The organism is Mesorhizobium sp. C399B (genome assembly GCF_030323185.1).
Taxonomy (GTDB): domain Bacteria; phylum Pseudomonadota; class Alphaproteobacteria; order Rhizobiales; family Rhizobiaceae; genus Mesorhizobium.
In genome coordinates this window covers 6,263,849-6,374,515 of sequence record NZ_CP100472.1, presented here as the reverse complement: position 1 = coordinate 6,374,515, position 110,667 = coordinate 6,263,849, and the positions used below count along the sequence as shown (strand labels likewise).

Genomic DNA, 110,667 nt, shown 5'->3' with positions numbered 1-110,667 from the left:
TTTTCATGAAGGGCACGCCCGGTTTTCCGCAGTGCGGCTTTTCCGGCCAGGTCGTCCAGATCCTCGATTACATCGGCGCCGACTACAAGGGCGTCGACGTGCTGACCTCGGCTGAACTGCGCCAGGGCATCAAGGAATATTCGAACTGGCCGACGATCCCGCAGCTTTACGTCAAGGGCGAATTCGTCGGCGGCTGCGACATCATCCGCGAAATGTTTCAGGCGGGCGAGTTGCAGACGTTGCTCGTCGACAAGGGCGTCAGCGTCAAAGCGACAGCCTGATTCTGAGTTGAGACGGGGCAGCCTCGCCCCGGCAAAATGTTACCTCCCCCTATCGAGTGAGGACGAACTTATGCGCCGGCATGCCGGCGCATATTCGTTTTGAAGATCGGACCCGCCGTGGACCAGCCAGCAAAAGCGCCGCAACAGGCACGCAAATTGCCTATTCCGCGCTGGGAATTCATCGCGCTGTGCGCGGCACTGATGGCGTTGAACTCGCTGGCCATCGACATCATGCTGCCGGCGCTGCAGCAGATCGGCGCCACGCTCGGCGTCGAAAATGAAAACCACCGCCAATATGTGATCACCGCCTATATGCTCGGCTTCGGCGGCGGACAGCTTTTCTTCGGGCCGATTTCGGACCGGTTCGGGCGCCGCGCGCCATTGGTCGCCGGGCTGGCGATCTATGTCGTGGCGGCTGCGGCCGCGGCCATCGCCCCGTCCTTCGCCATCCTGTTGCTGTGCCGGCTTGTGCAAGGCATCGGTGCTGCCGCCACACGCGTCATCGCCGTCTCGATCGTGCGCGATACGTTCGACGGCCGGCGCATGGCCGAGGTGATGTCGCTGATCTTCATGGTGTTCATGGCCATCCCGGTGATCGCGCCCGGGATCGGCCAGGTCATCATGCTGTTCGCAACCTGGCACTGGATCTTCGTCACCATGGCGGTCGGGGCGCTGATCGTGTCGGCGTGGTCGCTGCTGCGCCTGCCGGAGACTCTGCATCCCGAACATCGCCGGCCGTTGACTGTCTCTTCGGTGATCGACGGCTTCCGCATCGTGCTCACAAACCGCCTCACGCTCTGCTATGCTTTCGCCAGCACCTTCATCTTCGCCGCCATGTTCGGCTTCATCATCTCCGCGCAGCAGATCTATATCGACATCTTCCACGTCGGCGAGCTATTCCCGGTCATCTTCGCCGGCGTTGCGGGCGTGCTGGCCTTCTCGAACTACCTCAACTCGCGGCTGGTCGGACGGGTCGGCATGCGCCGGCTGTCGCAAGGCGCGCTGCTTCTGTTCCTGTGCATCAGCCTTGCCTGGCTGGTCGTCTCGCTCGAAATGAACATGCCGCTCTGGCTGTTCATCACCTTCTTTGCCTCCGCGATGCTGCCTTTCGGCGGGCTCGGCGCGAATTTCAACGCGCTCGCGATGGAGCCGCTCGGCCAACTGGCGGGCACCGCGTCGTCCATCCTGGGCTTCATGCAGACTTTTCTCGGCGGCATCCTCGGCACGCTGATCGGCCAGGCCTTCAACGGCACGGTGACGCCGCTTGCCGCCGGCTTCTGCAGCGTCTCGGTCGCGGCCCTGCTGATGATCCTGATCGCCGAGCGCGGCAAGATGTTCCAGCCGCACAACCCACCCATTTCAGGGCACGTCACCGACCTGCATTGAGCAACTGTTCTGCGCTACGAGTTTTATTTGTCTCAGACCGCAGCCACCTTCAAGCGACGCGTTTCAGGATGCGCCGCCAATCACTGCCGTGAAACGAGGGAACAGCGGGCGCCCTGCGATGGCGCCACCCATGCTGTCCGACAGCGGCATCGGCAGAGCCTTGTCGAGCGCTTCGAGCACGGATGACACAAAGACCCGGTTGAGCGAGGCATCATCTCCCATATGGGAGAAAGTGGCGCGCGGTTTGCCCATCAGCGTGCCGTTTTTGCGAATTGAGAAACTCAGCGTCAGGGTCATGCCAGCACTTCCAGGCGGCGGCTGCCAACAGGCAAAGATCGCGGAAAACATCTCGTCTATGGTATCGACGGGATCGAGACTGCCGCACGCGCGTTCCTGCGATCTTGCCTCAGTGGCGCCAGCGGCGGCCAAGGCAAGTGCAAGCGCCGTTGCAACAATTGCGGACCGATGTTTCATTTCGCAGCTTCCGACTTCGCGAGAGATTGGACACTATAACAGAGCCAATATACTTGACGAAAGCCTCTACCAGCAGCGGGCCGATTATTGCGCCCAGAGTTCCCTGCGCAACTCCTGCCAGCTTTCCTTGTCCGGGGCGACAAGAATGCCGCCGTCGATATGCGAGGGCAGATAGGCGCTGCCGTCGATCCGCGCGGTGTAGCCGCCGGCCTCGGCGTGGATCAGCACACCGACCAGATGGTCCCACGGCATCAGTTTGTTGTAGACGACGAAATGGGCATGGCCGCTGGCCAGAAGACGGTATTCATGTGCCGCGCAGCGATAGCCGAACTGCGACAGGGTCTTGGTCTGGTTGCGCGCCAGGAGCGAGCGTTGCGGTTCCGCCAGATATTGCCAGGAGACGGAGCCGGTCATCTGTGAGATCGGCACGGCATCGGCGACGTGCACCGTCTCCAGCGCGCCATGCGCATGGCGGATATGGCTGCCGGCGCCCTTGGCGCCGATCAGCCAGTCCCGGCCTACGGGGTCATGGATGATACCGGCGACGGTTTCGCCCTTGATGACGACGCTCAGCATGACGCCGAACAGCGGCACGCCGGAGGCGAAGTTGAAGGTGCCGTCGACCGGGTCGACGACGAAGGCGAGGTCGGCATCACCGAGCCCCTGAAGCAGCGCCGGATTGTCGGAACAGGCTTCCTCGCCGACGATCATCGCCGTGGGATAGCGCTCGCGCAGCCTGGCCGTGATCAGCCGCTCGGCGTTGATGTCGGCCTCGGTCACCAGGTCGGCAGCCGAGGTCTTCTGTCTGATGTCGCCCTCGCCCAGCCGGCGAAAGCGTGGCATGATTTCGGCCTTGGCTGCATCGGCGAGAAGCTCGGCCAGCCAGTCGATCGCTTGGTCGTCAAATATCATCGGAAATGTCTTGTCCTGTGCTGAGGCTGCCATTGAGGGCGGCAAAGTCGAACAGCTTTCTGTCGAGCAGATGCGACGGCCTGGTGTTGGACAGCGCGCGCAGCATCGTATCCTTGCGGCCCGGCATGCGCTTTTCCATATCGTCCAGCATCGCCTTCATGGCGTTGCGCTGCAGGCCTTCCTGGCTGCCGCAGAGATCGCAGGGAATGATCGGGAATTTCATCGCGGCGGCGAATTTCTCCAGATCGACCTCGGCGCAGTAGCTCAGCGGCCGCAGCACCATGACGTCGCCGTCGTCATTGAGCAGCTTTGGCGGCATGGCGGCAAGGCGGCCGCCATGGAACAGATTCATGAAGAAGGTTTCGAGAATGTCCTCGCGGTGGTGGCCGAGGACCAGCGCCGAACAGCCCTCCTCGCGCGCGATGCGATAGAGATGGCCGCGCCGCAGCCGCGAGCACAGCGAACAGTAGGTGCTGCCCTGAGGCAGCTTGTCGGTGACCACCGAATAGGTGTCCTGATACTCGATGCGATGGGGAATGCGATGCGCATCGAGGTAATCGGGCAAAATGTGCTTCGGGAAATTCGGCTGGCCCTGGTCGAGATTGCAGGCCAGCAGCTCGACCGGCAAAAGCCCGCGCCATTTGAGATCGAGCAGCACGGCGAGCAGGCCGTAGGAATCCTTGCCGCCGGACAAGGCCACCAGCCAGCGGTCGTCGGGCCTCGCCATGGCGAAATCCTCGACCACCTGACGGGTCAACCGCAACAGCCGCTTGCGCAGTTTGTTGAACTCGACCGATGACGGCACGTCGGCAAACAGCGGATGGAAGCCGCCTTCAGCAATCGGTTCAACTGTTTCGATGTCTGCCAGCATGTTCATGGCTTGTCGCTTTCCATAGCCGAGAGTGCCGGATTAGCGGACATGGCCGACAAAGAAAAGGCCGCCTCGACGGGCGGCCCTTTCCGGTATCGCAGAAAAGCGATCGCTTAGCGCGAATAGAATTCGACGACCAGGTTCGGCTCCATCTGCACGGCGAACGGTACGTCGGCCAGGCCGGGGATGCGCGAGAAGGTCGCGACCATCTTGTTGTGATCGACTTCGATATAGTCCGGCACGTCGCGCTCGGCGAGGCCGACCGCTTCCAGCACGATGACCAACTGCTTCGACTTTTCGCGCACTTCGACGACGTCGCCCGGCTTGCAACGGTACGAGCCGATGTTGACGCGCTTGCCGTTGACGTTGACGTGGCCGTGGTTGACGAACTGGCGAGCCGCGAAAATGGTCGGCACGAACTTGGAGCGGTAGACGACCGCGTCGAGACGCGACTCGAGCAGGCCGATCAGGTTCTCGGAGGTGTCGCCCTTGCGGCGATCAGCCTCTTCATAGACTTTGCGGAACTGCTTTTCGGAGACATCACCATAGTGACCCTTCAGCTTCTGCTTGGCGCGCAGCTGCAGGCCGAAATCGGAAAGCTTGCCCTTGCGGCGCTGGCCGTGCTGGCCGGGGCCGTATTCACGCTTGTTGACCGGGGACTTCGGGCGGCCCCAGATGTTTTCGCCGAGACGGCGGTCGATCTTGTACTTCGCGGATTCGCGCTTGCTCATCGCATTCCCTTTCAAAACAAACCACCCGGAACCTCATGGTCCGGGTGAAGGAAACGCGCCCTCCTCTGGCCTCCGTTTTCGAGGCCTGACAGGGTTTTCCCACGCAACGCGGCGGAAAACCCACGGGACACGTCAGTCTAGACAAAACCCAGGAAACGATAAACCTGCTTTCCCGGGCTTGCCATGCAAAAGAAACAACCGGGCATTGCGGCCCGGTGTTGGTGCGCTCGATAAACGGAGATTTGAGCAGAGTCAAGCGCGTCGCTGGCGCTGGGCCCGGCAACCATATCACGTCTTTGGCGTTGAGTGCCGTGCCGGATGCGGCGGGAGGTTGTTGCGCCGACGGCATTTAGGAAGGGACTGGAGCCAAAGGAGCCCGAAGTCGCATGAAGAAGTTTTTCCTCTCGTTGGTCGGTGCAGCCGTCCTGGCCGGGACGATGTCGATCGCCGTGCCCGAGCCAGCGATGGCCAAGCATTGGCAGGGCCACAAGCATCGTCAGACCTGCCATGTCGTGGTGAAGAAGAAGGTCATCTGGCGGCATGGCCACAAGAAGGTCATCCGCTACAAGGTGAAGCGCTGCTGGTGACGTCAGGAGTTTCGGGCTTGGCCTGAATCGAAGAAGCCCGTGGTTTCGGCCACGGGCTTTGTTTATCAACTCGGTTCAAGGTTTCAGTCTGCCGATTTCTTCTCCGGCAGGCCTTTGCGCTTGGTCTCTGCGAATTCCTCGAGCTGTTTTTCGCTCATCGAATTGTACATCGACTTCGACGCGCCTTGAAGCTCGCTCTTCCTGGTCTCGCCGCGCTTGGCCGACAGGGCTGCGCCAGCGGCCTTTTGCTGTGCTTTTGAGGTTGCAGGCATATCGGCTCCTCCTTTGCTGCCAAGGGAAGAAACGTTGCGCTCCGGCTACGGTTCCAGCGCTGGCGGTCAACTTCCGTTCCGCGCTCATGCCAGCCCATGGTCGGCCGGCACTGCCGGCAAACCACCTTCCCGTGCCCGCAACGCCGGTGTAGGACGGCGCCATGAAATCGTTGAACGATCCCTCGCAGGCACTCGCTACCGGCCTCGCGAAAATCCGCACCGAGTTCCATGTGCCGGAGGGATTTCCCCCTGATGTAATGGCCATGGCACAGACGGCGGCCAGGCGCGTGCCCGACCAGCATGCCGACCGCACGGCGATGCCCTTCGTGACGCTCGACCCCGCGGCTTCCACCGATCTTGACCAAGCGTTTTCGATCGAAGCGAGCGGTAGCGACCTTCTGTTGCACTATGCCATTGCCGACGTAGCCTGGTTCGTCGCGGACGGCGACGCGGTGGATCGCGAAGCCTGGGCGCGGGGCGAAACCCTGTATTTGCCGGACGGCAAGGCCGGGCTCTATCCCCGGGTGCTTGCCGAGGGCGCCGCGAGCTTGCTGCCCAGCGGTCCGCGTCCGGCTGTCATCTTCACGGTCCGGATCGCCGACGACGGAGCGGTAAGGCTGGATGGCGCGGAGCGGGCAATCATTCAAGGCCGCGCCAAGCTCGCCTATGACAGCGTGCAGGCCGCCGACGTCCCAGTCGGCTTCGCCGAAATCGCGCGGCGCATGGCGGCGGCCGAAGAGCGTCGCGGCGCTTCGCGCGTCGACCCACCCGAGCAGGAGGTGGAACAGCTTGCCGATGGCACGTTCCAGCTTGCGTTCAGACCGCTGCTGCAATCCGAGCAAGACAACGCAGCACTTTCGCTGGCCGCTAACATGGCGATTGCCGACGCCATGCTGGCACACCGGACCGGCTTGTTCCGGGTGATGGCGCCGCCCGATGCTTCCAAAGTACAAAGACTGCGCAGCGCGGCACGGGCCTTAGGCCTGTCCTGGCCTCCTTTGACCAGCCTGCCCGACTATCAGCGAACCCTCGATCCGACCAACATGCAACAGGCAGCGCTGATGCTGGAAATCCGCCGCGCCGGCTCCGGCGCGTCCTACCAACCCTATGAAGAAGGCGTTGTCCCCTGGCACGAGGCGATGGCCGCGACCTATGCCCACGCCACCGCACCCCTGAGGCGGCTGGCCGATCGCTATGTCGTGCGCTGCGTGCTGGCCATCGTCAACGGCCAGCCGGTGCCGCAAGCCGTTACCGAGGCGTTTTCCAGACTGCCAAAGGTGATGGGCCGCGCAGGCGCCCGCGCCTCGCAGATCAACCACGCGGCCATCGACCTTGCCGAGGCGGTGATGCTGAGGGGGCGCATGGGTGAAACATTCAAGGCCGTCGTCACCGACGTCGGTGATCAGCGTGTGCGCGTTCAGCTCTCGGACATGCCTGTCGTTGCGAATGTGAAGGCCTCAGGGTTCAGGCAGGGCGATGGCCTGACGCTAAGGCTTGTTTCGGCCGATCCGGATCGACGCGTCATTGTCTTCGAACCTGTCTAAAGCGCGTCGGCGACGCGCCTTAGTTTTTTGTTTTTATGGATGTCGTTGTCCCAAAACCGCTGCGCACTTTTGGGCGACATGCATTAGCGCGCGCTCAATCCAAAACCCTGCATCAGCCGGCTGATGGCGAAATCCGCCTTTCCGGAGGTAAAGACGGCGATGTCGGGCTCGCTTTGCGGCAGTGGCCCGTCGACAGCCGGAAGCAGCGACAGAGCGCGCCGCGCAATCGCCTCGGCCGGGTCGATCCAGTCGACCGGCCAGGGCGCGGTCTTGCGCATGCGATTAGCCAGGAACGGATAGTGCGTGCAGGCGAGCACGACGATGTCCGTGCGCAAATCGTCATGCTGCACGAAACACGGTGCGATCTCGGCACGCACGGCCTCCTCGTCGACAAAGCCCTCGCGCATGTAGGCCTCGGCCAGTCCGGCGAGATTGTTGCTGCCGACCAGCCGGACATGGCATTTCTGCGCCCATTTGCCGATCAGGTCGCGCGTGTACTGGCGCTTCACCGTGCCCGGCGTCGCCAGCACCGAGACCAGCCCGGACCGGGTGCGCTCGGCAGCCGGCTTGATTGCCGGCACCGTGCCGACAAAGGGATGGCCAGGGAATTTTTCCCGCAACGCATCGATCACCAGCGTCGAAGCGGTATTGCAGGCGACGACCGAAATTTCCGGATCAAAACGGTCGAGCAGCTTGGCGAAGAGCTCGACTATATGGGCCTGCAGCGCCGGCTCTTCCCAGGCGCCGTAGGGAAAGGCCTTGTCATCGGCGACGTAGACGAAGCGCCGGTCGGGCATCAGCACGCGCGCTTCGCGCAGCACGGTCAATCCGCCAACGCCGGAATCGAACATCAGTATCGGACGGTGGCTCATTGATATCGGACCATGAAAGAGGCTGGATCAGAAGGCTTGGCGGTCATTGGCCAATGCCGTTCTATCTGCAACCATCATGGTCTTGAAGTGGCGAATGTCAGCAAGTTCTTAGCAAAGCCGGCGAAGACGACCTTGCCTCGATTGCTCTAGAGCCCGCGCTTGCCGAAGCCGGCGGGCCGCGGACGGCCCAAAGGTTGGGCGGACGGCACCGAGCGCGTGGCCGGTGTGGCGTTGCGCATGGAAGACTGTGCCGTGCTGCTGGCCATCCGGCCGTATCCCGCAGGCATGGGCGTATCGCCATCGAAATCGAAAACCGATGTCAGTTCGTCGATATTGATGCCCGCCACCGGCTTAGCCACCAGGATCGTGCACCAAAGGCCAAAGATCGACAGCGCAAGCAGGTTCAAACCGCTGGAGGTCCTTTCCGGATTGTTGAAATCGATGACCAGCAGCGTGCCTGCCTGCAGAAAGGCGTAGATGGCGCAGAACACGATGTAGGACCACAGGATCCAGGCTTTGCCGTTGGCGTCGCGGCTGCGTCGCCAGGCGATGTTGGCACGCATGACCACGGCCAGGAGGGAAACGACCAGAACCGCGCCTGCCATCCCTTGCCGCAATGGACCGGGCGCCGAGTTGACCAGCCCCTCAAAGCCGATCGTGCCAACGATGCACAGCACAGCAAGAACGGCCTCGAGCAGGGCTACGCCGAGCGAATAGAAGAAGAAGCGCATACGGCCGATTTTGGACGTGAACATTTGCCACCCCACCGTTTTGACAACAATGGACGAGAGGCAAATAAAATTCGGTTACTTCAGCCGTTCGAAGCTTAGCGATTTCTAATCTTCTTTGTCTGCCTGGCGTTTTCGCGCAGCGGCCGGCAAACGCCTTGGATCGTCTCCCGGCGAGCCGTCCCCGCGCGGCATGGCCGGCGAAAACCGGTCGAGCGACGAGATGATGCCACGCAGCACTTTCAGTTCCGGCTCGGCGAAACCGGCGCGCGTCAAGACGGCGCGCAGATTGTCGACCATCTTGGGTTTCTTGGGCGCCGGGCGGAAATAACCGCGCGCTTCGAGCGCGCCTTCGAGATAGGCAAACAGGCCGTGCAACTCTTCCTTGCTCGCCGGCTTCATTTCAGGACTGGAGAAATTAGTCGCCGTCTCGTCCTCCAGGCCGGATTTCATCCATTCATAGGACATCAACAGCACGGCCTGGGCGATGTTGAGCGACGAAAAGCCGGGATCGACCGGAAAGGTGACGATCTCGTCGGCCAGCCCGACCTCGTCATTGTAGAGCCCAAAACGCTCGCGGCCGAACAAGATGCCGGTGCGCAGGCCGGCCATCTGACGCGCCCTCAGCGCCCTGCCCGCCTCGACCGGACCACGCACGGGTTTGAAGCCGTCGCGCTCCCGCGCCGTGGTTGCGAAGACGAAGTTGAGGTCGGCGACGGCGGACGCCAGATCGCCGAACACTGTTACGGCATCGATGACATGGTCGGCGCGGCTGGCGGCGGCGCGCGCCTTCTCGCTCGGCCAGCCGTCACGCGGGTTGACCAGTCTCAGTTCGGCAAGGCCGAAATTGGCCATGGCGCGCGCAACCATGCCGATATTCTCGCCGAGCTGCGGCTCGACCAGGATGATCGCCGGCCCGGCGGCGGATGCGTTTTCAGGATGATCGACGGCGGACATGATCTCAATGAACTGCTGTTTGCGGCATTTCAGCGTTCCCTGCCACATCCGCTCGGCAAAATGAAGCTTTTGCAAAACACCGGTCGCGGCACAGACGACCCATTCTGCACGGATCGGCGTTTGCGCGGCCAAATAGGCTTTGATATACGCTCCGCATCCCCGGCCGAAGCCATGCGGGCAAGGCCGTTTAGTTCCCCAAAAGCGAGGCATTCTTTTCATGGCGAAGATCAAGGTGGCGAACCCGGTCGTCGAGCTCGACGGCGACGAGATGACCCGCATCATCTGGCAGTTCATCAAGGACAAGCTGATCCACCCTTATCTCGACCTAGAGCTCGAATATTACGACCTCGGCGTCGAGCACCGCGACGCCACCAACGACCAGGTGACCATCGATTCGGCCAATGCCATCAAGAAATGGGGCGTCGGCGTGAAATGCGCGACGATCACGCCCGACGAGCAGCGCGTCGAGGAATTCAAGCTGAAGAAGATGTGGAAGTCGCCGAACGGCACCATCCGCAACATTCTCGGCGGCACCATTTTCCGCGAACCGATCATCATGAAGAACGTGCCGCGTTTGGTGCCGGGATGGACCAAGCCGATCATCGTCGGCCGTCATGCCTTCGGCGACCAGTATCGCGCCACCGATTTCCGCTTCCCCGGCAAGGGCAAGCTGACCATCAAGTTCGTCGGCGAGGACGGCAAGGTGATCGAGCATGACGTGTACGACGCACCCGGCGCCGGCGTTGCCATGGCGATGTACAATCTCGACGACTCCATCCGGGAATTCGCCCGCGCCTCGCTGAATTACGGCCTGCTGCGCAACTATCCGGTTTATCTCTCGACCAAGAACACCATCCTCAAAGCCTACGACGGCCGCTTCAAGGACATATTCCAGGAGGTCTACGAGGCTGAATTCGAGGCCGAGTTCAAGGCTAAGAAGCTGTGGTACGAGCACCGGCTGATCGACGACATGGTGGCCTCCGCCCTGAAATGGTCTGGCGGCTATGTCTGGGCCTGCAAGAATTATGACGGCGACGTCCAGTCCGACACGGTGGCGCAAGGTTTTGGCTCGCTCGGCCTGATGACCTCCGTGCTGATGACGCCGGACGGCAAGACGGTGGAAGCGGAGGCCGCGCACGGCACAGTGACGCGCCACTATCGCCAGCACCAGAAGGGCGAGGAAACCTCGACCAATTCGATCGCCTCGATCTTCGCCTGGACGCGCGGCCTCGCCCACCGCGCCAAGCTCGACGATAATGCCGAGTTGAAGCGATTTGCCGACACGCTGGAGAAGGTCTGCATCCAGACGGTTGAGAGCGGCTTCATGACCAAGGACCTGTCGCTCTTGATCGGTCCGGACCAACCATGGCTGTCGACCACCGGCTTCCTCGACAAGATCGACGAGAATTTGCAGAAGGCGATGGCGTAAGCCGGCAGCCATGGCCAAGCCGGTCGTCTACGGGGCGGACTACAGCGTCTATGTGCGCATCGTCCGCTCGTGCTGGCGGAAAAAGGCATCGACTACGAGCTTGTGCCGGTCGATGTCTTTGCCGCCGAGGGCACTCCTGCCTGGTATTTCGAGCATCACCCTTTCGGCCGCATTCCGGCCTTCGAGCACGACGGCTTTCGCCTGTTCGAAACCAGCGCAATCGCCCGCTATGTCGACGAGGCGTTCGACGGCCCGGCACTGCAGCCAAAAGACGCCCGCACCCGTGCAACGATGAACCAGCTCATCGGCATGCTGACGCCTATGCCTACAGATCGATGGTCTGGGACGTCGCCGTCGAGCGGCTTGAGAAGGAAGCGCCAGACGAGGCACTGGTCGCCAACGGGCTGCGCCAGGCGGAAACGGTGCTGCGGGTGCTCACCGCACTCAAGCCTCCCGGGCCGTGGCTGCTCGGGGACCATCTGACGCTGCCGACCTGCATGCGGCATCCATCATCGCCTATTTCGTCAAGGTCGCCGACGGGCAAAAGCTGCTTGCGGCGTTCGCCGACATCCAGGCCTGGTGGGAGGGCATCGCAAAACGTCCGAGCCTGGCGGCGGGCTGATATGGGTTCGGGCCATGGCTGACCCATCTCGCCAGGACGCGCTCACCGTCGCCAGAATTGTCAGGGTCAACCACGCCGGTGAGTTCGGTGCGATCAGGATCTATTCGGCGCAGATTCTTGTCGCCAAACGCTTCTGGCCGGATTGCGTGCCATCCTTGTCGGAGATGCTCGGGCACGAGCGCACGCATTGCGCCGCGTTCCGCGCCGCCATGCCGGCGCGGCGGTCGCGACCGTGCCGGGTGATGCAGTTCTGGAGCTGGGGTGGCTGGCTGCTGGGTTTTGTCACCGCCCTGCTCGGTCCGCAAGGCATCTGGGCCTGCACGGCGGCGGTTGAAGCGGCGGTGCATCGCCATCTGGACGATCAGCTGTTTTTCCTCGCCAATCGCGACCACGACTTGCACGGCATCATCCTGGCGATCCGCGAGGAAGAGCTCGCCCATCTCCATCACGCCGAAGAGCAGCTGAAATCGCCCGGCCCGGCGCTGAACTTTTTACGGTCGCTGATTTCGATCGCCACGGACGTGCTGATCTGGCTGTCCACCTGGGGCGATTCCAGCAGAATGACGCGCGCCCTGAAGGCGGCGAAAAGAACTAGCTAGACGGACCGTCTAAGAGCTGATTGCCGGCTTGCCAGTATCAGCCACAGAATGGCAAGCACGGCGGCGAAGGCCGGAAAGCCGCACACAAACCAGATAAGGCATAGGGTGGCTTTCAGGCTGCCTCCAGCGCCGCCCTCACCGCGGCGATCGCATCATTGGCCTTCGAGGCGTCCGGGCCGCCGGCTTGCGCCATGTCGGGCCGTCCGCCGCCGCCCTGCCCGCCCAGTGCGGCCGAGGCAACGCGCACAAGATCGACAGCGCTGAAGCGGCCGACGAGATCGTCCGTCACGGCGACCACGACGCTTGCCTTGTTGTCTTCGCCCGCACCGACGAAGACGACGACGCCGGAGCCGAGCGATGTCTTGCCGGCATCGGCCAGCGGCTTCAAATCCCTAGGTGAGACGCCGGAAACCGCTTTGCCGAGGAAGCCGATCCCGGCGACGGTTTCGGTGGTGGCCGGAGCATCGGCCGCAGCACCACCGCCCAGCGCGAGTTTCTTGCGCGCTTCGCTCAGTTCCTTCTCGAGCTTCTTGCGCTCCTCGAGCAGCGTCTCGACACGCGCCGGCACGTCGGCCGGCGAAATCTTCAACACGGCCGCCGTCGCCTTCAGGCGCCTGTCCTGCTCGTCGAGATATTTTCGTGCGGCTTCGCCGGTCAGCGCCTCGATGCGGCGCACGCCGGCGGCGACCGCGCTGTCGGAGACGACACGGACCAGGCCGATATCGCCGGTCGCTCGGACATGGGTGCCGCCGCAGAGCTCGACGGAATAGGGCCGGTTGGCCTTGGCGCCATGCAGGCCGGTGCCCATCGAGACGACACGCACTTCGTCACCATATTTCTCACCGAACAGCGCCATGGCGCCCTCGGCGATGGCGTCATCGACCGACATCAGGCGCGTCGTCACCGGGCTGTTCTGGACGACGATTTCGTTGGCCATGCGCTCGACCTCTTCGAGATCTTCGGCCGAGATCGGCTTGTTGTGCGAGATGTCGAAGCGCAGGCGCTCGGGCGCGACCAGCGAACCTTTCTGCGCGACATGGGTGCCCAGCACCTCGCGTAGCGCCTCATGGATCAGATGCGTTGCCGAATGGTTGGCACGCAGCCGGGTGCGGCGCGCATGGTCAACTTTCAGCTCGACGGCTGCACCTGGCTTGACCGTGCCGTTCGTCACCTTGCCCAGATGCACGAACAGGCCGTCGGCCTTTTTCTGCGTGTCGGAAACCTCGATCGAGAAACCTTCGCCGGAGATGATGCCGGTGTCGCCCATCTGGCCGCCCGACTCGCCATAGAACGGCGTCTGGTTGACGACCACCGCCACCGCGTCGCCCTTGCCGGCGCTATCGACTGTCTTGCCGTCCTTGACCAGGGCCTGGATGAGGCCTTCCGCCTGTTCGGTCTCGTAGCCGAGGAATTCGGTGGCGCCGGCCTTCTCGCGTACAGAAAACCAGATGGTCTCGGTGGCCGCGTCGCCGGAACCAGCCCAATGCTTGCGCGCTTCGGCCTTCTGCTGCTCCATCGCATGGGTGAAGCCGGCAAGGTCGACCGAGATGTTGCGCTGGCGCAGTGCGTCCTGCGTCAGATCGAGCGGGAAGCCGTACGTGTCATAGAGCTTGAACGCCGTCTCGCCATCCAGCATATCGCCGGCGTGCAGCGTATCTGTCGCCTCCGAGAGCAGGCCGAGGCCGCGCACCAGCGTCTTGCGGAACCTGGTCTCCTCGAGCTTCAGCGTCTCGGTAATCAGCTGTTCGCCGCGCAGCAGTTCGGGATAGGCCTGGCCCATCTCACGCACTAGCGCCGGCACCACCTTCCACATCAACGGCTCCTTGGCGCCGAGCAACTGCGCATGGCGCATGGCGCGGCGCATGATGCGGCGCAGCACATAGCCGCGGCCTTCGTTCGACGGCAGCACGCCGTCGGCAACCAGGAAGGAGGACGAGCGCAGATGATCGGCAATGACGCGGAAGGAGGCGACCGTCTCCTTGTCCGGGCCCTGCCCGAGCGCTGACGAGGCCGCATCGATCAGATGACGGAACAGGTCGGTCTCGAAGACGCTCTCCACCCCTTGCAGGATGGAGGCCATGCGCTCCAGGCCCATGCCGGTGTCGATCGACGGCCGCGGCAGGTCGATGCGCTCATCCTTGGTGACCTGCTCATATTGCATGAACACCAGGTTCCAGAATTCAAGGAAGCGGTCGCCATCCTCCTCCGGGCTGCCGGGAGGGCCGCCCCAGATGTGCTCGCCACGGTCGATGAAGATTTCCGAGCACGGCCCGCACGGTCCGGCGTCGCCCATAGCCCAGAAATTGTCGGAGGTCGGGATGCGGATGATGCGGTCATCGGAGAAACCGGCGATCTTCTTCCAGAAGCCGGCCGCCTCGTCATCGGTGTGATAGACGGTGACCAGCAGCTTGTCCTTGTTCAGCCCGAACTCCTTGGTGATCAGGTTCCAGGCCAGTTCGATGGCGCGCTCCTTGAAATAGTCGCCGAAGGAGAAATTGCCGAGCATTTCGAAGAAGGTCAGATGGCGCGCGGTGTAGCCGACATTGTCGAGGTCGTTGTGCTTGCCGCCGGCGCGCACGCTTTTCTGCGCGGTGGTGGCGCGCGAATAGGACCGCTTCTCCAGGCCGGTGAAGACGTTCTTGAACTGCACCATGCCGGCATTGGTGAACATCAGCGTCGGGTCGTTGCGCGGCACCAGCGGGCTCGAGGCCACGACCTCGTGGCCCTCCTTGCGGAAATAGTCGAGGAATGTCGACCGGATCTCGTTCACGCCACTCATGACTGCTGCCTTTTCGCGAAAACCGCCGGCACGGCCGGCGGACACTGGTCTCTGCTTTTTAGAAGATTGACTTGGCCTTTTAGCGGGCACGCCCCACCCTGTCCAGAAACACGGAATTGGGCCAATCCGGCAACTGCCAAGCCGGCTTCACGCTGCCCAAAAACGAAAACCGCCGGCGCGAAGGCCGGCGGTTTGAAACGCAATACTAAAGAACTCGGTTACTTAAGCATCGGGTAATAGACCGGATTTATGGCCGAACTCTGGCCGTACCCTACATGGCACCGGATTCTTCCTCGAAGCCGTCGTCGCTTTCGCCGCGCTCGGGGCCGCCATTCTCGAGAAACTTCTCGGCAATCAGCCCGGCATTCTGCCGCAGTGCCAGTTCGATCTCGCGCGCCGTGTCGGGATTGTCGCGCAGGAACAGTTTGGCGTTTTCACGACCTTGGCCGAGACGCTGCGAATTGTAGGAGAACCACGCGCCCGACTTCTCGACCACGCCGGCCTTGACGCCGAGGTCGACCAGCTCGCCGGTCTTGGACACGCCCTCGCCATACATGATGTCGAACTCGACCACCTTGAAGGGCGGCGCCAGCTTGTTCTTGACGACCTTGACGCGGGTCTGGTTGCCGACGACCTCGTCGCGGTCCTTGACCGAGCCGATGCGGCGGATGTCGAGGCGCACCGAAGCGTAGAATTTCAGCGCGTTGCCGCCGGTCGTGGTTTCCGGCGAACCGAACATGACGCCGATCTTCATGCGGATCTGGTTGATGAAGATGACCATGGTGTTGGAGCGCGAGATCGAGGCGGTCAGCTTGCGCAGCGCCTGGCTCATCAGACGAGCCTGGAGACCGGGCAGCGAATCGCCCATCTCGCCCTCGATTTCAGCGCGCGGCGTCAGGGCGGCCACCGAATCGACCACCAGAACGTCGATGGCGCCGGAACGCACCAGCGTGTCGCAAATTTCCAGCGCCTGCTCGCCGGTGTCGGGCTGCGAGATCAGCAGGTTTTCGAGGTCCACGCCGAGCTTGCGGGCATAGACCGGGTCGAGCGCATGCTCGGCATCGACGAAGGCGCAGATACCGCCCTTCTTCTGGGCTTCGGCAACTGTGTGCAGCGCCAGTGTCGTCTTGCCCGAGCTTTCCGGCCCGTAGATCTCGACAATGCGGCCGCGCGGCAGGCCACCGACGCCAAGCGCGATGTCGAGGCCAAGCGATCCGGTCGGCACGGTTTCAATCTCGACGACCTGCTCGTTGGCGCCCAGCCGCATGATCGAGCCCTTGCCGAAGGCGCGCTCGATTTGCGACAGCGCCGCGTCCAGAGCCTTTGATTTGTCCACCGCTTTGTCCTCTACAAGCCGCAAAGTATTCTGAGCCATGATACATCACCCCTTGGTCGTCAATGAAGGCCGGACAATCCGTAATCCCTGCCCTATTTGTACCTTTTTTGTTCTCGTTTGGCAAGAGGGGTCAAATATCTGAAAAGCAATCTTTATCCGGATTTGTTCTTTTTTTGTCTCATGGTTTCGTTTCCGGATGTATCCACCATTGGGCCAGGCGCTCCGGCGGTTTGGCTCCGCCCGAATCGCTGGCTTGCTTGCGAAGCTCCGTCGCACAGCCTAGCGCTTGTCTGGTTCGAATAACAAAGGTCATATCGCCTACATGGTGAAATCAGCAAAAATACTGGCGGTGGGCGGCGCCCATATCGACCGGCGCGGTCAGGTGTCCGGTGCTTACGTGCCGGCGGCGTCCAACCCCGGCACGATGCGCGAGGATGTCGGCGGCGGCGTCTTCAACGCGCTGCGCAGCCTCGTGCGGCGCGGCGTCTCGGCCTCGCTTTTGTCGGTGCGCGGCGGCGATGCCTCGGCCGAGACGGTTGCGCGCGCCATCGCCGACTCCGGCATTGCCGACCTGTCGGCGGTTTTCCTCGACCGCACGACGCCGAGCTACACGGCGCTGATCGATCGCGACGGCGAGCTGATCACCGGCTTTGCCGATATGGCGCTCTACGATTTGGCGTTCCCCAAGCAGATCCGCCGCTCCAAGGTGCGCGAGGTGGTCGCCGAGGCCGATGCGGTGCTCTGCGACGCCAATCTGACATCAACGGCGCTGGAGCGGCTGGTGGGGCTCGCCGCCGGCAAGCCGGTGTTCGCCATCGCCATTTCGCCGGCCAAGGTGGTGCGGCTGATACCGGTGCTGAAGGAACTCGCGCAGGTCTTCATGAACCGGCGCGAGGCCATGGTGCTGGCCGGCGTCGATGCCAATGCCACCGAGCGCGAGACCGTGGACGGACTGCGCTGCAGCGGCCTCACCAGTGGCGTGGTGACGGCGGGCGACGGCCCGGTGCTGGGATTCGACGAAGCCGGCGCCTTCTCTATCCTGCCGCCGGCGCCGAGAAAAGTCGCCGACGTCACCGGCGCCGGCGACGCGCTGGCCGGCGCCACCATCGCTGCCCTGCTGCGCGGCCTGCCCCTGCGCCAGGCATTGCGCGAGGGCGTTGCCGCCGCCACGCTGGCCATTGAAAGCGCCGACGCGGTTCCGGCCTTCACGATTGCGACCTTCACTGAGGCACTGGCTCTTGTGCCCGACGCGCAGGAAATGGCATGAGGGCGGCCAATTGCCATTGCCGGAGCGCGACGTCCAAGCGGACGCGCGGATCTCCGGATCGGAGACCATCATGACACCGCAAAGCGCCCGCCACTTCATCGACATCCACGCGCCCGTGGCCGAGGCGCTCGCCGCTGGCCGCCCCGTCGTGGCGCTGGAAAGCACCATCATCACCCATGGCATGCCTTACCCCGACAATGGCGCCATGGCCGCCAATGTCGAAAAGATCATCCTCGACAATGGCGCGGTGCCGGCGACGATCGCCGTGGTTGCCGGCCGCATCAAGATCGGGCTGTCCGACGGCGAGCGCGAGTCGCTGGCGATGACCGGCGACGCCATGAAGCTGTCGCGCGCCGATCTCGGCTTTGCGGTGGCGCAAGGCCGCACCGGCGGCACCACGGTCGCCGCCACCATGATCGCGGCCGACATGGTCGGGATCAAGGTGTTCGCCACCGGCGGCATTGGCGGCGTCCACAAGGGCGCGGAAAAGAGCTTCGACATCTCGGCCGATCTCGACGAGTTGGCGCGCACGCCGGTCATCGTCGTCTCGGCCGGCGCCAAGGCGATCCTCGACATCGAAAAGACGCTGGAAGTGCTGGAGACGCGCGGCGTGCCGGTGATTGGCCATGGCTGCGAGACGATGCCGGCCTTCTGGTCGCGGCATTCCCCGTTCCGCGCGCCGCTGACCCTGCACAGACCGGAAGAGATCGCGCATTTCTACAAGACCAGGGCGGCACTTGGCCTGGTCGGCGGCATGCTGATCGCCAACCCGGTGCCGCAGGACGATGAAATCCCGGCCGACGAGATGGCCGGCTATATCGAGGCCGCGCAGAAGGCGGCCGAGGCGCAGAATGTGACCGGTAAGGCGGTGACGCCGTTCCTGCTGGGCAAAATCCTCGACCTGACCGGCGGCCGGAGCTTGAAGACCAACATCGCGCTGGTCGAGAACAATGCGCGGTTGGCGGCGAGGATTGCGAAGGCGCTGTAGGATCGCCTACGTCGGCGGGACAGCACCCCCCTCTGGCCTGCCGGCCATCTCCCCCGCAAGGAGGGAGATTAACAGCTTAGCCGCAGGCTCCCATTTTCAACGTTGGTGATTGGCGAAGGCCAATGTGACAACTGATCTCCCCCCTTGCGGGGGAGATGTCCGGCAGGACAGAGGGGGTGGGAAGAAACGCGGCGGTCCCGGTTCACTTCCCCGCCCTTCGTCCCGCCTCATAAGCCCGACGCGCCCACACCCTCATCTCGTCAGGATCATCAAACGCGTCGTCGGGAATGCTCCAGTACGGCATCGCGACCAGCTTGCCGTGGCGGGTGCCGGTATAGGTCCATTGCTTGCGGCCGGCGGCTTCGAAGTCGGGCGCGCTTTGCTCGTCAGCCTTGAGCAGCAATTCGCCGCGCAGCACGATAGCGACGATGACGCCGTCGAAATAGATACCCTTGCCGCCGAACAGTTTTCGGATACTGACCGGGCCGAGGCCTTCGAACAGTTCTTCGATGCGTTCATTGTCCATGCCGCAATCATGTCACCGGGCTTGCCACGGCTGCAACCAAAAACCATGCTGGCAAGTTGAGAGCCATCCGTCGGAGTTCTGTCATGCCGCTGCTGCTCAAGGGATCCTGCCGCTGCGATGCCGTCCATTTCGAGGTGGAGAGCAACACGCCGGTGCCGTTCATGCTGTGCTACTGCTCGATCTGCCGCAAGCAGCAGGGCGGCGGCGGCTTCGCCATCAATCTCGGCGCCGATTACAAGACGCTGAAAATCAAGGGCAAGCGCAATCTCGGCGTCTACCAGGCCGAGATCGCGGACGACGAGCATCCAAACTGCGAGATTTCGACCGGCGAGCGCAATTTCTGCAAGAAGTGCGGTTCGGCGCTCTGGCTCTACGATCCGACCTGGCCGGAACTGGTGCACCCGTTCGCCTCGGCAATCGACAGCGAGTTGCCGAAGCCGCCGGAGAAGGTGCATCTGATGTTGAAATACAAGGCGAGTTGGGTCGAGCCGGTGATCGGCAAAAAGGACAAGGCGTTCGACGTCTATCCCGAGGAATCGATCGCCGACTGGCACATGCGGACGAAGATGTGGGTGAAGTGAGGGCTCGGAGCGCGACTTCCGATGGTTGGCGCTGCCCCTCACCCGGCCCTTCGGGCCGTTCGTCATTCGAAAAGCCAAGCAATTGGCTTTTCGCCCGCTGCGCGGACCATTCCTCACCTCCCCGTGAACGGGGATAAGGAAGATCAGGCCGAAGCGCGCGCCTCAGCCAGCGCCTTCAGGTCGGCGGGCTTCAGTTCGACGGATTCGCCGCAGCCGCAGGCCGAACTCTGGTTCGGGTTGTGGAAGGTGAAGCCGGTGCGCAGCGTGGTCTGCTCGAAATCCATCTCGGTGCCGAACAGGAAAAGGGCAGCCTCGGGCGCGACATAGACATGCGCGCCGTCGCGCTCGATATGGTCGTCCTTGGTGTTGGGCTCGGTCACCAGGTCGACCGTGTATTCCATGCCGGCGCAGCCGCCCTTCTTGATGCCGAGGCGAATGCCATGCGCATTGTCGCGCGTGGCGACGATCTCGCGCACCCGGTCGGCTGCCTTTTCGGTCATCGTGATGACGGCGAAGCGTCCCATTTCTTTTTCCTCTTCCATTCCATGCAGGTTCAAGGCCTGCCGAATGATTCCTCACCTAAAATGGTGAAGTTTTACCACTGGTGCAAGTGCACCAACCTCAGTCAACCTAGTACCAGCCCACCGCCACCTGCGCCTCTTCCGACATGCGGTCGGGCGACCAGGGCGGGTCGAAGGTCATGTTGACCTCGACGCCGGAGACGCCTTCGACGGCGCCGACGGCGTTTTCCACCCAGCCGGGCATTTCGCCGGCCACCGGACAGCCGGGCGCGGTCAGCGTCATGTCGATCTTGACCGCGCGGTTGTCCTCGATGTCGATCTTGTAGATGAGGCCGAGCTCATAGATGTCGGCCGGGATTTCCGGGTCATAGACGGTCTTCAGCGCCGAGACGATGTCGTCGGTCAGCCGCGCCAGCTCGTCGGCGGGAATGGCCGAGGCGGAAACCAGCGGATTGATGGCTGCTTCCGGCGCGGTGGTGTGGCTCGCATCATCCATGGTCGTCATCCAAAGAACCTGTCACCCGAAGAACTTGCGCGCTTTTTCCAGCGCATCGGCCAAAGCGTCGACTTCGGCCCTGGTATTATACATGCCGAACGATGCCCTGCATGTGGAGGTTACGCCAAAGCGTTTCAACAGCGGCTGGGCGCAATGGGTGCCCGCGCGGACGGCAACACCCTGCCTGTCTATCACCATCGACACGTCATGGGCATGAATGCCCTGCAATTCGAAAGAAATGATGGCGCCCTTGTCCGGCGCGTCGCCGAAGATGCGCAGCGAGTTGATGGCGCGCAGCCGTTCATGCGCATAGGTCTTGAGATCGGCCTCATGGGCGGCAATGCGCTCGCGGCCAACCTTTTCCATGTATTCCAATGCTGCACCCAGGCCAATCGCCTGCACGATCGGCGGCGTGCCGGCCTCGAAGCGGTGCGGCGGCTCGTTGTAGGTGACGATGTCTTCAGTCACCTCCTCGATCATTTCGCCGCCGCCCATGAAGGGGCGCATGCCCTGCAGAATGTCCTTCTTGCCGTAGAGCACGCCGATGCCGGAGGGCCCGTAGACCTTGTGGCCGGTGAAGACGAAGAAATCGCAATCGAGGTCCTGGACGTCGATCGGCATGTGCACGGCGCTCTGGCTGCCGTCGACAAGTACGGGAATTCCACGCGAATGCGCGATGCGCACGATCTCCTTGATCGGGGTTACCGTGCCCAGCGCGTTCGACATATGCGTGATGGCGACGAGCTTGGTCTTGTCGGTCAGGCGCTTTTCGAATTCCTCGATGTGGAAGATGCCGAGATCGTCGACCGGCACCCAGACCAGCTTGGCGCCCTGCCGTTCCCGGATGAAATGCCACGGCACGATGTTGGAGTGGTGCTCCATGATCGACAGCACGATCTCGTCGCCCGCGCCGATATTGGGCATGCCATAGCCGTAAGCCACGGTGTTGATCGCCGCGGTCGTGTTCGAGGTGAAGACGATGTTGTCGGTGCTTGGCGCATTGAGGAAACGGCGCACCGTCTCGCGTGCCTTCTCATAGGCGTCGGTTGCGGCATTGGACAGGAAATGCAGGCCGCGATGGACGTTGGCGTATTCCTGGGAATAGGCGTGCTGGATCGTATCCAGCACCACCTGCGGCTTCTGCGCCGAGGCGCCATTGTCGAGATAGACCAGCGGTTTGCCGTAGACTTCGCGCGACAGGATCGGGAAGTCGCGGCGGATCGCCTCGACGTCGTATGGGGTTGTTTCGATCTTCTGGTCCATTACAAGCTCTCTTGAGGCACCGCCTCACTTCGTCACGCACCCCTCATCCGACCGAGCTTCGCTCGGCCACCGCCCGGGGCGAGTCACTTGCCTCGCCCGTCCTTCGGACCCCACAAGGGGAGAAGGGAAAGAGGCGCTTACCCGTGCGCCACGAACCAGTCGTCCAGCCTTGTTTCCAGGGCCTCGACGATGGTTTCGTCGTCCAGTTCCTCGATTACTTCGGCCACGAACGCCTTCACCAGCAAGCCGCGGGCGCTCTTCTCGTCGATGCCGCGCGCCATCAGGTAGAACAGATGGTTGTGGTCGATCTCGGTAACGGTCGCGCCATGGCCGCAGATGACGTCGTCGGCGAAGATCTCCAGCTCAGGCTTGGTCGAGAACTCGCCATCGTCCGACAAAAGCAGCGTGTTGCAGGCCATCTTGGCGTTGGTTTTTTGCGCGTATTGGTGGACGTTGATGCGGCCCTGGAAGACGCCGCGCGCCTTGCCGGTCACGACATTGCGGATCACTTCCGTCGACGTCGTATGCGGCACGGCATGGTCGAGCACCATGGTCACGTCGGTGTGGGTGTCGCCGGCGAGCAGGTTGATGCCGCGCAGTTTGAAGTCGGAGCCTTCGCCCGTGGTCTTCACCACGATCTCCTGGCGCACAAGCTTGCCGCCGGCATTCATGAAAAACAGCGTCAGCTTCGAATTCTTGCCGAGATGCGCCTTGAACTGGGCAAGATGCGTGGCCGTTTCCGGCTGCTCCTGCACGATCAGCCAGGTAACGTCCGCACCCTCGCCCAGAACGAGCTGGCTGACCGAGCTGCCCAGTGCCGCGCCCTCGCCGGCCTGACGCTCGACGAGAGCAGCTTTGGCGCCGGCGCCGACACGCACGGGAAAGCGCACATGCACCTGGCCACCGGCCTGCAAATTCTGCAATTCGATCGGCTTTTCCAGTGCTGTGCCATCCGCAATGTCGACGAAATAGCCGTCAGCGACAAAGGCGGTGTTCAGCGCACCGATGGCGTCATCGCTGCCATAGGGATCGAGGCCCGGTGCGATCGAGCCGTCAGTCAGCTTTTCCGACAGGCGCTGGATGGTCACGCCTTCGATCGCGGGGAATTTCGCGCCGGAGACGCCGTTCAGAACCGCCAGCACGGCGGAGCCTTCGACGATGGGCGCCAGCCCCTTGGCGGCGGCCGTCGGATCGAACGCCGGCACCGCAGTCAACAGCCGGCGCAGGTCAGTGTAATGCCAGGATTCGATGCGCCGCGTCGGCAGCCCGTGCTTGATTGCCTCAATGGCGTCGTCGCGCTTCAGCATCACCGCGCCGTCACCCGGCAGCAACGACAGACGCTCGCCAAAGGCGTCGATCAGCGCCGTTTCGGCCTGCGTGCGCTGGGGTTGTGTATGCATATTCATCAGTTTTGCCCCGCCTTTCAGCATAAAATGGCCTTCTGGCGTCTCACGCGGCTTCGCCGATCACGCCGGCATAGCCATTGGCTTCGAGATCGAGCGCCAGCGACTTGTCGCCGGACTTGATCACCTGGCCCTTGTATAGGACGTGCACGCTATCGGGCACGATGTGCTCGAGCAGGCGCTGGTAGTGGGTGATGACGATGATGGCACGGTCGGCCGAACGCAGCGCGTTGACGCCGTCCGAGACGATCTTCAGCGCATCGATGTCGAGGCCGGAATCGGTCTCGTCGAGCACGCAGAGCTTTGGCTCCAGCAGCTTCATCTGCAGGATCTCGGCCCGCTTCTTCTCGCCGCCGGAAAAGCCGACATTGAGCGGCCGCTTGAGCATCGCCATCTCCATCGAGAGCGAGGCTGCCGCCTCTTTCACCCGCTTCAAAAATTCCGGGATCTTCAGCGGCTCCTCGCCGCGCGCCTTGCGCTGCTCGTTCATCGCCACTTTCAGGAATTCCATGGTCGCGACGCCAGGTATCTCCATCGGATACTGGAAGGCGAGGAAGATGCCCGCGGTGGCGCGCTCGGCCGGATCCATTTCGAGGATCGACTGGCCGTTATAGAGGATGTCGCCTTCGGTGACCTCATAGTCCTCACGGCCGGCGAGGATGTAGGACAGCGTCGATTTGCCCGAGCCGTTCGGACCCATGATGGCAGCGACCTCGCCGTTTTTCACCGTCAGGTTCAGGCCGCGGATGATCTCGGTGCCGTCATCGACGATGCGGGCATGCAGGTTCTTGATCTCAAGCATTTTTTCTTTCCTGGATATATTGTCCGGTCAGCCGACCGAGCCCTCGAGGCTGATGCCGATAAGCTTCTGCGCTTCGACCGCGAACTCCATCGGCAGCTGCTGGATGACATCCTTGACGAAGCCGTTGACGATCAGCGCGATCGCCTCCTCTTCCGGGATGCCGCGCTGCATGACGTAGAACTTCTGGTCCTCGGAAATCTTTGACGTCGTCGCCTCATGCTCGAACTGCGCCGTCGAGTTCTTGGCTTCCATGTAGGGCACGGTGTGCGCGCCGCACTGGTCGCCGATCAGGAGACTATCGCAATTGGTGAAGTTGCGGGCGTTGGTCGCCTTGCGGTGCGCCGAGACCTGGCCGCGATAGGTGTTCTGCGAGAAGCCGGCGGCAATGCCCTTGGAGATGATGCGGCTCGACGTGTTCTTGCCGAGATGGATCATCTTGGTGCCGCTATCGACCTGCTGGTAGCCGTTCGACACAGCGATCGAATAGAACTCGCCGGAGGAATCGTCGCCGCGCAGGATGCAGCTGGGATATTTCCAGGTGATCGCCGAACCGGTCTCGACCTGCGTCCACGAGATCTTCGAACGGTGGCCGCGGCAGTCGCCGCGCTTGGTGACGAAATTGTAGATGCCGCCCTTGCCCTCGGCATCGCCGGGGTACCAGTTCTGCACCGTCGAATATTTGATCTCGGCATCGTCGAGCGCCACCAGTTCGACGACGGCGGCATGCAGCTGGTTCTCGTCGCGCTGCGGCGCCGTGCAGCCTTCGAGATAGGAGACGTAAGCCCCCTCCTCGGCGATGATCAGCGTGCGCTCGAACTGGCCGGTGTTCTTCTCGTTCATGCGGAAATAGGTCGACAGCTCCATCGGGCAGCGCACGCCCTTGGGCACGAAGACGAACGAGCCGTCGGTGAAGACAGCCGAATTCAGCGTGGCGTAGAAATTGTCGGATGTCGGCACGACCGAGCCGAGATATTTCTGCACCAGCTCCGGATGCTCGCGGATGGCTTCCGAGATCGAGCAGAAGATGACGCCGGCCTGCGCCAGTTCCTTCTTGAACGTGGTGACGACGGAAACGGAATCAAACACCGCGTCGACGGCGACACGGCCCGATTTGTAGACGTTGTCGCTGGGCTCCTCGAGATCGGAGACGTCGGTTTTCTGCACGCCGGCGAGGATTTCTTGTTCCCGCAGCGGAATGCCGAGCTTCTCGTAGACCTTCAACAGCTCGGGATCGACGTCGCTCAGCGAGGTCGGGCCGGGCGTGCTCTTGGGCGCCGCGTAGTAATAGAGGTCCTGAAAGTCGATCTTCGGATAATGGACGCGCGCCCAGGTCGGCTCTTCCAGGGTCAACCAGCGTCGATAGGCTTCCAGACGCCATTCCAGCATCCAGGACGGTTCATCCTTCTTGGCCGAGATGAAGCGAATAATGTCTTCGCTCAGGCCCTTGGGGGCCTTGTCCATCGCGATCTCTGTCTGGAATCCGTATTTGTACTGGTCGACGTCGATCTTTCGGACCCGATCGATCGTGTCCTGCACAGCAGGCATAAGCGTTCTCCATCCACGCCGGGGTCAAGGCCCGACAGTTTTCAAACTATGGCATCGCCGAGGGCTGCCCATGAGGCGCCGAAGGCGGCGTAAGTTTCATATAGTGCGTCTCGGCCGGGAATTCACCCGGCCACTTGCAAACGCACGGCTCTACCAGGCCGCGAGGCCTGAATTCTTTGTCGCCGCCTCAGGCGGCTTGTTCCCTGCCCGCCCGGCGCTGGGCAATACCGGCCAGCGCAGCACGGAACAGTTCGATATCCCCGGCACTCGTTGCGTGGCCGATGGACACGCGCAAAGCGCCCAGGCTGTCGCCATGACCCATGGCTTTCAGCACATGGCTCGGCCCGACCTTGCCCGACGAACAGGCCGATCCCGCCGACAGCGCAACGCCAGCCAGATCGAACGCGATCTGCGCCGTCTCGGCCTTGATGCCGGGAATAGCGAAGAATGTCGTATTGGCAAGCCTTGGCGCGCCGGTTCCGAAGATTTCTGCGTCCGGCACCAGCGTTTTGAGTGTTTTCTCGACCTCGCCGCGGCGTTGCGCGATCGCTTCGACGTCTTTCAGTCCAGCCAAAGCCTGCCGCGCCGCGGCGCCAAAGCCGGCGATGGCCGCCAGGTTTTCGGTGCCGCCGCGATGGCCCTTTTCCTGGCCGCCGCCATTGATCAGCGGCTTCGGCATCATCAGATCGGCTGCCGCAACGACGGCGCCGACACCCTTGGGGCCGCCGATCTTGTGCGAAGACAGAATCAAATAGTCGGCGTAAGCCGCTGACATATCGATGGGAACACGGCCCGCAGCCTGCACCGCGTCGACCACCAGAATGCCGCCCGCCGCATTGACGATCGCGGCGATGCGATCAATCGGCTGGATGACGCCGGTCTCGTTGTTGGCCGCATGGATCGCGACCAACGGCAGGCCTTCGGCCTTGTCATGCGCGGCCAGAGCGGCTGTCAGCTGAGCGAGGTCAGCGATGCCATCGGCGTCGACGCCGATCCGCGAAACCTGTGTTGCCGGGAAGCGGCCGCCGTTCAACAGGCAAGGGTGGTCGGCCTCGCAGACATAGAGCCGGCTCATGCGCACCGTGCCACGGCCCATCCGCCAATCCGGTGTCAGCAGCGTCGATGCGGCTTCCGTCGCGCCGGAGGTGAAGACGACATGCTCGGCCTTGGCGCCGACAAGTGCTGCCACATCGCGCCGGGCAGTGTCGATCAGGCGCCGCGCCGCGCGCCCCTCGGCATGCACCGACGACGGATTGGCGACGAGATCGAGCGCGGCAATCATCGCCTCGCGCGCCTCGGCAATGAGCGGCGCGCTGGCATTGTAGTCGAGATAGGCGCGTGCTGCGGCCATTTTCACCCAATCGATCCCGTCAAGACCCTTTCCGCAAGGATAGCGCGTTATTTCCTTGAAATTGCAAGGCAAGACGTCCTATTTACGCGGCTTGCGGCGAGGATGGCCGGGCCGTCACGGCTGGCTATCCAGTTTTGAACAATTCTAAACTAGCTTCTAAGAAGACGCTTGCCCTGCGTCAAGGCCCGGAAGGGCTGGGGCTAGAGTAAAGAGTTGTTCCGGGCGCCGCGCATTCGTATGCCATTTGGAGTAGTTCATGCCTGAGGTCATTTTCACCGGTCCGGCCGGCCGCCTGGAGGGCCGCTACCAGCCTTCCAAGGAGAAGAGCGCGCCGATTGCCATCGTGTTGCATCCGCATCCGCAATTCGGCGGCACGATGAACAACAAGATCGTCTATGACCTCTTCTACATGTTCCAGAAGCGCGATTTCACCACGCTTCGCTTCAACTTCCGCGGCATCGGCCGCAGCCAGGGCGAATTCGACCACGGCACCGGCGAATTGTCGGATGCCGCCGCAGCGCTCGACTGGGTGCAGTCGCTGCATCCGGATTCCAAGAGCTGCTGGGTGGCCGGTTATTCCTTCGGCTCCTGGATCGGCATGCAGCTTCTGATGCGCCGGCCCGAGATCGAGGGCTTCATCTCGATCGCGCCGCAGCCCAACACCTATGATTTCTCGTTCCTGGCGCCCTGCCCGTCATCGGGTCTGATCATCCATGGCGATGCCGACAAGGTGGCGCCGCCCAAGGATGTGCAGGGCCTGGTCGACAAGCTGCACACGCAAAAGGGCATCACCATCACGCAGAAGACCTTGCCAGGCGCCAACCACTTCTTCGCCAACGACGCCGATCTGCTGCTCGAGGAATGCGCCGACTATCTCGACCGACGGCTGGCCGGCGAATTGTCCGATCCGCGGCCGAAGCGGCTGCGCTAAGAGCAATTCCAGGAAAAGTGTAAACGGGTTTTCCGTCCGGAATTGCGTCAAAACAAAAACTCCCGGTCCGATGCCGTCACAGTCGTGCCCATCATGGGCGCGACAATGCCATTTCGGCTGATCCAAACGGTGAAGCCAGCCTGACATGTGGCGCGGCTCGGCTGAACGGTGCACAATGCCGGTTCAGCCAGCGCAAGAAGGCATGACCGATCATGTACCAGCCTCCCCATTTCCAGGAAACGCGGCCGGACGTCCTGCACGGGCTGATCCGGACGCATCCGCTGGGGTTGCTGATCTCCAACGGCGCCGATGGCCCGGTCGCCAATGCCATTCCCTTCCTGCTTGATGCCGAGGTTGGGCCGAATGGCCGGCTGCGCGCCCATCTGGCCAGGGCCAACCCGCAATGGCGTCAGCTGGCCGACAATCCGACATCGCCGGTGCTGGTCGTCTTCCAGGGCGCCGACGCCTACGTGACGCCGTCCTGGTACGAGACCAAGCGCGAGACCGGCAAGGTCGTGCCGACCTGGAACTACGCCATTGTCCAGGTGCGAGGAACGGTCAGAGTGATCGAGGATTCCGCCTGGATCGCACAGCAGATCACCGAGCTGACGCTGTCACAGGAAGGCGCCCGCGAGGCACCCTGGGCGGTGACCGATGCGCCGCCGACCTTCATCCAGTCGCAGATCAAGGGCATCATCGGGCTTGAGATCGAGATCGCCGAAATCAGCGGCAAGTGGAAAGTCAGCCAGAACCGGCCCGTCGCCGACCGCGTCGGTGTCGCCGAAGGGCTGGAGAAGGAAGCCGCCGGCGCGCCTGACATGGCTCGGCTGGTGCGGAGCTGGGGTGGCATCGACAGCTAGCTGGGGTGGTCTTAGATGGTTCCAAAGGCGTCAGCAATTCAGTTGCTTGCCGGCGCTGCTCCAATGCGGAAATTCGTCTGTCTCGGCGCATCGTTTTGGTTTGGTTTGCGAGCCCGACGGAATAGGCGGAACGTAGTTTTTGCCACCGGCAACCCCGACGCCGTGTAGCGGAAAATACATCCCAGCCGGCCAAGCACCATCGCGCAAACGATGGCAACAGCACAGCCAAGGCCGAAGCCGGCGACAGTGTCGCTCGGATAGTGCGCGCCGATAAAGATCCGGGTCGATGCGACCGACAAGGTTGCAGCCAGCAGCACCCATCTGCGCTGGGGCAACAACAGCAGTGCAATGCCGAAAATGACGCCCATGGTCGTGGCATGGCCGGACGGGAAGCTGGCAAAGCGCGCCTCCAAGGAAAAAGGATGCAGCGACAGATCGCCGAGCTTGTCGAAATTCATCGGCCTGGCTCTGCCCACGCCATATTTCAGCACGTTGACGACCATGGCCGAGAGTGCGATCGAACCCAGCACCATGAAAGCAAAGCAGGTCCAGTTGTAGAAGGTCATCCGCGCGCGCCGGGAAAGGCTGCGCCAATCCGCCAGATTCGCCGCAATCAGCACCAGTACCGACGGGACAAGATACCAGCCGCCGAGGCCGAAGAAGGTAAAAAACGCGGCGATGTGAAAGACATTGGTCGAGCCTGAAGCCCACTGCCTCGCCATGGTGCCCGCAAGATGGTCGAAACGGAGCGACACCGCGACCGTCAGCAAAAGCCAGGCCACCACCCAGACCGACCACAGGATTTTCGGGTAGCGCGCCGGGCGCGTCGCCAGGCGATGCCGTACAATCCCGAAAGTATCGCGGAAATTATCGACAGACTGCCGGAGCATGGCAGGCATAGCGGCACGCGCCGGTGATGGCGACTTCATCAACATGCGGAGCTCGGCGCGATCATCGAAGAGGTATCAGTTCGCCACACGGTACAGGCCGAGCGACAATTTATCACCTGACGAATAGTTGATGCCGTCGATCTCGGCGACGCGGCTGGCCTTCTTGCCTTGCCCTGCCAGCAGGTCATCCAGCCGTTTTTGATCGCCGACCGGCGCCAGGCCCAGCGCGCAGGCCGGATCGCCAAGCAGATGTTGCGCAACCCCGTCGACATCGGTCAGTACCGTCTTTGTGCCCACCAGAAATACCAGGCTCGGTTCGTGATATTGCGCGGAGGCGAGCACGCTCATCTCACAGGGACGATCGGCGCGAACCGCCGCCTCGATTTCCCGGCTCATCCAAATCGGTTTCAGTGACGGCACGATGACACCGAACAGCAAGGCGTAGGTTATACCGGCGCAAACCGCAGCCCCGCCGATGCGGACCAGCGGCACCAGCGTCTGGCGCGAAACAGCGAGGTAGCCGGCGCCCAATGCTGCCGCGGCGGCCGGAACGCTCCACCATAAAAATGTCTTCATGAGATAGATCGGCGCACCGACGCAAAGCACGGCGAGACCGACTGTCACCAGAACGGTGCCGAATGCGGTCGCCCACCACAGCCATGTCTGCCAGCGCCTGAGCGGCGCATTTGCCTCTTGCGGCGTCAGCGTCAAAAGCCAGCCGATGAGCAGGGCCATGCCGGGATAGGCCGGCAGCACATAATGCGGCAGTTTCGTCGGGATCAATTCGAAGACGAGCCAGAACGGAACGTACCAGGCGAGGCAGAAACGCAGGCGCGGATCGTCGCGCAATCGGTTGAGCGCCTGCAGTCCAGCGCCGAGCGCCACAAGGCCGAACGGCCACATGAACAGGCAATAGGTCAGCACGTAGAAGCCCGGCGGAACGCCGTGCGACTCCTCGCCTTGCGCGACCTTGCCGAGCATATCCTTGCCGACGGCCTGCTGCAGGAAGGCGCCGTTGCTCTTCCAGGTGATGAGGGCGAGCCAAGGCAGCACGATCAACAGCACCAGAATCAGCCCACGCCCGGCTTTCAGCCTCGCCAGCCAGCGCCAGTCGCGCTCGAAAGCAACCAGCGTGAGCACCGTCAGCGCCGACAGCAGCGGTGCAATCGGCCCCTTGATGAGGATCGCCGCGCCCTGCGCAGCCCAGAAAATCCACGGCAGATGGCCGGCGACAGGCTCGTTGCGGCGCGATGCCAGATAAATCTGCGCCAGCGCGCCTTGCGCCAGAACGCAGCAGGCAAGCAGCATCGCGTCGGTCTTGGCGTCGCGGCCTTCGAAGGCGGTGGCGAAAATCGCCGCCATGACCAGGCCGGCGGCAAGACCGGCATTGGCGCCGAACAGATTGGCCCCGGTCCAGGCGATTGCGACGACGGCGATGGCGATGCCCAGCGCCGAGATCAGCCGGTAGATCCAGATCGGCGCCTGTGCCCCCTCGCCGCTCAGCGTCACCGCCGCCGATTGCAGCCAGTAGATGCCGATCGGCTTTTGGTAGCGCGACGCGTCCTGGAAGCGGATGTCGACATAGTCGCCGGTCTCCGTCATCTGCTTGGTCGCCTGGACGAAGCGCGGCTCGTCGCGGTCGAGCGGCGGCAAAGAGGCCAGTCCCGACGCCGTCATCATCAGGCTGAACAGGAAGAGAAAGATGTAGTTCCTGCTCATTTCGACACCGGACAGACTGGTCAACACCGGACAGACTGGATTTGGCGGGACTGGTGGCTCAGTCGACCTTGGTCATCGCCGCCTTGCGCTCATTGGCGATGAGCCATAAATTTCTGACATAGATCACCATGCCCATGGCCTGGCCGGCGATGAACACCGGATCCTCACGCTGGATGGCGTAGACCAGCAGCAGCCCGCCGCCGAACAGCGAGAAGAACCAGAAAGCGATCGGCACGACGCTGCGCTTGGCCTTTTCCGAAGCGATCCACTGCACCAGGAAGCGCATGGTGAAGAAGAACTGGGCAACGAAGCCGAGAAGAACCCAGGCGTCGAACTGCTTGACGAAAACCTGGTGCAGCCAGGTCGCCAATTCCTGAAACACGTTAGCCATGCGTGATTTCCTCTACCTTTGGCATTCTGCGGCGCCGGCGCCGAAGCCACCAGACGCCGGCGAGATCGAGCGCGCCCTGCAGGCCGCGATCGAAGATGCCGTAATTCGACTTGCCGTGGCGGCGGGAGCGGTCGACGACGTCGCAATGGACGACGCGGTAGCCTTCCTGGATGACAAGCGCCGGAACGAAACGATGCGTACCGTCGAAAAACGGCAGTTTGCGCAAGATATCGGTGTGGATCGCCTTCAAGCCGCAGCCAGTGTCGCGGGTGTCGTCATGCAGGATCGCGCCGCGCAGCCAGTTGGCGAAACGCGATGCCAATTGCTTGATCTTGCTGTCGCGGCGCTTCAACCGCTGCCCCTGCGCGGCGCCGAAATCGGGCCCTGCCCGACGCAGCGCATCGACCAGCACGGGGATATATTGCGGGTCGTTCTGGCCGTCGCCGTCGATGGTGGCGACGATCGAGCCGCGCGCCGCCCAGGCGCCCGAGCGCACCGAAAGCGACTGGCCGGCGGATTTTTCGTGCCGAAGCTGCCGAAGCGGAAACGGACGTTTGGCGGCTTCAGCGGCAAGCACCGAAGCGGTGTCGTCAGTCGAACCGTCATTGACGACGATGATTTCGAAGTTGCGCCCGGTCATCGCCGCCTCGATCTCGTCGATCAGCAGCGGCAGGTTCGCCGCCTCGTTGCGGCAGGGAATGACGATGGATATCAATGCGTCCGGCATATCGCGTCGGGCTCTGTCACAAGATATGGCATTCGGTGGATGCCGTGCGGTGCCGTTCCAGCGGATCGAACCCGTTGGCGCGGCGCCTCATTACGCCAGCCGACAGGATGAAGCAAGCATGCGCGGCAGTGCAGAATAGGCTGTCCATGCCGGCGCAAAATCGGAAACCACTTTTGCTTGACGCGCTTGGATGCTAAACGCCCGCGTTCAGGCCATGCCGGGCCGTTCGGACCCGGCGCTTTCAGGAAGAAACAATGCCCGCCTTCAAGTCCGATTTCCTGCGCGTCATGAGCGAGCGCGGCTTCATCCACCAGATTTCGGATGAGACCGGGCTGGATCAACTTTTCGCGAAGGAAACCGTGACCGCCTATGTCGGCTACGACGCCACGGCGACCAGCCTGCACATCGGCAATCTAATATCGGCGACCATGCTCTACTGGATGCAGGAGACCGGCCACCGGCCGATCGCACTGATGGGCGGCGGCACCTCGATGATCGGCGACCCGTCCTTCCGTGACGACCAGCGCAGCCTTTTGACCCCCGAGGCGATCGCCACCAACATCGAAGGCATCAAGCGCATTTTTGGTCGCATCCTGCGCTTCGGCGACACTGGCAATGACGCCATCATGGTCAACAATGCCGACTGGCTGATGAAGCTCAACTATGTCGAGTTCCTGCGCGATGTCGGCCGCCACTTTTCGGTCAACCGGATGCTGACCTTCGACAGCGTCAGGCTGCGGCTCGAGCGCGAACAGTCGCTGTCCTTCCTCGAATTCAACTACATGATCCTGCAAGGCTATGATTTCGTCGAGCTCAGCCGCCGCCACGACTGCCGGCTGCAGATGGGCGGTTCGGACCAGTGGGGCAACATCATCAACGGCGTCGATCTCGGCCACCGCATGGGCACGCCGCAGCTTTATGCGCTGACCACGCCGCTGCTGACGACATCGTCGGGCGCCAAGATGGGCAAATCGGCCAAGGGCGCGGTGTGGCTGAACGGCGACCTCTTCTCGCCCTATGATTTCTGGCAATACTGGCGCAACACCGAGGATGCCGACGTCGAGCGCTTCCTGAAGATCTTCACCCGGCTGCCGCTTTCGGAGATCGCGCGGTTGGCCGCCCTTGGCGGCTCGGAGATCAACGAGGCCAAGAAGGTGCTGGCCACAGAAACCACGGCCATCGTGCACGGCCGCGAGGCGGCGCTCGCGGCCGAGGAAACCGCGCGCAAGACGTTCGAGGAAGGCGTGACGGCCGAAACCCTGCCGAGCGTCGAGGTGGATGGCGCAGCGCTGGAAGCTGGCATCGGCATCCTGTCGCTGCTGGTCACCGCGGGCCTTGCCGGGTCGAACGGCGAGGCGCGCCGGCATATCCAGGGCGGCGCCGTGCGCCTCAACGACCAGCCGGTGGCGGACGACCGGCGGATGGTGACGCCTCAGGATTTGAGTCCGGAAAACGTCGCAAAGCTTTCAGTGGGCAAGAAAAAGCACGTGCTTGTGCGGCCTGCCTGAGCCGTCTTCTGGGATCCTCAGCGATACTCGAAGATCGACCGGAAAATGCCCGGCGCGATTACCGATAGCGGGTTGATGTCCAGCACCGGCTTGTTGGCGTTGCCCTTAAGCCGGTAGGTGACGCCGATCAGGCCTCGGTCGCGGCCGTTGCCGAGCAGAACGCCGACCAACGGCAACTCGCCGAAGATGCGGTTGAGGCCATAGGCCGGCATGAAGGTTCCGGTCATGTCCATATTGTTGTTCTGGTCGTAGAGCGTGCCTTGGAAGGTGGTGCCGATGCGCGGGCCGCGCAGCACGCCATTCGCCAATTTCAAATAGCCCGACCCCTTGTCGATCTCGGTAAAGCCGCGCTCGAACTTTACCCGCGAAGTGTCGATCTTGCCCTTGACCGCTTCGTTCAGGCTGCGGCTGTCGCCGGCTGGCGTAGTCGATACGATGGACGCAAGCTTCGGTTCATTGACGATGAAGAAGTTGCTCGAATCGACCTGTCCCCGCATCGGGCCGTCGGCTGCGCCGCTGAGCGCCAGCGTGATCGATCCGCCTTCCATATGCTCGTAGATGTTGAGGAAGCGCAATATGGCGCCTGCGTCGGCCGACTTCATGGTGAGCGCGCGAGCACCATTGCCTGCCGTATTGCTGATGGTGATGGCGGCGCCGGAACTTGCCGCGGCGCTGACCTTGAGCCTGTTCACCCTGGAGCCGGCGGCACTGTAGTCGAGCTTCAAATTGGACAGGACCTCGTCATGGAACCCGCTTAGCGAATTGACGTCGGCGCTAACCGAAACCGCGTCCGTGCCGGTGGTTTTGGTGGCGGTATCGACATCGGAGGTGAACTGCTTGATCAGCGAGCGGGCATCGAGCGCGTTGCCGCTGACATCGACTGCGAAGCCCTTGCCCGACCGCTTCACCGTCACGGCGACATCGTCGCCCCGGTTCAAGGCGACTTTGCTGAAGCGGGCCGAAGACAGCGCGCCCTTGACCAGGACGACATCGCCTTCGACCGAAAAGCTCTTTCCGTCGAGGTCGAAGTCAGACAGCGTCGTGGTATCGCCGGACTTGCTCATTGTAAAAGTGGCATTGGCGGCAATGCCCGGCCCCTTGCTCCAGCCTGCCCAGGGAATGTCCAGCCTGGCGCTCGTCAGGTCAACGTCGACGTTCTGGCTGCCGCCTTCGCCGCTCTTGTCGATTGTCACCTTGATGGTGCCGGAAATCAGCGGCGACAGGCCAGGCATGGCGATGGCGCGCGTCTTGTCGTCGAGCACAAGCGCCACCTTGCGGCTGCGCGGCGGCCCGCCATCCCTGAGCGGCTCAACCAGATCGAGCTCGGCTGGAATGCCGTTCAGCCGCGCCTTGGCAGAGATCACCGCCTTGCCGGGCCCGACTTCGATCGAGCCGTCGGCATCGGTCACCATCTGGCCTTCGAACGGCTTGGCGAGCGACAGGTCCTTGTAGTCGAGCGATACCAGCCAATCGAGCTTCGACGTGTCGACGCCGGATTGCAACGGAATGTCGGCCTTGACGTGGCCGGTCACCGTGCCCGACAGGTCGTCCGGCAAGATGCCGACATGGCGCATGGCGTTGATCGGTTCGTAGGAGGCAAGTTCGGCGATGGCCGGCGCCTCGCCGGCGACGTCGATGTCGAGCGCGCCGATCACCGGCGGGTGGTTTGCCGCCTTTACCGACAGTGTGCCATTGCTTGCCGCCACGGTGCGGCCGCTCGGCATATAGACGCTGCCCGACGACAGCGCGACGTCGACATCGTTGCCGTGGAAGGAAACGACGCCGACGGCATCGCGTATCGGCGGGATGCGGCCGGCGGTGTCGAAACGCGAGCCCTCGACCTGGAAGCGGCCGAACACCTCGTCGGCCGAAAGCGGCACGCCGTTGCCGAGACGCCCCGGCACGACCTGGAACTGCAGGCTGGCATCGACGACGCGGCCGCCAAACAGGTTCTGCAGCACCCACAGCCGCGCGTTCTTGGCCGAGAACCAGGGCCACAATTGCTTGACGTGCGAGACCGCCATGTCGTGGACGTTGAGCGACACCGAGATACCCGGCGGTCCGTTGTCGATGAAGGAAACCGCAGCGGTTCCCAGCACTTCGCTCCCCGATCCCGACCTGATGCCGATCTGGTCGGCGACAAGCTTGCGGCTCTTGATCTGATAGACGCCGGCGATGCGGGCGAAGAAATTCAGCGCCGGCTCGGGCGATTCCGAAGGCGCCAGCGTCGAGCCGTCGCTGGTCAGGTCGTAACGATAGGAAGGCTCCTCGCCGGCCGCGCCGGTCGACGGCTTTGGCCCGATCGAGCCGGCGAAATTGAACGCCGAGCGCCCGGTCTTTAGAACCAGCCTGCCGACATCGATCTTGTTGGAGCCGGAGACAAGGGCGGCGTCGACATCGACATCGGCCGGCAACAGCCCGCGTGTGCCGAGGTCGAGCACCGAGCCGGTTAGCGACAGCGAGCCCGTCAGCCGCGAATCGGTCTCGCCCGAGCCTTCGGATCCCGTGAGCTTCAAAGCCATCGCGCCGGTTCGCCCGCCGGCCGCCGGCGTTGTCTCCGCGACATCCGCCATGTCGATGGCGGCGTTCAAGGCGGTAACGCGCATCGAGCTCGTATCGCGGGTGGCGGTGGCCGTGACGGTGAGCGCGCGGCCATCGACATCCGCCTCGGACGAGAACTCCATGCTGCCGGGGCCTGACTGCAGCACCGTGGCGTTGGCGATCGTGACCAGCTTGACCGATCCGGCCTCGGGCAGCTCGAACGCGACATTTTTGAGATCGATGCGGCGCATCGAATCCTCGCGCACGGCATCGAGTGCACGATTGACGTCACTGAAGACGACGGCGGCCAGTTTTTCCGGATCGATGAGACCGTCTTGATTGCGCAGGCGCGCTATCCAGTCACCACCCGACGGCATTGCCGCGGTGACGATATGGGCGTCGGAAATCCTGGCGCTGGTCAGCCGAACCTCGCCCGAAAGCAGCGGGATCAGCCGGATGCCGAAGCGGACGCGCCCGGCGTCGGCCATCGGCTTGCCGTCGGCCGTCTCGACGCTGACATCCTTGACCTGCAGCGCAATGAAGCTCGATCCGTCAAGTGTCAGGCTGGCAGGACCGACGGCGACTTTGACGTCGAAACCGGCCAGTTTCTCGATCGCCGTTTCGGCTTCCAACCGCAGCCGTTCGTTGCCGATGCCGGTGGCGCCGATGACGTAGACGGCGGCCGCTGCCAGCAGCACAAGGGCTCCAATGCCGGCAAACAGCCGGGCAAGGATGCGAAAGCCGCGGCCGATCCGTGCCTTGCCGAGCGGCGGCACGCGGCAAGCGGACGGGAAAGCCCCCAGGTCGGTGATCTCGTCACGCCTGAACCGGATTTTCTCGTGCTGCGGTTCTTCCTGATCCACGCAATTTTCCGTTGTGCGAATTCGATCGTGGACGAATCCCCGCCCGACACTATAACGACGCAGGCTAGAGCATGATGCCGAAAAGTGTGAGGCGGTTTTCGGACGACATCATGCTCTATCTCTTTGATTTAGGGCCGCGTAACCTCAAACAAGGGCATCGATATGGCTGATCTCGACGTTGGCGACGTTGCGCCGCAATTCGATCTTCCGCGCGACGGCGGCGGCTCACTCAGCCTTGCCTCGATGCGGGGGAAGCCCGTTGTACTTTATTTCTATCCGCAGGACGACACCACAAGTTGTACCAATGAGGCGATCAGCTTTTCGCAGCTGAAGCCGGAGTTCGAAAAGGCCGGCGCCGTGGTGATCGGCCTGTCGCCGGACAGCGTGAAGAAGCACGACAAGTTCAAAACCAAATACGATCTCACCGTCGACCTGGTTGCCGACGAGGAGCGCAAGGTGATCGAGGCTTACAATCTGTGGGTCGAAAAGACGATGTATGGCCGCAACTATATGGGCGTCGAGCGGGCGACGTTCCTGATCGGCAAGGACGGGCGGATCGCCGGGATCTGGCGCAAGGTCCGGGTGAAAGGCCATGCCGAAGCAGTGCTGGAGGCGGTCCGCGCGCTCTGAGGCGCCACCGATCTGGCCAACGCCGCGCAGTGCATTAGGGGCATAAGACATATATGCGGTTGGCTGACACCGTTGGTCACTAGCGCGCCCGCGACGGCAAAACTTTGTTAACCCTAATAATGTGTAATCGGGCTTCGTTGGTGTCGTAACGAAAGCTTGGTCCCGTGAACCTAACCGGTCAGTCAGCGGTCTTCGGCAGGCGCAAGGAGCCGCATACGGTCATCATTGCGCGGGGCAATGAAATACGGCATTTCACCATCCGGCCGTGGCTCGTCGCCTTTCTCGGCTCGGCACTGGCGGCGATCGCCATCGGCTATCTCTTGGCGACCTCCTATCTCGTACTGCGCGACGATCTGATCGGCGCCACCACGGCCCGGCAGGCGCGCATGCAGCAGGCCTATGAAGATCGCATTTCCGCATTGCGCGCGCAGGTCGACCGCATCACCAGCCGCCAGCTTCTCGACCAAAAACTGATGGAAACCAAGGTCAGCGAATTGATCGAGCGGCAGAGCCAGCTCAGCCAGCGCCATGGCCGCCTCGGCCCGATTCTCGAGCGGGCCGAAAACGAGGTCGGCACGCCGGCCGCCGCGGATGTGGCGGCAAAACTCGACGAGCATGCCGAACTGACTGGCGGCGAGCCACTCGCCTATTCGGTCGCCAGCCTCGGTTCGGGCGACACCAGGCCATTCTCGCTGTGGTCGACACGCTCCGACCCGCTGCCCAGCGAAACGGCTGCGGACCGTGCCGACAAATTGTTCGTCTCGATCAATGATTCACTGAAGGCTATCGAAAGCCAGCAACTCACCCGCATCGAAACCCTGGCCGACAACGCCTACAAGAACGCCGATGCCATCACCCAGGCGCTGGAAGCGGCCGGTCTGCCGGTCGACAGTGATTTCGGCAAAAACGAAAGCGATGTCGGCGGACCGCTGATCCCGCTTGACAGCTCGATGATGTTCGACAGCAAGGTCAAGGAACTGGACGAGGCGCTGGATACGCTCGACCAGTTGAAGAAAGAGGCGCGGCGGCTGCCGCTCGCCAACCCGGCGCCGGGCCACTCCGTCACCAGCCCGTTCGGCGTGCGCACTGACCCCATCCTCGGCACCGCTGCCCTGCACTCGGGCATGGATTTCCGCGCGCCGGTCGGCATGGCAGCCAAGGTCACGGCGGCCGGAATCGTTACCAAGGCCGGCTGGAACGGCGGCTATGGCCGCATGGTCGAGGTCGATCACGGCAACGGCTTTGCCACGCGCTACGGCCATCTGAGCGAGATCGACGTTGCCGTCGGCCAAAAACTCGCAGCCGGCGACATCATTGGCAAAACCGGCAGCAGCGGCCGTTCGACCGGCCCGCACCTGCACTACGAAATCCGCCACAATGGCGAGGCCATCGACCCGCTGCGCTTCCTGACCGTCGGCAAGAAGGTCGAGCAGTATCTGTAGGGTCAGGCCAGGCGGCTGGTTGCACGCCCCCGCCTCCTTCACCCGTTGTACCATCCTGTTGTTTGGCAATCCGACATCGCGTGCTCCGGCGTCACGTTCTGGAGCCTGCGGCTGCCGCGCGCTTTGCCGATGCTGTTCTCATCGCTGAGGATTGCCTCGGCCACCGCCGTGATCGGCGCCATTGTCGGCGAATGGATCGGCTCCGACCAAGGACTTGGCGCGCTGATCGTCCAGGCGTCCTTCAACTACCAGTCGGACCGCCTCTACGCGGCGATCGTGCTGTCATCGGGCCTGTCGATCGTCCTGTTTTGTCTTGTGGTGCTGATCGAGCGCCGGACGATCCAATATTGAGCAGATGCGTCAGGCGGGTCGCGGTGGCGTCCGTCGTGGCTGACCGGTCAGGATTTGACATGGATGTCTCGCGGGAATTTGGTCAGCGTCTCATGGCCGGTCTCGGTCACCAGAATGGTCTCGCTGATCTCGATGCCCCAGCCATCCATCCACATGCCAAGAATGGAGTGCAGGACGTTGCCGGGTTGCAGCGCGGTCTTGTCGCCGGGCCGCAGGCTGATCGTGTGCTCGCCCCAATCCGGGGGATAAGCGACGCCGATGGAGTAGCCGATGCGCGATTCCTTCTTCAGCCCGTAGCGCTGGATAACCTTGCGCCATGCGGCCTCGACCGCTTCGGCTGTGGTCCCCGGCCTGACCGCGTCGAGCACCGCATCCATGCCTTCGATCACCGCCTTTGCGGTGTCGGCGACACGGGCCGGCGTCTTGCCGAGCTGCATCGTTCGGGCGAGGCCTGCGGCATAGCGGCGGCAGACACCGGCAAGTTCGAGCGCAATCGTTTCGTCCTTGCCGAAGCGCCGATCGCTCCACATGATGTGCGGAGCCGATGCATTCTCGCCGCCGAGGATGGTCGGCGGCAGTGCCGTGATGTCGCCGGCGAAGTCTGGACTGCCGGCAATCTGCGCCGCCTGGATCGCGGCAATCGCATCGCATTCGCGCACGCCTGGCGCGATGACTTCGAAGGCCCGCGAAACCGCCGATTCGGCAAGTGTCGACGCCTTGCGCAGATAAGCAATTTCGGGCGCGGATTTGACGGCGCGGATCCAGTTCACCAGCAGATCGGCGTCGTGCCATTTCGCATTGGGCAGGCCGGCGACGAGCCGGGCATGCGCCTTCGGCGAGAAATAATAGGCTTCGAGCTCGATGCCGATATGTCTCGCGCCCCAGCCCTTGGCGACGATGCAGGCCGCTATCCAGTCCATCGGATGGCGATCGGCGCGCTGCACGTGGTCCTCGGGGAAGCCGACCACATTCTCCGGCTTCATCCAGGCCGTCAGCAAGCCGCCTGCCGCATCCATGGCGCGGCCGATCCAGACCGGCTCGGCCTCGTTTTCGATCGGGACAAGCACGACCTGCGGCGTGTAGAACGACCAGCCGTCATAGCCGGTGATGTAATGCTGGTTGGCGACATCGTTGACGACCAGCAGTTCCAGCCCACGCGCCGCCATCTCGGCGCGGATCTTCTTGAGCCGCCGCTGGTACTCATCGCGCGCAAAAGGCAATTCGATCATCGGTTTTCCTGCTGGATCACTGGTCGGGCGAGCCCCGCGCCCGCCTGACGTCATTCACCATTGCGGTGGTTTCAGCCCGGCTGCAATCGGCCAGCGCGGCGCATGGGACAGGTCCTGCACCGCGTCCGGGAACCATTCCGAATTATTTTTGAATTCCATTTGACTGAATAAATTGCCTGTGCAAGTCTTAGCCTTCCTAAAGGGCGCGGGACATGGCACTGCGGGGGACCAATCAGGAGTTCGGGCGGCCTTACAACCGGCGCATCGTGCTGGAGTCCATCCGCCTTCACGGTCCCATCGCTCGCGGCGACATTGCCAGCCGGGTCGGCCTCACCGTCCAGACCGTATCGACCATCGTTCGCGAACTCGAAGAGCATGGCTATGTGCTGTCGCTGCGCGAGGAGCCGCGCGGACGCGGGTTGCCGCCGGCGACGCTCAGGATCAACCCCGAGGGCGGCTATGCCGTGGGCGTCCACCTCACCCCGCTGGGGATCGACGCGGCGCTCATCAATCTCAGCGGCGATGTGATCGAGAGCATGCATCGCGAGGCGCCGCATGCGACGCCCGACCATGCCTTCGAGCTGATCGGCGCGATGGTGCCCGAGCTGACCGCGCTGCGGCCCGGCGGGCGCGTGCTCGGCATCGGCATGGCGCTGCCTGGACCGTTCGGCGTGGAGTCGATGAGCTTCGTCGGCCCGACGACCATGGCCGGCTGGAAGGATGTCGCGCTGCCGGAACGGCTGGCGGCGTCGACCGGGCTGCCGGCCTTCTTCGAAACCGACATGGCGGCGGCGGCCATGGGCGAACGGCTTTACGGTCTCGGCTCCGGTTATTCCGAATACTACTACCTCTATTTCGGCGTCGGCCTCGGCGGCGTCATCGTGCATGACGGCGCGGTGATGCGCGGCGCCTGGGGCAATGCCGGCGAAATCGGACACATCCCTGCCGTTCCCGGTGGCGAGCCTTGCCCATGCGGTAACAGCGGCTGCCTCGAACGGTATCTCTCGCTCGAAGCACGTCGCCGCCGCAACATCAGCGACGCCGCCTGGGTGGCCGAGATCGCGCCGATCTTCCGCAACGCCATCGTCACCATCGAGAATGTGTTCGACCCGGAAACCGTCATCCTCGGCGGGCTTGCGCCCACCGACCTGCTCGAAAAGCTGGTCGGCGCGGCGGGACAGCTTCCCAATTCGGTCTCGGCGCGGCGCGACCGCAAGACACCGCGCGTGACGGTGGCGACCGGCGGCAAGCATTCGGTGCTGCGCGGCGCTGCCGCCCTTGCAGTGTCCGGTGTGCTTTCCCCGCGCTTCGGCCAGATGTTCATCGCCGAGCGCGAGCGCCGGTCCGACCTCATGCACAGCAAAGGAGTGGCGGCATGACCGAACCGCTGCTGGTACTCGAAAACGTCACCAAGAATTACGGCGCCATCCATGCGCTGAGAGGCATCAGCTTCTCGATCGGCAAGGGCGAGGTCGTGGCGCTGCTCGGCGACAATGGCGCCGGCAAGTCGACACTGGTCAAGATCATCGCCGGCGGCCTCGAGCCGAGCTCCGGCCGCATGCTGTTCGAGGGCAAGGAGTTCCTGGCGAAATCGCCGGCCGAGGCCAAGGCTGCCGGCATCGAGACCGTCTACCAGGACCTGTCGCTGTGCACCAATGTCGACGTTGTCGCCAATTTCTTCATGGGCCGCGAGATTACCCGCAAGGTTCTCGGTGTCCCCATCCTCGACGAGCGCGCCATGGAGGCCGTCGTCGGCAAGGCGCTGGCAAGTGCCGGCACCCGCATCCCATCGCTACGCACCAATGTCGAGCACCTCTCGGGCGGCCAACGCCAAGCCATCGAGCTCAACCGCTTCGTGCATTGGGGCGGCAAGCTTGTGCTGCTCGACGAGCCGTTCGCGGCACTCGGCGTCGAACAGACGCGGCGCGGTCTCGAGATGATCCGCCAAGTGGCCAACCAGGGCATCGGCGTCGTCATCATCACCCACATCATGCAACAGGCTTTTCAGGTCGCCGACCGGATCGTGGTGATCCGGCAAGGCGTCGTGGCCGGCGATGTCGCGCGCAACAAAACAAGTCCCGATGCGGTGATCAACATGATCACCGGTGAGACGCTTGCCGGTGCCGGACCGGCAGGTTGAGGGACAAAGAGGGGTCCGGTATAAAAGAGGAGCGAACGACATGAAGCGAATACTGGTTCTTGTCTTCGGTATCCTGGCACTGGCTCTTGCCTCGCTCACGCCGGCAATGTCCCAGACCAAGGGCACCGTCTATTATATGGTCCCGACCCTGCTCGATGAATTCCAGACCGGCTCGGTGAGCGCGCTGGAGCTGTTCCTCAAGCAGGTCGGCTATGAGGTGAAAACACTCAACGCCGACAACAAGACCGACGCGCAGCAATCGCAGATGAACGACGTCATTGCGCTGAAGCCGGCGGCGATCATCCTGGCCGCCGTCGATTTCAACGCGCTGAAGCCGTCCATCGAAGCGGCGCGTGCGGCCGGCATCCCGGTGGTCGAGTTCGACCGCCAGATCACCTCGACCCCGTCCGATTTCACCTCGGTGGCGGGCACGGTCGAGATCGGCTACGTCGCCGCCGAGCAGGCGCAAAAGCTTCTGACCGCCAAGAACGGTTCGGTGAAGGGCAAGATCCTGCAGGTGCTCGGCGATCCCGGCGATCCCTACACGCTCGACATCCAGAAGGGTTTCGAGGAGAAGTTGAAGGCGTTTCCTGACGTCAAGATCATCTCGCTGCCGGCCATGCAATGGGAAGCCAGCAACGCCGGCACGATCGTTGCCGACCAGATGCTCGCCAACCCCGACATCGACCTGATCTTCAGCCATGCCGCGCACCTCTCGGTTGCAGCCGTCGCCTCGCTCGAGGCCGCCGGCAAGAAGCCGGGCGACGTCATGCTGATGAGCTCGAACGGCGCTCCGGTCGGTCTCGACCTGATCCGCAAGGGCTGGCTCAATGTCGAAGTCGAGCAACCGCTCTACGCGCAGGCCGCAGCCGTCGCCATGTTCATGGACAAGATCGCCGGCAAGCAGGAAATCAAGCCTGGCGAGTATGACGTGCTCGGCTTGAAGTCGACCGTGACCAAGGAGAGCTGGGGCCCCAACATCAAGATCCCGGGCGCCGCCATCACCAAGGAAAACGTCGACAATCCGGCCTTCTGGGGCAACCAGAAGCCGCCGACGGACACGATCAAGTCTGTCGAATAGTCGCCTAGCGAAGCGCTCCGGGCCATTGCGGCCCGGAGCCTGCCCTTCACGACGCCGCGTCCAGGACGCCGTGGCGAACCTAAACCCGCGCCTGAACCCGACGAAATCGAGTTGATTTCTCAGCCTGATTTTCTCGGGGGCGCCAACCGGATCAGCCCATGAACCCGCGCAGCCGCAAAGCCCTGGAGTTCGTCCTCGACAACCTCGTCTGGTTCATGCTGATCTTTGTGCTGGTTGTCTTTTCCATCTTCGTCCCCAACTATTTCCAGCTCGGCATCTTCGCCAACATCATCGAGGCCTCGAGCGTTCTCGGCGTGATGTCGATCGGCCTGTCGCTGGTCATCATTGCCGGCCATATGGACCTGTCGGTAGAATCGGTGGCCGCACTCAGCGCCATGACCGTCGGCATCCTGTTCTGCTCGTCGGGCATCGGCATGGGCATACAGCTCAATCCGCAGTGGCTGATGGTTCCGGTTTCGCTGCTGGTTGCGCTCGCCGTCGGCGGCCTCATCGGCGCCTTCAACGGCTATCTGGTGGTCAAGGTGAAGATGAGCGCCTTTATCATTACGCTGGCGTCCTACATCTGGGTGCGCGGCCTGGTGCTGGTGATTTCCGGCGGCCGGTCGGCACAGGATCTGGCGCCGGCCATCCGCTGGTTCGGCATCCAGCGGCTGGCCGGCCTGCCGCTGACCGCCTGGATCGCCGTCGCCTGTTTCGTCCTGTTCTCGCTGATCATGGCCAAGACGCCGTTCGGCCGCCACCTCGTGATGATCGGCGGCAACGAGACAGCGACCTTCCGCGCCGGCATCCGCGTCAACCGCAATCTGATCATCGCCTTCGTACTTGCCGGCGCCATTGCCGGCCTCGCCGGCTGGCTGCTCGCCATCCGCACCTCGGGCGCCACCGCCAATCTCGGCACCGGGCTGTTGTTCAACGCCTTTGCCGCGGTCGTCATCGGCGGCGTCAGCCTGAAAGGCGGTGTCGGCACCTTGCCCGGCGTCTATGCCGGCGTGCTGCTGCTCTCCTCCATCAACACGGCAATCAACCTGATGGGCCTGCCGGCCAATTTCACCCAGGTGATCCATGGCCTGCTGGTGCTCGCCGCCGTGCTGCTCGACGCCTTCAAGCAAACCATTCGCCAAAGACTCGCATGACAGGACAGCTCACATGACCGGACGGCTGCAAGACAAGGTCGCGCTTATCGTCGGCAGCGCGCGCGGCATCGGCAAGGGCATTGCGCTGCGCTTTGCCGAGGAAGGCGCAAGGCTGGTCCTGGCCGACAGCGAGGCCGAAGCCGGCCAGGCGACCGCGGACGAGCTCGGCGCGGATTTCATTCGCACCGACATCTCGCAAATGGCCGATGCAGAAGCTGCGGTGGCGCTGGCGCTGAGCCGCCATGGCCGCCTCGACATCGTCGTGCAGAATGCCGGCATCTATCCCTGGCAGCTGATCGAAAACACCAGCCCGGACGACTGGGACCGGGTGATGGCGGTCAATCTGCGCGGCACGTTCAACGCCACGCTGGCGGCGCTGGCGCCGATGAAGGCGCAAGGTTACGGGCGCATGCTCTACACCTCGTCGATCACCGGTCCGCACGTCACCAGCCCCGGCCACGGCCACTATGCCGCCAGCAAGGCCGGCATCAACGGCTTCATCCGCTCGGCGGCGCTGGAATTTTCGGGCTACGGCATCACCGTCAACGGCGTCGAGCCCGGCAACATCCTGACCGAAGCGATCGAGCTGCATCGCGGCGCCGCCTACATCAAGAACATGGAGGATTCGATCCCGCTCGGACGCCTCGGCAGTCCGCGCGACGTCGCCAACGCCTTCCTGTTCCTCGCCTCCGACGATGCCAGCTACATCACCGGCACCACCATCGTCGTCGACGGCGGCCAGTTGCTCCCCGAAGGCAAGGATTTCCGGCTGCTGCCGCCGTGATCAGCCGGATTTCTTGTACAGCAGCAACTCAGGCCGGTACTCGAAGTGCATGGTGTCGTAGTGATACCAGCGCCCGCCCCAGATGAAGCCGTTTTTCTCGAACAATTCCACGATTTCCAGCGGAATCCGGTTCTTGAAGGGAATGTGGGCCTTCGGGTTGGTTTTGTTCCTGTTGTTGTACCAATAGTCGGAGAAGCCGACATTGATATCGAAGGCCGCTCCGAACGAGTGAACGCTCAACCGGTCGGTGCCGGCGATCGGCCGCCAGACAAAGCCGCCGCCGGGCTTGAGCCCGTAACGGCTCAGCTCCGCGGGCATCGCCTCAAGCGCAGCGGAGACCTTGCCCAGCCGGTCGTTGATGCCGAAAATCCTGGTGACCTGCACGGTCTTCTTGCCGAGCTTCGGCAACCATTTGACGTTGGCGATGTGCTTGCCCACCTCGGCGGCACTTGCCCCGTAGAGCTTCTCGAAGAAAGGTTCATTGCGGATACGGCCGGGATCGAAATCCTCCGCCGGGACCAGCGCGCCCTCGGCTGCTCTGGGATAGACGTAGCGAAACATGTCTTCGATGTCGGGGCTCTCAAGCAGCGCGTCGGCGTCGCGAGCCTTGCCGTCGTTCCACACCATGGTGGTGCCGTCGGTCCAGGTCAGGACATTGCCCGAAATGGTGAAAAGGCCGGGATAGGCCTTGAGCAAGGCTGCCTTGGCGGCGGGCTGGTCGACGCCGTCGCCCACATTCCCCGCATAGGCGAAGCGCCCAATACCAGAGATTGTCAATGCCAATAGCAGCTGTAACATCAGCCGCCGTGGATGGTCGATCATTGTGCTGCCTCCGCGAGGGCTTTCATTCATCGTGCATTTAACAAGGCAGCTGTACCATGCTGGTCGAATCGAACGGGAGACAAAATCATGTCAAAAACCTTCACTGCTTTGATCCGGATGACGTTTACATTCATTTGCCTGGTCGGCCTGGCCTCGTCAGTTTCTATCTTTTTCCCCGCCACCGCGTCGGCCCAGCGCATGCAGAAATGCGCCGATGAAGGCGGCACGTGCCGCCTGCCCTACCCCTCGGAAGTGGTCTACGGCGCGCGCGGCCAGACCACCTCCCGCTTCTTCGATCGTCGTTCCGTGCCGTGTACGAATCGCGTCTTTGGGGACCCGGCGCCTGGCCGCGACAAGGCTTGCTATATCGTGAAGCGCGGCGGCGGTAACGACTATGGCGACAACGATGACGACGACGACAATTACGGCGATGATGATTACGGCCAGGGCCGCGGCAGATGGGTGGCCTGCGCCCGGGAGAATCAGTTCTGTGATTTCCGTGGCCGCCAAGTGGTCAGATACGGAGCGCGCGGTCGGTTCACGCAAGGCGTTTTCAGGAACGGCGTGCGCTGCGGCAACGATGCCTTTGACGAGGATCCCGCTCCCCGTGCGAAGAAGACCTGCTACATCAGGAAGTAGACTGGTGCCGGCATGAAAAGGGGTGCGGCTCTTTGAGGCCGCGCCCGGAATCCGGGATCTTGGTGGGCGATGACGGGCTCGAACCGCCGACATCTTCGGTGTAAACGAAGCGCTCTACCAACTGAGCTAATCGCCCGCTCCGGCCGGACCTTTAAGCGGTCGCAACCGGCTTCGCAAGGCCAAATGAACAGCTGCTAGCTTAGCCGCACAGTGGTTTTCGCGGGCAAAGTGCCGCCCGTCAAAAAACCTTCTCCTGTTTGCGTTTATGCTGTCCAGCTGCGCTTGACACCCGGTGGCGAACCCCTTATCCACCGCCCCAACGACGAACACGGCTGACACGTGCTCGTCCAATGCGCGGGTGTAGCTCAGTTGGTTAGAGTGCCGGCCTGTCACGCCGGAGGTCGCGGGTTCGAGCCCCGTCACTCGCGCCATTTCTCCTCAGGAGAAATGTGGCATAATCGTCTAGAATCATGATCTTGCATGAGGCAATTCAGATCCGGTCGGATCTGAATTCGGTCTCTCCCGCAACGACGTCACCCCTTGGCCAGCAGCGCCTCGACCTCATGCAGCGTCGGCATGGATGGCGCCGTACCCGGCCGCGTCACCGAAATGCCGGCGACGGCGCAGGCGAAGCGGACGGCTTGCAGCGGCTCCACGCCTTTGGCGAGTGCGGCGGCCAGGCCGCCATTGAAGGCATCGCCCGCACCGGTGGTTTCGACCACCGGGCCGGCATTGACCACCGGGACATGGTCGGACCGAGCGGCCGTGTGCAGCAGCGCGCCTTTTTCGCCGAGCGTGATGATGACCGAGCCGACGCCTTTTTTGAGCAGGCTGTCGGCGGCGCGGCGAGCCTCGTCGATCGAAGAAACCTTGATGCCGGTCAGCTCTTCGGCCTCGGTCTCGTTGGGGGTGACATAGTCGCAAAGCGTATAGATGCGGTCCGGCAGCTTGGCCGCCGGCGCCGGATTGAGGATGGTGGTCACCCCTGCACCGCGCGCGATTTCGAGTGCGCGCAGTGCCGCGTCGATCGGCTGCTCGAGCTGGGTGACGAAGACGCCGGCGCCGCCGATCAGGCCGGCGTTGGCCTCGATGTCTTCAGGCGAGATCAGCATCGCCGCACCCGGGCTGACGATGATGGCGTTGTTGCCGGTTGTCTCCTCGATGAAGATATAGGCCGCGCCGGTATAGCTTTTCGGCGTCTCGATGACGGCGGATTTGACGCTCGCCTCTGCCCAGGTCGCCTTGGCCATGTCGGCGAAAGCATCGACGCCAAGCCGGGTCAGGAAGGTGACGTCCGCGCCGAGCTTGCCTGCCGCCACCGCCTGGTTCGAGCCCTTGCCGCCCGGTCCCAGCTTGAAGGAATTACCAAGAATGGTTTCACCCATGCGCGGCTGTCGATCGGCGCGGTAGGCGGTGTCGGCGACGAAAACGCCCAGAATGACGACAGGTTTGCCCGACGCCATGGCCCTACTCGGCGTCCGGCGGCACGACGCCCTTGCGAAAGGCGAAGCAGCCATAGAAGCGGCGCTCGCCGGTCTGGATGACGCAATAGGCTTTCTTGGCGCGCTCGTAGAAGGCATAGCGCTCGACCGAGATCATCGGCCAGGCCTTGCCTTCCGCCTTGTCGATCTCCTTCTGCACCTCTTTTTGCACCGGCGGGATCTCGTCCGGCTTGCCGACGATCTCCATGCGCGCGGCCGCATCGTCGACGAAAGTGTCCAGCGGATAGAGCGACAGCACCGCCTTGACCACATCGGCCGCCGAGGCGTCGATGTGCAGCAGCTTGCCGAGCACGGTCTGCTTTGCCACCGAATCGGCGGGGAAATTGGTGTCGGCGATGACCAGATCGTCGCCGTGTCCCATTGCCCTGAGCGCCTGGAGCACATCGGCATTGAGCAATGGGTTGATCCCTTTGAGCATGGCAGTCCTCGTCAAACAGGTTTGGTCAAAGTCGATTGGAAATCAGAGCCGGTTGCCGGTCTCGGCGTCGAAGAGATGGACCTGGTCGAGGCGCGGCTTGAGATTGAGCGTGTCGCCGGGCTTGAAGTCGTGGCGCTCGCGAAACAGCGCCACCATCTCGCCCTCGCCGAAACGCACGAAGACCAGCGTTTCGGAACCGGTCGGCTCGACCACCGAGATCTTTGCTGGCACGCCGTCGGCATGGATTTCGAGATGCTCGGGCCGCACGCCATAGACCACGGCCTGGCCCTCCTTGGCGGCGCTGCCGGCCGCGATCGGGAACAGCGTGCCCGCTATCTCGACCTTGTCGCCCTTGCGCACCACGCCCTTGAGCAGGTTCATCGACGGCGAGCCGATGAAGCCGGCGACAAACAGATTGGCCGGCCGGTCGAACAATTCCAATGGCGCGCCGACCTGCTCGATACGGCCATCGCGCATGACGACGATCTTGTCGGCCATGGTCATGGCCTCGATCTGGTCGTGGGTGACGTAGATGGTGGTGGTCTTCAGCCGCTGGTGCAGTTCCTTGATCTCGGTGCGCATCTGCACGCGCAGCTTGGCGTCGAGATTGGAGAGCGGCTCGTCGAACAGGAAGACCTGCGGATTGCGCACGATGGCGCGGCCCATGGCGACGCGCTGGCGCTGGCCGCCGGATAGCTGGCGCGGATAACGTTTCAGGTACGGATTGAGGTCGAGAATGTCGGCGGCGCGCTTGACCCGCTCGGCGACCACGGCTGGATCGGTCTTGCGCAGCTTCAGCGCAAACGCCATGTTCTGCTCCACCGTCTTGTGCGGATAGAGCGCGTAGTTCTGGAACACCATGGCGATGTCGCGCTTGGCCGGCGGCAGATTGTTGACGATGCGCTCGCCAATGGCGATCGTGCCGCCGGAGACGGTCTCCAGCCCGGCCACCATCCTGAGCAGCGTGGACTTGCCGCAGCCCGACGGGCCGACCAACACCACGAACTGGCCATCGGCGATATCGACGCTGACCTCGTGCAGGACCTTGACGGTTCCGAACGCCTTGGCCACATTGCTGATCGCGACTTGAGCCATCGTCCCCCCTTTTCTCGCGGTGAAGCTAGCCATTGCCAACGGCAAGGGCAAGTCGGTATGTTATCGATAAAAAGCCATTCGTGTTGACAAGGTAATCGATTACGCAAATATTAGCTGTTGCCAATCCGGCAGTCGGATTTTTATCCGAAAATCGGAGCTCCAGGCGACGCAGGGTGGGGTCCCACGTCCCCGTATGATAAAGGAGAACCGCCGACGTTTCGGCGTCGGAGGGATTGGCATTTAATTCACGACTGTTGTTCTGGGAGGAATAGATGAGAGTCGGTCTGTACGAAAAACTCGTCCGCGCGGGTGCCACCCGGCGTGACATACTCAAAGGCGCGGCCTCGATGGCCGCGATCGCCGCCGCATCGGGCGCTGGGCTCGGCGCTTTCACCCGCCCGGCTGAAGCCGCCAGCGAGCTACGCTCCAAAATTCTGCAGATCCCCGGCGTCGGCAAGGGTCAGCCGACGGATGCCGATTTCCAGAAGGTCGGCGAACTCTGCCTGGAAGCCACCAAGGCCAACGTCAAGGAAGGCGAATTCGCCGGCGTCGAGCTCACCTTCATGGGCCTCAACAACCAGAACCTGCACAATGTGCTGTTCCGCGGCTTCCTGAAGCCGTGGGAGGCCTATACCGGCGCCAAGATCAGCTGGATCGACCTGGCGCAGGCCGACTACAATGCCCGCCTGCAGCAGTCGATCGCCACCGGCACCGTCGACTTCGACATCATCGAGATGGGCGCGCCCTTCGAAGGCGATGTCTGCGGCAAGGGCCTGACGTCCGAGATGCCCGACTGGGTCAAAGAGCAGATCGACATGAAGGATGTCGTGGCCTATCTGCAGCCGCCGGTCGGCACCTGGGACGGCAAGCAGTACCGGATCACCGTCGATGGCGATGCGCACAACTTCAATTACCGCACCGACGTTTTTGCCGATGCCGACCTCGCCAAGGCGTGGAAGGACGGCGGCGCGGCCACCGAATGGGGTGTGCCGAAGACCTGGCAGGAAGTCCAGGCCGTCACAAAATTCCTCAAGGGCAAGAAGTTCAAGGACCAGGACGTCTTCGGCTATCTCGATGCGCCCAAGGCCTGGGGCGGTTTCGGCTTCTACTTCCTCGGCAGCCGCGCCACCGCCTATGCCAAGCATCCCGACGACAAGGCCTGGCTGTTCGATGCCGACACGATGAAGCCGCGCATCAACAATCCGGCCTGGGTGCGCGCCATCCAGGACGTCATCGACGCGCTGCCGTCGGAGCCCGCCGACCAGATCAACGCCGACCCGAACACGACAGCCTTCCAGCAGTTCCTGGCCGGCACCGGTTCGATGGTCACCTGGTGGGGCGACGTCGGCTCCAACGTCAAGACCAACGATAGCTCGGTCATCGGCGACGTCACCGGCTTCTCGATCCTGCCGGGGTCCGACGACGTCTACAATGCCAAGACCGGCGCCTGGGACAAACTCGCCAGCGGCCCGAACTATGCGCCGAACTGCGCCTATCTCGGCTGGGGCGTCTACGTCATGGCCCGCGTCGATACGGACGAAAAGAAGAAAAAAGCGGCATGGTCGGCCGCCGCTCATCTCGGCGGCAAGGACCTGTCAATCTGGACGGCGATGTATCCGTCCGGCTTCCAGCCCTACCGCAACTCGCATTTCGACATTCCCGAATGGGTGGCGGCAGGCTACGACGAGGCGTTCATCACCTCGTATCTGAAGTCGGAAGCCGACAGCTACAACCATCCGAACGCGGCGATCGAGCCGCGCATCCCCGGCATCTTCCAGTACTATTCGGCTGCCGAGGACATTCTGGCCAACACATTCGCCGGCAAGATGAAGGCGCAGGAAGGCGCCGACGCCATTGCCGCGGCCTGGGAGAAGCTGACCGACCAGATCGGCCGCGAAAACCAGATCAAGCTCTACAAGGCCTCGCTCGGCGTGTAGGCTGATCCTATCGTGACAACAGGTCCGGCGGTGCAAGCCGCCGGACCTGACCGGCTCGGGCCGGTCGCAGGCTTGATTTTTTAAACGGACGGGGACGCGTGGCTGACCAGACCACCAATGCATGGCCGGCCAACGCCGGCCCAGCCGATCTGATCTCGCCGGCCCGCAAGCGGGCGGGTTTTGCCCTGATGGCGGCCGCCACGCTTGGCCTGCTGGCGGTGATCGCGTTTGAGATCCTCTACAAGAACGAGATCACCACGCTCGGCTTCGAGACCTGGCGTCCGATCGTCTATGCCTATGTTCTGTGGGGGGTGGCGCTCGGCATCGGCCAGGTGCTGACGCGCGGCGAGGACGGCCAGCGCGCGCTGTTCCTGCTGCCGGCGCTGCTGTTCACCATCGCCATGGTGATCTTCCCGACGCTGTTCGGCTTCTATATCGCGCTGACCGACTGGAACCTGTCGTCCTTTTCCGGCCGCAAGTTCAACGGGCTCGACAATTTCTGGCAGATGCTGGCCGATCCCTACTACCGCAACGCGCTGTTCAACATGGTGCTTTATGTGCTCGCCGTGCTGGTTGAGTATGTGATTGCCTTCGGCCTGGCGCTGCTGCTCAACGCGCAGATCCGGGCGCGCAAATTCTTCCGAGTCGTCTTCCTGATGCCGCTGATGCTGTCGCCGGTCGCGGTATCCTGGATGATCGGCAAATCGCTGATGGAATACCGTTTCGGGCCGGCGGCGACGCTGGCGCGCCATCTCGGCTGGGAGAACCCCGCCTTCTTCTCCAACCCGATCACCGCCCGCATCTCGATCATGGTGCTCGACGCCTGGACCTTCATCCCGTTCATGATGATCATGCTGCTTGCCGGCCTGCAGGCGATGTCGCGCGACGTGCTGGAAGCGGCGCGCGTCGATGGCGCCACGCCCTGGCAGACTTTCTGGCAGGTCACCTTCCCGCTGATGCTGCCGGTGTCGGTCACGGCGGTGATCCTGCGCATCATCTTCAAGTTGAAGCTCGCCGACATCATCATCACCGTGACCTCCGGCGGGCCTGGCGGCGCCACCGATTCGGTGTCGAGCTTCATCTACCGCGAATACCGCGACCGCTCGAATGTCGGCTACGGCACCATGCTGGCGATGGCCTATCTCGTCATCATCGTCGTGTTCGTGACCTGGCTGTTGAAATTCGCCAATCGCTTCGTGCGCAACGTGAACTGACGAGGCACAATGAGCGTCCAGACCACCGACTATGCTGCCTCGGAAATCCGCTCACCGCTGGGTTTTCTGGCCAATCGCATCTTCATCTATGGCGCGCTGGCGTTCTGGGCCTTCATCTGCCTGTTCCCGATCTACTGGACCATCACCACCTCGTTCAAGACCGCGGTCGACGTCACGCAAGGACACCTCATCCCGTTCGTCGACTTCCAGCCGGACTGGAAGGGCTGGCGCTCGCTCGGCCTGTCGCCGGATTCGATCTTCCAGACCTCGACGGTGCGCGAGGAGTTTTTCAAGCGCTTCATGAATTCGGTCATCACCTCGGTCGGCGCGTCGAGCCTCGCCATCGTCATCGGCAGCCTCGCCGCCTATGGGCTGACCCGCTACCGCTATCAGTTCGCCTGGTTCAAGAACGAGGACATCTCCTTCTTCTTCCTGTCGCAGCTGATCCTGCCGCCGGTGGTGCTGGCCCTGCCCTTCCTGGTGCTCTACCGGGAAGTCGGTCTGCTCGACACACGCATCGGCCTGATCCTGCTCTACACGCTGATGGTGCTGCCGATCGTCATCTGGATCATGCGCGACCAGTTCAACTCGATCCCGGTCGAGCTCGAGGAGGCAGCGCTGGTCGACGGCCTCTCGATCTGGGGCGCTTTTTTCCGCATCGTCATGCCGATTGCGCTGCCGGGCATGGTCGCCGCTTTCATCCTGGCGATGGTGCTGTGCTGGAACGAGTATTTTTTCGCCGCGCTGCTGACCTCGACCGACGCCAAGACCATCCCGGTCATGGTGGCGAGCCAGACCGGCTCGCAAGGCATCAACTGGTGGTCGATGGCGGCGCTTGCCACCGCCGCGATCGCACCGCTGGCGGTCATCGGGATTGCGCTTGAGCGGTATCTGATCATGGGCATGACGGCGGGCGCGGTGAAGTAGGGCGAGAGGCGGCGTGCCCCTCTACTGTTGACCTCGGCGGGACAGCACCCCCCCTCTGGCCTGCCGGCCATCTCCCCCGCAAGGAGGGAGATCGGCAGCTTTGGCTGCATCGCTTTTCTTGCGACGTAGGTGATTGGCGAAAGCGGAAATGACATCTGATCTCCCCCCTTGCGGGGGAGATGTCCGGCAGGACAGAGGGGGTGTGAAGGATCGCTACAGAGCGACTTTGTCTGCTAGCGCCCCAATATCGCCCTCAGGTGATCCATGATCATCGCCACACCCTTTCGCCCTAGCTCCGCCGAGGCCTCCGGCGCACTGGCCGTATACCACGCGGTATTCTCGCCAAAACGCCCGGCATCGACCGCTTCCGGACACAGTGCCAGCATCAATGATGTCTCGCCAACACCGGCGTGATCGAACGGATACTTCCCGTTCATGGCAGCCGACATTAGCGGGTGCACCTGCACCCAGTTGAAGAAATTCTCGCCGGCGGCGTGCCCGGCATAATAATCGGCCATCTCGTCTGAGCCCCACCAGCCCTCGCCGCGCTGCTTCTCGAGGAAGCGGAAAATCGCCTGGCGGCCGGCGGCCTTGAAGGCGAGATCGGTCGGCATGCCGGCGGCAAAGTTCTCGGTCTGGTGGTGGATGATGGCGTTGATGTTACGAAAGCCGATGCGCAGCAGGCTGTAGAACAATTCTTCGGCGAACGGCGCCAGCTGGTTGCCGCCGACCTGCACCGAGCCGTTGCCTTCAGGTGCTGCCACCACATAGCTCGCCGCACCGTAGTAGAAAGCCGGCAGGATGACGATGTCGGCCTCCTTCTCGTAGAGCTCCAGCGTCTTGACGACGGCCAGCGTGTCCATGCCGACAGCCATGTGCTCGCCGTGATATTCGAGCACGCCGAGCGGGAGAGCGACCGGCCAGTTCTCGGCGATCGCCTTGCGGATCTGGTGCGGCAACATCAGTTCGTAGCGCATGATCTATTCCATGTTGGTGTGGCGGGTGCGCATGGCCTCGGACGACTGGCGGGTCAGCGCCTTGAGCTTCAGCACCATCACCTCGAACAGCAGGAACAGCGCCCCTTCGAAGACCGAGCCCATCGGCAGCAGCGATGTCTTTTGTGGCCCCTGGTCACGCGCCATGGTCTGCGCCGGGATCAGCAAGGTGAAGTCGGCAAGCGCGACCGCACTACTGCCTGCCTCGGCGGTGAGCAAAAGCACGGTGGCGCCGGCCTGGCGGGCGACTTGCATCAAGGTAAGCACCGTCGTCGTCTCGCCCGGGCCGGAACTGACCAGGAAGACATCGGCTGGGCGAAGCGGTGGCGTGTTCATGTCGCCGACCACCGACACCTCAAGGCCAAGGTGATAGAGGCGCATGGCGAAACCCTTGAGCTGCAAGGCCTCGCGGCCGCAGCCATAGACGACGATCTTTTGCGCGCGGGCCAGGGTTTCGCAGGCGGTGTCGATGCCGGCTTCGTCGACGCGCGCCAGTACGGCGCCCAGCTCTTGCAGGGCGGTCGAAAACATATCCGAGCCGGCATTCGTCATGAGAGTCCCATCTGTCCGGCTGGGTTTGTGGCCGGTGATTTCGGGTTGCGCGCTTTCGGAAAAAGGCTTGTTTTTGTTCATGCTATCACCGCGAAAATGCCTGTCCAACGGCCATGGCGGCTTTTGCTGAGCCAGCGGCGTGATAGTGTCATGTCAGACAATCAATCCAGGAAATCAGCACGACATGAAGACACGGCATTTCGACCGCATCGGCAATGGCGGCCTCGACTTCACCGAGCTTGGCTTCGGCAGCGCGCCGCTCGGCAACCTTTACCGCGCCGCCCCCGACGCGGATGCCAACGCCACGCTGGAGGCGGCGTGGGCGACCGGCTGCCGTTACTACGACACCGCGCCGCTCTATGGCCTGGGCCTTGCCGAAACACGGCTCAATGCCTTCCTGCGCGGCAGGAAGCGCGACGATTATGTGCTGTCGAGCAAGGTCGGTCGCCTGTTGCGCGCCTGCCCGCCGGAGGAACGAACCGGCATCGGCAAGTTCTTCGACACACCGACGCGCAAGGAGGTCTACGACTACAGCTACGACGGCGTCATGCGCTCGTTCGAGGCGTCGCTGGAACGGCTTGGCGTCGACCGCATCGACATCCTTTTCGTCCATGACCTCGACATCTTCACCCATGGCAGCAAGGAGGCGTCAGACCAGCGCATCGAGGAATTCATGGCCTCGGGCTACAACGGACTGGTTGCGCTGCGCGACCAGGGCGTGATCAAGGCCTTCGGCGGCGGCATCAACGAATGGGAGGTTTGCCAGACGCTGGCGGAGCGTGGCGACTTCGACCTGTTCCTGCTGGCCGGGCGCTACACGCTACTGGAACAGGAAGCGCTTGCCACCTTCCTGCCGCTCTGTGAGCAACGCGGCATCGGCATCGTTCTCGGCGGTCCTTACAATTCCGGCATTCTGGCGACCGGGCCGAAGCCAGGCGCCTATTACAATTACTCCGAGGCGCCAAGGGACATCATGGATCGCGTCGGGCGCATCGAGGCCGTCTGCCAGCGCCATGGCGTCAGGCTGATCGAGGCGGCGCTGCAGTTTCCGCTGCTTCACCCTTCCGTGGTGTCGGTCATCCCCGGCGGCCAGCGGCCGAGTGAAGTCGAAAGCAACCGCGCCCTGCTCGATGCCAAGCTGCCTGCGGCGCTGTGGGCGGACCTCAAGCAGGAAGGCCTGATGCGCGCGGATGCGCCGGTGGGCTGAAGGCTCGCCTCAGCGGGCTGACGGCCTGCCGCCATCGAGGCAAAAGAAAAGCCGGGCGAACCCGGCTTTTCAACATTCTCTGAAAAATTTTTAGTTGACCGCGTCCTTGAGGCCTTTGCCGGCCGAGAACTTCGGCACGGTACGCGCCGGAATCTTCACTTCCGCGCCAGTCTGCGGGTTGCGGCCAGTCGATGCCGCACGCTTGGAGACGGTGAAATTTCCGAAGCCGACGAGCCGTACATCGCCGCCCTTCTTCAGTTCGCCAGTGATGACGGAGAACACCGCCTCAACCGCCGACTGTGCGTCACCCTTCGAAATGCTCGCGGATTCAGCGACAGCGGAAACCAGTTCGTTCTTGTTCATAAAAATTCCCTTCCATGAGAAAACCGGAACTTTCGACTCATCCGGCAGGAGAGGGACTTTAGAAAGAAGCGCTCGCAAACCCAAGTCAAAAAGCCGGAAAAAAGTTGAAAAAAGCCCGGAAATGGTGGGTTTTTCACATGAAAAAGCCGGGCTCAAGGCCCGGCTCTCTCTTTGTGCACTGCAACTTTAGTAGTTTCTAATGTGCAAGCGACTTTCCAGCATCGTCAACGGTATCGGTGGAAGCCGGCGGATTGACTGGCTCGACCCACTCGATTGGCTCCGGCATGCGCACCAGCGCGTGCCTCAGAACCTCGCCGACACGTGAGACCGGAATGATCTCCATACCGTTCTTCACATTGTCCGGTATCTCCGCCAGATCCTTGGCGTTGTCTTCCGGGATCAGCACCTTCTTGATGCCGCCGCGCAGTGCGGCGAGCAGTTTCTCCTTGAGGCCGCCGATCGGCAAGATGCGGCCGCGAAGCGTTATCTCGCCAGTCATCGCCACATCGGCCCGGACCGGAATACCAGTCATGACAGATACGATGGCCGTCGCCATGGCAGCACCTGCAGACGGACCGTCCTTCGGCGTGGCGCCTTCGGGCAAGTGGACGTGGATGTCACGCTTGTCGAACAGCGGCGGCTCGATGCCGAAATCGATGGCCCGCGAGCGGACATAAGAGGCCGCCGCCGAGATCGATTCCTTCATCACGTCGCGCAGATTGCCGGTCACCGTCATGCGGCCCTTGCCGGGCATCATGACGCCTTCGACCGTCAGCAGCTCGCCGCCGACTTCCGTCCAGGCAAGACCGGTGACGACACCGACCTGATCGTCAGCCTCGACCTGGCCGAAGCGGAAGCGCGGAACACCGAGGTAATCGGCGAGGTTCGCCGCCGTGATGCTCACCGTCTTCTTCTTCGTCTTCAGGATCTCGGTCACCGCCTTGCGCCCGAGCTTCATCAGCTCGCGCTCCAGGCTTCTGACGCCCGCTTCACGGGTGTAGGTCTGGATGATGCCGCGGATCGCGTCCTCGCCGACGGAGAATTCCTTCGGCTGCAGGGCATGATCGCGGATCACCTTGGGCATCAGGTGACGCTTGGCGATCTCGATCTTCTCGTCCTCGGTGTAGCCGGCGATACGGATGATCTCCATGCGGTCCATCAGGGGCGCAGGGATGTTCAGTGTGTTCGCCGTCGTCACGAACATCACGCTCGATAGGTCGTATTCGACCTCGAGGTAATGGTCCATGAACGTCGAGTTCTGCTCGGGATCGAGCACCTCGAGCAAAGCCGATGACGGATCGCCACGGAAGTCCTGGCCCATCTTGTCGATCTCGTCGAGCAGGAAGAGCGGGTTGGACTTCTTGGCCTTCTTCATCGACTGGATGACCTTGCCGGGCATCGAGCCGATATAGGTGCGGCGGTGGCCACGGATCTCGGCCTCGTCACGCACGCCGCCAAGCGCCATGCGGATGAACTCGCGGCCGGTCGCCTTGGCGATCGACTTGCCGAGCGAGGTCTTGCCGACGCCGGGAGGGCCGACGAGGCACAGGATCGGCCCCTTCAGCTTCTTCTGGCGGCTTTGCACGGCGAGATACTCGACGATGCGGTCCTTGACCTTGTCGAGGCCGAAATGATCGGTGTCGAGCACGTTCTGCGCAAACGCCAGGTCCTGCTTGACCTTGGAGTTCTTGCCCCACGGGATCGACAGGATCCAGTCGAGGTAGTTGCGCACGACGGTCGATTCCGCCGACATCGGCGACATCGTCCGCAGCTTCTTCAACTCGGCTTCCGCCTTTTCGCGGGCCTCCTTGGAGAGCTTGGTCTTCTTGATGCGCGCCTCGATCTCGGCGGCCTCGTCGCGGCCGTCCTCGCCTTCGCCGAGCTCCTTCTGGATCGCCTTCATCTGCTCGTTGAGGTAATATTCGCGCTGCGTCTTCTCCATCTGGCGCTTGACGCGCGAGCGGATGCGCTTCTCCACCTGCAGGACGGAGATTTCGGCTTCCATGAAGCCCATCGCCTTTTCCAGCCGTTCCTTGACGGACAGCGTGGCCAGCATCTCCTGCTTCTCGGGGATCTTGATGGCGAGGTGCGAAGCAACCGTATCGGCGAGCTTGGAATAGTCGTCGATCTGGCTGGCGGCGCCCACCACTTCAGGCGAGATCTTCTTGTTCAGCTTGACGTAGTTTTCGAAGTCGGTGACGACCGAACGGGCGAGCGCCTCGACCTCGACCTCTTCCTCCTCCGGCTCGACCAGCGCCGTGGCGGTAGCTTCGTGGAAGTCCGGACGGTCGGTGAACGAGACGATCTTGGCACGCGACGCGCCTTCGACCAGCACCTTGACGGTGCCGTCGGGCAGCTTCAGCAATTGCAGCACATTGGCGAGCGTGCCGATGTCGAAGATCGCATCGGGCTCGGGATCGTCATCGGCGGCATTCATCTGGGTGGCAAGCAGGATCTGCTTTTCCTGACCCATAACCTCTTCCAGCGCCTTGATCGACTTTTCACGCCCGACAAAGAGCGGAACGATCATGTGCGGGAACACCACGATGTCGCGCAGTGGGAGGACTGCGAAGACGCCGTCGCTGGGAGCCTTGGATATTTTGGCCATTGTCCAACCTTTCATGTCGCGGCCGCTAATCGAGCCAACCGCGAATCTCATATTAACGACCGAGGATCGTTCCGCCTACCACCGTTTGTGACGGGAGTTTTACAGCACAGAATTCGGCACCACGGCCTTCCGATGTTAGTTGGATGCACGAGGGGCAAAGATCAAGGGTCGACACGTTCGTTCATCCACTCCGTCACAAGGATCGGTACCTCACCACAGCAAAACGGCGCCCCGCGGGCGCCGTTCCATAAAAAGGTTAGGCCAGATGCCAGATCAGGCGCTGACGTTGCCCTTCTTTTCCTTCTGCTCGGAATAGATGTAGAGCGGCCGGGCGCTGCCGGTCACCACTTCTTCCGAAATCACCACTTCGCGCACGCCTTCCAGGGCGGGCAGTTCGAACATGGTGTCGAGCAGGATCGCTTCCATGATCGAGCGGAGGCCACGGGCGCCGGTCTTGCGCTCGATGGCGCGCTTGGCGATCGCCGACAGCGCATTCTCATGGAAGGTCAGGTCGACACTCTCCATCTCGAACAGCCGCTGATACTGCTTGACCAGCGCGTTTTTCGGCTCGGTCAGGATCTGGATCAGCGCCGGCTCGTCGAGGTCTTCCAGCGTCGCCAGGACCGGCAGACGGCCGACAAACTCGGGGATGAGGCCGAACTTCAAGAGATCCTCGGGCTCGACCAGGCGGAACACGTCACCGGTGCGGCGATCCTCGGGCGAAGCGACGATGGCGCCGAAGCCGATGGAAGTCTTCCTGCCGCGATCCGAGATGATCTTGTCCAGCCCGGCGAAGGCGCCGCCGCAGATGAACAGGATGTTGGCGGTGTCGACCTGCAGGAACTCCTGCTGCGGATGCTTGCGGCCGCCCTGCGGCGGCACGGAGGCAACGGTGCCTTCCATGATCTTCAGAAGCGCCTGCTGCACACCCTCGCCCGACACGTCGCGGGTGATCGATGGGTTGTCGGACTTGCGCGAAATCTTGTCGATTTCATCGATGTAGACGATGCCGCGCTGGGCGCGCTCGACATTGTAGTCGGCCGACTGCAGCAGCTTCAGGATGATGTTTTCGACGTCCTCGCCGACGTAACCGGCTTCGGTCAGCGTCGTCGCGTCGGCCATGGTGAAGGGCACGTCGATGATGCGGGCCAGCGTCTGGGCAAGCAGCGTCTTGCCGCAGCCGGTCGGGCCGATCAGCAGGATGTTGGACTTCGCCAATTCGACGTCGTTGTTCTTGCCGGCATGCGCCAGGCGCTTGTAGTGGTTGTGGACAGCCACCGACAGCACGCGCTTGGCGTAGGGCTGGCCGATGACATAGTCGTCGAGAACCTTCAGGATCTCCTGCGGGGTCGGCACGCCCTCGCGCGACTTCACCATCGAGGTCTTGTTCTCCTCGCGGATGATGTCCATGCACAGCTCTACGCACTCGTCGCAGATGAACACCGTTGGGCCGGCGATCAGCTTGCGCACCTCGTGCTGGCTTTTGCCGCAAAACGAGCAATAAAGCGTGTTCTTCGAATCACCGCTGTTGTTGCCGACTTTGCTCATTTTCCTGTCCTTTCATGGCCGCCCGCCGATGGTCTGGCTGAAAGGGCGCATATTCTATCTATCGCGGGAATTCGCCGCCGCCAGTGTCCCGGCTCCCGCAACGCATTCCGTACGAAACACAAATCAGAAAACGTCGCAATGATTCGCGCCAACCCTGCACAAAGCTAAGCCGTCGAAAATCAACATAGCCTTAACGTAGGCAATCCCATCCACCGAGGGAACAGCCAATTGTGGCCGAAATGCCGCAAATCCCAGCAAAAGCGCGTTATCCACCCACGCAACTGCCATGCAGCGCTTATGCCGCAGCGCCTTCGACCGGCTCGCGCGACGAAATGACCTTGTCGATGAGGCCGAAATCCTTGGCTTCGTCGGCTGTCATGAAATGGTCGCGGTCAAGCGTCTTTTCAATGTCTTCGTAGCTCTTACCGGTGTGTTTGACGTAGACCTCGTTGAGGCGGCGCTTCAGCTTGATGATGTCCTGCGCGTGCCGCTCGATGTCGGAGGCCTGGCCCTGGAAACCGCCGGAAGGCTGGTGAACCATGATGCGGGCGTTCGGCGTGGCAAAACGCATGTCCTTGTGGCCGGCGGTCAGAAGCAGCGAGCCCATCGACGCCGCCTGGCCGATGCACAGCGTCGACACTGCCGGCTTGATGAACTGCATGGTGTCGTAGATCGCCATGCCCGAGGTCACCACGCCGCCCGGCGAGTTGATGTAGAGATTGATCTCTTTCTTCGGGTTCTCGGCCTCGAGGAACAAAAGCTGTGCACAAACCAGCGTCGCCATACCGTCTTCGACCGGGCCGGTGATGAAAATGATGCGCTCTTTCAGCAGGCGCGAGAAAATGTCGTAGGCCCGCTCGCCGCGATTGGTCTGCTCGACCACCATCGGAACGAGGTTCATGTAGGTTTCGACGGGGTTCTTCATGGACTACCCTTTTTGGAGATGGGGATTCCGGCGCCGGAACATCGGGCAGAATCGGTTCTTGACGGTTAGAATGTAAATAGGATGCCGGCTCACCCTAGCGCAAGGCCGCCTCCTCCTAGCCATCTGGTTAAGTCGAATCAAGGTTTCCGCGCAAGGGAAAGTCCGAACGCGGCCAGCGGCGTTTTTGCGGTGTAGCAATTCCTTAACCGCGTCGCTTAACGAAATGCGGCGAAACCGCTTTCCCCCGGAGAACCTTCCCCTACAATTCAACATTGAACCTCACGTTTCGGGTTCAAACAGGGGGAGTGCCATGATCAGGAAAACTGCTTGCCTCGCCATCTCCGGCCTTGCCGGTCTCGGCATGGTGTCCGATGCGGTTGCCGGCGGCCGGGCCGCCGAATGCTATGAGCCGGTGCACAGGCCGGCGCTCTATGACACCGTCTATGAAGACGTCATGGTCAGTCCCGGCGGGCAGTTGGTCGACTATGATCCGCCGATCTATGGCACCATGGAGCGCGTCGAGCAGATCGCGCCGCCCCGAGTCACCTATGACATCGTACCGGCGAGAACCCGCACCGTTTACCGCACGGTCCAGGTCGACGATGGCGGCTATGCCTGGGAATGGCGCGTCATCCACGGCCGCAAGGTGCTGTGCAAGGTGTGGCGCAAGGCCCGCTACGCGCGTGTGGCCGAAACAGTGGTGGTTGAACCGGAGCGCACCCGCCGGGTTGTGCTGCCGGCCGAATATGAGAGCGTCGCCCATGAAGTGCTGGTGCGGCCCGAGCGGCGGCACGTCACCCAGATAGCGCCGTCATACCAGAGGATGGCGCGCCGGGTGGTGGTGCAGGAAGGCTCGACCAGCTGGCGCCGCGTGCATATTGCCAGGCATTGCGAGGATTAGACTTCGGTACTTCGCCGAGGTCCGCCTCGGTTGGCTCAATCCATAGGGCCGTCGGGTGCCAACATCCGGTCTGGCACCAAGCCGGCAAGCCGCGGTAATGGTCTGGCATGACCACATCCATGCCGCCCTACCTCGCCTTTGATCCAGCCACGCGCCGCCTGCGGCTCGATCCGCACGAACCGGCGTTTTTCCAGAACCCCTACGACGCCTATGCCGTCCTGCATGGCGCATCGAATGCCTTCTTCTGGGAGGAATTCGGCTTTTGGTGCTTTGGCGGCTTCGACGACGTCAACCGGCTGTTGCGCGACCGCCGCTTCGGTCGCCAGAACCCGGCCGGCATTCCCGACAGCCGCGGCATCGGCGAGGATCGCTCGCATTTGGCCGCTTTCGACGGCATCGAGAGCAATTCGATGCTGGAGCTGGAGCCGCCGGTGCACACCAGGCTCAGAACCCTGGTCAACCGCGCCTTCGTCTCGCGCCAGGTCGAGCGGCTGCGGCCGCGCGTGGAGGCGCTGGCCAATGAGCTGATCGACCGTTTCGAACCGCGCCAGGTCGATCTATTGCCCAGCTTCGCCGCACCTTTGCCGATCACCATCATTGCCGAAATGCTCGGTGTGCCGGTCGAAATGGGGCCGCAACTGCTCGACTGGTCGCACCGGATGGTGGCCATGTACATGCATGGCCGGACGCGCGAGACCGAGGAAGCGGCCAATCGCGCCGCGCACGATTTTTCCGACTTTTTGCGCGGCTATGTCACCGAGCGGCGGAAGAAGCCTGGCGACGACCTGCTATCGCTGCTGATCGCGGCACAAGAGGATGGCCAGAAGCTGTCGGAAGACGAGTTGGTCTCGTCTGCCATCCTGTTGCTCAATGCAGGCCACGAGGCGACCGTCCATCAAACCGGCAACGCCGTGCGCACGTTGCTGGCGCAAGGCGGCGACCCCGGCCGTTTCTTCACCTCGCCGGAAGCAACCGCTGCAACGGTCGAGGAGTGCCTGCGCTTCGACGCGCCGCTGCACATGTTCACCCGCTACGCCTATCAGGAGGTCGAGGTGACATCGGGGGTTGTCGTACAACCGGGCGAGACGGTCGGCCTGCTGCTCGGCATGGCCAATCATGATCCGCTTGCCTTTGCCGAACCTGGCGCCTTCCGGCCCGGCCGACCAGACCAGAAGAATGTCTCGTTCGGCGCCGGTATCCATTTCTGTATTGGTGCGCCGCTGGCGCGGCTGGAATTGCAGGTGTCGCTGAAAACCCTGTTCGAGCGGCAGCCGCAACTCCATCTTGCGGAGCAGCCGCGCTTCCGCGACACCTATCATTTCCATGGGCTGGAAAAGCTCGCCGTCGGTTTCTGACGCGAGGCTGGGGTGGCGAGGGGTCGGCGCCACCTTCTCAGAGATAGCTCAACCAGAGTCCTTGCACCGCGAAATCAGAGCTTGATCACATACTCCTTGCGGGTCGTTTCAAGCACTTCCCAGCTGCCCCTGAAGCCTGGCCTGAGCACGAAGCTGTCGCCGGCGCGCACCGTGCGGGCCTCGCCGCCATCCTCGGCAACCACCGAGACGCCGGACAGGATGTGGCAGAACTCCCATTCGTCATATTCGATGCGCCATTTGCCCGGCGTCGCTTCCCAGATGCCGGCATAGAGGCGGCCATCGCGCTCCTCGACATTCCAGGTGCGGAACTTCGGATCGCCCGCCATCAGACGATCCGGCGCCGGGGCGCCAATCTCGGCGTCGACGCTGTCGGTCAATATGGCCAGGTAATGCGCGGACAGGGTTTGCCTCCAACAGGTTAGTGAGTAGTGAGTAGTGAGTAGTGAGCGGAAAGCGCTCCCTCGAGCGGGTGGCTAATCACTAATCACTGCTAACTAGTTAATACCGACTACTACTCACTACTCACTACTCACTACTCACTCAAAAAAAATCAAACCTTGGCCAAAGCCTGTTCCAGGTCGGCGACGATGTCGTTGACATCCTCGATGCCGACGGAAAGCCGGACCGTGTCCGGTCCCGCACCCGCCTTGACCTTCTGCTCGTCGGAAAGCTGGCGATGCGTGGTCGATGCCGGATGGATGACCAGCGACTTGGTGTCGCCGACATTGGCGAGGTGCGAGAACAGTTCGAGCGCCTCGACGAACTTGATGCCGGCCTCGTAGCCGCCCTTCAGGCCGAAGGTGAAGACAGCACCGGCGCCTTGCGGCGAGTATTTCTTCTGCAGCGCGTTGTTCTTGTCGCTGGGCAGGCCGGGATAGTTGACCCAGGCGACCTTGGGGTGGTTGGACAGCCAGCCGGCTACGGTGATCGCATTGTCGCAATGGCGCTGCATCCTGAGCGGCAAGGTCTCCAGCCCGGTCAGGATCAGGAAGGCATTGAACGGCGAAATCGCCGGGCCGATGTCACGCAGGCCAAGCACGCGCGCGGCGATGGCGAAAGCGAAATTGCCGAAGGTTTCGTGCAGGACAAGGCCGCCATATTCGGGGCGCGGCTCCGACAGCATCGGATATTTGCCGGATTTCGACCAGTCGAACGTGCCGCCATCGACGATGGCGCCGCCGATCGAATTGCCGTGGCCGCCGATGAACTTGGTCAGCGAATGGACGACGATGTCGGCGCCATGCTCGATCGGCCGCACCAGATAGGGCGAGGCCAGCGTGTTGTCGACGATGAGCGGCAAGCCGTGCTTGCGGGCGATGTCGCCGATCTTCTCGATGTCGACGAAGGTGCCGCCGGGATTGGCCAGGCTCTCGATGAAGATCGCCTTGGTCTTGCCATCGATCTGGCTTTCGAAAGTGGAGACGTCGTTGGTGTCGGCCCAACGCACCTCCCAGCCGAAATTCTTGAAGGCATGGCCGAACTGATTGATCGAACCACCGTAAAGCCTTGTGGCGGCGACGAAATTATCGCCAGGCCGCATGAGATTGTGGAACACGATCACCTGTGCGGCATGGCCGGAAGCAACGGCAAGTGCAGCCGTGCCGCCTTCGAGCGCCGCGATCCGCTCTTCCAGCACCGCCTGGGTCGGGTTCATGATGCGGGTGTAGATGTTGCCGAAGGCCTTCAGCCCGAACAGCGAGGCGGCATGGTCGGCATCGTCGAACACAAAGGAGGTCGTCTGGTAGATCGGCGTGGCGCGTGCGCCCGTCGCCGGGTCGGGCTTGGCGCCGGCATGGACGGCGAGCGTGTTGAAACCGGGCGTGCGGGTCATCGAAAACCTCCGTGAGCGGTAAACGTGTGAATGATGAAATGGTCAATGGTGAGCGATGAATGGTGGTCGCAAAGTCGGCCAGTCCCACCTTGATTGCAAGCCGCTCATATGCGGCTTTACCCGGCTTCCAGGAAAATCCTTCTATTCACCATTCACTGCCTTACTTCTGGCGCACACCGAAACTCTGGAATCCCGACCGCATCAGCGGCTTCTTCGACGAAAGCACACCGGAGTTGACGCCGGTCCAGCCGATCTCGCCCGACAGCTTGCCGTATTCGATCTTCGGGCAGCGGTTCATCACCACCTTGATACCGGCCGCCTCGGCGCGCGCGGCCGCCTCGTCGTCGCGCACGCCAAGCTGCATCCAGATCACCTTCGGCAAGGGGTCGAGCTTCAGCACCTCATCGACAATGCCGGGCACCGATGCAGAGGCGCGAAAGATGTCGACCATGTCGACCGGCTCCGGCAGATCGGCAAGGCTGGCATAGGTCATGCGGCCGAGGATTTCCTTGCCGGCCTGCCCAGGATTGATCGGAAACACCGAAAAGCCCTTGGCCAGCAGATATTTCAGCACGAAAAAGCTCGGCCTGACATCGTTGGCCGACGCGCCGACCATGGCGATGGTCTTCACAGAATTGAGGATGCCGCCGATATAGGCATTGTCGTAGCTATCGTGATTCACTCGTCGGTCTCCCTCAGTGCTTCCTCCATAAAGGACTGCGGGTCCGTGCAGAAGTCGCGCATCATGCGAAAATGATCGGTATCGGTGAAATCGGTCGGATCGAGGCCGAAACGGCTGATTCGGAAGAGCCGCGCGCCGGGACAAGCCATCAGCAGCGGCGAATGCGTCGCCATGATCACTTGCGCCGTGCCTGACTGGTCCATGCGCCGCAGCATCTTCAACAATTCGATCTGCCGCGACGGCGACAGCGCGCTTTCGGGCTCGTCGAGGATGTAGATGCCTTGCCGGCGGCAGCGCTCCTCGAAAAAGCGAATGAACCCTTCGCCATGCGACCACGATAGAAAGTCCGGTGGCGGCGGTCCGAACGGGTCTTCGAGTGCCGCCTGGTCGAGATAGCGCGCGACCGAGTAAAAAGATTCGGCACGAAAGAACCAGCCGGCGGTGACTTTTGGCAGCCAGTGGCCGCGGAATGTATTCGCCAGTGCCGCACCGCTCTTGTCGATGGCGATGGAATGATCGACCGGACGATAGCCCTTGCCGCCGCCGGCCTCGTCGTAACCGGCCAGCGCGCCGATGGCTTCCAGCAGTGTCGATTTGCCGGTGCCGTTTTCACCGACAATGATGGTGATCGGCGTGGTGAATTCGAGCTCGAATTCACGGCCGCGAAACAGCGGCAGGTTCCATGGATATTTTTCCCAATCTTCCACGCGCTCGGGGTCAATCAGGATGCGTTTGAGATAAGGCGCCTTAAGCCGGGTCAGTTGCTTGCGATAGCCCATGCGGACGCTCAGTCCGGCAGCGAGATGGTGCCGTCATCCGCGATCGGGAAGGCCGGATTGTGTGCGACTTCCCAGACATGGCCGTCGGCATCGGCGAAATATCCATACCAGCCGCCCCAGAAGGCGCGGCCTGCCGGCTTGACGATCCTGCCGCCGGCCTTCTCGGCGGCCGCCAGCACGTCGTCGACTTCGGCATCGGAGCGGGTGTTGTAGGCGAGGTAGACCGCCGACGGTGCTGCGGCGAAGGCAATGCCTGAATCCTCCTCGGCGCTTGGCCTCGGGAACAGGCCGAGAATGGCGCCGCCCATCTGGAAGAAGGCGACGCCATCGGTGATGCCGGCGTGGCGCTTCAAGCCCATGCCTTCGTAAAAGCGCACGGCGCGTTCGAGATCGTCGGTGGCGATGGTGATGATGGAGATGCGCGGTTCCATGGATCGAAAACCTATTCGTCCGTCCATTCCGGTTTGCGCTTGCCGATGAAGGCGCCGATGCCTTCCTCGGCGTCGCGGGCCAGCATGTTCTCGACCATGACGCGGCCGGTATAGGCATACGCGTCCGCCAACCCCATCTCGGCCTGCGCGTAAAAGGCTTCCTTGCCGGTCTTGACCACCAGAGATGATTTGGAGGCAATGGTTTGCGCGTATTTGGTGACGATCTGATTCAGGTATTCGCGCGGCACGACGCGGTTGACCAAGCCGAATTCCTTGGCGGTTGCGGCATCGATGGTCTCGCCGGTGAGCAGCATTTCCATGGCGTGCTTGTGAGACACGTTGCGTGACAGCGCCACCATCGGCGTCGAACAAAACAGGCCGATATTGACGCCCGGCGTGCAGAAGGTCGCTTCATGCGAGGCAATGGCGAGGTCGCAACTGCAAACCAGTTGCAGCCCCGCAGCGGTGGCTAGGCCATCGACTTCGGCGATGATCGGGAGCGGATGGCGCACGATCTGCTGCATCAACGCCGCGCAAGCCGAAAATGTCTGCTCGAAAAACCCCTTGCCCTTGTCGGCGTCGGCGCGGCGCGCGGTCATTTCCTTGAGATCGTGACCGGCGCAGAAGACTTTCCCGGCGGCCGCCAAGACGATGACGCGGACCGATTTGTTGGCCTTGGCACGGTCGAGCTCGGCGCTCAATGCCGCCATGACGGAAAGCGACAAGGCATTGGCGGGCGGATTGGCGAGCGTCAGGCGCAGCACGCCCTTGTCCAGCCCGGCGATGACCGGCCCGTCTATGGCAACAGGTTTGATCGAAAGGATTTCGGCCATGACAAGGGTCTCCGCGATTCCGCCGGGCGCCGCCAGACTATCTAATATCGGATCGAGTTTCATCAACACCCATCGCTTGCGCCAGAGGTGTTGCCAGAAGCGCATCATTGCGTTCATACAGGCCCGGCATAGAACGAGAGACCGACATGCCCGCCCAGGACAATCTCAAGCCGGTGCTGACGGCGGCTGAAGTCAATGCGCTGATGGCCAGCGTCTACCCCCAGCTCAACGACGAGTTCACGTCGTATGAGGCGCTCGATGTGTTTCCCGGCGGCTGCACGGTGCGGCTCAACGCCAGCGAACGGCATTTGCGTCCCGGCGGCACGGTGTCCGGGCCCTCGCTGTTCACGCTGGCCGACATTGGCGGCTATGTCTGCGTGCTCAGCCATGCCGGGCCGGATGCGCTTTCGGTTACCGTCAACCTCAACATCAATTTTGTCCGCAAGGCCGAAGCCGGGCCGATCGACGGCCATTGCCGCATCCTGAAGCTGGGCAAGAGCCTGATGGTGTTCGATATCGACATCGTCGCCGGACCGAAGGGACACACGGTAGCGCATGCGACCGGCACCTATTCGATCCCGCCGAAGCGCGCCGCCGATGTGGTAAAATAATACCTTTTGATCAAACCTTTGTTTTTATTACACTTTACGAGCAGACGTGCTTTTCCCGCGCCTTGACGTGCACCACCCCCTCGCCTATAAGCCGTCACGAAGCAGCGGCCCGCAAAGGCCGCCGTTTTGTTATTGGCGGCGGGCAAGTGCCTTGTCGCCAATCCAAGCAACAAGAAACGCCTTCTTCGGAAGGTCAAAATCGAAAGCAGAAAATCCATGGCAACCTTTTCGCAGAAGCCTGCGGATGTGGTGAAGAAGTGGGTGCTGATCGACGCCGAGGGTCTCGTCGTCGGCCGTCTCGCCACTGTCATCGCCAATCATCTTCGCGGCAAGCACAAGCCCACCTTCACCCCGCATGTCGACGACGGCGATAACGTCATCGTCATCAATGCCGACAAGGTGGTGTTCACCGGCAAGAAGTTCACCGACAAGGTCTATTACTGGCACACCGGTCACCCCGGCGGCATCAAGGAGCGCACCGCGCGCCAGCTGCTCGAGGGCCGTTTCCCCGAGCGTGTCGTCGAGAAGGCCGTCGAACGCATGATCCCGCGCGGGCCGCTCGGCCGTCGCCAGATGAAGAACCTCCGCGTCTATGCAGGCACGGAACATCCGCATGTCGCCCAGCAGCCCGTCACCCTCGACGTCGGCGCGCTGAACGCCAAGAACAAGAAGGTTGCATAAGATGGCTGAGCTTTCCTCGCTCGCAGAATTGGGCGCCGCCACCGGCAACACCAACACCCAGCCGGCAGCACCCGTCCATGTCCAGAAGCTCGACAAGTCGGGCCGCGCCTATGCCACCGGCAAGCGCAAGAACGCCATCGCCCGCGTCTGGGTGAAGCCGGGTTCGGGCAAGATCGTCGTCAACGACAAGGAATTCGCGACCTATTTCGCGCGTCCGGTCCTGCAGATGATCCTCAACCAGCCGATCATGGCTTCCAACCGCGCCGGCCAGTACGACATCGTCGCCACCGTCATCGGCGGCGGCCTGTCCGGCCAGGCCGGTGCCGTTCGTCACGGCATCTCCAAGGCGCTGACCTACTATGAGCCGGCACTGCGCGCCGTGCTCAAGAAGGGCGGCTTCCTGACCCGCGACAGCCGCGTCGTCGAGCGCAAGAAGTACGGCAAGGCGAAGGCCCGCCGTTCCTTCCAGTTCTCGAAGCGCTAAGCGTATCGGGCTTCAAGCAATCGAAAGGCCGCTTCCGGGCGGCCTTTTTTGTTTTGCGGTCACGGCAGTCACCCCGCCCGCGCCTTCGGCGCGACCTCCCCATCGAGGGGAGGTAGGGGTCACGGCAGTTTTGCCGCCCTGAACAATCCACGGGGGCTCGGCTGACACCAAAACCCGACCATAAGAGCGCGACGCCCTACCTCTCCTCGATGGGAGGTCGGCGCGAAGCGCCGGGTGGGGTGATGGCGCCGGCCTCGGTTCAAGTCTCAGAACTTGCCGGCCTTGATATAATCGATAAACGCCCGTAGCGGCGCCGGAACCAGACGCCGTCCGGGATAGTACAGAAATGGCCCGGGAAAGCTCTGCCACCACGGTTCGAGCACGGGCTCCAGGGCGCCGCTTTCGAAGTGAGGGCGAAGCCAGCCCTCGAAGAGAGCGACGATGCCGCTGCCGGCAATGGCCGCATGGACGGCAAGATCGCTCGCCCCGCCGATCCGCACGATCAACGGCCCCGTCGTGTCGACCCGCACCACCTCGCCGTCGCGCTCGAATTCCCACGGCAGCATCGCACCGCTGGCAAAACGACCGCGCAGACAAGCATGGCCAAGCAGGTCGCTCGGGTGCTGCGGCCGCCCATGGCGCTCGAGATAGGCGGGGCTGGCGCCAGTGGCGAAGCGCTGGACGCGCGGTCCGATCGGCACCGCGATCATGTCCTGCTCCAGTCGCTCGTCATAGCGGATGCCGGCGTCGCAGCCCGCCGCCAGCACGTCGACGAAGTTCTCATCGGCGATGACCTCCAGCCGAATGCCGGGATAGGCGGCGAGGAAGCCCGGAACGATGTCGGGCAATATCAGCCGCGCGGCGCTGACCGGGACGTTGAGGCGCAGCGAACCAGCCGGCCTGTCGCGAAAGCCATTGACCACGTCGAGGGCCGCCTCCACCTCCGACAGCGCCGGGCCAAGCCGTCCGAGCAGGCTGAGACCTGCGTCGGTCGGAACGACGCTGCGTGTCGTGCGGTTGAACAGCCTGACGCCGAGCTGCGTCTCCAGGCGGCGCACCGCTTCGCTCAGGCCCGACGCGCTGCCGCCGCCGGCGCGAGCCCCTTCGCGAAAGCCGCCGGCACGCGCCACCGTCACGAAAGCGTTCAGATCGCCAAGGTCCATCATTGTTCGCCATTCCGCACAAGCTGTACGGATTGTACCTTATTATCCCGAGGTTGAGCAGCGTCTATCTTCGCCTCCTCAAAGGAGACCGACCATGTCCACCATCCAAAAATCCGGCACATTCACCCTCGGCAGCCACACCGTGAAACGGCTCGGCTACGGCGCCATGCAACTTGCCGGCCCGCACGTTTTCGGTCCGCCGAAGAATCATGACGCGGCCATTGCAGTGCTGCGCGAAGCGGTGGCCTCCGGGGTCAACCACATCGACACCAGCGACTATTATGGCCCGCATGTCACCAACCAGCTGATCCGCGAAGCGCTGGCGCCCTATCCGCAAGACCTCGTCATCGTCACAAAGATCGGGGCGCGGCGCGGCAGCGACGGCTCATGGCTGCCTGCCTATTCCGCCAAGGAACTTGAGCAGGCCGTGCACGATAATCTCAGGAATCTCGGTCTTGAGGTGCTGGATGTCGTCAATCTGCGCATCATGTTCGGGGTGATGGGTCCCGCCGAGGGCTCGATCGAGACGCAGTTGACGGCGCTTGCCGAACTGCAGCGGAAGGGCCTGGTGCGCCATATCGGCCTGAGCAACGTCACCCCTGCGCAGGTCGAGGAAGGCCGTGGGATCGCCGAGATCGTCTGCGTGCAGAACCAGTACAATCTGGCGCATCGCGACGACGACGCGTTGATCGATGAACTGGCGCGCGCCGGCATCGCCTACACGCCGTTCTTCCCGCTCGGCGGCTTCAGCCCGCTGCAGTCGTCGACCTTGTCGGATGTGGCCGCGCGGCTCGGCGCCACACCCTTGCAGGTTGCGCTCGCCTGGCTGCTGCGCCGCTCGCCGAACATCCTGCTGATCCCGGGGACGTCGTCGGTCGGGCATTTGAGAGAGAACCTGGCGGCGGCGGAGCTGGAGCTGTCGGCTGATGTGCTGAGGGAATTGGATGGGGTGGCGAAAGCGGCGTGAAGCGCGAGCAATCTCCCCCCTCGAGGGGGAGATGTCGCCAAAGGCGACAGAGGGGGTCGGTTCGACCGGGCTGGACCTTTTCTCAGCGGCAGAGGGAGGTTAGCGCTCCACGCGAGGCGACCCCCTCTGGCCTGCCGGCCATCTCCCCCTCAAGGAGGGAGATTGCAGCTCCAGCCTCCGCTCCAATGATACTCGCCGTATTCGCCGGCTCGGCCGGCTTCGCCTCATCCACATAAGGCACCCTAAACCCGTTGCCCCCAGCCAGCCAATCGCAGCCTTCGGTTCGTCGGTATGGATGATGGTGGCGCCGCGTTCAGCTCAGAAACCGCGGTCTCGGCGGCATGCCGGCCTGCACCGCCAGTTCATCGCCGCGGCCGCCGGAGAGGAGTCGCCGGGCCTTGCGCCTTGGCGATACAAATCCTGTGTCGCCCCTCTAGAACGCTATGGCGTTTCGCCAAGCTGTGACTGGCATCTTGCGTGCCGGTTCTGTAGTTGTGGCAGCCCGATGAACAAAGAAGGACCCGTAATGGCGAACCAGACCATCGACAACGCGTTCACCGCCCGCTCCAAGACGGGGCCTTCCTTCGAGCCGACCTATGCCGGCGCGCTGTCGTTCATGCGGCGCAAATACACCAAGGATGCAAAGGGCGCGGACGCCGTCGTGTGGGGCATTCCGTTCGATGCCGCCGTCACCAACCGGCCGGGCGCGCGCTTCGGGCCGCAGGCGATCCGCCGCGCCTCGGCGATCCTCGACAACGACCCGCAATATCCGTTCTCGCGCGACCTGTTCGAGCATCTCGCCGTCATCGACTATGGCGATTGCCTGCTCGATTCAGGCAATCACCAGAAGACACCAGGCACGATCGAGCGCGAGGCGGCGAAGATCCTGAAATCGGGTGCCTTCCTGTTGTCGCTCGGCGGCGATCATTTCGTCACCTGGCCGCTGCTCAAGGCACATGCCGCCATCCACGGGCCGCTGGCGCTGGTGCAGTTCGATGCGCACCAGGACACCTGGCCTGACGATGGCAAGCGCATCGACCATGGTTCGTTCGTCGGCCGCGCCGTCAATGAAGGCATCATCGACCCCGACCGCTCGATCCAGATCGGCATCCGCACGCATGCCCCCGATACGTTCGGCATCAAGATCCTTTACGGTCACGAGATCGAGGAGATGCGGGCTTCCGACATCGCCTATGCGATCGTCGACCGCACCGGCGGCAGGAAGACCTATCTCACCTTCGACATCGACTGCCTCGACCCGGCCTTTGCGCCCGGCACCGGCACGCCGGTTGCCGGCGGACCGTCCTCGGCGAAAATCCTGTCGACGCTGCGCCAGCTCGGCCAGGTCGATATTGTCGGCGCCGACGTCGTCGAGGTTGCGCCGGCCTATGATCACGCCGATATAACGGCGATCGCCGGCTCGATGGTGGCCATGCACTATCTCGGCCTGGTGGCCGAGCGAAAAGCGCGGGCGGAAGAGCTGAACAGCGGCAACCATGGCGCGGCAAACCATGGCCAGGGCATATAGGCCTGAATTAGCAGGGAATTGACGGGCACATGAAACCGAAAATCTTCATCGATGGCGAACACGGCACCACCGGCCTGCAGATCCGGGCGCTGCTGGCCGAGCGCGGCGACCTCGAGATCATCTCGATCCCGGCCGAGCGCCGCAAGGAAACGGCGGCGCGCGCCGAGTTCCTCAATGCAGCCGATGTCGCCATCCTGTGCCTGCCGGATGCGGCTGCCAAGGAAAGCGTGTCGCTGATTGCCAACGACACCACCAAGGTGATCGACGCCTCCACGGCGCATCGCGTCGCCGAGGGCTGGGAATACGGTTTTGCCGAGCTGGACAAGGATCAGGCCAGGATCATCGCCAATGCGAAACGCGTCGCCAATCCCGGCTGCTGGCCGCAAGGGCCGATCGCGACGCTGCGGCCGCTGGTCGCTGCCGGTCTGCTGCCGGCGGATTTCCCGATCACGGTCAATGGCATTTCGGGCTATTCGGGCGGCGGCCGGCCGATGATCGAGGACTATGTCGCCAAGGGCGAGGATGCCTCTGAATTCCAGGTCTATGGGCTGACCCTGCAGCACAAGCATGTGCCGGAGCTGCGCACCTATGCGAAGCTGTCGCACGATCCGATCATGCAGCCGGCGGTCGGCAATTTCGCCCAAGGCATGATCACAGTGGTGCCGCTGCAGCTCGGCGGGCTCGACCATGTGCCGGCCGGGGCCGAACTGCACGCGGCAATCGCCGACCATTTTGCCGCCATCAAGGGCGGCGTGGTCGAGGTAGCTCCTTACGAGCACGTGGAGCGCCTGCCCGAGATCAATCCCGAGGTCTATAACGGCACCAACCGCATGAAGGTCTATGTCTTTGCCAATGACGACCGGGCGCAGGCGCTGCTGATTGCGGTCTATGACAATCTCGGAAAGGGCGCCTCGGGTGCTGCCGTTCAGAACATGGATCTGATGCTCGGCCTTTAATTCAGTTGGAGAGAGCATTCTGTCGCCCGAAAACCGCTTAACACTTTTCGGCATCACGCTCTGAATGGACGCGCCTGCATTTCCAAAGCGCTGGAAGATCAGCGCGCCCGAGCTCATTGCCGAGACGTTTTCGAGCCGCATCTGGAAGGTGCGGCGTGAGGACGGCTCGCCGGCCATCGTCAAGGCGCTCAAATCATTCGACGATGTCGACGACGAGTTGCGCGGCGAGCACTATCTCGCATGGCGGCGCGGCGAAGGCGCGGTGCGGCTGCTTGGCCGGGACGGCCACCGCATGCTGCTGGAATATGCCGGCGACACCCTGCTTTCCGAAGTTCTGGCCAAAGAAGGCGACAACGCCGCGACCGCAATCGCGGCCGAGTTGATGGGGAGACTGTTCTCGCCCTCAAGACACCCTGCCCCGCCGGACCTGCAGCCGCTGCGGACACGGTTTGCCAGCCTGTTCAAAAAGGCCGGAGCCGATCGCGACGCCGGAGAGCACAGCCTCTATGTCGAGGCCGCCGAAATCGCGGACCGGCTGCTCGATGCCCCGCATGCGGTCAAGCCGCTGCATGGCGATCTGCATCACGACAACATTTTGCACGGTGCGCGCGGCTGGCTGGCGATCGACCCGAAGGGCGTGCTCGGCGATCCCGGCTTCGACTCCGCCAATCTGTTCTACAACCCACTGGGGCGCGACGACCTCTGCCTCGATCCCGAGCGCATCGCGCATATGGCCGAGATCTTCGCCAGGACACTCGGCCAGACGCCGGCTGCCATTCTCGACCATGCCATCGCCTATGGCTGCCTGTCGGCCGCATGGCATCATGAGGACGAGAATGCGGTCGACGAGAACCGCGAGCTGTCGGTTGCGGGAGTGATCCGAAAGGTGCGGCTCAGCTTCTGACCGGCGCAGCCTCGCGCGTTAGACGTAGCGAGGCAGTTCGTTCGCGAAATAGATTATTGCGACGGCCAAGACACCGTAGACGATGTACCTGCGTTCATGGGCGGCCGCGTTGGCAGTGGATAGGCGCCCTTGTTGCCGCGCCAGTGGGCGGCGGCAAATCCCAGCAGGACAAGCGCGAAGGCCTGATGGGTCAGCGCCATGTGCAGCGGCACCTGCATCAGCAGCGTGCCGATGCCGATCGAGGCCTGCACCAGCACCAGCAGAAACAGCAGCGTTGCGCGGCGTGCGTGTGTCGTGCCCGGCAGCCGCCGGCGCGTCGCTATCATATGCCAGAGCGCGATGGCAAAGACCGTATAGGCGCCGAGCCGGTGGACGAACTGCACCGTCTTCGGGTTCTCGAAGAAATTGCGCCAGGCCGGCTCGAGCAGAAGCAAATCTGACGGGATCACCTTGCCGTCCATCAGCGGCCAGGTGTTGTAGCTCAGGCCGGCGTCGAGCCCTGCGACCAGGCCGCCGAGATAGATCTGGACCAGCACCAGCAGCACGATGAAGCCGGCCAGCCTTTGTGTCGGCCGGTCGGCGGCAGGCTCCGAATGCGGCGCCAGCCCGCGCGCGACCACCATGGTGGCAGTGAAGATCAGGGCGGCAAGCGTCAAATGCGTGGCCAGCCGGTACTGGCTGACGGAGACGCGGTCGACCAGGCCGGAGGCCACCATCCACCAGCCGATGGCGCCTTGCAGGCCACCAAGCAGCAGAATACCGACCAGCTTTGGCCCAAGGCCGCGCTCGATGCGGCGCGTCGCCCACAAGACCAGCAACGGCAGGCCGAAGACCAGGCCGACACTGCGCGCCAGGATACGGTGCGCCCACTCCCACCAGAAGATCGACTTGAAGGCATCGAGGCTCATGCCCTTGTTGAGCTCGGCATATTGCGGAATCTTCTGATAGAGCTGGAATTCCTCCTGCCACTCGGCGTCGTTGAGCGGCGGTATCACGCCGTGGATCGGCTTCCACTCGGTGATCGACAGGCCGGAATTGGTCAGCCTGGTGGCGCCGCCGACCAGCACCAGCGCAAACAGCACCAGAAGCACGACATACAGCCAGCCGCGCACCAGCGCCCGATTTTTCAAGTCTCGATCGCGGTCAATGTAAGGCGCGGCGGCTGATATGGCGGCCATGGTTGGTCCCGGCAGGTTGACGTGGCGGATTGGTGAACCATCGCAACCCGGCTGACAAGACCGGACGGCGCGGCACGCCGTCGCGCCGCATCTCCCGGGTTGCACAGGCGCGCGGTTGGGCCTAAGCGGAGGCGATCAACGAGAACGCTCATGCCCATCCGCCTGAAAAAGCTGATCGGAACTTTCCTGCTGGTGGCGCTGGTCATCATCTATGCGCTGGTCGCGTCGATCATAGCGGTCGCGCAGCTGTCGCAATCCAGCCCGCTGGTGCACTTCCTGTTCTTCCTGTTCAGCGGCCTGTTCTGGGTGCTGCCTGCGATGGGCATCATCAAATGGCTGATCCTGGAGCCGCCGCCGAAAGGCTGAAGAGCCCGCCCCAGGTTAGATGGTGACCACCATTTTGCCGGCATTGGCCAGCGGCGTCGTTAAGCCCGACAACATGGTGCGGATATGGGCGACGCTCTGGTAGCGGCCGTTGATCGAAATGCGCGGCAGCGCGTGCAGGAAGCCGGCGTGCTCGGCGTGCAGCACGCCGTGGCGAGTGGTCACCGCCGAGGCGTAGCCGGCGTCGCGGGCAAAGCCCACTTCGCGGCAGCCGACAGCGCTGGCGTAACCATAGGGGTAAGCGAGATGACGTGGGTCTTCGCCGAGCTGCGCCTGCAGCTGGCGCCTGACGTCGACGATTTCATGGCGCGCATCGGCTTCGTCGAGCCGCTTCAGGTTGCGGTGGTTGACCGTATGCGCGCCGATCGTCACCAGCCTGTGCCCGGCCACGGCGCGGATATCGTCCCAAGTCATCAGCGTGCTTGGGCGCAAGCCATCGAGGTCGATGCCGTTCGAGTGCGCCAGATCGCGCAGCACGGCGCGCTGATCCTCCTCGCGCACCTCGAGCGTCAGATAGGCATGCAGACGCGCATTGGCGTGGAGTTTCTTGCCGTGGGTCGAGCAGTCTATGGTCACCGGCCCCTTCGGCGTCGCCAGCGTCAAACGCTCCCGCGCGTTGACGATATCCTCGACCACGTCCCACCATAAATCGGCGCTGCCGTCGATCAGACCCGGCGCGACATAGATGGTGATCGGCGCGTCGTGCTTTTCCAGCACTGGCAGCGCTTCGGTCATGTTGTCGCGATAAGCGTCGTCGGCGGTGATGGTGGCGAACTGGCCGTCCTTGCCGCCGGCCTTGATGCGCTCGATCGCCTCGTCGAGGGTGACGAAGGCATAGCCCCTCGCCTTCATGTCGGCGACGAGAGCGTCGAGGAATCGCGGGGCGATGTTGAGGTGGCGGTTAACGCCGTCCGGCTTCTCCGGCGTGGCGGTGACCCGATGCAACATGAGGATGGCGCCAATGCCGCCGACAAACGGCTTGGCCAGCGGTGCAAGGCCGGTAAAGCGGGCGATATTAAGCGCCAGTTTCCGAACTGCCTCACCACCGTCGATCATTCATTCACCTTTTGCGCCTAGGCTCGATCCAAGCACGGAACGCGCCGACGCGAACTCCTGATCGCGACGAATACGCCTTAAGGATTGAGGTATGGTTGACGCCACCGCGTCATTTGACGGCAATCGGCTCGCCGCAAGCAAGGCGTCTGCGCGCACGCCGGCTGCCGACCAGACCAGTCTGTCGGTGTCGATCGCAGATGCTGCCGCGCTCGCCTCTTACGGCGAATTCTGCCGTTCGGCGCTGTTTGCGCCGGCGCAAAGCGCGGCCTGGGTTCGTGCCTGGACGGCGCAGGCCAATCCCGATGCCGTCATTGCCACGCTGACAATCGAGGACAGGCCGGTCTTTGCACTGGCACTGGAAATCACGCGAACTGGTCCATTCCGCGTCGCCCGCTTCATGGGCGGGCGCCATGCCAACGGCAATTTCGCCGCCGCCGATCCGGCATGGCTGGCAAAGGCCGATGCCGGGGGGATCCGCAGGCTGGTGACGGCGATCGGCAAGGCGCGTCCCGACATCGATCTCGTTGCCTTGGAAAGGCTTCTGCCCGACCTCGATGGCTTTGCCAATCCGCTGGCGGCGTTCTCCAACTTTCCGAGCCCAAACCTGTCGCTCGCCGTCAATCTCGACGGTGGTTTCGATGCGCTGCTGTCGCGTGTGGGCGGCAAGCGCAAGCGCAAGAAGCACCGTTCGCAGACACGCAAGTTCGAGGCGGTCGGCGTTCATCGCCGCATCGAGGCGCAGACACCCGAAGACGTGAACCGGCTGCTCGACGCTTTTTTCGAGATGAAGGAGTTCCGCTTCGCCAAGATGGGCATCGCCAATGTCTTCGGCGAGCCGGAGGTGCGGGCTTTCTTCCGTGCCCTCTTCGCCAGCGCGCTGGCCGAGGAGAAACCGGCCTTTGTGCTGCATGGGCTCGAAGTGGCCGGCAAGCTGCGCGCAATCACCGGCTCGAGCCGCTCGGGCAAACGCCTGATCTGCGAATTCGGCGCCATCGCCGAGGACGATCTCGGCCACACCAGCCCCGGCGATTTCCTTTTCTTCGACATCATCGAGGAAGCCTGCCAAACAGGCTTCGATGTCTATGATTTCTCGGTCGGCGACGAGCCCTACAAGCGGCTCTGGTGCGATATCGAGACCCAGCACTTCGAGGTGCTGGCGCCCCTGACGCTGAAGGGACGCGCCCTGGCGTCGGCGCTGCGGCAGGGCGCACGGGCGAAAGCCTTCATCAAGAACAACCCGACGGTCTGGAAGCTGACCAAGATGCTGCGCCGCAAGGCCGCCGGACAGGCAGCGCCCGCTCCCACGGACGACGAAAACTAGCGTTCAGAAATTCAGCGCTTCGCGGAGCGCCGGGCCGGCCCTGACCCGCAGGTCGAGATCCGCCTCGATGTGGTCGATATGGTGCAGCATCAGCCGGCTCACCAACCCGCAATCGCCGCTTTCCAGCGCGCCGACCATTTCCGTGTGCTCACTGTGTCCGCAGGCCGACACGCCGGATCGTCCGTAAAGGGCGATGACCAGCGACGAACGCGCCACCAGCTCCTCCATGAAGCGCTGCAGGATGGCATTGCCGGCGACGGAGGCGAGCAGCAGATGAAAATCGCCCGACGCCTTGATTTCGGAGCGCCGGGCGGTTGGGCCGCGCTCGGCGATGAAGCGGCCTTCCTCGTCGAGCTGCGCGCGGAACGCAGCGATATCGGTGGCTGTGACCCGCCCACAGGCGGCAATGGCTATGCCCGGCTCGATCAGCCGGCGCGATGCGAACACCTGGCGCGCTTCCTCGGGCGAAGGGTTGGCGACGAAGGCGCCACGGTTGCGCTCGGTACGCACCAGCCCCTCGAAGGACAGCATCTGCAGCGCCGCGCGCGCGACGGTGCGCGAGACGTCGAACAGCGTGCCGACCTCGCCTTCCGACAGCTTGGTGCCGGGCGTCAGCCGACGGTCGACGATGGCGTCCCGCAGATTGTCGCGAATCGCCTGGGCGCGATCCTGGTTGGCGCTGTCGGCGGAATGGATCTGATCGGCAATGTTCATGGCGATGATGGTTCCCAGCCTCTTCTAGCGCGACTCGTCGCCTGCGCACGAGAGGCAAAGTGGACACGAAGCCAAAAAAGATTGCATACGATTCTTGTGCAGATCGCGCACAATCGCCCATAATTTGTGCAATGCACAAGATAGCCTACCGGCTTGGCAGTGGGCAAGAACCCCGATTTCGCTGTCGATTCAAACGTTTGGGCCGAATCTCGCCGATTGGCACGCATAATGCATTGGTTGACGCGACCAAACGGGGAAGCCTGAATGTCCAAAGCCGCCGAGATCGACATCGTCTCCGTTTCGAAAGTGTACGGAACGACGACTGCCGTCGAGGCCATCAGCCTGAAGATACCGGCAGGCACCTATTGCTGCCTGCTTGGCCCCTCCGGCTGCGGCAAGACCTCGACGCTGCGCATGATCGCCGGCCACGAAAGCATTTCGTCGGGCGATGTCCGCCTCGGCAACATCGTCGTCACCGACTTGCCGCCGGCAAAGCGTGGCACGGCGATGATGTTCCAGTCCTATGCGCTGTTTCCGCATCTCGACCTTGTCGACAATGTCGCCTTCAGCCTGAAGATGAAGGGCGTCGACAAGGAGCAGCGCCGTGCCAAGGCGCTCGACATGCTCAAGCTGATGCAGATGGAGGCCTATGCGACGCGCCGGCCGGCGCAGCTTTCCGGCGGCCAGCAGCAGCGTGTTGCACTCGCCCGCGCTCTGATCACCGATCCCGAGGCGCTGCTGCTCGACGAGCCGCTGTCGGCACTCGACCCGTTCCTGAAGATACGCATGCGCGCCGAGCTGAAGAAATTGCAGACCTCGCTTGGCATCACTTTCGTCCACGTCACCCACAGCCAGGAAGAGGCCATGGCCTTGGCGGACCTGATCGTGGTGATGAATGACGGCCGCATCGAACAGGCGGCGCCGCCGCGAGATGTGTTCGAAAGGCCGGCCACCGCCTTCGTCGCGCGCTTCATGGGTGACCACAATGTCATCTCCGGCCGGGTTACCGGCGCGCGCGACGGCATGGTCGTCTTCGACGTCAATGGTGGCGCCTCGCTCGCCGCCCGCGGGCAAGGCCGGGAGGCGGGCCAGGAGGTGGGCACGCCGATCGACATCGCCATCCGCACCGACCATGTGCGCATCGGCGAAGCACCCTCTCCCGGCCTCGGCTTCACCGGCATCGTCTCCAACATCGAATATCGCGGCGCCACGGTGAAGCTGTCGGTCACCGGCGGCGGCATCGACGATTTCACCGTTATCATCGACGATTCCGACTTCTTCGCCAAACCCGTCGCCCTTGGCGGCGCCGTACCGCTCGCCTGGGATTCCGAGGACGCCATCGTCCTCGGCCGCCTTCATTCATGAATTCAACGAAGCAAAACAAAACAGGGGAATAGGAATGACAAAAACAGTAGAAACAAAGACCGGAATTTCGCGACGTTCGTTGCTCAAGACAGGTGCGGCCGCCGTCGGCCTCGCCGCAGGCTCGGGCGCCATTACAGGCTTCCCGACCATCTGGGCGCAGTCCAACATCACGCTGCGCCAGTTCGGCACCGGCGTGTCGAACCTGAACGCGATCGCCGACAAGTGCAAGGCCGACCTCGGCATCACGCTGGAAATGACGGCGACCGATTCGGACGCGGCCGCCCAGCGCGCCGTGACCCAGCCCGACAGCTATGACATCGCCGACATCGAATACTGGATCTGCAAGAAGGTGTTCCCGAGCGGCGTGCTGCAGCCGATGGATGTCAGTAAGCTGAAATACTACGACGAGCTGGTGCCGTTGTTCAAAACCGGCAAGCTGACGCCCGACAGCATCATTGCCCAGGGCACCGCGCCGCACACGGTCGGCTATGTCGAAGCGCAGGACTCAAAGACCTTCGCCAAGGCGCCGACCAAGTGGTTCACCATGGTGCCGACGATCTACAACGCCGATACGCTAGGCATCCGGCCCGACCTCGTCGGCCGCGACATCACCACCTGGGCCGACATCATGGATCCGGCCTTCAAGGGCAAGACCGCGATCCTTAACATCCCGTCCATCGGTATCATGGATGCGGCCATGATCATGGAGGCCACAGGCAACATCAAATATGCCGACAAGGGCAACATGACCAAGGAAGAGATCGACAAGACGATCGACTTCCTCATCAAGGCCAAGCAGGCCGGCCAGTTCCGCGCCTTCTGGAAGTCGTTCGACGAGAGCGTCAACCTGATGGCATCGGGCGAAGTGGTCATCCAGTCTATGTGGTCGCCGGCCGTCGCTGCCGTGCGCTCCAAAGGCATCGCATGCCGCTTCCAGCCGCTCAAGGAGGGCTATCGCTCATGGGGCGGCGGCCTTGGCCTTGCCGCCCATCTCAAGGGCGCCGAGCTCGACGCCGCCTACGAATACATCAACTGGTATACGTCGGGCTGGGTCGGCGGCTATCTCAACCGCCAGGGCTACTATTCCGCCAATATGGTCTCGGCCAAGAAGTTCATGTCCGAGGACGAATGGGGCTACTGGATCGAAGGCAAGCCGGCCAAGGGCGAGATCAAGGCGCCGGACGGCACCGTCATGGAAAAGGCCGGCGCCGTGCGCGACGGCGGCTCGTTCGAAGAGCGTATGGGCAAGGTCGCCTGCTGGAACTCGGTCATGGACGAGGACCGCTACATGGTGAAGCGCTGGAACGAATTCATCGCGGCGTAGAGCGGACGCGTTCACTGTGATGTTGCGATCCTTCGCGCCCCCCTCTGTCCTGCCGGACATCTCCCCCACTTGGGGGGAGATTGGCAGCGTCATGGCCGGCTCTTCGTTAGCAACGTTGGAGTTTGGCGAAGGCCGTTATGAGAGTTCGATCTCCCCGCTCGTGGGGGAGATGTCCGGCAGGACAGAGGGGGGCGCGAAGGATCGCAAGTCATCGCGATCACGCGGAGGATTTTCCCAATGACAGTCGCGCTCGAACGCCCCGCCATCGCAGCAGCCAAGCCCGCCAGACGCCGCCGCGTCTCCCTTGGCGCCGTCACGCCCTATTTGCAATCGGCGCCGCTGGCGCTCATCCTCGGTGCGTTCCTGCTCTTGCCAATCATCATGATCGTCGTCGTCTCCTTCTGGGATTATGACTTCGCCGCCATGTATCCGGATTTCCTGACGACGAACTATTCCGACGTGCTGGGATCATGGGTCACCTGGAAGACCTATCTCAACACCATCAAATTCGCTGCCATCGTCTGGGCTCTGACCTTGTTCATCGGCTTCTGGGTCGCCTATTTCCTCGCCTTCCATATCCGCACCACCGCCATGCAGATGGTGCTGTTCCTTGTCTGCACGGTGCCGTTCCTGACCTCCAACATCATCCGCATGATCTCGTGGATCCCGGTGCTTGGCCGCAACGGGTTGATCAACTCGACGCTGGTGCAATTGGGGCTGGTGCCAAAACCCATCGAATGGCTGCTCTATTCGGAATTCGCCGTGGTGCTGGCCATGGTGCATCTCTACACGCTGTTCATGGTAACGCCGATCTTCAACACGTTGATGCGCATCGACCGCTCGCTGGTCGAGGCCGCGCGCGATGCCGGCGCGTCCGGCTGGCAGGTCTTGTGGAACGTCGTCATCCCGCTGGCCAAGCCCGGCATGGCGATCGGCACCATCTTCGTCGTCACGCTGGTGATGGCCGATTTCTCCACTGTGCAGGTGATGTCGGGCGGCCAGAGCGCGTCGGTCGCACTGATGATGAAGAACCAGATGTCGCTGCTGCAGTATCCCGCAGCCGCCGCCAATGCCGTAGTGTTGCTGGTGTTGGTACTGTTGATGGTCGCGGGCATCCTGCGCATCGTCGACATCCGCAAGGAGCTTTGAGGTGAGCCACGAAAAACGCACCCTCGAATTCTATGTGCTTGCGGTCTTCTTCACTCTGTTCGTGCTGTTCCTCTACGGCCCGCTGTCGGCGATCCTGATCCTTTCTTTCCAAGGCGAGACCGGCGGCCTCACCTTCCCGCTCAATGGCGTGTCGCTGCACTGGTTCGCCAATCTGTTCGAGCGCCAGGCGGTCGGCGATTTCGGCGGCAGCTTCAAGCGCTCGCTCGTGCTCGGCCTCATGGTGATGATCGTCACCGTCGTCGTGTCGCTGCTGGCAGGGCTCGCTTTCCGGCAAAAATTTCGTGGCGCCACCGCTTTGTTCTACCTGGCGGTCGCCAGCCTCGTCGTACCCTCGATCATCATTTCGCTCGGCATCGGCGTCGTCTTCCAGCAGGTCGGCTTCCGCCCGGCCTGGTACACATCGGCCTTCGGCGCGCACCTGACCTGGACCTTGCCCTTCGGCGTGCTCATCATGTTCGCCGTCTTCAACCGCTTCTCGCCCGCCTATGAGGAAGCAGCGCGTGACCTGGGCGCCAACTCCTGGCAGACCTTCGCCCATGTCGTGCTGCCGATGATCGCGCCGAGCCTGATCGGCGTCGGCCTGTTCGGCTTCACGCTGTCCTATGACGAGTTCGCCCGCACGCTGATGACGTCGGGCACCTTCAACACGCTGCCGCTCGAGATCTACGGCATGACCACCAATGTCACGACGCCGGTGCTCTATGCGCTGGGCACGGTGACCACCGTGTTCTCCTTCCTGGTGATCCTGGCCACACTGGGCGCCATCCTCTATGTCGGCCGCAGGCGGGCCAGGGTTTGATCGTGCAGATACTGGTGGTGAACCCCAACACGACGGCGAGCATGACCGAGACGATCGCGGCGGCGGCGCGCGCCGTTGCCGGCGCCGGGACCGAGGTGATCGCGGTCACCTCCTCGATGGGTCCTGCCTCGATCGAGGGCTATTATGACGAGGCATTGGCCGTGCCCGGCCTTTTGATGGAGATCGCCGCCGGCGAACGTGCCGGGGCTCAGGCCGCCATCATCGCCTGCTTCGACGATACCGGCCTGGATGCGGCACGCGCCATGGCCTCCATTCCGGTCATCGGCATCTGCGAGGCCGCTCTCAGTGTCGCCTCCTACATTGCCCAGCGCTTCACAGTGGTGACGACCACCGAACGCTCGCGTGTCCCTGTCGAGGGGCTGGTGCAGCGCTACGGCATGGCCGGGCGTGCCCGCGTGCGCGCCGCCGACATTCCCGTACTCTCGCTTGAAGACGCTGCTTCCGGCGCTGTCGAGAAACTGCGCGCCGAGATCGCCCGCGCCATAGCGGAAGACCGCGCCGAGGCCATCGTGCTCGGCTGCGCCGGCATGGCCGACCTGGCACACCGGCTGCAGCAAGAGTTCGACCTGCCCGTCATCGACGGCGTCGGCGCCGCCCTCAAACAGGCCGAGGCGCTGATCGCATTGGGCCTGTCGACCTCGAAGCGCGGCTCCTATGCCAGTCCGCTGGCCAAGCCCTATCGCGGCGTGCTGAAATCCTTCTCGCCGGGGGTGGTCGCCGCGGAGTGAACGCTATGAAGCCTACCGTCCGCGCATTGTCTCCGCCGGAAGTGACCGTTCTCATCGACTGGGCGGCGGCTGAAGGCTGGAACCCTGGCCTTGATGATGCCGCCGCGTTCCGGCCAACCGATCCTGAAGGGTTCATCGGCGCTTTTGTCGACAACGAGATGACCGCCGCCATCTCGGCTGTCGCCTATGGCGGCAACTTCGGTTTCATCGGTCTCTACATCTGCCGACCAGACATGCGCGGCAAAGGCCATGGCAAAGCAGTCTGGAATGCGGGCATGGCCAGGCTGGCCGGCCGAACGGTCGGCCTCGACGGGGTCGCCGCGCAGCTGGCGAATTATCGCCGCACGGGATTCAGCTCGGCGTACGAAACCATCCGCTTCAGCGGCCGTATCGCGACCCCGCCCGTCCGAAGCGAAGGGGTGCGCATGATAACCACGCAACTCGTGCCCGACATCATCGTCTATGACGCCCGCTGTTTCCCCGCGCCTCGACGAGCCTTCCTGCACCGCTGGGCGCAGCCGCCGCATTGCGGGTTCGCCGCGATCAGTTCACTCGGCACCATAGGCTACGCCGTGGCTCGTCCCTGCCGTTCGGGTTACAAGATCGGCCCGCTGTTTGCCGACGACACCGAGACGGCGATGCAGCTCATGGGCAGTCTGGCTGCCGCATGCGAAGGTGGCGACCTGCATATCGACGTTCCTGCCGAAAATTTCGATTTCACCACGGCGCTTTCAGCAATTGGTTTCAGGCCGACCTTCACCACCACGCGCATGTACAAGGGCCCGCCTCCGAAGGTCGACTCGCGCCGAATATTTGGCGTGACGACCCTGGAGTTGGGGTAGATCCCGGCGCCGACTGACAGGCTTGGTTTTTCGGGAGCCGGCGGGCGATGGACGAGCCGATCCGTAGTAGCGCCGCCTAAGTCGAATTGTCTGATGTCTCAGGCGGCGCTACGTCGTCCCGGCACGGGGTTACCCGGCGTCTCGTGGCCGATCGGCGTCACCAGAGTGAGGTCGGGATAGCCGCTTTCGATCAGCTCGACGGCGGCCTGCGCCACCTCATCGTCCGCCTGCAGCATGGACATGAAGACCTCGGTGCTGTCGCCGACCAGTCGGCTGATGCCTTGCGCATCGGCCGGTCCGCATTCGACGATGACCAGATCATAGGCGGTGGTCAGCGACTGCATGATGATCGGCAGCCGGTCGGCGGCGCGCATGGCGCGAACCGGATCGGCGGTGCCGACGGGAACGACATGGCAGTCCGAATAGAGGTCGGCGTGGATGACGTCGCTGAACTGCGCTTCCGAAGCCAGCAGATTGGTGATGCCGGGGAAAAGTCCGCTGTCCAGCATCGGCCGCGAGGCGGCACCTGACGCCGTGAGATCGAGCAGCAGCACGCGCAGGCCAGCGTCGGAGACTTCGCGCGCTACCAGCACTGCCGATGCAGCCGCCTCATCGCCTTCGGGCGACACGAAGATGGCGCGCGCAGCACCGCTGGCGATCAGCTTTTCCGCCGCCTTCTCGACATCGATCTCGCCAAGGCTGGAGCGGACAGGTTCGGCTTGCGGTTCGGAACCGGCAGCCGCTGCTCCTTCCAGCACTGAAGGAGCCGGCTCGGGCTCTGGCACCAGTTCAGACTCCACGGTCGTCGGCTGATCGTCCACTTCCACGACCTCAGGAGCCGGTTCCGGGTGGACGACCGGCGCCGACATTGCCGGCATCGCAACCTGCTCGATACGCTCGAAGCGCGCCCCTGGGGCCGGACGCATGGCGCGGCCGGAAAACAGCTCCTGCAGCAGCGTGATGACCGACATCAGCAGCAGCGAGCCGACTAAGGCGGCGCCGACGATCGGCACGAGCTTGGGGAAATAGGGTTCCGACGGCACGCGCGCCTCGGAAAACACGCTGGCATCGACCGGCAGATAGTTTTTGCGCGAGGACACTTCGCGGAAGCTCGCCATATAGGATTCAAGCTGCTGGCGCCGGACGTTCGCCTCGCGCTGCAGCGCATCCAGCTGGACCTGCTCCTCGCCGGCCCGCGACGACGCCGCTTTCAGCTTGTTGACGTCCGATATCAGCTGGTTTTCGCGCGCCTGGGCGGTCTGCGCCTGCGTCAGCAACCCGCGCATGATTTTTTGCGCTTCGTTGCGGATCTGGCCGTCGAGATCGGCAAGCTGCGACCTCATCGCCCGCAGGCGCGGATGGTTGTCGAGCAAAGTGGTGGAAAGATCGGCAATGTTGGTCCTGAGCTCGATCTGACGCTCACGCAGCCGCTGGATCAGATCGGACGACAGCACTTCGGGTACAGCGTCCAGCGAACCGCCATTCTGCAAAGCCTGGCGCACCCTTTCGGCCGTTGCCTCGGCCGAAGCGCGGCTGGCGCGCACACGCGACAGCTCGCTCGACAGCTCGGACAATTGCTGTGTCGCCAGCACCGAATTGTTGCCAGCCATCAACAGGTCCGACTGAGCGGAGCGGAAGGCCGCGACCTTGGCCTCTGCATCCCTGACCTGCTTCTGCAGCTCCTCGATCTCCGGCCCGAGGAAGGCGGTCGCGGCGGCGTTCGACGTGGTCTTGGCGTCCGCCTGATAGGCCAGGTAGGCCTTGGCGATGGCGTTCGGAATGTCAGCGGCAAGCTGGGGATCTTCCGAGGAAAATTCGACGGCGATGGCACGCGTCTTCTCCACGCCATAGACGTTTAGCTTGTCGCGCATTTTAGTCAGCACGCGCTCTTCGAGCGGAATCTCTGCCGGATCACTTTTCAGTCCGGCAATGACAAGAAGTCGGGCTGCCGGCGACATGCCGAGCGCATCGTTGAACTCGGGCTTGTCGCCCAGATGCAGATTGCCAGCCACCTTATTGAGAATGTCGGACGAGGAAATGACCTGAACCTCGGTTGCTACACCTTCCGCATCGAGCACAGGTTTGTCGTCTTCATTGGTACCGGCAGGCCGCGTATAGGCCGATTCGCTCAACTGGATTTTCAGCTGCGTCGTCGCCTTGTAATGCGGCGTGGCAAGCCACGCGAACGCGAAGGCGAGACCAGTGACGAGAAGCGTGATCACAAGAATGCGCAGCCAGTTCCGCGCCAGGCTGGCGAAGAGCTGTCTCAGGTCGACATCGACATCTGCGGCCGCGGACTGGTCGGACATGCATTCCTGCTCCGGAACATGAGGCTAGATGGTAGCGTAAACAACTATGGTAACTCAGCCGTTAAGATCGCGGTAAGCAGCTGTTAGGGTTTGCTGACATCCGGTAAACAAAGCCAGCAAAACTATACGGCTTTTTGTCGATTGCCGCCAAATCGGCCGCGTCCCTTTACCGGCCATTAACCCTAACAGGATGATAACGAACCCAGATCCTTAAGGTTTGCCGCCGTGTCCTGGCGGCCATAGCGACGAAGGTGTGTGTCCGATCATGAAAAGCGCTGCTGGTCTGTTTCGCGCTCTGCTGGCCGTGTCGATCCTCGCCGGCTGCTCCAGCTACCGGCCGACGCCGGCGGCCTTCCACGAGGTACTCGACCAGCCCTATCGGCTCGGCGCCGGCGACCGTGTCCGCGTCACCGTGTTCGAACAGGACGGTCTGACCAACACCTACAGTGTCGATCAGTCCGGCTACATGTCCTTCCCGCTGGTCGGCGCGGTGCCGGCGCGCGGCCACACGGCCCAGCAGCTGGAAAAAGCGCTCGCCGACAAACTGCGCCAAGGCTATCTGCGCGACCCCGACGTGTCGGTCGAGATCGATCGCTACCGGCCGATCTTCGTCATGGGCGAAGTGGGCGCCGCCGGCCAGTATTCCTACGTGCCGGGCCTCACCGTGCAGAAGGCCATCGCGATTGCCGGCGGTTTCTCGCCGCGCGCCAACCAGGAAAGCGTCGACATCACCCGCGACATTAACGGCAAGGTGATGACAGGCCGGGTGGTTACCTCCGATCCGCTGCTGCCGGGCGACACGGTCTACGTTCGCGAACGCCTGTTCTGACATCAACGTGGCGGACCAGCTCAGGATCGTCCACTGCTTTCGCTCACCCGTCGGCGGGATCTTCCGGCATGTGCGCGACCTGACGGAGGCCCAGCTCGCCGCCGGACATGTTGTCGGCATCGTCTGCGATTCGACCACCGGCGGCGAATACGAGGAACGCCTGTTCGACCAGATGAAGGACAGCCTGGCGCTCGGCATCCATCGCACGCCGATGCAGCGCCATGTCGGGCCGGGCGACTTCGCCTCGGCCTGGCGCACTTACAGGATCATCAAGGAATTGCAGCCGGACGTGTTGCACGGACATGGCGCCAAAGGTGGCGCCTATGCCCGTCTGTTCGGTTCATTGCTGCGGGTATCTAGGTCTCGCGTAGCCCGCCTCTATTCGCCGCATGGCGGCTCCCTCCACTATGATGAAACGACGACGACCGGGAAGCTGTTCTTCGCGCTCGAGCGCTTCATGGCGCGCTTCACCGACTGCCTGCTGTTCGTCTCCGACTATGAGCGGCGCACCTATCGCAGGAAGGTCGGTGAACCGCCTATCCCGAACACGCTGGTCTATAACGGCCTGCGCGCCGCCGAGTTCGAACCGGTGGTCGCACAGCCCGACGCGGCCGACCTGCTCTACATCGGCATGATGCGCGACCTCAAAGGGCCTGACATTTTCATCGACGCGCTGGTGCTGGCCGGGTCCCAGCTTGAGCGCCGCTTGACCGCGGTCATGGTCGGCGATGGCGACGACCTGCCGCGCTACCATGCGCAGGTGAAACGGCTGGGACTCGGAAAACAGGTCCGCTTCTTGCCGCCGATGCCGGCCAGGGAGGCATTTTCGCTGGCCGATCTGGTCGTCGTCCCCTCCCGCGCGGAAGCCATGCCCTATATCGTGCTGGAGACGCTGGCGGCCGGCAGGCCGATGATCGCCACGGCCGTCGGCGGCATTCCCGAAATCTTCGGTGAGGGATCCCCTGCCCTGATCCGTCCCGATCCGCGCCAACTCGGCGACAAGATGGGTGAAGCGCTGCGCGATCTCGACGCCTACCGGCGCGTCATGCCCGATACCGCCAGCCTCAAGGCGCGATTCGGCGCCGATGTGATGGCCGCCGAAATCGAAAAGGCCTATTTCGCCGCGCTCAACAGATAGACGACCGTCCAAAACCACAAGTTGTCTCAAGGTTTTTTTAGCTCTCTTTCTGCTATCGTCATCGCGGAAGCTTGTGGGAAACCCGATGAACGAGACCGACCCCACGCGCCGCTTTTCGGCCGATGCGGTGCGCAAATTCGACAGTCCTGCCGAGAGCCCCACGCCCGGCGGCATGAACAGTGTTGCCCGCCAGGTCGCCTCGCAATACCGGCGCGATACGATGTCGCCGGTCATGGTCAGCGGCGTATTGCGCATCGTCGAATTCGGCTTGCTGTTCCTGTCGGGGCTCGCGCTCTACTTCCACTTTGTCGGCTTCTTCAACTATCTCGCCTGGCAATATCCGCTGACCATTGCCGCGGCGTCATTCGTGGCCGTGGTGCTGCTCGACGTCAGCGATTGCTACCAGATCTCCGCCTTGATGCGACCGATCTCCAATCTCGGCCGCGTGCTGATGGTCTGGGCCGGCACCTTCGCGCTGATGGCGCTGACGGCCTTCATCATGAAAATGTCGGAGGATTATTCGCGTCTGCTGTTCGGCACCTGGTTTGTCGTCGGCCTGCTTCTGCTGTTCGGCCTCAGGCTGGTGATGTCGAAGCTGATCCGGCGCTGGGCGCGCAACGGCCGCATGGAACGCCGCGCCGTCATCGTCGGCGGCGGCAAGGCGGCCGAGATGCTGATCCGCTCGGTCGAGAAGCAGCCAGACAACGACATCCGCATCTGCGGCATCTTCGATGACCGCGGCGACAAGCGCTCGCCGCCGATCGTGGCCGGCTATCCCAAGCTCGGCACCATTTCGGAGCTGATGGAATTCGCTCGCATCGCGCGCATCGACATGCTGATCGTGTCGCTGCCGCTGACTGCCGAAACGCGCGTGCTGCAGCTGCTGAAGAAGCTCTGGGTGCTGCCGGTCGACATCCGGCTCTCGGCGCATTCGAACGCTTTGCAGTTTCGCCCGCGCGCCTATTCCTACATCGGCTCGGTGCCGATGCTCGATATCTTCGACAGGCCGATCAACGACTGGGATTCGGTCGCCAAGCGCGCCTTCGACATCGTCTTCTCGCTGATCGGCATCATCCTGTTCTCACCGGTGATGCTGGCGACTGCCATCGCCATCAAGCTCGACAGCAAGGGGCCGGTGCTATTCAAGCAGAAGCGGCACGGCTTCAACAACGAGATCGTCGAAGTCTACAAATTCCGCTCCATGTACACCGACCGCTCGGACCCGACCGCCAAGCAGACGGTGACCAAGAACGATCCGCGCGTCACCCGCGTCGGCCGCTTCATCCGCAAGAGCTCGATCGACGAGCTGCCGCAGTTCTTCAACTCGCTGTTCGGCACGCTGTCACTGGTTGGCCCGCGCCCGCATGCGATTGCCGCGCAGTCGCACAACCTTCTCTACAATGAGGTGGTCGACGGCTATTTCGCCCGCCACAAGGTCAAGCCCGGCGTTACCGGCTGGGCGCAGATCAATGGCTGGCGCGGCGAGATGGACACCAATGAGAAGATCCGCATGCGCACGGAATATGACCTCTATTACATCGAGAACTGGTCGATGCTGTTCGATCTGCGCATCCTGCTCATGACGCCGCTGCGGCTGCTCAACACGGAAAACGCCTATTGAGCGCGATTTCCCATGATGTGCCGCAGGCTGCGGTCAATGCCAAGCTGATCGCGCTGATATCGTCGGGCGCGGTGTTTTTCGGCGTCTTCCTGTCAGGCTTCGTCATCGACGAGCCGGCGCCTTACGATCTTTTCATGGTCGGGCTGATCGGGGTGTGGGGGCTGTTTGGCCTGCGCATATCGCGCGCGGCCGTGCCGCTGCTGGTGCTGCTGATCACGATGAACATCGGCGGCATGATTGCAATGACTCAGATGGCCGATCTCGCCAACACACCGCTCTATCTCGCGGTCTCGCTGTTTCTCGCGGTCACCGCGGTGTTCTTCTCGTCGGTGACGGCGGTGCAGCCCGGCCTCTACCGGCTGATCTTCATCGCCTATGTTGTCTCCGCGGTGGTGACCTCGCTGCTCGGCATTGCCGGCTATTTCCACGCTTTCCCGGGCGCTGAAATCTTCACCAGATACGACCGCGCCCAGGGCGCCTTCCAGGATCCGAACGTGTTCGGACCATTCCTGGTGCTGCCCGGCATCTATCTGCTCTATCTCCTGTTGACCGGCTCGATCGCGCGCATGCCGCTTCTGGCGGTGCCGCTGCTGATCATCACCGCCGGCATTTTCTTCTCCTTCTCGCGCGGCGCCTGGGGCATGTTCGCCGTCTCGGCCATCCTGCTCACCGGCGCCCTGTTCCTGCAAAGCAACAGCGGCAAGTTCCGGCTGCGCGTCATCATCATGAGCATTGCCGCCGTCACCCTGCTGGTGGTCGCCATGATCGTCATCCTGCAGCTGCCCGGCGTCGGCGAGATGTTTTCCAGCCGCGCCCAGCTCGAACAGAGCTACGACACGGCGCGCCTTGGCCGCTTTGCCCGCTACACGATCGGCTTCGAGATGGCGCTCGAACATCCGCTCGGCATCGGCCCGCTGGTGTTCGGCACCATTTTCGGCGAAGACACGCACGACATATGGCTGAAGACGCTGATGGATTATGGCTGGCTCGGCTTCGTCTCGTTCCTGTCGCTGACGCTGTGGACGATCGCGGCCGGCTTCCGCATCCTTTTGCGCGACCGGCCGTGGCAGCCCTATCTGCTCTGCGCCTACGTCGCTTTCATCGGCAATATCGGGCTCGGCACCTTCATCGACATCGACCACTGGCGCCATGTCTACCTGCTGCTCGGCCTGATCTGGGGCGCGATCGCGCTGGAATACAGGCATCAGCGCGGGTTGCGGGCGGTGGCGGCAAGCTAAACCGATGGGAAAGCCGCCGAGTTCGGATGACTTCGCCTTCGGAACGAATTGCGACCGACGATTTCGTCTATCTCGCGATACCGGTCACCCGCTCGGGATACCGCACGGCCAACATCGAATTGTCCGCATGGCTGGCAAAGATGGCGCTGACCTTTTCGGCGTCGAACCGCGCCCGTCGCTTGCGCTTCTCGTCGTTCAGCAAAATCCCGCTGATGGCGTCGAACTTGCGGCCGAGGTTTTTCAATATGCCTCTCTTGATCGGCCAGTTGCTGTTGAAACGGCCGGCCCAGGGCGTGCCTTTCGCCAGATCACGATAGATCGCCATGGCGCCGACCTCGACACCGATCGGCGGACGGTCCCAGGGCTTGCCCCAGGCGAAGTGGCGGGCGTAGCAGCGGCTGAAAGAAATCTGGCTGGTGTAGTTGGTCATCACGTTCCAGAACGGGTGCATCGTCTGCCACCTGCCCTCGAAAGCCACGTTCAATGCACCTTGATCCATCCCGTAAACCTGCTCGGAGGCCAACTGCCGGGTACGCTCCAGAAGCCCCTCCTGCCTGACCAGTGGCATGTTGAACACCAGCACGCCGGCATTGAACTTCGGCGCGCCTGGCTGCATCGGCAAATGCTGTCGATACTTTACGTCGAAATAGGTCTGCTCATCGTGTGCGGCCAGCAGCGGAGCGTTGAGCGGGACGTTGCAGAGGTCTTCTATCGATCTGTTGAAAAGCACATCGGCGTCGGAATAGGCGATGCGGTCATATGGTTCGAACTCCGGCAATTGATCGGCAAACAGCCTGATGTAGGTCGCAAGGGTTGGGTGCGTTCCGCGGTTGAAGTTTGTCGCTTCCATGAATTTCGTGACATCCAGGATGCGGATCTTCCCACCGAGCAGACGCTCTCCGATAGCTCGGTCTTCGTTGGAGATGACACCGGTGTGCAAAATAAAGCCGTCGAGGTGGTCCGACACATTCAGCACGCGGCGCGCCGCCAGGCTGGCAAACGGGAAATACCTCTGGTCGGTGGCGAAAAAGAAACACGATTTTTGCGGCATGCTACAACCTGTTGCCTGACCCATTCGCGAGAGCTCCGTTGCGGGTCTCAGGCGAAACCACCGAGTACTTCCGGAAACTGCACAGCCATCGCCCCGGCGTCAGCATGCTCGGCATATATCTTATGCACCTTGCTGCCGTCGTACCGTGCGCGCCGCCGATACCGGTCCTTGTTCGGCAACATCCCCATGATACCGTCGAACCTGCGGGCGAACCGCCTCATGACGCCCCGCTCGAAGGGAATACGCTGCCGGAAGGGCTCAAGCCACGGCGTATCCCTTGCCAGATCGCGCCAGACGGCAAGCGCCTCGGGCTCCACGTCGACCTGGCTTCCCCAGGGCTTGCCGCCGGCGAAATGCCGCGCATAGGCTTGGGCGAACCGAAACTCCTTCGTATCGTTGGACATCAAATTCCAGTTCGGGTGCATCGTCTGCCACTTGCCCTCGAAGACGATGTTCAGCGCGTTCTGATCGTTCATTTGCCCGGCAACGGCAACATCTCTGGCGCGGTGCAAAAGTCCCTGTTGACGCACCGGCGGCATGTTGAAGACGATGATGCCGGCGTTGAAATAAGGCGCCCCCGGCTGCATCGACAGTTTGTTCCGATAGCCCGGGCGGAAATACATGTAATCGTCGTGAGCGGCCAACAACGGAGCATGAAGTGTCTGGCCCACGAGATCCGCGATATCTCGATTGAACAGAACATCGCAATCGACATGGGCGATGCGGTCATAGTCCGCGAACTGAGGCAGTTGGTCGGCGAAAAGCCGAACAAAAGTGCCGACATTGCTTGGCCGGAAAGTATGGCCAGCCTCCGCAAACAGCCCCGAAACGTCCATTATGCGAAGACGGTTCTTCAGCAGGCGTTCAGCAACACGCATATCGGCATCGCGTGCGCCGGCATGCAGGATGAAGCCTGGCGTTGCGTCTCCCGAAACATCCAGAATTCTGCGCGCCGCCAAGCATGCATACGGAAAATAATTGGCGTCGGCCGCCAGAAAAAAACAGGAATTTGCCACGCGCAATCCTTCGTATCGATACTGCGCGAGCCATATCGCCTTGGCGTTGCGGCGACAAGGCCGAATGCTGGCGACTTTCAGGCCCGGCGCGCCGTTTTAGCGCTTGCACCATACCCCTTGAAAATATATGGCTTTGCGCGGTCCGGAGTGTAGCGCAGCCCGGTAGCGCACTTGACTGGGGGTCAAGGGGTCGTCGGTTCGAATCCGGCCACTCCGACCAAACAATACAAGGACTTATCCCCAAAAGTCCCTCGAATGACGAGTTGCATTTGTTTGTTAGGGTGTCTCAAGGGGTAACGGCGCGGTTATCTGCCCAGGTGCAATTGCCACTTTTTCAATTACATAATCCAATTTGAGAAATTTCTAAGACAATGCTGTCACATTGACGCGCGATGATATGGGTGAGTTTATGTGGCTGGTGACTATGAAACTTTTGAGCAGATGCCTTGACAAAAATTAGCGTTAAGAACCTCGGCAAAATTCGAGCTGCCGAAATCGAAACGGCTCCTCTGCTTCTTTTCGTAGGACGCAACAACACGGGCAAGAGCTACCTAGCCACCTTGATGTGGTCTCTCGCGTACCTGATGCCCCTGCTCGCGACCGACGAGGCAAGAGAGCGCAGGCCGGCATGGTTCAAGAAAGTCAGCATTCCAAAAAAGGATCAAAAAGTCGTCTCTCTTGGAGTTGATCGCAAGGCAGCTGATGACGTAATTAAATATCTGAATGAAGAACTGGCCTTAGGTGGGTCGGATTTCCTTAGTTACAATTTCTCATTTGATGGATTTTCTAATACGGAAATCTCAATAGGCGTAGATGAGTTCGACGATTTTTCCATTACTCTCCTTGTTTCTGATTTAGGTGACGCTGACAACAAAGTTAAATTTCTCGGCTCCACGTATTTTGACAGAGAAGGAAAAAGTTATCTAAGGACTAACTTTCCACTCAATAGCACGATCGCAGAAAATAGAGCAAAAGATCGAGTCTTTATGGAAATCGTAGGCAGAGTGATCTATGGCAGATCATGGATGCTTGTACGAAATACTATATATATACCTGCCGCTCGCACCGGACTCATGGTTGCTCTGCGCGCGTTGGTCTCTAATCTTTTTGAAGGCGACGAAACGTCTACAGTCGATTTGCCGCGACCATTTCGTGATTTTTTGCAAAAAATGGCGGTTCCTCGCGGACGTCTCAGCGTCACGGCTCCTGGCCCGGCTGTAGTGCAATGGCTTGAGAAAGAAATCCTGAACGGGCATATTTTGGCCTCCGATGACGAGGTTCCGTCCTTCACTTACATTCCCGATGGCAGCAAGCTTGTAGTTCCACTGCACGCGGCGTCTTCGATGGTAACCGAGTTAGCGCCTTTTTCGGTATTGCTGAGGTCGCGGGGTGCAACTCAGATTATTTTCGAAGAGCCAGAGGCTCACCTCCATATTTCCGCCCAGCGCTCCATGGCTCGAGCACTCGCTCGTCTCGTCAATGGGGGATACCGGGTCTTGGTGACGACTCACAGCGACACGTTCGTTCAACAGATAAACAACCTGATGACTCTGCACGCTCACCCTAGGAGGGATGAGATGTTGAAAAAGTTAGGTTATGAGATCGAAGATTTGATTGATCCCAGACTCGCTGGTGCCTACGAATTTGTACCTGACGGCAAAATGACCGCAGTCCGCAAAGTCCATCAGCGCTCAGAGGGATTTGTCGTAAAATCTCTCAACGAAACGCTTATCGATCTTGCCGACGAAACGATATCGATCGGCGAGTCTGACGAATGATCGACATTTGCAGGGAACGCCTTTGTCACTTCAACAATGCCTACGTGCACGAACTCAAAGACACCTGCGACATCACGGAAACCAGTCCTGGCGGCGAGGGTACGGCGCGTTTTTCGTCCAAGTCCCCGATCATTAGAATCAAGTCATCAAAACAACCTCCGCTGTTGTGGTCGCTTAAACAGAGGAAGTGCGCTGACGGCGCGTTTTTGACATTTGTCGACAACGAGGTTTGGCTGCATATTGTTGAGCTGAAGAGCGGACTTTCCCTGAGTGATTGGGCCCACGCAAAAAAGCAATTTGAGGGAATGTACTTGACGGCCGTAGCCGTCGCTGGGCTTCTTTGCGAGAGCAATGTTGCCCACGTGACCTGCTACATAGCTTACACAAGTGACAATCTTGCTGCCACGAGGGGCGCCTCGCCCACTCTCCTAAAAACCCTCGTCGGGTCAACGAAAACTTTGGGTGGCTGGGAAGAGTGGACCAATGGCGAGATATCGCTGCCGTTTAACGTGACGGCTTCGGTCGTGAAAGGAAAGCGGGCGAAAGGCGGGGATGTCGATTTTGGTGCCGTTTAACTATGCGGCTTTTCAATCAATCGACTCCTAGGAATTAACGCACCCACCATTTGAGCCACCGGTCAAGAGGTCGCCTTACCGTCTCCCCGTCCGTCTGCAAGAGAATTCAAGCACTTCGTTTGGCCAGCGGCGATCGCAGCGGAGGCCAATCGTGCGCAGGGTAAGCGCCAGGGTGTGCACGGCGCCCTTTTTGCGCCGCGCTGACCCCGCCAGCCGACTCTGCTACCCTAGGCAAGTTGCCGCAGTTCATGCGAGAACATTTTTTCGAGATGTGTCGAGCCTTCGGCTGAGAGGATGCTAAAAATGATCGTCACAAATTCATTGGTCACAAAGCCCTCTAGCGAGCTTGAACTTGGCGAGTTGTTCACTACGGACATCGACCAAGGATTCGCGCTTTGTATTCTTGTGAGAAGATTGGCGACTGGACGCCTAGTTATTGCAGTGCTCCAAGGTGCGGCTTTTGAAGCTAGCCGGATGCAATACGTGGCCACTGATCATCTGCATCGCTGCCTATCATTTGGGATGAACTGGGTGCTTGATCTTCTTCCCGGCCAGGAAACATTTCCTCAGAACACTTACACACCCGACGCGGCGTCCAGCATCTTCTTGGATACCGACGCAGTTGTATTCCGGCTGGATTCAGATCCGCGGATCAACATGCCGAGGCAACCTATTTGCATAAACTCACAAACCTTCGCGGATCACGAACTTTCAACGACCGCGGCGCCTGTCCGGAATTGGCGAATTTGGCGAACCGAGCAAGACCGCATGGTTGCCGATGCGCAGCCGGTATTTTCGTTTCCGTAGGATTGAAGCACACAGGGCGCGACCACAGTGACCAATTGCGAAACCATCGCGTTTGAAGCCGCCAAGCTGGCCCTTCAGTTTGGCGGCGCAATGTTCATCGCCTGGAAGGCCGTACAGTGGGCGCTGGCGCGCTATAAGGCTGAAAAGCACTGGGAGCGGAGGCTTTCCGCTTACTCCGAATTGGTGGCAGCGTTAGGCGCCATGAGCCGAATCAACGGGATTTGGGAATTGGAGGAGCTCGATATCCGCGCGCCGACGGCTGAAAGCACTGATGAACTGCGCGCCCGCTATTGGGCTGCTCGCCGGCGTCTGGAGGAGACAAGCGCTGTTGCGCAATTACTGCTGTCAGAGGAAGTAACTGAGATCCTCAAAGCTTTGGAGAAAGGGCTAGGGAACGTGCCGAATAGGTCCAATTCCTTCTTTGAGCAAATCCAGAATGAATGGCCTCTAATCGACAAGGCTAACAAAGAGCTGATCGCCCTTGGACGAGCGGATCTCGGACTTAAATAGCGCTCATGCACTTGGCGAGCTGTCGGCCACCGGTTAGCGTTGTTTTTTCAGATCGGCGATCATTCTGCCGAACTCGCCGGCCGATTTCCTCGCCGGCGCATACGCCCTACCCTCGTCGCTGACCAGCCAAGCACTCACTGCGGCCTCGACGCTCCGAAGGCCAAAGCCGTCGCGGATAAGCGCGACATGGCCGTCGCCATCGTCGGCCGGCTCGACCTCGACTTTGTGCGTTGTCAGAAACAGAGCCAAGCCCGCCGGCGCGAACCTGCCAGGCACGCCTTGGGCGTCAAGGACGTCGCCGATCGCCGCGCGGGCGATCATGCCGTGCAGCGTGTCAGTGCGTTCCTTGATGACGTTGTCGCTATTGGCCAAGGCCGCCTCATGGGCCTGCTGGGCGGCCGCGAGCGCCGCATTGCCTTCGTCGGCGATCGCCTGCGCTTCCGGCGTCAACGTGAAGCCGCCAAAACCCGTCGGCTGGTAGCAAGCACGAAACTGCACCGGCACTTTGGCCAGGGTCGGGACCGTGGACGGAAACTCAAAATCATCGTCGGGCATCGGACTTCTCCTCGTTACGCTTGGTGACTAGCTGCTGCTGCAATCGCCTCCGCCGCGCGGGCCGCGGCCGCGTCCGCCAGCTTGGCAGGGGGCGACTGGGTATGCCTAGTGGCTACCTCGACGAAGGCCAAGCCGGCACGCCGAGCGGCTTCGACGGCCTTCGTCAGCCTCTCGATCCTTCCGAGCTCGACAGGGAACTTTTGCCGGCGCCAGCGATCGCGTACGGACGCGTGCGAGACATCGCTCATTCCAAGCAGCAGCGGATCCGCGTGCAGGACCGCAGAGAGGAATTGATCGTCCCCTGCCGCCAGGCGTCCGGCTATGGCCGCCGCGCGAGACTTGTCGTCCATCTGGCGCAGCACGCCTCGCAACTCGGCTGCACGGCTTTCCTCCGTCGCATTCCTCGGCTGTGCCGGAGCCCAAGTCGACGCGGTCAGCCGACCTATCTCCGCTTGAGTCCGCTCCAGCGCCGAATCGAGCCGGGCGACACCGCGTTGCGCGATCGTCGTCGCGGCGGCGCGAACCCGGACGGCGTTGTCCTGTGCAGTTCGGGTTTTGTCGGCAGTGATCGCCGCCGCGGTCGCCTCGATCTCGACCGCTGCATTACCGGCGGAGTCGAGAGCGCCGGCCAAGTCGTCGAGCGCGGGGTCCGGCTGGACAGTGCCGGCTCGAGGATCCTTCATCTGATACCGGTCGATGACCGCACGATTAAGAGACGGGGAAAGGGCCATACAGCTACTCCGAAACACTGACTCAGTTACCAAACCGCGCCGCCGACCCAAGTCCACAAAGCCGGCGGCGCGCACCGCGAGCCGCCTGCACGGACCGCGGCGATACGATCATCCGAAAATTCGCATGCTTGGAACCCGCTCGGGCCGGTCATTCGGCGGCCTGGCGCTGTCGATCCCAAGGCTTTCGAAAAGGCGAGAAAGGGCATTTGCGAGCGTCACGTACGCGGTGCCATCGATAATCTCGCCGTTCGCCAGTCGGGCATCCTCGCTCTCGCACACTAGCGCTATGCTGGCGGCACGCCGTGCCAAGATCGTTTGTTCGTCGCGGACCGTGCCGCCAATAGCTGCGAGAATGCTGCCAAGGATCTCGGCATATCGCCGGCCGCCGGCAGTGCGGCGATCGACGCCGCGCAAGGCCGGCCTGTTGACGGCCAGGTTTTCAGCTTCAATTTCGACCTTTCGCCTAGTCATCTTGGCTTGATTTCGTGCCATATTTTTTACTCACGCGTTACCCGGATTCAGATTCGACGGTATTCACTAGCGCTATATGCGCGGAATCAAAGGCAGTTGCCAAGTGGTAGCACTTGACAACCTATCAAGTGCCCCTCGGAAAAAGGCGGGCCAAAGCCACTTGTGGCGGGAATCGGCCGGCTCTGCTGCCTGCCCCGGACGCCAGGCTTGTACCACGCCGGCCGATCCTCAGATCCATGACTACAAGGACTCCTGTGCCCGGCGTTGTGATCACGCGGCGCCGCCATCGGAACTCTCGCGGGCAGGAACTCGCGAAATTTTCCACGCTTCGAAACCAACCACATCGAAAAATCTTCTCAGTTCGGCTGCGATCTGCCCGTCGTCGAGACCAAGCGCACGCATTTCCTGGCGAAGCTTCCCGCGCTCGCATCTCCACCGCCGCTGCTGCTCTGGACGGTCTGGCGCGGCCAACAAGCGCCTTGCGGCGCCGCGGGCTACTTGCCGGCGCTGGCGAATCGGAAACCACAGAATCGTGGCTGTCCTCTCGAACAAAGGGATCATCGAGAGCTGGTCGGATTGATCTTTCGGCATGCAATTCCTCCTCAGCATTGCTTTTGTGGGACTTTGGGAGCGCCGCTGACCAGTTCGAACGGAATCTCGCTTTCGTCCTCATAGTCTTCGTCGAACATGAGGCCGACGTCGGCACCCTCGTCGTCTGGTCCAAGACCGTCGACGCCGGGCGCATCGTCTTCGCCTTTGTCGCTGCCTTCATCGCGCTCGACGTGATCGAAGTCGTCATCGTGGTTGCACGCATAGTCTGCAGGCGGATTTTCATGGAGCGCATCGAAGGATGCAGCGAACTCAGCGGCAAGGGAGGAGTCCATTTCTTCGATGACGCGGATCGGCGTTTGTTGACTATTTGACTTAGTGGCTGCCGCGTTGGAATCGGAAGCGCCATGGCGCGCTTCCGATGTTCCACTAACGTTAGATGACGGCCTGAACCGTTCGGCGGCCCCTGCAAGGGCCGCCTTTGGTTCATCACTGTGCGCGCTCATATGAGTCGTCCGCAAATTCTGTCTGTTCATGTCCGCAGCTTCTTTCGGATCACGGTCCCAATTGTTGCCGGTCAAAGCATCCTTCTGATCCGCAATTTCTTTCGGATCTTGATCGGAAGCTTTTGTCGGATCATGAAGGGCAAAATCGTAGCTGTTGGTCACCCCCTTTCCACGACGAGTGACAGTTAAGTGACCCCGCTCACCCAACGACGCGATGGCATTTTCCACGGTCTTCACGCTGCATCTCAGCAGCGTCGCCAAAGTCATCTGTGAAGGCCAGGCTGTCCTGCTTTTGCGATTTAGAAACTCCATCGCCAGGCAGAGTGCGATACGAACCGCTGTTGATGACAGCTCATGGTCGTAAAGTACCTGCCTGATCCAATTCCATCTGAACTTGGCAAAGCCGTCATTTGGCTCGCCCTTCTCGTCAGGGTCTTTTGGCAATGTGATCTCCTATGGGTGCGGGCGCGCCCCGGCGCGCTACACTGGGATTCAGGCATGCGCCGGTTTGGCCGGCCGATCCCCAGAAAGGCTGGACCTCACGGCAAGAGAGCCTTTGATGCGGTGTCAGATGCGCTCTTGCCGGGCGCCAGTCAGGGCACGACCTCGCCGGCGCGTACACCGGCGGCGCGCCGCGTCGCCCGCGCCGGTCAACGGCCGGCTTGCCAATCTGGTGAGAACTCATCGAGGCGGCCTGGCTTAGGCCACATGGCTGGCGCGAGTGCGCTCCCATTCGATCAGTGCAGCCTTGAGAAAGAGGCGCCGGCGATTGATGACCAGCGGGCGCGGGAAGCCGAGTTTTTCGTCCTGCAACCAGCGCCAGAGCGTCATATCGGCGATTTGAAATCGGGCCAGGACTTGGGGCGCAGTCAGATAGCCAGCCTCAGTAGCTGACTCTTCAACCTTAGGAACGAGCTTGAGTTTTCCGGCCATTTTGCGAACTCCACATTTGTGTGCTCGCTTGGGGCCAATGGTGCCGGCGAACACAGGTTCAAATCCCTGTCGTTTGCCGGGCCTCAACTGCCCAGGTCGGTTCGAGGGCCTAAGAATGCCCGTCGATCATCTATCGCTATCAAACAGTGTCCGCCATTTCAACGGCGTATTAGAAATCTCAGCTATTTTCACGCGAGCGCTTTCGACCGGCTGACCGGCATAGCAAGAACGTTGTCGGCACTCTCGCCTTTGATTGCGGCCAAAACGCTCTGCCAGCGTCCGCCACCTTCGAGAAGAGCGCCGTTGAATTCGCTTCTGCGGGCTGTCTCCTCGTCGCGATCGCCGTCTACTCTCCACGCCTGAAACTTCGGCCACAGCATCTCGTCGACGAGCAACTCGACATATCGCGTCCAAGCTTCGAGCGCCTGCCGCTTCTCAGCTTCGAAATCGTGCTTCTGATAGACGCCGACGATCCCTGCAAACGAGCCGCTAACGTGATTCAATATTTTCTCGATTACCTCTAGGCGAACGCCGAACCCGGCAAGTCGGGTTGCCACTGTCCGGCGTAGATCGTGCAGGCCCCAAGGCGGCATAGGCTCGGCAGCCTCATTGGCTTCCGTCCGCAACCTTCCTATCTCGGCGTCCAGCCGCGCCTTTGATCGGCTGTATCCTGAGACGTGAGTTTCGCCGGTAGTGGTGAACGCGAACTTTGGTTCGAGCTTTTTGCCGTTGGCGGCGATGATCGGTTCGCGGGGCAATAGTCCCAATATGGCTACCACCAAATGCGACAATGGAACCGAGTGCGGCTTACCATTCTTGGTCCGAGATCCCGGCAGCTTCCATTCTGGCCAGTTCCCGCCCAAGGACATTTCCGGCCATTCGATTCCCGCCACTTCCTCACGTCGCTGGCCGGTCAGCAAAAGCAGACGCCACATCGGTCCGAATGGATATTCAAATGCCCCCATGGCGCGCCAGACGTCTTGCAGCTCGGAATCGGCAAGCACCCGCTCGCGAGGCTTCTCCTCAGTCGGTTTGGTGATCCCATCACATGGCGATACGGCAATGACGTCCTCGTCGACGAGCCAGCCAAAGAACTTTCGCAACGTCGCAAAAACCCGATTCGCCGTGACCGGCGATCCACGGGCGACGATAGCCTTTAGAAGGTCTTTCACGTCGCGTTTTGTAACGTGAGCAACGTGGCGGCCGCCCAACACCGGGTTGATCTCGGCTTTGAATTGTCGCTCGACCTCGGGCCATGATCGGTTCTTTTGGGCCTTGCACCATCCTTCCACAAAGGCGGCGCCTTGCTTACGAACCAGATCGCGTTCCGCTTCGGCCTGCTTGTCGGACAATGCTTCTTCGGAAACCGGCTTGGCGGCCTCGATAGCCGCCTTCTTGACCTTAGCCGGATCCACACCCTCGGATACCGCCGTCAAAGCGCGCAAAGCTGCCACCCTGGCCTCGCCGAGCGTATGGCCCTGCCCCAATGCCGGGCCGCCGACTGGCGCGTCTGATAGTCGGGCATTAAGCACATGGCCGATGGTCAGCTTTTGGGATTTGCCACCGAACCGATATCGAAGCGCCCACGATTTCGCGCCGCTCGACTGGATGACCAGATAGAGGCCACGACAGCCCCCGTCCGGGATCTCCCGCCGGCCGTTTGGGTTAGGCTTGGCGGCCTCGACGGCCTTCGTTGTGAGCACGCTTGCCATGGTCAAATGCCCCTTCCGGGTAACGAGGGGTAACGCATTTGGTGTGTTTGACGGCGTTACCCGATGTTAGTATCATTCGCAGACATATCGCTCAACGCCTTGCATTGCAAGGCATGTGGTGCGCTCTTGTGATTTGGAATGTTAGGCTTTGAGAGCCTTGAGATTTGACTGGGGGTCAAGGGGTCGTCGGTTCGAATCCGGCCACTCCGACCATTTTTAGACAGGACTTGCCCCCAAAGGTCCTGCTTCTCAAATCACCAACATTCATCCTTGGCACACATCGACCCATTCGGCGCCGACAATCTGTGCCATGCGCTGCGGGCTGAGCCTTACAGCGGCGTTGGTGGCGCCGGCCGCGGGCACGACTTCATCGAAGGCGCGCAGCGAGACGTCGCAATAGACCGGCAGCGGCGCCGGCAGGCCGAATGGGCAGACGCCGCCGACGGGATGGCTGGTAATCGCGACAACCTCGTCGGCGTCAAGCATGCGCGGCTTGCCGCCGAAGCGGTCCTTGAATTTGCGGTTGTCGAGCCTCGACATGCCGCCGGCCACGATCAGCATGGTCTCACCGCCGACGCGCAGGCAGATGGTCTTGGCGATCTGCGCCGGCTCCACGCCATGCGCCTCAGCCGCCAACGCCACCGTCGCGGAACTCGCTTCGGTGACGAGCACTTCGACATCGGGCGCATGGGCAGCCAGGAAGGCGCGCACGGATTCAAGGCTCATCTCGGCATTGTCCCATTCGAAAACGGTTAGCGTTCACACGGGATAGCTTCACGCTCGGTCGGCGGCAACCTCCCCGCCCCTCGACGGCTGCAGCGATACCAGGCCAGGCGGGTCGCGTCGCATGTCAACAACGCAAGGCGCATCCCCCGTGCGGGAGATGTGTTCGGGCTGCTGCCTTGGTAGGTCGCAATGGATCAGGGCCGGCGCTTATGCTGTGCTCCCACGACCAACCGGAGAGACAATCATGCTCAAGCTCGCCTCGGCTCTGGCGCTGCTGCTTGTCGGGACGGCGCCGCTGCTTGCCGACGACATGCCGATAAACGCGGACGCCATCAAATGGGGCCCTGCTCCTGCTGTCCTGCCCGCCGGCGCGGACATGGCTGTCATCGCCGGGGACCCCTCGAAGGATGGCATCTACGTGCTGCGGTTGAAGTTGCCGGCCGGCTACAAAATTGCCGCGCACAACCATCCCACCTCGGAGTATGTGACGGTGATTTCCGGCAATTTTCATATCGGCATGGGCGACAAGCTCGACGAGACCAAAGGCATCGAACTGACCGCCGGCGGCTTCGGCGTAGCCCCGCAGGGAATGAACCATTACGCCTGGGCGACAAGCGCTACGATCGTCCAGGTTCATGGCGAGGGGCCGTTCGCAATCACCTACGTCAACCCGGCGGACGATCCGAGCAAGAAGTGACATTCGCCGCGGGGCGAATGCAACAAGCCCGCCAGGGCAAACCATGGCGGGCTTGTTGAACGACGCTTGGCCGTTGTTTATGAAACGGACCGATTTTCCACAGGCGCCGTGGGCGCCGGGGCATCGATCAGGGCCGTTTCCGGCAATTGCAATGCTGCGGCGATCCGGCGAAGTTTCGTCGGATCGGTGTCCTTGCCGCTCTCTATGTCGGCAATCTCGCTGGTCGACAGACCGCAGGTCAGGGAAAGCTCTTCAATACTGTATCCCTTTGTCTCCCGGATGGCTTTGAGGCCGGGGTGCTCGAGCGCAACGTCGGCCGCAACATCGGCCGCCAGCCTGGAGAAGGGTTCGTGTTTTGCAGTTTGGGGCATTGGCAACTCCATGGGGCTAAAGAGTTTTGGATCAAATGATAGGGTGTTGCCTGAGAGCCGGGACAATGCCCGCTTGACGGCGATTTGCCAAGGCCCAAACCGACCGTCACAGCATCGTGAACCGGCGTCAAAACCGCAGGCGCCAGGGCACATATAGGATCTCCGCCCCGATCTCCCAATCAAGTTCTTTTGAAGGGCCGCACGCCGAAGTGTTCAGCGGTTTTGCGCCGCTCGCGCGTTAGCCTGATATTGCTGGCAGCCGCATCGGGCCAGCTTTTCCCAAGAGGATCAGATCCATGACATTCAAGACATCAGCCATCGTGCTCGCCACGATTTCAGGCCTCGCTGGCGCGAGCATGGTCGCGGCGCAAGCCGCCGAGGCCGTGCGCATTCGCGGCACGGTGACCGCCTTTGCCGGAGCGACGCTGACGGTGAAGACCCGCGAAGGCGCTACCGACGCCATCGCGCTGGCTGAAGGGTGGAAGATTTCCGGCGTCGCCAAGGCGGATGCCGGGGATATCAAGCAAGGCGATTTCCTCGGCATTGCCTCTGTTTCGAAGGCCGATGGCGGCAGCGGCGCGCTTGAGGTGGTGATCTTCCCGGCCGCGCTGAAGGGCGCCGGCGAAGGCGACCGCCCGTGGGATCTCGAGCCCAACAGCCGGATGACCAACGGCACGGTCGCCGATGTCACCGAGATTGCAGGTCGCACGGTGACGCTGACCTACGACAATGGCCAGAAAAAGCAGATCGCGATCCCGCAGACGACGCCGGTGGTGACCTTCGCGCCGGCGACGCCCGCCGACCTCAAGCCTGGCGCTGTGGTGTTCGTCAACGCCGAGCGCGGCAGCGACGGCAAGCTGACCGCGGGCCGGGTCGTTGTCGGCACCAACGGCGTCATTCCGCCGATGTAGGTTGCCGACGAAGCCGCCAGACACAATCCAGAAACAAAATTCTACAGTCCGGAAAAACTGTCGAAAAGTTCGGAGGCGATAGTCATGACTGCGGGGTTCACCGGCACCGATCTTGCTCGGTGACGGCCAAATTCAGCCCGCGCAGAAAAGGAAACGAAGTCATGAAGAAGTCCCTCCTGTCGGCTCTCGGGCTGGCTTTTGCCCTGGCTGTCTCTCTGCCCCTCATCGGCGCCAGCAGCGCCGACGCAGCACCGCTGCACAAGAAGCATCACCACCATCATCATCATCACAACAAGCATCACCGCCATCACCACCACCACCACCACCACCACCACAACAAGGTGGAGGCCAAGAAGGCCTGACAGGGCCGACTTGCCCAACGGGAAGGCTGGCCCTGGAGTCCTCGCCAAGGCCGCCTTCCCGTTGGTTTTTGCCAGGCGACACGTGGAAAAGCTGAAGGCAGGATTCGATGGCGCCCATGCGCCAGAATGCGAGCAACCACAGCGCACCCAACGAACGTATCCGGCGCAAGGCCGACAACACAGCGGTAGCCAGCTGCAGGACACCCCGGGTCTCTCAATGCCGTCGGAACCCGCTAGGACGGCGCCGCGAACGCGAGCACTATTGCGATCAAAATCAAAAGCGGCCCCATCCATTTGAAATGCTTCGCGACCTGCAGCCACCATGGCTGCTGACCTTGCTGGGCCTGAAAAGGACTTTGGAGCAGCCCAAAACCAACGCCTGTCATCCACAACCCAGCGCAGAACATGATGAACTCGTCGATGTAATTTGCGACCACGCCCGTCTCCTCCGCCGGTACCTTTGGACTGGCGTTATAGTCGCAGCCGGGAGTGGCAGAAAGCGCGGTGCCAAGTGGCGGCAATGACTGCTGCCGCCACCTGACAAGAGCCGGGGGCGGACTAGGTCTTGGCCGGCCATTTGGGCACGCCACCGTGTGACCTTCGCATGGGATGCCGCGCTGCTACGTCAGCGCCCTTCACGCGAAATGCATGATCGATGCCGCCCCCGCCAGGCGCCGTCCGTTGGCGAAGGCTAAAAATCGACGTCGCGAAAAAACGCGAAGAAAATTCGAACCACGCATGAACCTTTGCTTTGGAGGCCGCACTAACCGGCATGGACGCCGAGAAGGCGATCCCAACACAGAAGGACGCCATGGTGGCGATCCTCGATCCAGAGAAGGAAATGCTCAAATGACCAACTTCAAGCGCATCACGCTCGCCGCGGCCCTCATCGTCTCGGCCTTCGGTTCGGCTTCCGTTCCGACCTCGGCTTTCGCCAACGGCACGCATCCCACGGGCGACGGCGGCGCGGTTTGCAAGGGCTCCGGTCATTGCCTGGTGCTCTCGATCGAGTGCAAAGGCACCTATACCGACGCCACGGACAAGAATGGCACTGTCTATGGCAAGTGCAGCCAGACCGCGCAGGTTTCGCCGCAGGCCAAGATCAAGCTCGCCAAGTAATCGGCCG

At 62.3% G+C, this 110,667-nt stretch carries 110 protein-coding genes, 3 tRNA genes and 3 pseudogenes (1 of these 116 running past the window's edge); 57 read left to right on the top strand and 59 right to left on the bottom strand.

What is annotated here, in order from left to right; translation table 11 throughout:
* Positions 1-281: the 3' portion of a Grx4 family monothiol glutaredoxin gene (grxD, locus tag NLY36_RS30535; protein ID WP_023669102.1), read on the top strand. 55 nt of this gene lie to the left of the window's left edge; the window shows 281 of its 336 coding nt (coding positions 56-336); its start codon lies beyond the left edge, outside the window; it ends in the stop codon at positions 279-281.
* Positions 282-398: 117 nt separating this feature from the next.
* Positions 399-1,667, top strand: coding sequence for a multidrug effflux MFS transporter (locus NLY36_RS30530; protein ID WP_023711497.1), 1,269 nt, complete (start codon positions 399-401; stop codon positions 1,665-1,667).
* Positions 1,668-1,730: 63 nt separating this feature from the next.
* Here the strand turns inward: NLY36_RS30530 and NLY36_RS30525 are convergent, their stop codons facing one another.
* From NLY36_RS30525 to rpsD, 4 genes are all read right to left on the bottom strand, one after another.
* Entirely contained in the window at positions 1,731-2,141 is a 411-nt protein-coding gene (locus NLY36_RS30525) for a UCP034077 family protein (RefSeq protein WP_023711498.1), read from the bottom strand.
* 84 nt (positions 2,142-2,225) lie between these two features.
* Positions 2,226-3,053, bottom strand: a complete 828-nt coding sequence (locus tag NLY36_RS30520) for an inositol monophosphatase family protein (protein ID WP_023711499.1) — start codon at positions 3,051-3,053, stop codon at positions 2,226-2,228.
* On the bottom strand, positions 3,043-3,930 hold the full coding sequence (ttcA, locus tag NLY36_RS30515) for a tRNA 2-thiocytidine(32) synthetase TtcA (protein WP_023736516.1): 888 nt from the start codon (positions 3,928-3,930) through the stop codon (positions 3,043-3,045). Before ttcA ends, NLY36_RS30520 begins: the two co-directional genes overlap by 11 nt.
* A 107-nt stretch (positions 3,931-4,037) precedes the next feature.
* Complete coding sequence (gene rpsD, locus NLY36_RS30510; RefSeq protein WP_023669107.1) at positions 4,038-4,655, bottom strand: 30S ribosomal protein S4; 618 nt, start codon at positions 4,653-4,655, stop codon at positions 4,038-4,040.
* Positions 4,656-5,041: 386 nt separating this feature from the next.
* Here rpsD and NLY36_RS30505 point away from each other — a divergent pair, with 386 nt between their 5' ends.
* Positions 5,042-5,242 (top strand): hypothetical protein, encoded by a 201-nt coding sequence (locus tag NLY36_RS30505; RefSeq protein WP_023690200.1) that lies wholly within the window; start codon positions 5,042-5,044, stop codon positions 5,240-5,242.
* Positions 5,243-5,325: 83 nt separating this feature from the next.
* On the opposite strand, the gene NLY36_RS30500 is transcribed toward NLY36_RS30505, so the two are convergent.
* Complete coding sequence (locus NLY36_RS30500; protein WP_023684876.1) at positions 5,326-5,514, bottom strand: DUF3008 family protein; 189 nt, start codon at positions 5,512-5,514, stop codon at positions 5,326-5,328.
* Between the two features lie 161 nt (positions 5,515-5,675).
* Between NLY36_RS30500 and NLY36_RS30495 the strand changes: the two genes are divergently transcribed.
* Complete coding sequence (locus NLY36_RS30495; protein ID WP_023736515.1) at positions 5,676-7,058, top strand: RNB domain-containing ribonuclease; 1,383 nt, start codon at positions 5,676-5,678, stop codon at positions 7,056-7,058.
* A gap of 83 nt (positions 7,059-7,141) precedes the next feature.
* Here the strand turns inward: NLY36_RS30495 and murI are convergent, their stop codons facing one another.
* The 3 genes from murI to NLY36_RS30480 form a co-directional block, all read right to left on the bottom strand.
* Positions 7,142-7,930 carry a glutamate racemase gene (gene murI, locus NLY36_RS30490; protein ID WP_023684874.1) on the bottom strand — a complete coding sequence of 263 codons (789 nt, stop codon included), beginning with the start codon at positions 7,928-7,930 and terminating at the stop codon, positions 7,142-7,144.
* 146 nt (positions 7,931-8,076) lie between these two features.
* Positions 8,077-8,661, bottom strand: a complete 585-nt coding sequence (locus NLY36_RS30485; protein ID WP_156933244.1) for a hypothetical protein — start codon at positions 8,659-8,661, stop codon at positions 8,077-8,079.
* A gap of 105 nt (positions 8,662-8,766) precedes the next feature.
* Positions 8,767-9,615, bottom strand: coding sequence for an RNA methyltransferase (locus tag NLY36_RS30480; RefSeq protein ID WP_023690202.1), 849 nt, complete (start codon positions 9,613-9,615; stop codon positions 8,767-8,769).
* A gap of 217 nt (positions 9,616-9,832) precedes the next feature.
* Here NLY36_RS30480 and NLY36_RS30475 point away from each other — a divergent pair, with 217 nt between their 5' ends.
* From NLY36_RS30475 to NLY36_RS30465, 3 genes and pseudogenes are all read left to right on the top strand, one after another.
* The gene (locus NLY36_RS30475; RefSeq protein ID WP_023724206.1) at positions 9,833-11,044 is read left to right on the top strand and encodes an NADP-dependent isocitrate dehydrogenase; all 1,212 of its coding nucleotides are present in this window, start codon (positions 9,833-9,835) and stop codon (positions 11,042-11,044) included.
* A gap of 10 nt (positions 11,045-11,054) precedes the next feature.
* A pseudogene (locus NLY36_RS30470) lies at positions 11,055-11,666 on the top strand (glutathione S-transferase family protein).
* Between the two features lie 14 nt (positions 11,667-11,680).
* Positions 11,681-12,265 (top strand): demethoxyubiquinone hydroxylase family protein, encoded by a 585-nt coding sequence (locus NLY36_RS30465; RefSeq protein WP_023736511.1) that lies wholly within the window; start codon positions 11,681-11,683, stop codon positions 12,263-12,265.
* 112 nt (positions 12,266-12,377) lie between these two features.
* Here the strand turns inward: NLY36_RS30465 and alaS are convergent, their stop codons facing one another.
* Both alaS and recA read right to left on the bottom strand, forming a co-directional pair.
* Positions 12,378-15,044 carry an alanine--tRNA ligase gene (gene alaS, locus NLY36_RS30460; RefSeq protein ID WP_286461617.1) on the bottom strand — a complete coding sequence of 889 codons (2,667 nt, stop codon included), beginning with the start codon at positions 15,042-15,044 and terminating at the stop codon, positions 12,378-12,380.
* Between the two features lie 271 nt (positions 15,045-15,315).
* Entirely contained in the window at positions 15,316-16,419 is a 1,104-nt protein-coding gene (recA, locus tag NLY36_RS30455; RefSeq protein WP_023684868.1) for a recombinase RecA, read from the bottom strand.
* A 283-nt stretch (positions 16,420-16,702) separates the two neighbouring features.
* On the opposite strand from recA, the gene NLY36_RS30450 reads away from it, so the two are divergent.
* Together NLY36_RS30450 and NLY36_RS30445 are read left to right on the top strand one after the other, a co-directional pair.
* Complete coding sequence (locus tag NLY36_RS30450; protein ID WP_023736510.1) at positions 16,703-17,647, top strand: carbohydrate kinase family protein; 945 nt, start codon at positions 16,703-16,705, stop codon at positions 17,645-17,647.
* Between the two features lie 70 nt (positions 17,648-17,717).
* Complete coding sequence (locus NLY36_RS30445) at positions 17,718-18,635, top strand: pseudouridine-5'-phosphate glycosidase (protein ID WP_023736509.1); 918 nt, start codon at positions 17,718-17,720, stop codon at positions 18,633-18,635.
* A 202-nt stretch (positions 18,636-18,837) separates the two neighbouring features.
* Here the strand turns inward: NLY36_RS30445 and NLY36_RS30440 are convergent, their stop codons facing one another.
* Positions 18,838-19,161: a TfoX/Sxy family protein gene (locus NLY36_RS30440; RefSeq protein WP_023736508.1), complete on the bottom strand. Its 324-nt coding sequence runs from the start codon at positions 19,159-19,161 to the stop codon at positions 18,838-18,840.
* Between the two features lie 83 nt (positions 19,162-19,244).
* Here NLY36_RS30440 and NLY36_RS30435 point away from each other — a divergent pair, with 83 nt between their 5' ends.
* Entirely contained in the window at positions 19,245-19,742 is a 498-nt protein-coding gene (locus NLY36_RS30435) for a GFA family protein (protein WP_023736507.1), read from the top strand.
* Between the two features lie 143 nt (positions 19,743-19,885).
* Here the strand turns inward: NLY36_RS30435 and sufA are convergent, their stop codons facing one another.
* The 7 genes from sufA to NLY36_RS30400 form a co-directional block, all read right to left on the bottom strand.
* Positions 19,886-20,266 (bottom strand): Fe-S cluster assembly scaffold SufA, encoded by a 381-nt coding sequence (sufA, locus tag NLY36_RS30430; RefSeq protein ID WP_013532156.1) that lies wholly within the window; start codon positions 20,264-20,266, stop codon positions 19,886-19,888.
* 106 nt (positions 20,267-20,372) lie between these two features.
* Complete coding sequence (locus tag NLY36_RS30425) at positions 20,373-20,759, bottom strand: SUF system Fe-S cluster assembly protein (RefSeq protein WP_023709315.1); 387 nt, start codon at positions 20,757-20,759, stop codon at positions 20,373-20,375.
* 21 nt (positions 20,760-20,780) lie between these two features.
* A complete protein-coding gene (locus NLY36_RS30420) occupies positions 20,781-22,022 on the bottom strand; it encodes a cysteine desulfurase (protein WP_023684864.1) in 1,242 nt (413 codons plus the stop codon).
* Positions 22,023-22,159: 137 nt separating this feature from the next.
* Positions 22,160-23,428 (bottom strand): Fe-S cluster assembly protein SufD, encoded by a 1,269-nt coding sequence (gene sufD / locus NLY36_RS30415; RefSeq protein ID WP_023825123.1) that lies wholly within the window; start codon positions 23,426-23,428, stop codon positions 22,160-22,162.
* A gap of 43 nt (positions 23,429-23,471) precedes the next feature.
* Positions 23,472-24,227: a Fe-S cluster assembly ATPase SufC gene (gene sufC / locus NLY36_RS30410; RefSeq protein WP_023711504.1), complete on the bottom strand. Its 756-nt coding sequence runs from the start codon at positions 24,225-24,227 to the stop codon at positions 23,472-23,474.
* Between the two features lie 27 nt (positions 24,228-24,254).
* Positions 24,255-25,772, bottom strand: coding sequence for a Fe-S cluster assembly protein SufB (gene sufB / locus NLY36_RS30405; RefSeq protein WP_023706434.1), 1,518 nt, complete (start codon positions 25,770-25,772; stop codon positions 24,255-24,257).
* Between the two features lie 187 nt (positions 25,773-25,959).
* Positions 25,960-27,123, bottom strand: coding sequence for a cysteine desulfurase family protein (locus tag NLY36_RS30400; protein ID WP_023711505.1), 1,164 nt, complete (start codon positions 27,121-27,123; stop codon positions 25,960-25,962).
* A 256-nt stretch (positions 27,124-27,379) separates the two neighbouring features.
* Between NLY36_RS30400 and NLY36_RS30395 the strand changes: the two genes are divergently transcribed.
* Both NLY36_RS30395 and NLY36_RS30390 read left to right on the top strand, forming a co-directional pair.
* Positions 27,380-28,054, top strand: coding sequence for an alpha/beta hydrolase (locus NLY36_RS30395; RefSeq protein WP_023669128.1), 675 nt, complete (start codon positions 27,380-27,382; stop codon positions 28,052-28,054).
* A gap of 212 nt (positions 28,055-28,266) precedes the next feature.
* A complete protein-coding gene (locus NLY36_RS30390; RefSeq protein WP_023697554.1) occupies positions 28,267-28,914 on the top strand; it encodes an FMN-binding negative transcriptional regulator in 648 nt (215 codons plus the stop codon).
* A gap of 38 nt (positions 28,915-28,952) precedes the next feature.
* Here the strand turns inward: NLY36_RS30390 and NLY36_RS30385 are convergent, their stop codons facing one another.
* From NLY36_RS30385 to NLY36_RS30370, 4 genes are read right to left on the bottom strand one after another with little or no spacing between them, the layout of a single operon-like run.
* Positions 28,953-29,849: a phosphatase PAP2 family protein gene (locus NLY36_RS30385; RefSeq protein ID WP_023736505.1), complete on the bottom strand. Its 897-nt coding sequence runs from the start codon at positions 29,847-29,849 to the stop codon at positions 28,953-28,955.
* Between the two features lie 30 nt (positions 29,850-29,879).
* Positions 29,880-31,523 carry an ArnT family glycosyltransferase gene (locus NLY36_RS30380; RefSeq protein WP_023697552.1) on the bottom strand — a complete coding sequence of 548 codons (1,644 nt, stop codon included), beginning with the start codon at positions 31,521-31,523 and terminating at the stop codon, positions 29,880-29,882.
* A gap of 58 nt (positions 31,524-31,581) precedes the next feature.
* The gene (locus NLY36_RS30375; protein WP_023669132.1) at positions 31,582-31,914 is read right to left on the bottom strand and encodes a lipid-A-disaccharide synthase N-terminal domain-containing protein; all 333 of its coding nucleotides are present in this window, start codon (positions 31,912-31,914) and stop codon (positions 31,582-31,584) included.
* Complete coding sequence (locus NLY36_RS30370; RefSeq protein WP_023697551.1) at positions 31,907-32,641, bottom strand: glycosyltransferase family 2 protein; 735 nt, start codon at positions 32,639-32,641, stop codon at positions 31,907-31,909. Before NLY36_RS30370 ends, NLY36_RS30375 begins: the two co-directional genes overlap by 8 nt.
* Positions 32,642-32,895: 254 nt before the next feature.
* On the opposite strand from NLY36_RS30370, the gene tyrS reads away from it, so the two are divergent.
* Positions 32,896-34,149: a tyrosine--tRNA ligase gene (tyrS, locus tag NLY36_RS30365; protein ID WP_023669134.1), complete on the top strand. Its 1,254-nt coding sequence runs from the start codon at positions 32,896-32,898 to the stop codon at positions 34,147-34,149.
* A gap of 17 nt (positions 34,150-34,166) precedes the next feature.
* Here tyrS and NLY36_RS30360 read toward each other — a convergent pair whose 3' ends face one another.
* The gene (locus NLY36_RS30360) at positions 34,167-37,553 is read right to left on the bottom strand and encodes a YhdP family protein (RefSeq protein WP_023697550.1); all 3,387 of its coding nucleotides are present in this window, start codon (positions 37,551-37,553) and stop codon (positions 34,167-34,169) included.
* Positions 37,554-37,715: 162 nt separating this feature from the next.
* On the opposite strand from NLY36_RS30360, the gene NLY36_RS30355 reads away from it, so the two are divergent.
* From NLY36_RS30355 to NLY36_RS30345, 3 genes and pseudogenes are all read left to right on the top strand, one after another.
* The gene (locus NLY36_RS30355) at positions 37,716-38,183 is read left to right on the top strand and encodes a peroxiredoxin (protein WP_023697549.1); all 468 of its coding nucleotides are present in this window, start codon (positions 37,716-37,718) and stop codon (positions 38,181-38,183) included.
* Positions 38,184-38,347: 164 nt separating this feature from the next.
* Complete coding sequence (locus NLY36_RS30350; RefSeq protein ID WP_023736504.1) at positions 38,348-39,625, top strand: M23 family metallopeptidase; 1,278 nt, start codon at positions 38,348-38,350, stop codon at positions 39,623-39,625.
* Between the two features lie 93 nt (positions 39,626-39,718).
* A pseudogene (locus NLY36_RS30345) lies at positions 39,719-39,976 on the top strand (ABC transporter permease); the annotation flags it as partial.
* A gap of 47 nt (positions 39,977-40,023) precedes the next feature.
* Here NLY36_RS30345 and NLY36_RS30340 read toward each other — a convergent pair.
* Positions 40,024-41,205 carry a M24 family metallopeptidase gene (locus NLY36_RS30340; RefSeq protein WP_023697546.1) on the bottom strand — a complete coding sequence of 394 codons (1,182 nt, stop codon included), beginning with the start codon at positions 41,203-41,205 and terminating at the stop codon, positions 40,024-40,026.
* Between the two features lie 212 nt (positions 41,206-41,417).
* Here NLY36_RS30340 and NLY36_RS30335 point away from each other — a divergent pair, with 212 nt between their 5' ends.
* From NLY36_RS30335 to NLY36_RS30315, 5 genes are all read left to right on the top strand, one after another.
* Complete coding sequence (locus tag NLY36_RS30335) at positions 41,418-42,584, top strand: ROK family transcriptional regulator (protein ID WP_023697545.1); 1,167 nt, start codon at positions 41,418-41,420, stop codon at positions 42,582-42,584.
* Positions 42,581-43,345, top strand: coding sequence for an ATP-binding cassette domain-containing protein (locus NLY36_RS30330; RefSeq protein ID WP_023697544.1), 765 nt, complete (start codon positions 42,581-42,583; stop codon positions 43,343-43,345). Before NLY36_RS30335 ends, NLY36_RS30330 begins: the two co-directional genes overlap by 4 nt.
* 40 nt (positions 43,346-43,385) lie before the next feature.
* Positions 43,386-44,426 carry a sugar ABC transporter substrate-binding protein gene (locus NLY36_RS30325; protein ID WP_023684845.1) on the top strand — a complete coding sequence of 347 codons (1,041 nt, stop codon included), beginning with the start codon at positions 43,386-43,388 and terminating at the stop codon, positions 44,424-44,426.
* A gap of 158 nt (positions 44,427-44,584) precedes the next feature.
* Positions 44,585-45,580, top strand: coding sequence for an ABC transporter permease (locus tag NLY36_RS30320; protein ID WP_023697543.1), 996 nt, complete (start codon positions 44,585-44,587; stop codon positions 45,578-45,580).
* Between the two features lie 13 nt (positions 45,581-45,593).
* Positions 45,594-46,364, top strand: a complete 771-nt coding sequence (locus NLY36_RS30315; protein WP_023697542.1) for an SDR family oxidoreductase — start codon at positions 45,594-45,596, stop codon at positions 46,362-46,364.
* Here NLY36_RS30315 and NLY36_RS30310 read toward each other — a convergent pair whose 3' ends face one another.
* Positions 46,365-47,186, bottom strand: a complete 822-nt coding sequence (locus NLY36_RS30310; RefSeq protein ID WP_023711514.1) for a M15 family metallopeptidase — start codon at positions 47,184-47,186, stop codon at positions 46,365-46,367.
* 87 nt (positions 47,187-47,273) lie between these two features.
* Between NLY36_RS30310 and NLY36_RS30305 the strand changes: the two genes are divergently transcribed.
* Entirely contained in the window at positions 47,274-47,825 is a 552-nt protein-coding gene (locus NLY36_RS30305; RefSeq protein WP_027049537.1) for a hypothetical protein, read from the top strand.
* Between the two features lie 60 nt (positions 47,826-47,885).
* Here NLY36_RS30305 and NLY36_RS30300 read toward each other — a convergent pair.
* Positions 47,886-47,961 (bottom strand) — tRNA-Val (locus NLY36_RS30300).
* A 218-nt stretch (positions 47,962-48,179) separates the two neighbouring features.
* Here NLY36_RS30300 and NLY36_RS30295 point away from each other — a divergent pair.
* A tRNA-Asp gene (locus NLY36_RS30295) sits at positions 48,180-48,256 on the top strand.
* Between the two features lie 102 nt (positions 48,257-48,358).
* Here the strand turns inward: NLY36_RS30295 and rbsK are convergent.
* The 3 genes from rbsK to NLY36_RS30280 are packed head-to-tail and all read right to left on the bottom strand — an operon-like array spanning position 48,359 to position 50,840.
* Positions 48,359-49,288: a ribokinase gene (rbsK, locus tag NLY36_RS30290; protein WP_023736503.1), complete on the bottom strand. Its 930-nt coding sequence runs from the start codon at positions 49,286-49,288 to the stop codon at positions 48,359-48,361.
* 4 nt (positions 49,289-49,292) lie between these two features.
* Positions 49,293-49,745: an RbsD/FucU family protein gene (locus NLY36_RS30285; RefSeq protein ID WP_023711516.1), complete on the bottom strand. Its 453-nt coding sequence runs from the start codon at positions 49,743-49,745 to the stop codon at positions 49,293-49,295.
* 42 nt (positions 49,746-49,787) lie between these two features.
* Complete coding sequence (locus tag NLY36_RS30280) at positions 49,788-50,840, bottom strand: ABC transporter ATP-binding protein (RefSeq protein WP_023711517.1); 1,053 nt, start codon at positions 50,838-50,840, stop codon at positions 49,788-49,790.
* A gap of 272 nt (positions 50,841-51,112) precedes the next feature.
* On the opposite strand from NLY36_RS30280, the gene NLY36_RS30275 reads away from it, so the two are divergent.
* The 3 genes from NLY36_RS30275 to NLY36_RS30265 all read left to right on the top strand — a co-directional run bounded on the left by NLY36_RS30275 (position 51,113) and on the right by NLY36_RS30265 (position 54,918).
* Positions 51,113-52,777 carry an ABC transporter substrate-binding protein gene (locus tag NLY36_RS30275; protein WP_023669429.1) on the top strand — a complete coding sequence of 555 codons (1,665 nt, stop codon included), beginning with the start codon at positions 51,113-51,115 and terminating at the stop codon, positions 52,775-52,777.
* 98 nt (positions 52,778-52,875) lie between these two features.
* Complete coding sequence (locus NLY36_RS30270; RefSeq protein ID WP_023689462.1) at positions 52,876-53,991, top strand: carbohydrate ABC transporter permease; 1,116 nt, start codon at positions 52,876-52,878, stop codon at positions 53,989-53,991.
* A 9-nt stretch (positions 53,992-54,000) separates the two neighbouring features.
* Entirely contained in the window at positions 54,001-54,918 is a 918-nt protein-coding gene (locus tag NLY36_RS30265) for a carbohydrate ABC transporter permease (RefSeq protein ID WP_023669427.1), read from the top strand.
* A 233-nt stretch (positions 54,919-55,151) separates the two neighbouring features.
* Here the strand turns inward: NLY36_RS30265 and NLY36_RS30260 are convergent, their stop codons facing one another.
* Both NLY36_RS30260 and NLY36_RS30255 read right to left on the bottom strand, forming a co-directional pair.
* Positions 55,152-55,895, bottom strand: a complete 744-nt coding sequence (locus NLY36_RS30260; protein ID WP_023711519.1) for a creatininase family protein — start codon at positions 55,893-55,895, stop codon at positions 55,152-55,154.
* Between the two features lie 3 nt (positions 55,896-55,898).
* Positions 55,899-56,465, bottom strand: a complete 567-nt coding sequence (locus NLY36_RS30255; protein WP_023736502.1) for an SIS domain-containing protein — start codon at positions 56,463-56,465, stop codon at positions 55,899-55,901.
* Positions 56,466-56,649: 184 nt separating this feature from the next.
* Here NLY36_RS30255 and NLY36_RS30250 point away from each other — a divergent pair, with 184 nt between their 5' ends.
* The gene (locus NLY36_RS30250) at positions 56,650-57,672 is read left to right on the top strand and encodes an aldo/keto reductase (RefSeq protein WP_023736501.1); all 1,023 of its coding nucleotides are present in this window, start codon (positions 56,650-56,652) and stop codon (positions 57,670-57,672) included.
* 90 nt (positions 57,673-57,762) lie between these two features.
* On the opposite strand, the gene NLY36_RS30245 is transcribed toward NLY36_RS30250, so the two are convergent.
* The 4 genes from NLY36_RS30245 to clpP all read right to left on the bottom strand — a co-directional run bounded on the left by NLY36_RS30245 (position 57,763) and on the right by clpP (position 63,116).
* A complete protein-coding gene (locus tag NLY36_RS30245; protein ID WP_023669423.1) occupies positions 57,763-58,035 on the bottom strand; it encodes an HU family DNA-binding protein in 273 nt (90 codons plus the stop codon).
* 196 nt (positions 58,036-58,231) lie between these two features.
* The gene (gene lon / locus NLY36_RS30240) at positions 58,232-60,643 is read right to left on the bottom strand and encodes an endopeptidase La (protein WP_023682304.1); all 2,412 of its coding nucleotides are present in this window, start codon (positions 60,641-60,643) and stop codon (positions 58,232-58,234) included.
* A 273-nt stretch (positions 60,644-60,916) separates the two neighbouring features.
* Entirely contained in the window at positions 60,917-62,191 is a 1,275-nt protein-coding gene (gene clpX, locus NLY36_RS30235) for an ATP-dependent Clp protease ATP-binding subunit ClpX (protein ID WP_023682305.1), read from the bottom strand.
* Positions 62,192-62,486: 295 nt separating this feature from the next.
* Positions 62,487-63,116 carry an ATP-dependent Clp endopeptidase proteolytic subunit ClpP gene (gene clpP, locus NLY36_RS30230; protein WP_023682306.1) on the bottom strand — a complete coding sequence of 210 codons (630 nt, stop codon included), beginning with the start codon at positions 63,114-63,116 and terminating at the stop codon, positions 62,487-62,489.
* 310 nt (positions 63,117-63,426) lie between these two features.
* Here clpP and NLY36_RS30225 point away from each other — a divergent pair, with 310 nt between their 5' ends.
* Both NLY36_RS30225 and NLY36_RS30220 read left to right on the top strand, forming a co-directional pair.
* Positions 63,427-64,017, top strand: coding sequence for a hypothetical protein (locus NLY36_RS30225; RefSeq protein WP_023689466.1), 591 nt, complete (start codon positions 63,427-63,429; stop codon positions 64,015-64,017).
* 107 nt (positions 64,018-64,124) lie between these two features.
* Positions 64,125-65,372, top strand: a complete 1,248-nt coding sequence (locus NLY36_RS30220) for a cytochrome P450 (protein WP_023736500.1) — start codon at positions 64,125-64,127, stop codon at positions 65,370-65,372.
* Positions 65,373-65,446: 74 nt separating this feature from the next.
* Here the strand turns inward: NLY36_RS30220 and NLY36_RS30215 are convergent, their stop codons facing one another.
* The 6 genes from NLY36_RS30215 to NLY36_RS30190 form a co-directional block, all read right to left on the bottom strand.
* Positions 65,447-65,794: a cupin domain-containing protein gene (locus NLY36_RS30215; RefSeq protein WP_023697420.1), complete on the bottom strand. Its 348-nt coding sequence runs from the start codon at positions 65,792-65,794 to the stop codon at positions 65,447-65,449.
* A 149-nt stretch (positions 65,795-65,943) separates the two neighbouring features.
* The gene (locus NLY36_RS30210; protein WP_023736499.1) at positions 65,944-67,224 is read right to left on the bottom strand and encodes an O-acetylhomoserine aminocarboxypropyltransferase; all 1,281 of its coding nucleotides are present in this window, start codon (positions 67,222-67,224) and stop codon (positions 65,944-65,946) included.
* A gap of 160 nt (positions 67,225-67,384) precedes the next feature.
* Positions 67,385-67,906 carry a CoA-binding protein gene (locus NLY36_RS30205; RefSeq protein WP_023711525.1) on the bottom strand — a complete coding sequence of 174 codons (522 nt, stop codon included), beginning with the start codon at positions 67,904-67,906 and terminating at the stop codon, positions 67,385-67,387.
* Entirely contained in the window at positions 67,903-68,685 is a 783-nt protein-coding gene (locus NLY36_RS30200) for an AAA family ATPase (protein WP_023736498.1), read from the bottom strand. Before NLY36_RS30200 ends, NLY36_RS30205 begins: the two co-directional genes overlap by 4 nt.
* 8 nt (positions 68,686-68,693) lie before the next feature.
* Positions 68,694-69,116 (bottom strand): VOC family protein, encoded by a 423-nt coding sequence (locus NLY36_RS30195; RefSeq protein WP_023689472.1) that lies wholly within the window; start codon positions 69,114-69,116, stop codon positions 68,694-68,696.
* A gap of 11 nt (positions 69,117-69,127) precedes the next feature.
* The gene (locus tag NLY36_RS30190; RefSeq protein ID WP_023689473.1) at positions 69,128-69,949 is read right to left on the bottom strand and encodes an enoyl-CoA hydratase; all 822 of its coding nucleotides are present in this window, start codon (positions 69,947-69,949) and stop codon (positions 69,128-69,130) included.
* 146 nt (positions 69,950-70,095) lie between these two features.
* Between NLY36_RS30190 and NLY36_RS30185 the strand changes: the two genes are divergently transcribed.
* The 3 genes from NLY36_RS30185 to rpsI all read left to right on the top strand — a co-directional run bounded on the left by NLY36_RS30185 (position 70,096) and on the right by rpsI (position 71,725).
* On the top strand, positions 70,096-70,560 hold the full coding sequence (locus tag NLY36_RS30185; RefSeq protein ID WP_023693292.1) for a PaaI family thioesterase: 465 nt from the start codon (positions 70,096-70,098) through the stop codon (positions 70,558-70,560).
* A 216-nt stretch (positions 70,561-70,776) separates the two neighbouring features.
* Entirely contained in the window at positions 70,777-71,241 is a 465-nt protein-coding gene (rplM, locus tag NLY36_RS30180; protein ID WP_023669409.1) for a 50S ribosomal protein L13, read from the top strand.
* A 1-nt stretch (position 71,242) separates the two neighbouring features.
* Entirely contained in the window at positions 71,243-71,725 is a 483-nt protein-coding gene (gene rpsI, locus NLY36_RS30175; protein ID WP_023736497.1) for a 30S ribosomal protein S9, read from the top strand.
* A gap of 266 nt (positions 71,726-71,991) precedes the next feature.
* Here the strand turns inward: rpsI and NLY36_RS30170 are convergent, their stop codons facing one another.
* Positions 71,992-72,891: a LysR family transcriptional regulator gene (locus NLY36_RS30170; RefSeq protein ID WP_023693291.1), complete on the bottom strand. Its 900-nt coding sequence runs from the start codon at positions 72,889-72,891 to the stop codon at positions 71,992-71,994.
* 91 nt (positions 72,892-72,982) lie between these two features.
* Between NLY36_RS30170 and NLY36_RS30165 the strand changes: the two genes are divergently transcribed.
* Complete coding sequence (locus NLY36_RS30165) at positions 72,983-73,855, top strand: aldo/keto reductase family oxidoreductase (RefSeq protein WP_023736496.1); 873 nt, start codon at positions 72,983-72,985, stop codon at positions 73,853-73,855.
* A gap of 187 nt (positions 73,856-74,042) precedes the next feature.
* Here the strand turns inward: NLY36_RS30165 and NLY36_RS30160 are convergent.
* Positions 74,043-74,240, bottom strand: a pseudogene (locus NLY36_RS30160) (glycerophosphodiester phosphodiesterase family protein); the annotation flags it as partial.
* 141 nt (positions 74,241-74,381) lie between these two features.
* Between NLY36_RS30160 and speB the strand changes: the two are divergent.
* The 3 genes from speB (at position 74,382) to NLY36_RS30145 (ending at position 77,243) form a co-directional block, all read left to right on the top strand.
* A complete protein-coding gene (gene speB, locus NLY36_RS30155) occupies positions 74,382-75,383 on the top strand; it encodes an agmatinase (protein WP_023669405.1) in 1,002 nt (333 codons plus the stop codon).
* Between the two features lie 29 nt (positions 75,384-75,412).
* Positions 75,413-76,339: an N-acetyl-gamma-glutamyl-phosphate reductase gene (gene argC, locus NLY36_RS30150; protein ID WP_023682318.1), complete on the top strand. Its 927-nt coding sequence runs from the start codon at positions 75,413-75,415 to the stop codon at positions 76,337-76,339.
* A gap of 64 nt (positions 76,340-76,403) precedes the next feature.
* A complete protein-coding gene (locus tag NLY36_RS30145) occupies positions 76,404-77,243 on the top strand; it encodes an aminoglycoside phosphotransferase family protein (RefSeq protein ID WP_023736495.1) in 840 nt (279 codons plus the stop codon).
* A gap of 53 nt (positions 77,244-77,296) precedes the next feature.
* Here the strand turns inward: NLY36_RS30145 and NLY36_RS30140 are convergent, their stop codons facing one another.
* Positions 77,297-78,421, bottom strand: coding sequence for a COX15/CtaA family protein (locus NLY36_RS30140; RefSeq protein WP_023736494.1), 1,125 nt, complete (start codon positions 78,419-78,421; stop codon positions 77,297-77,299).
* A gap of 150 nt (positions 78,422-78,571) precedes the next feature.
* On the opposite strand from NLY36_RS30140, the gene NLY36_RS30135 reads away from it, so the two are divergent.
* Positions 78,572-78,787: a DUF2842 domain-containing protein gene (locus NLY36_RS30135; protein WP_023669401.1), complete on the top strand. Its 216-nt coding sequence runs from the start codon at positions 78,572-78,574 to the stop codon at positions 78,785-78,787.
* A gap of 15 nt (positions 78,788-78,802) precedes the next feature.
* Here the strand turns inward: NLY36_RS30135 and NLY36_RS30130 are convergent, their stop codons facing one another.
* Entirely contained in the window at positions 78,803-79,861 is a 1,059-nt protein-coding gene (locus tag NLY36_RS30130; protein WP_023736493.1) for a polysaccharide deacetylase family protein, read from the bottom strand.
* A gap of 91 nt (positions 79,862-79,952) precedes the next feature.
* Between NLY36_RS30130 and NLY36_RS30125 the strand changes: the two genes are divergently transcribed.
* Positions 79,953-81,182 carry a GNAT family N-acetyltransferase gene (locus tag NLY36_RS30125; protein WP_023736492.1) on the top strand — a complete coding sequence of 410 codons (1,230 nt, stop codon included), beginning with the start codon at positions 79,953-79,955 and terminating at the stop codon, positions 81,180-81,182.
* 3 nt (positions 81,183-81,185) lie between these two features.
* On the opposite strand, the gene NLY36_RS30120 is transcribed toward NLY36_RS30125, so the two are convergent.
* Positions 81,186-81,896, bottom strand: coding sequence for a GntR family transcriptional regulator (locus tag NLY36_RS30120; RefSeq protein ID WP_023669398.1), 711 nt, complete (start codon positions 81,894-81,896; stop codon positions 81,186-81,188).
* A gap of 264 nt (positions 81,897-82,160) precedes the next feature.
* Between NLY36_RS30120 and NLY36_RS30115 the strand changes: the two genes are divergently transcribed.
* From NLY36_RS30115 to NLY36_RS30090, 6 genes are all read left to right on the top strand, one after another.
* Positions 82,161-83,261, top strand: coding sequence for an ABC transporter ATP-binding protein (locus NLY36_RS30115; RefSeq protein ID WP_023697428.1), 1,101 nt, complete (start codon positions 82,161-82,163; stop codon positions 83,259-83,261).
* 34 nt (positions 83,262-83,295) lie between these two features.
* Positions 83,296-84,585: an ABC transporter substrate-binding protein gene (locus NLY36_RS30110; protein ID WP_023689479.1), complete on the top strand. Its 1,290-nt coding sequence runs from the start codon at positions 83,296-83,298 to the stop codon at positions 84,583-84,585.
* A gap of 237 nt (positions 84,586-84,822) precedes the next feature.
* A complete protein-coding gene (locus NLY36_RS30105) occupies positions 84,823-85,734 on the top strand; it encodes an ABC transporter permease (protein WP_023697429.1) in 912 nt (303 codons plus the stop codon).
* A 1-nt stretch (position 85,735) separates the two neighbouring features.
* Positions 85,736-86,554 (top strand): ABC transporter permease, encoded by an 819-nt coding sequence (locus NLY36_RS30100; protein WP_023669394.1) that lies wholly within the window; start codon positions 85,736-85,738, stop codon positions 86,552-86,554.
* A gap of 2 nt (positions 86,555-86,556) precedes the next feature.
* The gene (locus NLY36_RS30095) at positions 86,557-87,303 is read left to right on the top strand and encodes an aspartate/glutamate racemase family protein (RefSeq protein WP_023697430.1); all 747 of its coding nucleotides are present in this window, start codon (positions 86,557-86,559) and stop codon (positions 87,301-87,303) included.
* A gap of 5 nt (positions 87,304-87,308) precedes the next feature.
* Positions 87,309-88,145: a GNAT family N-acetyltransferase gene (locus tag NLY36_RS30090; RefSeq protein WP_023693284.1), complete on the top strand. Its 837-nt coding sequence runs from the start codon at positions 87,309-87,311 to the stop codon at positions 88,143-88,145.
* Positions 88,146-88,243: 98 nt separating this feature from the next.
* Here the strand turns inward: NLY36_RS30090 and NLY36_RS30085 are convergent, their stop codons facing one another.
* Complete coding sequence (locus NLY36_RS30085; protein WP_023697431.1) at positions 88,244-90,454, bottom strand: GumC family protein; 2,211 nt, start codon at positions 90,452-90,454, stop codon at positions 88,244-88,246.
* Between the two features lie 265 nt (positions 90,455-90,719).
* Here NLY36_RS30085 and NLY36_RS30080 point away from each other — a divergent pair, with 265 nt between their 5' ends.
* From NLY36_RS30080 to NLY36_RS30065, 4 genes are all read left to right on the top strand, one after another.
* On the top strand, positions 90,720-91,283 hold the full coding sequence (locus NLY36_RS30080; protein WP_023682330.1) for a polysaccharide biosynthesis/export family protein: 564 nt from the start codon (positions 90,720-90,722) through the stop codon (positions 91,281-91,283).
* A 7-nt stretch (positions 91,284-91,290) separates the two neighbouring features.
* Positions 91,291-92,421 (top strand): glycosyltransferase, encoded by a 1,131-nt coding sequence (locus tag NLY36_RS30075; RefSeq protein ID WP_023693282.1) that lies wholly within the window; start codon positions 91,291-91,293, stop codon positions 92,419-92,421.
* 85 nt (positions 92,422-92,506) lie between these two features.
* Positions 92,507-94,042 (top strand): undecaprenyl-phosphate glucose phosphotransferase, encoded by a 1,536-nt coding sequence (locus tag NLY36_RS30070; protein ID WP_023689486.1) that lies wholly within the window; start codon positions 92,507-92,509, stop codon positions 94,040-94,042.
* Positions 94,039-95,280, top strand: a complete 1,242-nt coding sequence (locus tag NLY36_RS30065; protein ID WP_023697433.1) for an O-antigen ligase family protein — start codon at positions 94,039-94,041, stop codon at positions 95,278-95,280. Before NLY36_RS30070 ends, NLY36_RS30065 begins: the two co-directional genes overlap by 4 nt.
* 67 nt (positions 95,281-95,347) lie before the next feature.
* Here the strand turns inward: NLY36_RS30065 and NLY36_RS30060 are convergent, their stop codons facing one another.
* Both NLY36_RS30060 and NLY36_RS30055 read right to left on the bottom strand, forming a co-directional pair.
* Entirely contained in the window at positions 95,348-96,331 is a 984-nt protein-coding gene (locus NLY36_RS30060) for a glycosyltransferase family 8 protein (protein ID WP_023697434.1), read from the bottom strand.
* Positions 96,332-96,378: 47 nt separating this feature from the next.
* The gene (locus tag NLY36_RS30055) at positions 96,379-97,347 is read right to left on the bottom strand and encodes a glycosyltransferase family 8 protein (RefSeq protein WP_031249308.1); all 969 of its coding nucleotides are present in this window, start codon (positions 97,345-97,347) and stop codon (positions 96,379-96,381) included.
* Positions 97,348-97,490: 143 nt separating this feature from the next.
* Here NLY36_RS30055 and NLY36_RS30050 point away from each other — a divergent pair.
* From NLY36_RS30050 to NLY36_RS30030, 5 genes are all read left to right on the top strand, one after another.
* Positions 97,491-97,567 (top strand) — tRNA-Pro (locus tag NLY36_RS30050).
* 226 nt (positions 97,568-97,793) lie between these two features.
* Positions 97,794-99,125 (top strand): AAA family ATPase, encoded by a 1,332-nt coding sequence (locus tag NLY36_RS30045; RefSeq protein ID WP_023736491.1) that lies wholly within the window; start codon positions 97,794-97,796, stop codon positions 99,123-99,125.
* On the top strand, positions 99,122-99,700 hold the full coding sequence (locus NLY36_RS30040; RefSeq protein ID WP_023736490.1) for a hypothetical protein: 579 nt from the start codon (positions 99,122-99,124) through the stop codon (positions 99,698-99,700). Before NLY36_RS30045 ends, NLY36_RS30040 begins: the two co-directional genes overlap by 4 nt.
* 303 nt (positions 99,701-100,003) lie before the next feature.
* On the top strand, positions 100,004-100,507 hold the full coding sequence (locus NLY36_RS30035; RefSeq protein WP_156933242.1) for a hypothetical protein: 504 nt from the start codon (positions 100,004-100,006) through the stop codon (positions 100,505-100,507).
* 27 nt (positions 100,508-100,534) lie between these two features.
* Positions 100,535-101,017 carry a hypothetical protein gene (locus NLY36_RS30030; protein ID WP_023736487.1) on the top strand — a complete coding sequence of 161 codons (483 nt, stop codon included), beginning with the start codon at positions 100,535-100,537 and terminating at the stop codon, positions 101,015-101,017.
* A 33-nt stretch (positions 101,018-101,050) separates the two neighbouring features.
* Here NLY36_RS30030 and NLY36_RS30025 read toward each other — a convergent pair whose 3' ends face one another.
* The 8 genes from NLY36_RS30025 to NLY36_RS29990 form a co-directional block, all read right to left on the bottom strand.
* Positions 101,051-101,572, bottom strand: a complete 522-nt coding sequence (locus NLY36_RS30025; RefSeq protein ID WP_023736486.1) for a hypothetical protein — start codon at positions 101,570-101,572, stop codon at positions 101,051-101,053.
* A 14-nt stretch (positions 101,573-101,586) separates the two neighbouring features.
* A complete protein-coding gene (locus tag NLY36_RS30020; protein WP_023736485.1) occupies positions 101,587-102,303 on the bottom strand; it encodes a hypothetical protein in 717 nt (238 codons plus the stop codon).
* A 108-nt stretch (positions 102,304-102,411) separates the two neighbouring features.
* Positions 102,412-102,795, bottom strand: coding sequence for a hypothetical protein (locus tag NLY36_RS30015; RefSeq protein ID WP_023736484.1), 384 nt, complete (start codon positions 102,793-102,795; stop codon positions 102,412-102,414).
* A 249-nt stretch (positions 102,796-103,044) separates the two neighbouring features.
* The gene (locus tag NLY36_RS30010) at positions 103,045-103,365 is read right to left on the bottom strand and encodes a DUF6074 family protein (protein ID WP_023736483.1); all 321 of its coding nucleotides are present in this window, start codon (positions 103,363-103,365) and stop codon (positions 103,045-103,047) included.
* A gap of 11 nt (positions 103,366-103,376) precedes the next feature.
* The gene (locus tag NLY36_RS30005; protein ID WP_156933241.1) at positions 103,377-104,273 is read right to left on the bottom strand and encodes a helix-turn-helix domain-containing protein; all 897 of its coding nucleotides are present in this window, start codon (positions 104,271-104,273) and stop codon (positions 103,377-103,379) included.
* 255 nt (positions 104,274-104,528) lie between these two features.
* Positions 104,529-104,762: a helix-turn-helix transcriptional regulator gene (locus NLY36_RS30000; protein ID WP_023736481.1), complete on the bottom strand. Its 234-nt coding sequence runs from the start codon at positions 104,760-104,762 to the stop codon at positions 104,529-104,531.
* Positions 104,763-104,950: 188 nt separating this feature from the next.
* Positions 104,951-106,474, bottom strand: a complete 1,524-nt coding sequence (locus NLY36_RS29995; protein ID WP_023736480.1) for a tyrosine-type recombinase/integrase — start codon at positions 106,472-106,474, stop codon at positions 104,951-104,953.
* 264 nt (positions 106,475-106,738) lie between these two features.
* Positions 106,739-107,200, bottom strand: a complete 462-nt coding sequence (locus NLY36_RS29990) for a YbaK/EbsC family protein (protein WP_023689490.1) — start codon at positions 107,198-107,200, stop codon at positions 106,739-106,741.
* A 244-nt stretch (positions 107,201-107,444) separates the two neighbouring features.
* Here NLY36_RS29990 and NLY36_RS29985 point away from each other — a divergent pair, with 244 nt between their 5' ends.
* Complete coding sequence (locus tag NLY36_RS29985; RefSeq protein ID WP_023697436.1) at positions 107,445-107,897, top strand: cupin domain-containing protein; 453 nt, start codon at positions 107,445-107,447, stop codon at positions 107,895-107,897.
* A gap of 77 nt (positions 107,898-107,974) precedes the next feature.
* Here the strand turns inward: NLY36_RS29985 and NLY36_RS29980 are convergent, their stop codons facing one another.
* Positions 107,975-108,268 carry a helix-turn-helix domain-containing protein gene (locus NLY36_RS29980; protein ID WP_023682373.1) on the bottom strand — a complete coding sequence of 98 codons (294 nt, stop codon included), beginning with the start codon at positions 108,266-108,268 and terminating at the stop codon, positions 107,975-107,977.
* Between the two features lie 296 nt (positions 108,269-108,564).
* Here NLY36_RS29980 and NLY36_RS29975 point away from each other — a divergent pair, with 296 nt between their 5' ends.
* Positions 108,565-109,179 carry a hypothetical protein gene (locus tag NLY36_RS29975; RefSeq protein WP_023669379.1) on the top strand — a complete coding sequence of 205 codons (615 nt, stop codon included), beginning with the start codon at positions 108,565-108,567 and terminating at the stop codon, positions 109,177-109,179.
* Between the two features lie 161 nt (positions 109,180-109,340).
* The gene (locus NLY36_RS29970; RefSeq protein ID WP_032934513.1) at positions 109,341-109,541 is read left to right on the top strand and encodes a hypothetical protein; all 201 of its coding nucleotides are present in this window, start codon (positions 109,341-109,343) and stop codon (positions 109,539-109,541) included.
* Between the two features lie 233 nt (positions 109,542-109,774).
* On the opposite strand, the gene NLY36_RS29965 is transcribed toward NLY36_RS29970, so the two are convergent.
* Entirely contained in the window at positions 109,775-109,978 is a 204-nt protein-coding gene (locus NLY36_RS29965) for a hypothetical protein (protein WP_023697438.1), read from the bottom strand.
* A gap of 412 nt (positions 109,979-110,390) precedes the next feature.
* Here NLY36_RS29965 and NLY36_RS29960 point away from each other — a divergent pair, with 412 nt between their 5' ends.
* Positions 110,391-110,660, top strand: a complete 270-nt coding sequence (locus NLY36_RS29960; RefSeq protein ID WP_023669376.1) for a hypothetical protein — start codon at positions 110,391-110,393, stop codon at positions 110,658-110,660.
* The last annotated feature ends 7 nt before the right edge of the window (positions 110,661-110,667 follow it).

Bases quoted from the DNA above. Each gene is read 5' to 3' on its own strand.
- NLY36_RS29990 (WP_023689490.1), bottom strand. From the start codon at position 107,200: ATGAGCCTTGAATCCGTGCGCGCCTTCCTGGCTGCCCATGCGCCCGAT.
- clpX (WP_023682305.1), bottom strand. From the start codon at position 62,191: ATGAGCAAAGTCGGCAACAACAGCGGTGATTCGAAGAACACGCTTTAT.
- NLY36_RS30280 (WP_023711517.1), bottom strand. From the start codon at position 50,840: ATGGCTCAAGTCGCGATCAGCAATGTGGCCAAGGCGTTCGGAACCGTC.
- NLY36_RS30435 (WP_023736507.1), top strand. From the start codon at position 19,245: ATGCCGCTGCTGCTCAAGGGATCCTGCCGCTGCGATGCCGTCCATTTC.
- NLY36_RS30110 (WP_023689479.1), top strand. From the start codon at position 83,296: ATGACAAAAACAGTAGAAACAAAGACCGGAATTTCGCGACGTTCGTTG.
- NLY36_RS30475 (WP_023724206.1), top strand. From the start codon at position 9,833: ATGGCGAAGATCAAGGTGGCGAACCCGGTCGTCGAGCTCGACGGCGAC.
- NLY36_RS30080 (WP_023682330.1), top strand. From the start codon at position 90,720: ATGAAAAGCGCTGCTGGTCTGTTTCGCGCTCTGCTGGCCGTGTCGATC.
- NLY36_RS30135 (WP_023669401.1), top strand. From the start codon at position 78,572: ATGCCCATCCGCCTGAAAAAGCTGATCGGAACTTTCCTGCTGGTGGCG.
- NLY36_RS30355 (WP_023697549.1), top strand. From the start codon at position 37,716: ATGGCTGATCTCGACGTTGGCGACGTTGCGCCGCAATTCGATCTTCCG.
- NLY36_RS30520 (WP_023711499.1), bottom strand. From the start codon at position 3,053: ATGATATTTGACGACCAAGCGATCGACTGGCTGGCCGAGCTTCTCGCC.
- NLY36_RS30325 (WP_023684845.1), top strand. From the start codon at position 43,386: ATGAAGCGAATACTGGTTCTTGTCTTCGGTATCCTGGCACTGGCTCTT.
- NLY36_RS30385 (WP_023736505.1), bottom strand. From the start codon at position 29,849: ATGTTGATGAAGTCGCCATCACCGGCGCGTGCCGCTATGCCTGCCATG.
- NLY36_RS30395 (WP_023669128.1), top strand. From the start codon at position 27,380: ATGCCTGAGGTCATTTTCACCGGTCCGGCCGGCCGCCTGGAGGGCCGC.
- NLY36_RS30260 (WP_023711519.1), bottom strand. From the start codon at position 55,895: ATGCGCTACGAACTGATGTTGCCGCACCAGATCCGCAAGGCGATCGCC.
- NLY36_RS30275 (WP_023669429.1), top strand. From the start codon at position 51,113: ATGAGAGTCGGTCTGTACGAAAAACTCGTCCGCGCGGGTGCCACCCGG.
- NLY36_RS30190 (WP_023689473.1), bottom strand. From the start codon at position 69,949: ATGGCCGAAATCCTTTCGATCAAACCTGTTGCCATAGACGGGCCGGTC.
- NLY36_RS30195 (WP_023689472.1), bottom strand. From the start codon at position 69,116: ATGGAACCGCGCATCTCCATCATCACCATCGCCACCGACGATCTCGAA.
- NLY36_RS30220 (WP_023736500.1), top strand. From the start codon at position 64,125: ATGACCACATCCATGCCGCCCTACCTCGCCTTTGATCCAGCCACGCGC.
- clpP (WP_023682306.1), bottom strand. From the start codon at position 63,116: ATGAAGAACCCCGTCGAAACCTACATGAACCTCGTTCCGATGGTGGTC.
- sufC (WP_023711504.1), bottom strand. From the start codon at position 24,227: ATGCTTGAGATCAAGAACCTGCATGCCCGCATCGTCGATGACGGCACC.
- lon (WP_023682304.1), bottom strand. From the start codon at position 60,643: ATGGCCAAAATATCCAAGGCTCCCAGCGACGGCGTCTTCGCAGTCCTC.
- recA (WP_023684868.1), bottom strand. From the start codon at position 16,419: ATGGCTCAGAATACTTTGCGGCTTGTAGAGGACAAAGCGGTGGACAAA.
- NLY36_RS30015 (WP_023736484.1), bottom strand. From the start codon at position 102,795: ATGGCACGAAATCAAGCCAAGATGACTAGGCGAAAGGTCGAAATTGAA.
- NLY36_RS30445 (WP_023736509.1), top strand. From the start codon at position 17,718: ATGACACCGCAAAGCGCCCGCCACTTCATCGACATCCACGCGCCCGTG.
- NLY36_RS30070 (WP_023689486.1), top strand. From the start codon at position 92,507: ATGAACGAGACCGACCCCACGCGCCGCTTTTCGGCCGATGCGGTGCGC.
- rbsK (WP_023736503.1), bottom strand. From the start codon at position 49,288: ATGGCGTCGGGCAAACCTGTCGTCATTCTGGGCGTTTTCGTCGCCGAC.
- NLY36_RS29980 (WP_023682373.1), bottom strand. From the start codon at position 108,268: ATGCCCCAAACTGCAAAACACGAACCCTTCTCCAGGCTGGCGGCCGAT.
- NLY36_RS30285 (WP_023711516.1), bottom strand. From the start codon at position 49,745: ATGCTCAAAGGGATCAACCCATTGCTCAATGCCGATGTGCTCCAGGCG.
- argC (WP_023682318.1), top strand. From the start codon at position 75,413: ATGAAACCGAAAATCTTCATCGATGGCGAACACGGCACCACCGGCCTG.
- NLY36_RS30465 (WP_023736511.1), top strand. From the start codon at position 11,681: ATGGCTGACCCATCTCGCCAGGACGCGCTCACCGTCGCCAGAATTGTC.
- NLY36_RS30185 (WP_023693292.1), top strand. From the start codon at position 70,096: ATGCCCGCCCAGGACAATCTCAAGCCGGTGCTGACGGCGGCTGAAGTC.
- NLY36_RS30250 (WP_023736501.1), top strand. From the start codon at position 56,650: ATGAAGACACGGCATTTCGACCGCATCGGCAATGGCGGCCTCGACTTC.
- NLY36_RS29975 (WP_023669379.1), top strand. From the start codon at position 108,565: ATGACATTCAAGACATCAGCCATCGTGCTCGCCACGATTTCAGGCCTC.
- NLY36_RS30120 (WP_023669398.1), bottom strand. From the start codon at position 81,896: ATGAACATTGCCGATCAGATCCATTCCGCCGACAGCGCCAACCAGGAT.
- NLY36_RS30085 (WP_023697431.1), bottom strand. From the start codon at position 90,454: ATGTCCGACCAGTCCGCGGCCGCAGATGTCGATGTCGACCTGAGACAG.
- NLY36_RS30500 (WP_023684876.1), bottom strand. From the start codon at position 5,514: ATGCCTGCAACCTCAAAAGCACAGCAAAAGGCCGCTGGCGCAGCCCTG.
- NLY36_RS30020 (WP_023736485.1), bottom strand. From the start codon at position 102,303: ATGGCCCTTTCCCCGTCTCTTAATCGTGCGGTCATCGACCGGTATCAG.
- NLY36_RS30425 (WP_023709315.1), bottom strand. From the start codon at position 20,759: ATGGATGATGCGAGCCACACCACCGCGCCGGAAGCAGCCATCAATCCG.
- NLY36_RS30495 (WP_023736515.1), top strand. From the start codon at position 5,676: ATGAAATCGTTGAACGATCCCTCGCAGGCACTCGCTACCGGCCTCGCG.
- NLY36_RS30040 (WP_023736490.1), top strand. From the start codon at position 99,122: ATGATCGACATTTGCAGGGAACGCCTTTGTCACTTCAACAATGCCTAC.
- rplM (WP_023669409.1), top strand. From the start codon at position 70,777: ATGGCAACCTTTTCGCAGAAGCCTGCGGATGTGGTGAAGAAGTGGGTG.
- NLY36_RS30090 (WP_023693284.1), top strand. From the start codon at position 87,309: ATGAAGCCTACCGTCCGCGCATTGTCTCCGCCGGAAGTGACCGTTCTC.
- NLY36_RS29985 (WP_023697436.1), top strand. From the start codon at position 107,445: ATGCTCAAGCTCGCCTCGGCTCTGGCGCTGCTGCTTGTCGGGACGGCG.
- NLY36_RS30440 (WP_023736508.1), bottom strand. From the start codon at position 19,161: ATGGACAATGAACGCATCGAAGAACTGTTCGAAGGCCTCGGCCCGGTC.
- NLY36_RS30210 (WP_023736499.1), bottom strand. From the start codon at position 67,224: ATGACCCGCACGCCCGGTTTCAACACGCTCGCCGTCCATGCCGGCGCC.
- NLY36_RS30320 (WP_023697543.1), top strand. From the start codon at position 44,585: ATGAACCCGCGCAGCCGCAAAGCCCTGGAGTTCGTCCTCGACAACCTC.
- NLY36_RS30375 (WP_023669132.1), bottom strand. From the start codon at position 31,914: ATGGCTAACGTGTTTCAGGAATTGGCGACCTGGCTGCACCAGGTTTTC.
- NLY36_RS30525 (WP_023711498.1), bottom strand. From the start codon at position 2,141: ATGAAACATCGGTCCGCAATTGTTGCAACGGCGCTTGCACTTGCCTTG.
- NLY36_RS30145 (WP_023736495.1), top strand. From the start codon at position 76,404: ATGGACGCGCCTGCATTTCCAAAGCGCTGGAAGATCAGCGCGCCCGAG.
- NLY36_RS30025 (WP_023736486.1), bottom strand. From the start codon at position 101,572: ATGCCCGACGATGATTTTGAGTTTCCGTCCACGGTCCCGACCCTGGCC.
- NLY36_RS30480 (WP_023690202.1), bottom strand. From the start codon at position 9,615: ATGTCCGCCGTCGATCATCCTGAAAACGCATCCGCCGCCGGGCCGGCG.
- NLY36_RS30255 (WP_023736502.1), bottom strand. From the start codon at position 56,465: ATGACGAATGCCGGCTCGGATATGTTTTCGACCGCCCTGCAAGAGCTG.
- NLY36_RS30060 (WP_023697434.1), bottom strand. From the start codon at position 96,331: ATGCCGCAAAAATCGTGTTTCTTTTTCGCCACCGACCAGAGGTATTTC.
- rpsI (WP_023736497.1), top strand. From the start codon at position 71,243: ATGGCTGAGCTTTCCTCGCTCGCAGAATTGGGCGCCGCCACCGGCAAC.
- NLY36_RS30170 (WP_023693291.1), bottom strand. From the start codon at position 72,891: ATGATGGACCTTGGCGATCTGAACGCTTTCGTGACGGTGGCGCGTGCC.
- NLY36_RS29995 (WP_023736480.1), bottom strand. From the start codon at position 106,474: ATGGCAAGCGTGCTCACAACGAAGGCCGTCGAGGCCGCCAAGCCTAAC.
- NLY36_RS30450 (WP_023736510.1), top strand. From the start codon at position 16,703: ATGGTGAAATCAGCAAAAATACTGGCGGTGGGCGGCGCCCATATCGAC.
- NLY36_RS30390 (WP_023697554.1), top strand. From the start codon at position 28,267: ATGTACCAGCCTCCCCATTTCCAGGAAACGCGGCCGGACGTCCTGCAC.
- NLY36_RS30505 (WP_023690200.1), top strand. From the start codon at position 5,042: ATGAAGAAGTTTTTCCTCTCGTTGGTCGGTGCAGCCGTCCTGGCCGGG.
- NLY36_RS30400 (WP_023711505.1), bottom strand. From the start codon at position 27,123: ATGGCCGCAGCACGCGCCTATCTCGACTACAATGCCAGCGCGCCGCTC.
- NLY36_RS30370 (WP_023697551.1), bottom strand. From the start codon at position 32,641: ATGCCGGACGCATTGATATCCATCGTCATTCCCTGCCGCAACGAGGCG.
- NLY36_RS30125 (WP_023736492.1), top strand. From the start codon at position 79,953: ATGGTTGACGCCACCGCGTCATTTGACGGCAATCGGCTCGCCGCAAGC.
- NLY36_RS30380 (WP_023697552.1), bottom strand. From the start codon at position 31,523: ATGAGCAGGAACTACATCTTTCTCTTCCTGTTCAGCCTGATGATGACG.
- NLY36_RS30310 (WP_023711514.1), bottom strand. From the start codon at position 47,186: ATGATCGACCATCCACGGCGGCTGATGTTACAGCTGCTATTGGCATTG.
- speB (WP_023669405.1), top strand. From the start codon at position 74,382: ATGGCGAACCAGACCATCGACAACGCGTTCACCGCCCGCTCCAAGACG.
- NLY36_RS30315 (WP_023697542.1), top strand. From the start codon at position 45,594: ATGACCGGACGGCTGCAAGACAAGGTCGCGCTTATCGTCGGCAGCGCG.
- rpsD (WP_023669107.1), bottom strand. From the start codon at position 4,655: ATGAGCAAGCGCGAATCCGCGAAGTACAAGATCGACCGCCGTCTCGGC.
- NLY36_RS30115 (WP_023697428.1), top strand. From the start codon at position 82,161: ATGTCCAAAGCCGCCGAGATCGACATCGTCTCCGTTTCGAAAGTGTAC.
- NLY36_RS30485 (WP_156933244.1), bottom strand. From the start codon at position 8,661: ATGCGCTTCTTCTTCTATTCGCTCGGCGTAGCCCTGCTCGAGGCCGTT.
- NLY36_RS30035 (WP_156933242.1), top strand. From the start codon at position 100,004: ATGATCGTCACAAATTCATTGGTCACAAAGCCCTCTAGCGAGCTTGAA.
- NLY36_RS29960 (WP_023669376.1), top strand. From the start codon at position 110,391: ATGACCAACTTCAAGCGCATCACGCTCGCCGCGGCCCTCATCGTCTCG.
- NLY36_RS30420 (WP_023684864.1), bottom strand. From the start codon at position 22,022: ATGGACCAGAAGATCGAAACAACCCCATACGACGTCGAGGCGATCCGC.
- sufB (WP_023706434.1), bottom strand. From the start codon at position 25,772: ATGCCTGCTGTGCAGGACACGATCGATCGGGTCCGAAAGATCGACGTC.
- NLY36_RS30200 (WP_023736498.1), bottom strand. From the start codon at position 68,685: ATGGGCTATCGCAAGCAACTGACCCGGCTTAAGGCGCCTTATCTCAAA.
- NLY36_RS30105 (WP_023697429.1), top strand. From the start codon at position 84,823: ATGACAGTCGCGCTCGAACGCCCCGCCATCGCAGCAGCCAAGCCCGCC.
- NLY36_RS29970 (WP_032934513.1), top strand. From the start codon at position 109,341: ATGAAGAAGTCCCTCCTGTCGGCTCTCGGGCTGGCTTTTGCCCTGGCT.
- NLY36_RS30225 (WP_023689466.1), top strand. From the start codon at position 63,427: ATGATCAGGAAAACTGCTTGCCTCGCCATCTCCGGCCTTGCCGGTCTC.
- murI (WP_023684874.1), bottom strand. From the start codon at position 7,930: ATGAGCCACCGTCCGATACTGATGTTCGATTCCGGCGTTGGCGGATTG.
- NLY36_RS30010 (WP_023736483.1), bottom strand. From the start codon at position 103,365: ATGCCGAAAGATCAATCCGACCAGCTCTCGATGATCCCTTTGTTCGAG.
- NLY36_RS30265 (WP_023669427.1), top strand. From the start codon at position 54,001: ATGAGCGTCCAGACCACCGACTATGCTGCCTCGGAAATCCGCTCACCG.
- alaS (WP_286461617.1), bottom strand. From the start codon at position 15,044: ATGAGTGGCGTGAACGAGATCCGGTCGACATTCCTCGACTATTTCCGC.
- NLY36_RS30165 (WP_023736496.1), top strand. From the start codon at position 72,983: ATGTCCACCATCCAAAAATCCGGCACATTCACCCTCGGCAGCCACACC.
- sufA (WP_013532156.1), bottom strand. From the start codon at position 20,266: ATGGGACGCTTCGCCGTCATCACGATGACCGAAAAGGCAGCCGACCGG.
- ttcA (WP_023736516.1), bottom strand. From the start codon at position 3,930: ATGAACATGCTGGCAGACATCGAAACAGTTGAACCGATTGCTGAAGGC.
- NLY36_RS30340 (WP_023697546.1), bottom strand. From the start codon at position 41,205: ATGATCGAATTGCCTTTTGCGCGCGATGAGTACCAGCGGCGGCTCAAG.
- NLY36_RS30000 (WP_023736481.1), bottom strand. From the start codon at position 104,762: ATGGCCGGAAAACTCAAGCTCGTTCCTAAGGTTGAAGAGTCAGCTACT.
- NLY36_RS30330 (WP_023697544.1), top strand. From the start codon at position 42,581: ATGACCGAACCGCTGCTGGTACTCGAAAACGTCACCAAGAATTACGGC.
- NLY36_RS30140 (WP_023736494.1), bottom strand. From the start codon at position 78,421: ATGGCCGCCATATCAGCCGCCGCGCCTTACATTGACCGCGATCGAGAC.
- tyrS (WP_023669134.1), top strand. From the start codon at position 32,896: ATGCCCGCCTTCAAGTCCGATTTCCTGCGCGTCATGAGCGAGCGCGGC.
- NLY36_RS30130 (WP_023736493.1), bottom strand. From the start codon at position 79,861: ATGATCGACGGTGGTGAGGCAGTTCGGAAACTGGCGCTTAATATCGCC.
- sufD (WP_023825123.1), bottom strand. From the start codon at position 23,428: ATGAATATGCATACACAACCCCAGCGCACGCAGGCCGAAACGGCGCTG.
- NLY36_RS30305 (WP_027049537.1), top strand. From the start codon at position 47,274: ATGTCAAAAACCTTCACTGCTTTGATCCGGATGACGTTTACATTCATT.
- NLY36_RS30335 (WP_023697545.1), top strand. From the start codon at position 41,418: ATGGCACTGCGGGGGACCAATCAGGAGTTCGGGCGGCCTTACAACCGG.
- NLY36_RS30245 (WP_023669423.1), bottom strand. From the start codon at position 58,035: ATGAACAAGAACGAACTGGTTTCCGCTGTCGCTGAATCCGCGAGCATT.